Raw genomic sequence first — 100,680 nt, 5'->3', positions numbered from 1 at the left:
CCAGACGCGGCGTGGGCACGCCCGGCCCGGGGAGGCGGGTGGTTCGGGGTGCTGCCACTGCGCTTCCCTTCGACCCCGACCGGTTGTCCGCCCGCCGGATGGGGGGAAATCCGGCCGGCAGACAGTCCATAGTGGAGCGCCAAGACGGGTTGTTGTCGGCGTGGCCTCCAGTCGGGTAGTGAGCAGGACCCATGCACGCACGCCGGTACAGGTTTCGAGCACTAGCCTGGAACGACGCCGTCGACCACCGTCGACCCTCCAATCTGCGATGTCCGCTCATCGTGTGCGACAGCACGTCGCACCATCCCCCACATCGGCGGTCCGCTATCGGGAAGGAAAAACGGGGTCCCCCGACGTGGTTGGTAGCCATGCCGGACGTACAGGTCGACCGCACCGGACGAGGTGGCGACCAGGTAGGCGGGCAGGCCCGCCGTGTCGAGTCGCTCGTTGCGGTGGCGCAGCAACGCGCTGCCCAGGCCGGTGCACTGCCGGTCCGGGTGGACGCCGAGCCAGGCCAGGTAGTGGTGCGGTGTGCGGGGATGGTGGGCGGCGAAGGTGTCGTCGAGGAGCCGGAACCGGTCCGCGTACGGGCCGCAGGCGGTGGTGCGGAGCTGGTCGTAGGCGGCCAGGTCCGGTGGGGTGTAGGCGTAGTCGAACCAGACCGAGGCCGCGTCGACCGGGTCGGTGACTTCGATGTAGCCGTGTGCGAGGGTGAAGCCGACCAGCGCGCGGCACAGCCGCTGGTAGACGGTGCGGCGTTCGTCCCGGTCGGGTATCAGCCACGGGGCGTCGGGGGTGTCCAGGAACGCCTCGACCAGGATCTTGGTGATCTGGTCGGTGTCCGCGCTGGTGGCGATACGGACGTGCGGGCCGGCGGGTGTGTCGGTCACGGCAGGGGTTTCCTCACAGGTGTCGTCGGTCGAAGCGGGGGTCTTCATCAGCGGTTCACCGAAGCGGCGGTGGTGGGTGCGTCGGCGCCGCTGCCGACCCGGGCGTACACGTCGGGGCGGGTACGGTGCAGCCAAGCCGCCAACGCCAGCCCGGCCAGAGCGGCGGCCAGGTAGCCGCCGGGAATCACCCACCGGGCCGGCGAGCCGGGATCGACGTCGAGCAGGATGGGGAACTGGTCCAGGCTGGCAACCAGGACGACGGCCAGCAGCACCCCGGAGATCGTCGGGGCGACCCGCCGGTGCAAGGCGGTCTCGCCGGTGAACGGGGTCCGGTGGAAGTAGACGATCACCGCGACGCTGGTGGCGGTCATCAGGATCAGCACACCGAACCCGCCCGCCACGGTCCCCCAGAACAGCAGGTGGGTCAGCGGGTCGTCGAACCCGGCCGCGAGGTAGCCGACCAACACCACGACCGCGATGAGGCTATGCACCAGGGACGCACGGGCGGGTGCACCGGTGTGCCGTCCCGCAGTGCCCAACACGGCGGGCAGGACACCTTCGCGGCCCAACGCGTACAGGTAGCGGGCGGCGGTGGCGTGGAACGCCAAAGCGGCGGCGAACAGCGAGGTCAGAAACAGCAGCTGGCCCAGCTGGACCAGCGGCGCCACCACATGGGGCGAGACAAGCTCGAAAATCAGCTGCGGACCATGGGCCTGGGCTTGGGTTTGGATGTTGTCCGGCCCGGCCGCGACGGTCAACGCCCACGCCGAGCCGGCGTACAGGCCGCCGGTGAGCAGCACCGCCAGCCGGGTCGCCCGGGCCACCGTGCGGCGCGGGTCTTTGGCCTCCTCGGACATGACCGTCGGCAGCTCGATACCGGTGAAGCTGGCCGTCACCCCGACCAGGGCGACGAACCCACCCGCCGTCGCCACGATATGCGCCGGGGACAACGGCCCGACCGCGATGTGGCCCTGGTCGGGGTGGGTCAGCATCACCAGGTCGTAGACCAGCACCACCGCGACCTCGCCCAGCAGCAGCACCCCGAGCACCCAGCCGGACAGGTCCACCTTCCGCGTCCCCAACACCGCGATCGCCGCCAACGCGGCGAACCCACCGGCCCACCACGGCACCTCCACCCCGGCGACCACCGCGATGACGTCGGTGAAGACCGCACCGAACCCAGCCACCAGACCGACGTGCATCACCGGATACGCCAGCAACGCCACCCCGCCGGCGGCCAGACCCGCCCGCGGACCCAGGCCGCGGCCGATGTACGCGTACAGCGAGCCCGCCGTGACGATGTGCCGGGCCAGGGTGGTGTAGCCGACCGACCACAACAGCAAAATCACCGCCATCACCAAATAGGCGGCTGGGATGCCCGCAAAGCCGGTATCGGCGTAACCGGTACTCACCCCACCCGCGATCACGGTCAGCGGCGCGGCGGCGGCGACCGCGAAGAACACCAGCGAACTGGTGCCCAACCGGTTAGCCCGCAAAGCCTCGGCCACGCTGAACCGGGCTGCACTTTCTCTGATCGACACGGACAACTCCAAGACCTTGGTGAGAGCGATCGAAACGGCCGGCCGGGGGTCAAAGGCTTAGCTGTGGGTGGCGAGCCGTCAGCACCGCACGGCCGGCCGCCGCACGGGTGTGTTTCACCAGATCGGCCAATGCCGGGGGCATGTCCGGCCAGCGCAGCCACTCGGCCAGCCGCTCCCGCAACACGCCCGGCGTGTTCGCCGGATACAGCAGCGCCTTCTCCAGCCCGCACGCCGACAACAACCCCAACAACGCCAACTCGTAGCTCACCAGCGGATAACCCTTACCCAGCCGAAAACGCAGACGCAACGCCGGCGCCAACGCCCGCGACGTGTCAGTCGCCACCCACGCCGAACCAGTCAGGCCCCGCCGCTGCGGCCTAACGTGCCCGGCCTCGGCCAACCGCCGGGTCACCTGCTCGTAGGAGTCCCGGGCCAGAAACGACAACCACGAAGCCAACGTGAAATCACTGGCCTCCCGGGCCAACAGCCGCACAATCGACTCGCCCAGCCCATCAACCGGCGACGGCTGCTCGACAGCCACCTCCAGCCGACCCTGCCCGATCCGGACATGCCGCCCCAACCACAACTCACCCAACAACCCGGCAGCCAACCCCAAACCCATACTGTCCGCATCGATCCAGGGGTTACCCGTGGTGTCCTCATGCCCGATCCGCCACAAGTCGTCGGCCAACGGACCCAACAGCATCGTCATCGCCGCTCCCACCAAACCCATGCACAGCCCACCCGTAGGACCGCGACCGCCAACGGCCTGGCCGCCGACATCCACAAAGGACGACCACGGGATCGGTGTGCCGTTGACCGGTGTCGTCCTAGCGGGCTGTGCCGCCCCTTGCTGCGAGGCGGCACAGCCCAACCCCAGCCCGGGTCGGGTGCGATACCGACCGGGACGGTCCCGCAATCCGAACTACCCAAGGGCTGAGGGGTGGATGCCACCGGCGGCCGTAAACCGCGAGCGGCACCTTCGATAGCCGTCGAACCCTTCTGAAGGCGCGGACCAACCCATTGCTGGCGAACCACTGCGACCGGCAGGTGCACGGCGCTTCGTCGTCCTTCCCCGCTTGATCCCCAACGACCGTGAGAACCCTGGTTCACGTCTGCTCGGCCAACTAGCACCCCACCGAAACGGCCGCCGGCGACCGCGCCGGGCGTGACCATCTGGCCACACCCATCCTCTATCGCGCTACGCCATCGGCTGTCACAAACAGTTGTGACAGCCATACGGAGGCCTGCGGACGCGCTACACATCGTGCGGCCTCCCCAAGGACCCAGGGTCGTCAGGACCGAGCGGTGGCCTCGGCGGCGGGTCGTCGGGCTCGGCAACAGTCAGCACCGTCAAGTCAGTGCCGGTCAGCACGGCCAGCCGTAACACGACCGCGCGCAAGTCCGACAGCCGTACCCCGGACAACACTTCCCGGGCGGCCCGACGTTCGGCCTCGACCAACGGCCACAATCGAGACAGCGTCCCCCCACTCTGCAGTGAACTGTCGCAGCGCACCGCGAGGTCCCGCGGCGGCCACCGCTCGGCCAACTCCACGGCCGCGATCAAAGCTCGGCTGTGCACCACCGCGGTGGCCAACTGTTCCTGCGAACGCTGCCGCGACAGTCGTAGCCGGCGCAGTTCGGCGCCGAACAGCTCCCGTGCCGATGACGGCCGCCTCTGCAGCTCGATGTCGTCGCTCACGGCTGCTCCCAGGCGCCGGCACACCGGTTCAGGCTCGGCCAGCGCGCCGACGCATTCGGCACGTCAGCAGTGGCGCGCAGAGAGGGCAAGCGATCTGGGTGGATGGTTGGGCAGCGATTGACCAGCCGCGCAACCATGTACGAGCCGCCGGTGGTTCTATTGACGTCACGAGGTGACCACTCGTCCTTCGTCAGGTCATCATCGGCGCCGTGAGGATCGAGCGCTTGATGGGAGCTCAGCGGGTCCGCGATGACCGCCAGGTTGCGGACGACACGTATACGGGCCCGCACCGGTGCCAGCCCGACGTGCTGCCAAATGCTCACGATCCCTGACGCCCCCCAAAGCCCTCTACCCGCTCGCACTGACGTCGCTGTGGTGGGCTGCCCGGCCGGGCGGAGGCTTCGTCTCGTCCGGCCGGGGCCAGTCCAATACGCCGCCGTTGCTCACACGCTCTGCCAGAGTTCACCGTGATCGCGCTGGGGGCATCGACATCTGCTGGTGTTGATCCTGCGACGCGAACAACAGCGCCGGGAATGCGATGGCGTACCGGTCTTGTGCCGGTCTTGTGCTACCCGCACTCCCCCGAACGCCATTAGGCTGACGTGGTGACCTGGCCCCGCAACCTCGCCCTGTCGGAGATGCTCCAGTGACCACGGTGGTGCGGTGGTCCGGCCGGGAAGCGCGGGCCCTTCGAGAGGCGCGGCGCATGAGCGTACGTGCGTTCGCCGCGCACCTGGGCGTGGCGGTCGCATCCGTGACGAACTGGGAACGGCGCGGCGAGGTGATCCGGCTACGCGACGAGACCCAGCAGATCCTGGACACCGACCTCAGCCGCGCGTCCGATGACGTACGAGCCCGATTCGAGACCGCCGTCGCCGGCCTGCCCGCACCGCCGGCCCTGCCACTGCCCCGCGACGGCGCACGGCGGCTGGAGTTTGTGATGGCCCACCCGCGCAGCATCGACCTGGTCACCGTCGCCTACTTGCGGGAACACGTGGCCGCACTGGACGCCGAATACGATCGGGCGCCATCGGCGTCCCTGCTCGGCACCGCCGGACAGCGACACGGCCAGATCAGCTTCCTCAGCACTCACGCCGCCAACACCCGCGTACGCCGCGACCTGCTCGCGGCCGTGGCCGAGTCCGCGACATTGATGGGCCAACTGGTATGGGACGCCTCACTGCGCCGCGACCACACCACCGCACTGTCCTATCTCGACCAAGCCGCCCAAGCCGCCGACGAATGCGGCGACCGCCTAGCCGCCGCCCGCGCGCAGCTTCGACGCAGCTACATAGCGCTATACGGCCGCAAAGACCCAATCGCCGGGCTGGACATGGCCACCCAAGCCGTCAACGCCAGCCGTACGGCCGGCAGCAACGTCGTCGCCGGGCAGGCGCTGCTCCACGTGGCATAGGCCCACGCGATGCGCCGGCGCACGCAACCCTGCGAAGCCGCCCTCAACGCCGCCGAGGACCACTTCAGCCAAATCCACAACACGGACGGCGCGGCATTCCTGTACAGCCCAACAGACCTGAGCCGGATGGCCGGCTCCTGCTACCTGTTCCTCGACAACGCACCGAAAGCGGCGGGCTACCTGACCGAAACGCTGGCCCGCACCGGCGTCCAGACCAAAGCCGCCGCGGTCGCGGCGGCCAACCTCGCGCTGGCTCACACCCGTCAGGGAAAGATCGACGAGGCGACAGCAAGCCTGCACCAAGCCATCGACATCATCGAAACCACCCGCGGCGGCGCCGGCCTGACCGTCGCGTTCGGCGCCGGCAAGGCGCTGGCCCCCTGGCACCACCACACCGCCGTCCGGCAAGTCCACGACCGGCTACTCACCCTGATGACCGGATAAGGGGCACACATGAGCGATGAGGTGTCGAGCCAGCAGGCCAAACAGGAAATCCGCGAGCAGACATGGTCCCTACTCGAGCGCCACAACGCCGTCGAGCCCGGCGTGTCCGGCCACATCCCCGCCTTCGTCGGTGCGGACGCCGCCGCCGCCCGCCTGACAACCCTGACCGCCTGGTCGACCGCCCACACGATCAAAGCCAACCCCGACCGGGCACAACTCCCCGTACGGGCGCTCGCGCTGCAAGGCGGAAAGACCGTCTACATGGCCGTACCCAACCTCGCCACCATCAGACCGTTCTACCTACTCGACCCCGCCACGCTTCCAATCCCCCCGACCGAGGCAGCCGCGCACCAAGCCGCCGCGACATTCGCCCCAACCATCGCCGTCGAAAACGTTCCAGGCATCGATCTGATCGTGTGTGGCAGCGTAGCCGTCAACGCTACCGGGGCCCGCATCGGCAAAGGCGCCGGCTACTCCGACCTCGAACTGGGCCTGCTCGCCGACGCCGGCAAGATCGGGACGAACACCACCATCGTCACCACCGTGCACCCCCTCCAGATCATCGACCGACCAATACCAGAGACCGCACACGACTTCCGCGTCGACGCCATCATCACACCAGAAACGATCATCACCTGCCCCGGCAGCCGCCGACCGGCCGGCATACTCTGGGACCACCTCCCCGAAGGCAAGATCACCGCAATCCCGGTGCTGGCCAGCCGCCTGCAAAACCGTGACGACACGGGGGCGAAGCAGCGATGGTCGTAGCGGGCCAATGGACCGGCCGCGAGGCGGCCGCGCTGCGCCAGGCACAGCGCATGAGCATCCGCGCGTACGCCGCGCAACTTGGCCTCGCCGTCGCGACAGTCTCGAACTGGGACAGCAGGGGTGAACGGGCTCGCCTCAACACCGAAACGCAGCAGCTGCTCGACATTGACCTGCGTCGCGCCTCCCATGACGTTCGGGAGCGGTTTGAGGCAATACTGGCTAGCGAGGCGGATGAGGTGAGACGGCGCGAGATCCTGATCACCGGCAGCGCGGCCATGGTCGGCACACTAGCGCAGGGCGTCCAAGGCGCACTAGCGCAGGGCGTCCAAGGCGCGGATGCTAACGCGTCGTGTCTCGCGCAGGACCCTGGCCTCCTGGCCGGTCCGCAGGGGTTATTGGGCGGCCATGTCGGCGTGGATTCGAGCAGGTCGTTGACGGCGTGTGCAGCCTTGGTGCGTTTCAGTCGCCTGTGGCGTCGGGCCGGTGATGGTCATGGGACTCCGACCCATCCCCATGGTCGGGGTCCTTGTTTTCCCTGTATACATCGGAGTCGGTAGCGAGCTTGAGCAGTAACGTCTGGCCGGTCGGCGGCGATCTGGATTGCGAAGGTGACCTTTCGTAGTTCGCGTGCGTCGCGGAGGATCTGGAATCCGTCCCAGGTGGTGACGTCGTAGCCGTAGCTCGCAGAGAACTGGGCCCATTGCTCGGCGGTCATGTCGCCGAAGGTCGTGTAGTCGACGGCGATGGATGTCAGGTCCCATTCGGGGGGGCCGAGGGCGAAACGTTCGAGGTCGAGCAGGATCGGTTCATGGTCTGCGACGACAACGTTGCCGGCCCATGCGTCGCCGTGTACAGCGCACCACGGCAGCCCGGCAGGAAGGTCGGCGAAGCGGGCCTCGAGGTCGGTGAGGTGGTCAAGAAGCCAACGGCGGTCATGGGGCTCGAGTGCAGTGGCCTCGGTGATGCGTTCGCGTTGACGGACGAACGGGGCGATGGGTGGGAGATCGAAGTCGGGTGCCGGCAGCCGGTGGAGGCGGCGTAGGACGGTGGCCAGTTCGCCGAGAGTGCTGTAGCGGTGGGCGGGCAGCTCCCGCCAGAACGTCACCGCCCGGCCATCGACGGCTACTGGCTGTTTGAGGTCGGGGAGTGCCTCCACGACCGGCACGCCGAGGGAAGCAAGCCAGCGGGAGACGCGGACCTCCTTCTCCGCCGCGGGGAGCTGCCCGTGGCGGGTGACGCGGGCCACGATGCCGCCTTGCAACCGGTAGAGCGTGTTCTCGGAGGATCGGATAATCTCGGCGCCACGATGGTCGAGCCCGACTGCCTGGCAGGCGGCACGGAGAATGTCGTCGGTGGCGTTCACTGGTCGTCCAGGACTTCGGTGATCCGGTCGCGCAGGTTCTCCACTTCCGTCATGGTGCGGTGGCGGCCGGCGAGTCGGCGCAGTTCGCGGACGTCATCGATGGCACGACGTGAACGCAGGTCCGCGATGTCGTCGAGTGCCTTGTGCCCGACGGCGGCTGCCTTGCGCGGGTCGCCGGTGATCATGGTGAGGCTGGCCAGCTTGATTCGGGACATGGTCCGGGAGCGGCCGTACTCCGGAGTGTGGTGCGCGACGGAGTACGCCAGGCGCGGCGCGGCCTCGGTACGCCGTCCTCGGACGGACAGGTCCCACAGCGCGTGTCCGGTGTCGCCGTGATGCTGGGCGTGGTCGTAGAAGGCCATCCACGGCGGATCGTCGGCGGGCTTGGCATGCGCGAACGCCTCGTCCGCGACGCCCACAGCGGTGAGGGTTTCGTGGTGGCGGCGCATCTTTGCCAGCGCACGGGCGCGAAGCGTATGCAGTGAAGCCCGCTCGGTCGCCGTGAGCTGGTCACTACGGACCAAAGCCTTCTCGACATAGATAAGTCCGTCATCGGGGTTACCGCACCAAATCGCCTGCCGCGCGCGCATCGACAGGATCGAGGCCCGTACGTGCCAGTTCCGGGACTCCTCAGCGCACTGGAGGCTGAACTCGAACGCTCGTCGCGCGTCGGTATGGGCGTAAGCGTCGAAGGCCATGAACCCGGCGATCCCGCCGAGCTCGGCAACGGCGGCGAACAGATCACGGCGAACCGGCTCCGGGCTGTCGACGTGCAGCAGCTTCGCGCACCAGCTCAGCTGTGCGAAGACTGCCTCGCGGGCGAGCCCTCCACCGTGCGCGTTGTCCCAGGACGTGAACAGGTCAGCCGCCAGCCGAACCTGCGCGATCTCCTTGCGACCAACCTTTCTCGGCACCGGAGTCGGCTCTACCGGGCTGAACCCGCCCAAGTTCGCCAACGGCGTTGCCGTGCCCTGGGTCTGCAACCTTGTGGGGGTCGCGGGTGTAGCCGCGCTGAGCGCGGCTTCGAAACGCTGCCGTACGTGTTCGTCGGCCCGGCTGAGGTCGCGGTCGAGGATCTGCTGGGTCTCGTCGCGGAGCCGGATTCGGTGGCCGCGCCGTTCCCAATTGGTCACGGAGGCGACGGCGACCCCAAGGTGGGCCGCGAAGGCCCTGAGGCTCATGCGCCGCGCCTCACGAAGAGCCCGACCCTCCCGGCCGGTCCACCTCACCACCGTGATCACTGACGTCTCCCGAAACCACGCCAAAGCTTTGTGGGATCGCCCGTGAGACTAGTGGAGATCACGTGGGTGAAGCCAGTACAAGACGAGGACAAGACCAGTACACCATAGTGTTTTGGGCTCTGCTCTACGCGTCGCAGAATCGAACCTGACGGTTACTTGGCCTGGCACCTGGGCGGCCCACGGGTATTCAGGTTCCCCCTTTCGGCGAACGGCTTCAGCCTTATCAAGAGGTGATCGTGGATCTACACCGATGGCCGGCGCTCCCTGCACTCTTCGCTCGATCTTCAGGAGCGGGTTGCTGATGGGCGGACCAGCGTGGGAGTAACGCGGGAAGCGCGGAGGGAAAGGTGCCGCTGCGCTCGTTCGCTTGACCGAGTTGTCGCCGGCATCGCGGCGTACACCTCTCCTACTCATGCGGAAGAGGCTGATGGACAACCCGACGTTTCAGATCGCGTTCCTGTTCCACTCCGGACTCGACCTCCTCAAGACGACACTGCCACGATGCCTCGAAGCGCTGACCGGCGGAACGTCCCAGTCGTTCGAGGTCGTGATACGGGCCGACGGAACCCCTGCGGATGTCGCCGAGCAGCTTCCGGCGCTGCTGGACGTGTGGGGCGTGGACGAACTGCAGCTACGCCGCCGTCACCGGCATGTAGCGAGCGGGGATGCGTCGAACAACGGCCACCGCCGCTGCTTCAGCCTGCGGGCGCCGTATCTGATCGTGGTCGAGGACGACGTGGTCATGTACCGGACCGAGAGCTCGTTCGACGTGTTGACCGCGTGCCGCGAGCTGTTCGAGCGGCATCCGCAGGTTCCGGTGCTGTCCAAGGTGAACGACTACGACCAGTGGTCGTGGAAGCTGGCGGACGAAGGCCCGCCCGTCGAAGCTGGGGTGCGGTCGGTCAATCGGCTGTCGACGCACTTCATCGCGTACCACGTGGCACGGTTCGTTCCCGTCGCGGAACGCTTCGGGGCGTGGGACCTTGACGTGTTCATCGATCGTCCGGATCTGAGCTACAACTGGGAGGATCTCGTCTCCCACGTCGGTACAACGGGTGGGCGGCAGATCGCGTTTCCGGAGGCGTGGCCGCTGGACGTGTTCCATTGCGACCGCAAGGTCGCCTCCGGTTCGATGTACCACACCCAGCGCCCAGCGGTGAAAGCCGAGATCCTGGCCGAGCTGGAGCAGCGGTACCGACCGACAGGGACGCCGGCGTGACTCTGACGACGTCTCAGGTAGAGGTTGCCGCCGCGCGCCGCGCGGATCGGGTCGCAGCGTGGCGGGCGATGCTGTCCTCATCAGGCACGCTGTCGGAGCGGTTCGCCGACCGGTACGCGGTCGTCCTGGCGCAGCTCGAACCGGGCGCACCGCCTGAGGCCGTCGACTCGGCACGCGCAACGGTCGCGGACAACCCGGGTGGCGCCGCGGCGCTGCTGGCGGGAATGCCACACCCGACTGCAAACGACCACCGCAGCGGCAGCGCCCCCACGGTCGTCGGCGCCGACCCGGTCCAGGATCTCGTGGCGTCCTGTCCTGACGTCACCGGGTTTGTTACGGGACGGCCACGCCTCGAGCAGACAAACGTCCCCATCCATCCCGGGCGGCAAGCACACCTGGTTCGCGTCGCAGGCCACGACCTGGTCGCGCTGAGGTGGCCGGCCGACACGGTCGCGGCGCGGTCGCGGCATCAGAGCCGGATGGCGCCGGTGCTGTCCGCCGCGTCGCGGGCGGCGCCGCTCAGCATCAAGGCGCACGACGAGTACGCGGTCGTCGACGTGCCCGGCGGCGATCCGTGGGTCTTCGCGCCCCATCTTGGGCTCACGTTGGAGGACCGCCTGCGCTCGCGGGACCTCGACGGTGCCGAGCGTGCGGCGCTCGTGATGTCGCTCGCCGCGCTGCGCGCAGCGATGATCGACCATGGCGTCGTGTGGCAGGGCTTCGCGCCCCGAAACATGTTCCTGCGTAACGACCAGATCGTGCTGATCGACTTCGAGGAAACCGTCGACGCCCGGCACGATCCCGTGCGGGCGGCGGAGTGTCTACTGTGGCACCGGGTCTTCTTCGCCGACTGCCTCACCGCCGAGGAGAACGCGCGGCTGTTCACACTCGTCGACGGTGAGCCGGACGTGCCGGACGGCCATCCGATGCCCGCGGATGACTTCGAACGGGCGCTGCTCGGCGTCACGACGGTCACCTGGCGCCAGCGTAGGGAGCAGCTGGAGGCGAGCGTCGCGCTGGAAGGCCGGCACACCCGTCCTGCTCCAGATCGGGACGGTGGCGTCCTGTACGGGCACGAGCTCGGCCACTTCTGGGGCGACTTTGTCCCCGTCGAATTGGAGGCGCGACTCTTCCGCCATCTGACCGCGGTCACCGACTCGGCCCAGCTCGTCGCGTGTCTGGAGGCGTTCGAGGCTGCCATGGAAGCCGACATCTGCCGCAGCCTTCGCCACCGAGCCAGCAGCACACACGACATGTCGGCCATCCGGACCGCCGCGCTCGTCGAGGTTCTTGACGCCATCGGCACGGAGCGCCTCGCCGCCCACCGGATGCAGACCGCGCACTGGTACCAGCGCCTTACCACCGATCCGGTCCATCTCGTTGACGAGCTGTTGCACGCCGCTGGGACCGCGATCGGCGGGCTCGATCGCGAGCTGCTGGACACCTACCTGGTCGGAAGCGGCGCGGCGCGGAAGACGCACGCGGAGTCGCTGGCCGCGGCCACCCGCATCGGCTTGGACTTCATCCACCGCCCCGACCACGGTGAGCCGTACCTGCGGTACCGCCCACCGGCGGACCTGATGGCTCTACTCGATCGGCCGCTGCCATCCGAAGGTGCTGACCTGGACACGGTCCTGGCGGAGCTGGAAGCCGAGATCGCCCGCTACTCGGTGTCGCAGTCCCACCCGCGGTATCTGGCGTTCCCGGACTCGGGCAACGCCATCGCGGCGATGGCCGGTGGCCTGCTCGGCCGGCTGCTCAACCAGAATCTGATCGCGGTTGACCGCAGCGCACCCGCGGCGACCTTTGTCGAGATCCAGGTCATCGAGTGGCTGCGCGATCTGGTCGGGTACGAGGCCGCGCCGTTGACGAGCCTGCGTGGGGTCAAGGACGTGGCGGGCCTGTGGGCGACCGGTGGCCACCTGTCCAACCACCTCGCGATGCTGGTGGCGCTCAGCCGGCGGTTCCCGCAGGTGCGTCGGCAGGGCCTGCCAGGTGTGGGCATCCGGCCGACGGTCGTCATGGCCGGTCCGATCGCCCACTACTCCCACAGCGACGCCGCGTTCCACCTGGGTCTGGGCTGGGACAGCATCGTCAGCGTCGGCGCTCGTTCCGGGTACACCACGGATCCGGCGGCCGTCGAAGCGGCCTTGACGGATCCGCCGGCCGGGACGACCCCGTTCATGGTGGTCGGGGTCGCCGGAAACTGCCGCACCACCGGCTTGGACGACCTCGCGACGCTCGCCGCGATCTGCCGCCGCCACGGTGTCTGGTTCCACGTCGATGCCTGCCACGGCGGCAGCCTCATCTTCAGTGAACGGCTGCGCCAACGGCACCTGGCCGGCATCGAACAAGCCGACTCTGTGTCCCTCGATCCGCACAAGGGACTGTTCACGCCCTACCCGTCCTCGTACGTGCTGTTCCGGGAGCGCGGCGTCCTGACCCAGTTCAGCCGGCACGAGACCGCTGTGCTGGCCGACGACTGTTGGGACCTCGGCCTGATCACACCGTTCCTCGGCTCCCGTGGGTTCGAGAGCCTCGCAACCTGGATGCTGCTGCGCCACGTCGGTGTGCGGCGCCTCGGTGACCTAGTGGAGAGCCGCCAGGCCCATGTGCGCTACCTGGAACGACGCATCGACGAGGCCGGCCTGTTCGTGTCCCTCAACGACGTCGACTTCTACCGCCTGGCGTTCGTCCTGTGCCCGCCCGCGGTCCGGCAGGCGATACGGGAGCTTGCTCCGGAGCGCAGGCGTCATGCGGCCCACGTCGTCAGCCGGTACACGTCGCGGTTGAACACGATGCTGTACCAGTCAGGCGAGGCCTGCTTCGACGAGCACACCTTGGCGGACCTGGCTGATCGGGTCGGCGCCGGCACGGACGTCAGCTACACGATCATGGCCGCGTGTCCGGGAAACCCGCTGATCACCCAAGCCGACCTCGACGACGCGGCGGACCTGCTGGCACGGACCGCGAAGCCGCTCGTGCCGGCCATGCTTGCCGCCATCACCGGCGCCGAGCCAACCGGCGGCGATGGTCGGGGGACCGTCACCGGACCTGCGGGCTGGAGCGACGCGCCGTGAACACGCGCGTAGTCGCAGCCTTCCTCGACGAACGGCTCGGTGTCGACCTGGTCGCCGCCTTCATCTACGGCTCGGTCGCCGCCGGTCGCGCCGGCCCGGGCAGCGACCTCGACTGCTTCGTCCTGATCAAGAAGCCACTCGGCACCGCCCAGATGAAGCTGGTCAAGGCCGAGTTCGGGATCCTTCAGAGCGGTCTGGGCTACGTATCCGATCCCGACTACCCGATCGAGCTGTTCACCGTCGACGCCTGCCACGCCGTGCTCGGCAGCGACCTGCTCAACCAGGTCCTCAGCGAGGCCGCCACAACCGGCAACGTCGACCCGCAGATAGCCGAACACGACCACGTCGAGGTGCTCCGGGCGCTCCTGGACCACCGTATCGTCGTCCGGGACGCGCCCGCGCTCGACCTGCTCACCACGCTGGCGCACGACGTGCTCAACCGGCGCCCAGCGCCGGGACAATTGCGTCGCACACTCGGGCTGGATAGAGAGCCACCGATTCGGCTATGAAGCTGGGGTGGAGCGGCTGGTTGCGTCACCGGTGTTCATCCTGAGTTCGATCCGGTCCGGGTCGACACTGCTGCGCTGCGTGCTCGACACTCACTCCCACATCCACGCTCCCCACGAGCTGCACCTGGTGGACCTGACGGTGGGGATGGACAGCCAGTTCGCGCGGCTGGCCATGCAGGTCGCGCAGCTCGACGAGCGCAAGCTGGAGCACCTGCTGTGGGACCGGCTGCTGCACCGGGAGCTGACCCGCTCCGGCAAGCACCTGGTGGTCGACAAGACCCCGACGAACCTGCTGCGCTGGCGCCGCGTCGCCGAATGCTGGCCCGAGGCCCGCTACATCTTCCTGCTGCGCCACCCGGTACACGTGGTCGAGTCGGCGATCGCGGCCCGGCCCCATGCGACACCCGCTGAGTCGGCCGAACTCGTCGAGCTATTCCTGACCCACCTCGGCCACGCGCGGCAGGCGCTGTCCGGCATCACCATCCGCTATGAGGACTTCACCGCCGAGCCGGAGCGGGTGAGCCGGGAGCTGTGCGCGTACCTCGATGTGCCGTGGGAGGCCGACATGATCGAGTACGGCAAGGGCGACCACGGCCCGTTCCTGTCCGGCATCGGAGACTTCACCGAACGGATCCGCACCGGTCGGGTGCTGCCCGGCCGGGCGCTGCCGTCGGACGCCGAGATACCCGAGGGATTGCGGCCGTGGTGCCGCGCCCTCGGGTACCTGTAGCTCACATGCGGTCGGGGGTGCCGATGCCGAGCAGGCCGAGTCCGCGACCGAGCACCCGGGCGGTCAGGTCGCTGAGCGCGAGCCGGCTCTGGCGTACCTGGCCCTCGGCGCGCAGGACCGGGCACTTCTCGTAGAACGCGGTGAACGCTGTCGACACGCCGTAGAGGTAGTTGGCGAGCCGGTGGAACTCCAGCGACTCGGCAACCTCGACGACCACGCCCTCGAAGGCAAGCAGCTCGATCGCCAGTGCCCGCTCCGCCGGCTCGGCGACGGTGATCGCGGCCAGGTCCCGTACCGGCGTGACCTCGCCACGGCGGAAGATCGACAGGATCCGGGCCCGTGCATACTGCAGGTAGGGAGCGGTGTTGCCGTCGAAGGACAGCATCCGCTTCCAGTCGAACACGTAGTCGCGGGTGCGGTCGTTGGACAGGTCGGCGTACTTGATGGCACCGATTCCGACCATCCGCGCGACCTCGACGCGGGTGGACTCGTCGAGGTCGGGATTCTTCTGCTCGATCAGCGCCGCCGCCCGCGCGACCGCCTCGTCGATCAGGACGACGAGCTTGATCGTGTCGCCGGCCCGGGTCCGGAAGATCTTGCCGTCCGGGCCGAGCACCGAGCCGAACCCGATGTGTGCGGCGCGTGCCGGCGGCTTCAACCAGCCGGCCTCCTTAGCGGCCTCGTACACCATCTCAAGGTGCTGCCGCTGCGGCAGCCCCACCACGTAGAGCAGGCGCGTGGCGTCCAGTTCCTGCGTCCGGTAGCGGATGGCGGCGAGGTCGGTGGCGCCGTAGCCGAACCCGCCGTCGCGCTTTTGCACGATGATCGGCAGCGGGTCGCCTTCCCGGTTGGTGAACCCCTCGGGGAAGACCACCTTGGCGCCGTCGCTGTCCCGCAGCAGCCCGAGCCGGTCCAGTTCCTCCACGACCGGGACGAGCATGTCGTTGTAGAAGCTCTCGCCGGCGAAGTCCTTCTCGGTCAGGCAGACGTCCAGCCGGTCGTACACGGCCAGGAAGTACTTCTCCGACTCGTCGACCAGCAGCCGCCACAGCCGCCGGGTCTGCTCGTCCCCGCTCTGCAGCGCGACGACCCGGGTCCTGGCACGTTCCTTGAACGTGTCGTCGGCGTCGAACTTGGCCCTGGCCGCCTGGTAGAAGGTGTTGAGGTCACCCAACGACAGCTCATGGGCCGCCTCGGACTCGCCAATATCGAGCAGATGCTCGATCAACATGCCGAACGGGGTGCCCCAGTCCCCGAGATGGTTGGCCCTGATCACCCGGTGGCCGAGCCAATCCAGCAGCCGGACCGCAGCATCCCCGATCACCGTGGAACGCAGGTGACCGACGTGCATCTCCTTGGCCACGTTCGGCGCCGAGTAGTCGACCACCACCGTGTCCGGGACCGCGGCCGGCTGGACACCGAGCCGCTCGTCCCGGCTCATCCCGGCTAGCAGGGGGGCGAGCGCCTCGTTGGCCACGGTCAGGTTGATGAACCCCGGCCCGGAGATCTCCACCGACGCGCACAGATCATCGAGCCGCGCCGCCCGTACCACATCGGCGGCGATGTCCCGGGGCTTGCGCCCCAGCTGGCGGGCCAGGGGGAGGGCGCCGTCTGCCTGGAAGTCCGCGTGCTGGGATCGGCGCAGGGTGGGGTCGGCCGGCTGGCCGGCCACCGCCTCGAAGGCGGACGCGAGCCGATCATGAAGCAGCTTTTCCAGGGTCGCCATGGGGTATCAATCTAGTCGACCGGCCGATTGCAGCTTGAGTGATTACGGTCGCGGCGCGAGCCGGCCGGCGCCTGTGGGGCCTGGCGACCAATCGTCTCGGCACCCGATACTGTTCCGCGTGTCGCGCCCGCTCTGTGTCTTCCTGCCCGAGATCGGCGTGATCAGCGAGACCTTCATCCGCTGGGACACCCGTGAGCTGCTGCCGGGCGGGACCGCCGTCGTCGCGGACCCCCCTCCCCGAGGCGAGACGGTCCTCCACGGCGCCGCCTGGGATGCCGGCGACTGTCCCGTCCTTGCCTTCGAGCCGCTGCCCGGCGACCCGGCACCGTCGGCCGTACGTCTCGACGCGGTGGCCGAGTTCCTCTCGACGCACCAGGTCGAGGCGGTTCTCGTGGAGTACCTGGACTTCGCCGACCGCTGGTTCGACTTCCTCCTCCGGCAGCCGGTCCGCGTGTGGCTACGGGGACACGGGGTCGACGTCTCGGCCAGGCTGACCGAACGCCGGTGGCGCGACGCCTACCGCCGGTGCGAGCAGGCGGCCGGGATCATCGTCCCCAGCCAGGTCGCCGCCAACGCCCTCAGAACCCTCGGGCTACCGCCCGAGAAGATCCACGTCGTCCGCTACAGCGTCGAAATCCCGCCGCCTCGCCCAGCCGCCGCCAGCGGCCGCGGCCCGGAGGTCCGCTGCCTAGCCGTCGGCCGCCTGGTGCCGAAGAAGGCGCCGCTGTTGCTGCTGGAAGCGTTCCGCGACGCGGCCAGCCAACATCGACACCTCGTCCTGGATTTGGTTGGTGACGGCCCGCTGATGGGCGAGGTCCGCCGTTATGTGGCCGGGTACGAGCTGACCGGGCTGGTTCACCTCCACGGCCGGCTCCCGCACCCGGACACACTCGCCCTCATCCGAACTGCGGACATTCTTCTGCACCACGCCATCACGTCGCCGCAAGACGGGGACACCGAAGGGCAGCCGCTGGCGATCCTCGAAGCCATGGCCGCCGGGCTCCCGGTCATCGCCACAAACCACGCGGGCATCCCCGAGGCCATCGCCGACGGAGTCAACGGGCGACTGGTGGCCGAGCACGATGTCACCGCGATGGCCGCCAACCTACTCGATCTTGCCGACGACCCAGCCGAGCGGGATCGGCTCGGCCAAGCCGCACGCAAGACCATCGAAGAACGGCACGGCCCTGACCGAGCCCGGACGGCACTACTGACGCTGCTCGGACTCGCCGACGCCGACACGAGCGGGAGGGCCGGGACACGATGAGGAACGCGGTCTTCCTGGTCAAGAACGGCATCGGCTTCGGCCACATCCGCCGAGCCCTGCTGATCGCCGAGGCGATCCAGCACGCTGGCCAGCTCCGACCCATCGTTATCAGCCAGGCCAGCTCCCTGGCCCTGTACCGGAACACGCCAGTACGGGTGGTCAACTTCCCGCTGCTGCACCGGGTCCCATCGGCCATCGCCGAAGACCTCTACACCGACCTGCTGAACCGGCTGCTCGACCGGCTCGACCCTGCCGTGGCCATCGAGGACACCTACCCCGACGCCCGGTACCGGCAACTGCCATCTCTAGCAGACCGGCCCCGACTGCTGGTCATGCGACGCCTCGACGGGCTCTCCTTCGACCAGATCCGCCAACGCGGAGACTTCGCCCACTACGACCAAATCCTCATCGCCCAAGACCGCGACGCCTTCCACCAGGAAGGGCACACCGGCGACTCGCTGGCCGCCGTGGAGTCCAGCGGCCGGTTCACCTTCGTCGGCAACATCGCCCACACCCCAACCCGCGAAGAAGCGGCGGCGGCCCGGTCCGTCTACGCAGCCGGCGGCGCGCCACTCGTCATCGTCAACGGCGGCGCGGGCGGCGACCAGATGCCCGACGGGTACGGCGACCGCCTGTTCACCACCTGCCAGACGATCGCGGCACGCCTCGCCACGGAAGGACACCCCGCACAGTTCGTCCTCGTCACCGGCCCCTACTACGCCGGCCGCACGCTCCACGACACCGCCAACGTCACCGTCCGGCGGTACGAACCGCACCTGCCCGCCCTGCTCGCCGCCGCGGACGTCGCCGTCATCAAGCCCGGAAACAACGCGCTCTCCGAAGCACTGACCGGAACAGGCCAACTCGTCCTCGTGCCGGACACGTCGTTCATGGAAGGGCTCCACGAACACGCCCACCGCACCGCCGCCCAGATCGGCGCAGCCGTCGGAACACCCGACCGCGACAGCCTCGAACCGCTCATCCGCGAAGCTCTCAGCCGGGGCCCTCGGGTCCGAAGGCCTGCCGCGTCTGCGGCGGCCATTGACGCGGTGGTCCGGGCCATCCACGACCACGCCGAGTCGACTGGTCCCCCGGAGGTCCCGTCCAAGGTGCTGATGCTGGTCCTCATCGCACCCGGCTCTACCGAGCCGGACAAGCTGCGCGCCCAGTTGCCCGAGAGCCTCCGGAACGCGGTGGTTCTTGACAGCCGCCACGACGACGGCGTGGTCGGGCTCGCGTCGCTCAACACGAGCGGGCCCACGACAACTACACCTGGCGCGCCGGCGGCGGCGCTGGTGGACTGCGACCCAGGCGTGTCACCGCAGAGATTCGTGGATCAGGGCGTCCGCTTGCTCATCCAGACCGGCCCTTCGTCCGCAGTCGAGCGGTGGCTTCGACACCAGCCGCCCCTCCCGGCGTTGTTCCTCACTTCGGCCGAACTGGTCAACGCCCGCTCCGGCAGTCCGGACGTCGCCCAACGCCGGATCGCGAGGCTCCTGCGATCTACCGCCACCACAGTTGTGCTACTCGACCTTCGGGCGCTACCCGAGGCGGCGGTGGCGGACTACCTGACAACGCTCGGCGAATGGTTGGCATCGCAACCGCTCCATCTGGTCGGCGTGGACGCCATACGCGCCGAGCAAGCAAACCGGCTCCTGATGGGAGGACTGCGATGAACGACCGCCTCCGCGCCGACGCCGTCGAGCCGGAAACCACGACGGTCCGCACGTTCGCCGTGCGCCGCGACGACGACGATCTCAACACCTTCGTCGACACGATCATCGAACTGCTGGAACACGACGGAGTCCTCGTCGACCTGTCCCGGCACGACCACCGTGCCGACCTGATCGAACTTCGCGTATCAACATCCGAGCCGAGGAGCCAGACATGACCATCGTCGTCCCCACCCTGCTCGCCGACGAGGTCCGCCAACGCGGCTACGCCATCTGGCCAGGCTTCGCCACACCCGACCAGTGCACCGCCCTCAAGACCGCCGCCGACATCCTCGCTGGCGGCGAATACGCGAACCGATACCCGAAATCCACACGGGTATGGGACCTGTACCGGCACGACCCGATCTTCGCTGACATGCTCGTCAAGCCTGGGTTGGCCGACCTACTCGACAACCTCCTCGGCCGGCACTACCTGCTGTCCGACTACAGCCTCAACGTGGTCAACCCAGGCCAACCCATCGACGACTGGCACATCGACTACCCGTACAACGAAATGACCGACTTGGTCAACGGCGGCATACTCGGCCTCCAGTGCGTCCTGGCCCTTGACCCGTTCAACGAGCGCAACGGAGCAACCCGCCTCGTCCCCAGGTCACACAAACCACCCCGGCGACCCTCCGCGCCCTGGCCGACCACGGCCCAGACATTCCGAGCAGAGCCGGGAACCCTGCTGGTATTGGCGGCAGCGACCTGGCACCGCTCAGCCTTCAACTCCTCCGGACAGCCACGAACAGCGGTCCTGATGAGCTTCGTCGAACGATGGATCCGCCCACTCTCCGACCCACTACGACCCGACCTGTGGGTACACGACCAACGGCTCCAAGTGATGCTCGGCTACCAACGTCCCGCGGAAACGATCAACGGTGTACCCATCTGACCACCGGCGAACCGCTGGCACGGTGACGCACTAGCCCGCAAGACGTCGATCAATCCGGGATCGAACAGGCTACGGATCTGGGCGCGGCCTGCAACCAATGCCAGACCCTCGCTGTGACCATGAGCGACCAGGTCCATCCCCGGCTCGGAGCCGTGGCCGGCGGTGAAAGTGCCGAGCTCCGTAGTTCCGTCTGCTCGGAATCGGGGTATCGCAGATCACTGGCCTGCGGTACCCCGCCCGCGGCTGACCGGGTGCGAGGTGATCTGGATGCGGACCTCGCCGTCACCGGTGGCGGTGCAACGCCAGTCGTGCTCGTCATAGGAAAGGTTGACGGTGGCCGTCGGCTCCGGGCAGCGGCTGTCGTTACCCAACGGGACCACCGCCGGCGGCGACCCGGCCATGGCCGACAAGGCCAAAGGCGCCCGCAAGCGTGCTGGTGGGAATGGTCTACGAACCATGCACTCCCATTCGTCGAACGTCACCTGGGCGGTGGCAGCGCAATGACACGCCGCCCGGGTCTGCGACCCCGGCGGTCAGGCGTTCGGACCGCGCGAGAGCTACCATGGGCCAGGCAGCTCGCGCTTGCCTGTCTCCGTGCCGACCGACGCCCGCACCGTCCCGGCGTTCGCGGACAAGGGCCTCCGGCTCGCGCGCCAAACTTTGCGACCGTCTTTCATGTCGGCGCAGTGTGTGGGGCTGCCCGAAGGGTTGAAGACGATGGTCAAGAACAATGCCCGCAAGAAAGCGGCCAGGGCTCACGCACAGGCGACCGGTCTGCCGTACACGGTCGCCGCGCGGCGCACCACCCGGCATCGAGTGGGTCGGCTCAGCGCTGTCGGCGTGCATACCGAGCTGATGCAGGCGTTGCAGGTGGCGGGTTGGCCGGTGGAGTACGAAACCTTCCCCGAGAACGTGGAGTACCGCGGCTACGCCGGGCCGGCACGGCTCACCGTGGGCCGCGCCGACCAGGTCAGCAGCTTCGGCGGCGACGACCCGGACCCCGATGACGGCGACCGGCTGGACCTGTCCCGGCCGCCGCGGGTCGAGATGGCTGCGCCGCTGACCCCGTCCGGATTCGAAGCGCACGGCCAGATCGGCGGCGACCGTCCGACCGGCCAGGTGATCGCCGAGCTGGGCACGGATGCTCACCGACGCACGCGCCCGCGCGCTCGCGCGGGCCGTCAACCGAGCCGCCTGCAGCGTGTGCGGGGACGCCTACCCGTACGGCCACCTGCTGGCCGCCGCCGGCACCGAGGAGCTGCCGTTGTGTCCGGTCTACGCGTTCGACGGCGACGTGTTCGTCACCGGCTCGCACGCCAGCGCCTACCTGGCCTACCAGCTTGACCAGCTCGCCGCCACCGACCTGGCGATACCGGCCGGGTGGGCCGGGCCCGCGGCGTTGCTGGCCTGCGCAGCGCCGGCCGGGTTCGGTGACCGGCTACACGAGCGGTGGCGCGAGGCCGGCACATTCCTCATCCCCTCGCAGGATTGGTCGCAGCCGGAGCAGATCTGGGTGTGGCTGCCGCCCGCGGACCGGCCCGCCCCGCTGGACCGGTTCGGGCCCGGCGCCCGGCTGGGGGCAATCGTCAACGCACTCGACGCGCAGTTGCCCGGCCTGCGCCAGCGCGTGCGCGACATCGAGGCCGAGAACTGGCGTGAGGCGGGGCTGGACGAGAACGAACCGGTCCCGGACCGGTTCGTGGAGCAGGTGTGGCCGGCCGCCGTCGCGTACGCGATCTCCTTTGTCACCCAGGCGGGTGAACGTCCCGACCACCGGCCACCGCTGCAGCACCTGCTCGGCTCGTTCGACTCGCTGCCCGAGCACCTGAGCCTGATCGGCAGCCGGCTCGACGTCGACGACGTCGAGTCGACGCTCAGCGTCGGCATCGAGGTCATCATCGAAGCGCTGTGGCCGCACACCGGGCCGGCGATGCTCTGACCCAGGTGCTGGTCCCGGCCGGACTTCGCCCGCCGGTAGGGCTGGTCGCTGAGCGCCGCGAGGCGGCTGAGGGGGTATCTTGTCGGCGGGCGTCTGGTGGACGCCCGCCGGTGGCGCTACCCGCCCGTTGCGTGAAACCGGCGAACCGAGCCGCCGCTCGGCCACGAACGCAACCAACCCAACGACGTGGACTGTGGTAGCCGCGGGTGCGGCGTACGGGCGGGACGCTGAACCTTGCCGGCGGACAGGGATCGACACGTCATGAGCACCAACCGCACACACCGCACCCGGCTGGCCCGCGCCTTGGCCGCCGTCAGCGACATCCCCTACCAGACGGCGCTGACCCGGGTGGTCCGGGCCGCCGAGGCGGGACTGCTGCCCGACCCGCTCGACGCGGCCGGCATGCGCCACGCCCTCGACCTTCTTGCCGGCACCGGCGACCGGGCGGCCGGGACGAACTCGTCGGCGTTGGCGCTGGAATCCCGCTACTACCGGATGGCGCAGGTCTGCGGGGACCGGATGCAGCCCGGCGTCCCAGACCGGGTGGCCCGTGCCCGCGCCAAAGGCGTGCCCGCGGTACGCGTTCGGGGCAGCTACGACCCGGTCGAGATCCTCGGCGCGGTCATGGCCGACCAAGACGACCCCGATGCGGCTACCGACTGGTGGCAGCGCGTCGTCGCCGCCGGCACCCGCGACGACTGCGCCCTGACCGACCCGTACCCACCCGGAAGCGACCCGGACGGGTACCTGCCGATCGACCGCGCCCTCGACCGACGCGACGCCACCGGCGACGTCGACGCCTACGAACGAACCCTGAGGGCGATCACCCGCCGCGAGCCCCGCGACATCGACGCCCACGCCCACCTGGGCAACCTGTACCTGGACCTGGCCGACCCCACCGGCACGGTCACCGTGACCCCACCGCCCGATGCTCGGCAGCGGCAGGTATGGCTGCGTACCGCGCTGGGCCACTACCAGACCGCCGTCGGTGTCGCCGAACTCGCGTTGCCTGAACCGTTCACCGGCTTCCTACCCTGGGCCGAGTTGGACAACAGGCCGTTCTCCCGCGCCATGCACGGCTTGGCCCTCACGCTGTGGCGGCTGAGCCGCTTCGACGCCGCCGAACAAATACTGCTCAACATGCTGTGGCTCAACCCGATGGACAACCAAGGCGCCCGCATGTTGCTCGGCCCTGTCCGTGAAGGCCGAGCCTGGGCAGACTTCGACTCACGAGCCTAAAAGCCACGCGGTGTCAACACCGACTGGCTGGCACCGCGGGGCGCGGGCAAGACCGGACGTAGCAGCGCCATCGGCGCACGCCGCAGGCGGCACAACCAGCAGGGTTGGCCGAGCACGTAGCCGCGGACACCGCCAACCGTGATCATCAGCGAGATTGCCGGTCTGTTCAGCGCCGAAATGGCCTGCGTCCGTCTCGCGGCGGCATGTTGAGGAAGGTTTGGAACCACGCCTGTGGGCGGTAGTCACCCATGCCCGTTGCCCGGTTCAGTTCGGTCTCTGGGTCCTCGATGCCGTCCTTTTCCATGTCGAACAGGTCGAGGATGTCGTGGTCCTGGAAGAACACCTCGCTTGCCATGTCCCAGTCGTAGTCGTCGGGGTGCTCAGGCAACTCGGGCAACGTGTCGTCGATTCCGGTGCAGCCGTCTTGGACCGCGTCCGGCGCGTTCTGCAGCATCAGGTGCAGTGCCATCTCCTCGCCGGGGCAGGTTGGGCGCGGCCACCGGCCTGCCTCGATGTCTGCGGCGAGGTCGTCGAAGGCGCGGGCTGCCTGCCTGCGCCAGACCGCGTCCTGCTGCCACGTGATCCGGGGGTACTGGCCGAACAGGGCCCACCCGTCGTCGTCCGTGACCGGGTCGTCGCCGTACTCGGCGACGTCGTCATACCCACGGTCGGACAGAAGGTGGGCCATGGCCCACAGCACTGCCGCGGTGCGCGGGGTGAGCTGGAATCCACCGCACGCATCACAGGAGTCCTTGCCACACCGACAGACCGGGAACAGAGCCGCGAAGTCGGGGTTCGTCGACAGTTCCAAGCCAGCCTCGTCGACCTCAACGGTGCGGTCGGAACCTTGGACGATCTGAGCGCCTGGCACATCGGGAAGCAGCCCGAAGATGTCCACGAGCCACCCACAGCGGCGACGGTGTCGCCCTTGACCTCCGCTTGGCGCGCTTCACGTTCCCGGTCGCTGCCGAATTTACCGCGCTCCATGTGGGCGAGCGCCGCCGCGATCACGGCGGCCTCGTCGGCGATCTCCACGATCGCCTCGGCCGTGATCTTTGCCCGGTGGCCGGGCTGCGGGCCGCTGTTCATAGCCGCAGCGTAGTCGCCCACACCCTGAAGCACCTGGCGCTGAGCCCCATGACCGCCCGGACGGGGACATCGCAGCTCGGCGATCATGAAAGAACTGTTTCGTGTCCGTGAAAGCCAGCGGCTGGCGGTGCTCTGTCATTGACGAGGAATTCGCCCGTACCGGAGACGACCAGCCCGCCGATGCATGATGGACGCCGCGCGGGACCCTCCTATCGGAAGGGTAAGGGCTGCGCGCCCGGGTGAATACGAAGCGGCCACCTCAGGTACCCGGAGAAGCTAATCATCCGTTGGGACTCGCTGGCGTGCGGCCTGTGATCTGGGCGTGTGCGGGAGCCTTTCTTACTGGGTGGGTGGTCAGGTGTGGGCTGCCATCCGTGTTGGTCGTTTCAGGCGTCGGCGCCGACGTCGGAGCGGAGGGAGGGAGGCGGTGTCGTGGTCGCGTGTGCCGAGGTCTGGGGGTCCGTGGCAGGTTGTTCGTCGATCTTGACGATGTCGGCCAGGGGGTGCCTGCAGCTCCCACGCCGAGGGGGCTAGGGGACCTTTCGTTTCGCGACGACTCGACCTGGCCACTGACCGACTGCGGCATGGTTTATGCGTGCCGCCTTTCACGGCACTGGACCAGGCTGTCCGGCGTCCGTGGCCGTCATGGTTGGCTCGCTCGCGTCAGGAGGATATGGCTGCCATGATGGGTCACCTGTCATGACCGGCAGGCGTAGCGGTGAGAGGTTGTTGTGCGTAGCAGGGTTCAGAGTGTGACGCCAAAGAAGGCTGCCGAGTATCTGGAGCGCAACACGGCCAACCGGCCGCTGTCGAAGCGGACGGTGCGCGAGTTCGCCCAGGCGATGCGCCGCGGTGACTGGCAGGTCACGCATCAGGGCATCGCGTTCGACACCACCGGGGCGTTGGTCGACGGCCAGCATCGGCTGGCTGCCATCATCGAGGCCGACATCCCGGTCGAGATGACGGTGTTCACCGAGGTGCCGGTCGGGTCGTTCGACGTGCTGGACACTGGCAAACGTCGCAATGCCGCCGATGCGTTGGCCATCGAAGGGGAGAAGTCGGCGGTCATGCTGGCCGCCATGGTCCGCACCGTATGGCTGTACGAGCAGCGACCCGAAATGAGCTGGTCCGGCGGTGACGCAGCCGTGACCAACCACCAGATCGTGCAGACCCTGGAGCAGCATCCGAAGCTGCGCGATTTCATCTCTATCGGCGAGCAGATCTCCACCGCCACGGGCATGATCAAAAGCGCGGCGGCCGCCGCCAGCTACCTGGTAACAGAGGCCAGCAGCCGTGACCTGTCGCACTGGTTCGATGGCATTGTTGAGGGCACCGGCCTTGCCAAAGGCGACCCGCGGCTGATGTTTCGTCGGGTGATGTTCAACCACACCCGCAAACAAGCCGGACAGCCGCTACGCCGCCGGGAAACCCGCGAACACGTCACCCTCTACCTCAAAGCCTTCAACGCTTGGGCCACCGACACCCAGCTGACCCAACTCAGGTACACCCCCCGCGAGCCCGTCCCACCTGTCGTCGCCTAATGGCCAACCGCTGCGCCACCTCACCCCAGTCGTACCACCCACCCTGGTCGCGATAGCCGACCGGCCCGTCTACCGACTGGAAGGCCCGAATCTAACCGACCGGTACGCAGACCAGCCCCACGAGGTTGACTGCCGCAGGCTACGGGCGTAACGGTTTCGCGCTGGTCAACCGACGGAAGGGCACGCTTGGCTCCTTGGCCGCCGCGGCGTTTGGCCTCTGGCTGTTGTTCCGGTCTGTCGGTACCGGGCGTGCTGTTGGTCGCATGATGGAGTCGTGTACCAGGTGGCGGACATGCCGATGCTCGACGGGGCCGGCCCGTGGGCGTCGACCAGCATGGTACGGACGGCGTCGCCCGCCGTCGGCACCACGCGAGGATCGACCCTGACCGGTGATCATTCCTGTGTCACGGTGCATCTGCGGCGGCTAGTGCTCCTCGCCTGCCGTCGCCCGCGCTCATACGGGTACCCCATGCCGATATTCTCTGCCTAGCGCCAACCGGAATTTCGACAGCGCGCCGAGTGTCAGCCGGCCCCTAGCGCTGGACACCATCGACTCTGCGTCTGCTGCCCTACGCGCCCGCAGAAGCCCATCTGCACCGGTTGTTGATCTCCATGCACGCGCTGAATGGAGATCAGCTTGTCAAGCGGGATCTGCTGGTCCACGACGCCACCGAAGTCGATGTGGCCGCTCTCTCCGTCGAGTACGGCGTCGCCGTGGATGCCGCTCAACGCCTTCCACACGGCGGCAGCGGTGAGGGGCATTCGCGGTGCCGCGTCTCGTAGACGGCCGGTTGCCTTGAGGTAGAGGTTTACCGCGTCGAAGGCGAGGGCGGCGTGCCCGTCGAGCGAGGTGTTCGGGATCTGTGCGCACTCTTCTGGGAAGAGCTTCTTCATCGTGGTGTAGAGATCACTCGGACCTTTGCAGGACGCCGAGCCGAGTGTGAAGTCCAGGAACTCGTATGGGATCTTGGGGAAGCGGCTACGCCGGGATGCGTCGGCGCCGAGGCGGGCTACGTCGTCACCGGCGAGAAATACGGGCGGCTTCGTCCCGCACGTGTCGTTGGCGGCATCGAGGATCGCCTCGAAGTCCTCGGAGCGCCCGGTGAAGAAGACAATCCCTGGGTAGCCGCAGGTCTTCTCGCCCACGGTTCGCGCGCCGGGGTGGCCGGATACGTCGGCCAGCGTGCGTTCGGGCTTGAAGCTCTGCTCCTCGACCGTGAATCCTTCACCTTTGAAGGCATCGCGGGCGTCGTCTCGTAGGTTGTTGCTGTACTCGTCGGTGGGGTCGGCCGAGTAGATGACACGTACGCTCTGGACCGACAGCTTGCCTTTTCGGTTCAGGTGGCGGGCGTATGCGGCGGCGACCGCGGCCTCGCGGCGGTTCTGCGGTGAGACTTGGTAGTAGAGGGGCGAGTGGGCGCTGAGGGTGTCGGCGGACAGTGTGGTGGCGACCATCGGGAGCCCGACGCGAGTGAGTTCAGCGATGGTGGTGATCGTGTCTTTCCGGCTCTGGTCGAGGCCAGTGACCCCGACGATCGTCGGATCGTCGCGCTTCATTGTTTCGATCGTGCGCGCCACGACGTCGCCGAAGCGCATGCCGAAGCCGGCGCTGGCCGGGAAGATCCGTAGTACTGGGTCGTTGTCCCCGCGTCGGTCAAGTTGCCGGTGCTGAGCGCTGGCCGCGCCCTGGAGTTGCTCTCGTGCGTAGGACAGCGGGTTTGAGGGCTCCCCGGCGGGCGTGTTCAGCAGCGCCGAGACGTGTATGAGCGTGACGACGGGCCGTTCGGGGGCGTCGCGGTGGATCCGGTCAGCCTCCTCGTTCTGGTTGGCTATGGTCTCGAGCGTCATCTGCAGACGCTCGTCACTACTGCCGAAGGCGTACCCGTGCGGGGCGACGCCGACGCACTCGCCCGTCGACTGTCGTTGAAGCGTGGCAGCGTCGGGATCGGAACGGCTCAGGCCGCAGTGCCGCTCCTGCCAGTTGTGTACGGCGTTGATCGCGTAGGCGACTCCGCCGCCGGCCAGCGCGAGAACGACGGCGGCGGCGGCCACCGCGGCGCCGCGGCTTGCCCAGACCGGCGGTGGGCCCACCGTGAGCCGGCCGGCGGCGGTCGTGCGTTCCTTCTGCGCCTCGAGGTCAGGGTGCTCATCCGGCAGTGGTGCGTGTACCTGCACCGGCAGGTACCAAAATTCAGGACCACGACTGTGCCCCGCGCTTCGCAGACGCTCGCACCACGCCTCGTACGGGCCTAGTTCATCGTTCAGCCTTCGCACCCGTTCGTGCTTGTGTTCGGCCTCCGTGCAACTTGTCATGATCAGCAGAGGATCGAAGGCTCCGGTCTCGTTGCGTACCTCGACAAACGAACGCACCAGGGCCCGGCCGCTGTTGGCCGTGCTCACGCCCTTCAGGAACGCGACGCAGTAGGCGGTACGCCGGTGGGCGCGTCGACGCCAGAGCCGACGCAGGTAGGCAACCCGCAGATCCTCCAGAAAGGCATTGATCATCAACTTGCTGACCTGGGCTGGATCTTCGCGCCCCCAGCGGGGCTGGGTGAGCCGCAACGCGAAGCCGACGAAGGTTCCCGGATCGGCCGGCGCCATGTGCGGCTGACGCAACAGCCACCGGTACTCGCTGCCAAGCACGCGCCAAGCCCGTAACAGCACCAGCGGTATGATGTGCAGCCCGAGCAGATACGCCCACCAGGGCACCTGCCCCTGAAGGGTCACCTCGGTGCTCGGGCTGCGCAAGAATCCGAACAGTGGTCTGCGCTGGATCTCGCGGTCACGCAGCCGACGGAGCATGTCCTGGGCGTGCCGGGAGTTTGGTTCCTCGCCCGTGTGCGTCATCTCAAGCAGCCAGTTGACCAGTCCGAACCGCCGGAAACGCACCGGCAGGTCACGTCCGTGATGGGCTGAGGAGAACTCCATAGCGAGGCGCACCAGCGTTCGTCGGCACAACTCGGCTCGCTGCCACTCCGGCGTCAGGTCGGCACGTTCGGTGACTACCTGGCTCCACATCTCGTCCATGTTGATTGACTCGTACGGGACGTGCCGCGGCTGGGCCGTATTTAGCGCCTGGCCGACCTGCTCGGCAAGCACATCCTGATGGTCGCCGATGAGAATCAGAACGGGAATGCCGTCCCGGTCCCGCACCTCACCTGGCAACTCGCCTTTCCTCGGGCGACGCACAAGTCTGCCCAACAGCGCGAAAAGCCGGTCGGCATGCGCGAAGACAAGTTCCACGATCCCTCGTATTCTTTGTCGGCCAGCCGGAAACCAGACGGTCCCGCCGGGACCGCTCGATGTTCCAGCCGAGGAAACTGCGCAAAGATTGATCTCGCCATCTGGCAGGCAAACCCGCGTGGTCCTGCGATGTCGGACGAGACCGGTCGCTCGGCGATTCAAACCCCACCACGGCCTAGCGCCCAACCATTCGATCCGAGACCAGCAAGTCGAATTGCGCTGGTCAACACCGGATCCGCGCCGAGTTGGATTCAGAGGGATCTCGAATCCGCTCCGGGAGCACTACGGCGATGGCAAGCAGCGGCAGCTGACTTCAGGCTCTCGACCAGCTGATCAAACGCCCATCGCCGTGTCGCAGCACCATCGAGCAGGACCCTGACTTCCTCCTCTGCGGCCAGCAACCCACCATGTCATCAGCGTACAGTCATTTCTTGATCAAATATCAGTTGTCTTGCGGTGAGAGGTTACATGGTCGAGCCATCGAAGTCTGCCCCGTAACGGTTCGTTGGTTACACCCGGCTTACAGGATCATGACAAACCCCCAGCGTGGCAGTCCTATGGCGACAATGAAATTGCTTGTGATGAGGCGACAGAGTTCGGTTGCGGCATCTGATCTGCCGGGGATCACACTCCATTTCAGTGCTCATGAAGCCCCGCCCGGGGCCACTATGGTTCGCGCGGAGGTTAGAGACCGTCGCCTCTGTCGTGTCGGACCAGGTGTGTGTCTGAGGAAGGCAGTGATGGCATCGGCGGTCGCTCTCAGTTGGGTGCCGTTCGATATCGTTGCGTTTCGCGGGGTATCAGTCAGGGTTGTTCGCAGTGACGCCGGTGGGGTTGCGATGGAACCGAGGTTTGCCCGACGTGGATTTGCGGCTGGGGTGTCGACGGTATTGGCCATCCTGGCCGGGTTCTTAACTAACCTGGCCACGGCCGGCATAACCTGGCCGGTGGGAGCCGGGCTGGTTGTCCTTGCCGGGGGCTGGGTGGGCGTCGAGGCATGGCGGGCCCGTGATGACCGGGCGGTTGCCGTCGCGGGTCGGTCTGACAGTGCAGGCTTTGCGGTTGTCCGTCGGCCGCAGCGGTCGCTGGCTGCTCCGGTGGGGCTGTTGCCGCCACACATCCGCGGCCGCGACGGGCTCGTCGCGGCGTTGGCCGAGCTAGTCGACGCGCCGGATGGGCGAGTCCACGTCCTGTGCGGGCTGGGCGGTTGCGGTAAAACCACGATCGCGTTGACCGTCGCGCAACGGGCGACCGTCCTGGACCGGGTGTGGTGGATCAGCGCGCGGGACGAGGCGACGCTGGCGACGGCCTTGGTGGCTCTGGCGGTGGATGTCGGTGTCCCGCTCGCGAAAATCCGGCAGGCCGGCGCAGGGACTGGGAGCCTTGTCGATCTGATCTGGCGGCGTCTGGAGGTGTCGCCGCATCGGTGGCTGATGGTCGTCGACAACGCCGACGAGCCGCAGCTGCTGGCTGCTGACACAGCCGGTGTCGGCGACGGCACCGGGCTGGTGCGCGGCTCGCGGCGTGGGCTGGTGCTGGTAACCACCCGGCTCGCCGCCCCAGACGTATGGGGTGCACAAACTGTCCTGCACCGAGTCGGTCTCCTGAGTGACGACGACGGCGGGCGAGTGTTGCGTGACATCGCGCCGCAGGCCGGCACGCCGGACGACGCCCGGAAGTTGGCGGCGCGGCTTGGTGGGCTGCCATTGGCGCTGCGCGCAGCGGGCCGCTATCTGGACTCGACGCGGGCTCGGCTGGAGCGGGTACGCACCTTCGCCGACTACCTGGGCATCATCGATGTCAAGTTCAAGGAGGCAGTGGTCGGCTCGTGCGCGTCCGCCCGCAGAGATGTTGTGGTCAGCACATGGGATGTATCGCTGGATCTGCTTGCCAGGCAGGGGCTGCCGCAGGCGCGCCTGTTGATGCGCCTATTGGGTGGGTTTGCCGCCGCACCGATACCCGTGGGCGCGCTCGACGGGCCGGCCCTGTTCGGCAGCCCAGCGTTACGCCACTGGGCCGTCGACAGTCCACCAAGTCGAAGGACGGTCGCGGCGATCACGGCCCGTGCAGTAGCGAGGCTGTGCCCATCTACGCGCTACGGCAAGGAGTTGCACCAGCGCACGGTGACGGCATTGTGTGACCTCGGCCTGATCGACCTGATCGAAACCAATCCGACGGCAGCGGAGGCGGCCTGCCTTGCCACCCATCCGCTGGTTCATGACGTGAGCGCGGCCTGGCTGACCGAGGGATCCACAGCTGCCCGCGCGGTTCGCAAGACAGTGGCTGCTCTGCTGGCCGAGGCCACCAAGGACCGCGATCCCCACGACCCGAACCAGTTCGGCTGGTGGCCGACGGTGGCCCCGCACCTGACCCACGCCCTGTCCCACCACGTCGCACACCTACCGCGAGCAGACCGTGCGAGGCTCGTCAACGCCGCCGACCTTACGGTGCTGGGGCTGTGCCGCGCCGGCGACTTCCAGACCGCGCACGCCTTGGCCACCGCCGCGTTGAACGTCGCCGTCACCCACCTGCCCAGCGACCATCCCATCATCTTCAAGGCCCGACACCACCTCGGTATGGCGCTGCTCGAGCTGGGACTACACGAACAGGCCGAGGCCAACTACCGCACCGCGCTCGTCGGACGGCTACGACTACTGGGCAACCAACACCCGGAAACCCTGTCCACCCGACACAACCTGGCCGTGACGATGTACCTGCAAGGAAAATACGCACAGGCCGAGACCGAGCTGCGCACGTTGCGTCCGATCCGCGAACAGGTCGAAGGCATCGAGCATCCCCACAGCCTGCGCACCCGACACATGCTCGCCGAGGTGCTCATGCGACGTGGAGCGCTCGCAGAAGCCGAAATGGAGTTCCGCAGCGTACTAGCCGTCCTCGAACGCCTGCCCGGCATCGACCACCCAGACACCCTTCGCACACGAAGCAGCCTCGCCGAGGTCCTCGCCGAACAGGAACAGTACGAGCAGGCCGAGACTGAGTTCCACGCCGTGCTGGCCGGTCGACGACAAATCTTGGGCGAAGAGCACCCATTCACCCTCCGTACCTGGTGCCGCCTTACCCAAACACAGGCCCAGCGTGGCACGCGCGAGCCAGACGAACTCTATGCCCAGTACCGCGCAATTCACACCCTCCAGAAGCAAGTCCTCGGCCACCAACATCCCGACACCGCCGCCACCCAAGCCGCGATCGACCAGCTAGATCGCACAAACAGGTAGCCGCCAGAAGATCGGAACAGCAACCCACTCTCGGAGGCGATGCGCGGCCCACGCTCCGGCCCGGAGCTCACGCCGCGCGCATTCGGCCGCAACGTCGTCGTAGGCGCCGAGCAGCAGTGCGCGATGCCGGCGCGGAGCAACCAGCGCCGGGTTTCCTGCCCGCAGATGATGACTTCGGTGGTGGCGGCGACTCCAGACGTTTGGCGACGACGCCTTCCAAGCCTTGGCCGGCGGCGGCCATCAGAGGTCCGCCGCTGTCGCCCACCCAGTACGGCCGGGTCCGCACCGGGCCATCCTTCAGTCGCATACCTCCGGCAGCTCACGGCGTACCCGGTACGGCAACTCCAGCAGCAACAAACACGATTGCCCGCACCCTGAGCCGCGCAGGACACTTCGCCGGCAAATGCCGGCATGGTATGGCCTTCCAGCCGTAATCCCGCAACGGCATACCAGCAAGTACCCTGACGAGGTGCAAACTCCTCATCCGAGCCACTTTGTCAACGCGGTCAAGAGTGCGGCACGCGCATTTCGACTCGCACTCGAACAACGAGATTACCGCCTGAGATCCCTTGCCAAATTCCCACTCGGGGCATGCGGCGACACTTGCGAACTGCTGGGTCAATATCTAATCGACTCAAAGCTCGGTCACTGGGACCTCCGTCAGGCCGATCGACATGACCCGTACCGCACGCACGCGTGGCTGGAGCTGAGAGGACTACTCCTCGACATCACGGCGGACCAGTTCCCCGACGTGGACGAGCCAATCATACTCACCACCGATCATCCGTGGCACGATCAGTGGCGACCCACAGGGCGGAGGCGAACAGCAGATCTCAGCTGGTTTGATTCCTCAATACATGTCGACGACGCAAGGGCCGACTATGACCTGCTCAGGCGACGATCAGATGACCTTATGGTCTGACCTCACGACCCTTCGGCTTCCCAGTGCGGCTTGTCCCGCAGCGCCGGGGTATCTCATTTCGCGGCTTAAATCATGAGAACCTGCCGACTGCTTTTCATGTTCATAGTCCCCCAACTATCGGACCCTGCGCCGGCAACGTCCTACACAAGCCGTACGCCGATACGGTTCCCGCACCCGAGCCGTTCAGGCACCTGCGAACCTGCAGTGGCAAAATGGGGCCCGCGCGGCGGAGGGTGCCCGCGGGAATTTCCGACGGGTGGGCAGGCGTGGAAGCGATCTTCGACAACCGGGTCCTCGCTTCGCTGGCCGCGTACGGCGAGCTTCAGGCCGAGGAGCCGTCGGCGGAGCGCACGCGGCAACTCGCCGGCATGGTCGTACATCTGCTTGAGGAGTCGGGCGTCGACGCGGTGCTGCGGCTCCCGGACGTGCCCGCGGTTGCGTTCAGGTTCGACGGTCGTCCGTACCTGATGGGGCTGACCTGGGGCGAACGGGCGATGGACGGTGCGGGGACCGCCGACTTTATAGGATCGATCCGCTCCCGCGCGGAAGACGGCGCCGTCATGGTGCTGTCCATGTCGGGCTACGAGTCGTCGACGCCCGCCGGGATGGACGGCTCTGTCCTGTTGTGGGATCGCACGCACGTCGAAGCGGCCCTGTGCGGCCTCGTGTCGGTGTCGGATCTGCTAGCGGTCGCGGCGCGGGCCGCCTTCGTCGACGGTGTCGGGTACGCCCCGCTGGCGCGGATGCTCACCGTGGACGACGCGTCCACCTGTCCGCGGATGGCCACGCCGGATCTGCTGCCGCCGCCGTGGCCGGTCTTCAAGGACTCCTACAACGGCGTCCCGGCCACGCTGGCGTTGGTCGGCGAGGAGGACGGGTGGCCGCCGATCTCGGGTATCGCGGCACTCGACGTGGATCGCCTCGTGGTGTTGACAGAGCACGGCCTGGTCGAGCTGGACACCGCGCGCGGTTCGACGTCGTGGATCATGAGGCTCGCCGGTTGTGTCAACGAGCCGGTGGTCATGCCGGACGGGTCGGTTCTGGCGGTGTGCAACGGCGCCGTGGTGCGGGTGACGGGCGACTGGTTGGAGGCGGTCGCCGGTGGCTTCACCGGCAACGTGCACGTACTGGCCGGGCCCGACGGAGAGGCGTGGGTGGTGAGCGGGAGCGGGCCTACCTTCGGTGCGGGTCGGGGCACGCTGGCGTTGACCCGGATCAGCGACCGGGTGGGTGGCCAGCACCGCTACGACATCGAGTTCAACGCCGGCATCCACACCGCGGGTTGGCTGGCGGGGCGGAAGTTCTTCCTGGCGGCGGCCAGCAACTCCACTGTCATCGACCTCAACCGCAGCTCACGCGCCAGCCGGGACGACTGGATCCCGTCCGTCCATGACTACAGAGCCCACCTGCTCGTGGTCGACGGCCACCGAGTGATCACGGCGGCCGGCAACTCGACCGGCTTGGGTGTGACAGTTGTGCGGACGGACGTGCGTGCCCGCTCCAACGAGCTGCTCGCCGACCTCACCGTCAACTTGGTGAGCGGGTTGTGTGTGGCACCGGACGGCACCGGCTACCTGCTGGGCGACGTCTACGGCGCCCGTCACGGTCCGCGAGATCCGTGGCCGGTGCTCATCCGCCTGCCTGGCCTGCGCCCACCAACCAGTACGACAGCCGCGACGCCGCAGAGCCAGGCGACGGTGGCAGCGGGAGGATCAATGGACCCGTACGACGCTGTCCGGCTCGCCGCTCGAGGGGAGCGCCGGGACTACGCTCTCGAGCCGCGCCCGATCGACGACGGCGGCCAGGCCGAGGTCTTCCGGGCCAGGCACAAGCCGTCGGGCGTGTTCGTCGCCTTCAAGAGGCTTCGCTCGACCGCGCCGGATGCGGTCGCGCGGATGAAGCGAGAGATCGATGTGGCCCGCGCGCTCGGGGACAACCCGCACGTGATGGCGGTCCTGGATCACAGCGACAAATACGAGTGGTTCGTGATGCCGCTGGCGCAGGAGAGCGCGGCCACCGTCCAAGCGGAGCTGAGCCGTCCGGAGGCGCTGCGGCAGCTCGTGACCGCGATCTGCGAAGCACTGCGGCCCGCGCACGCGCTCGGCTGGATCCACCGGGATCTCAAGCCCGGCAACCTGCTGCGCCGCGACGGGGTCTGGACCGTGGGCGACTGGGGCTACGGGCGGCGGCCGCGGGGGCAGACGACGAACCCCGACCGCACCCGCATCGGTGCCATGCTCGGCACCGAGGGGTTCGCCGCGCCCGAGCTGTCGGTCGACGCGCACCAGGCTGGTCCGCAAGCCGATATTTACAGCATCGGGCAGATCATCGGTTGGGCCCTGCGGGGTGTGCGGCCGCAGGCGAACACACCCCTGCTGCCTGTGGACGGACCGTGGCGCCACGTGGCCAAGGAGGCCACCCTCCTCGATCCGGCCCGTCGGCCGGCCACTGTCGACGACCTGCTCGAACTGATCAGGCAGGAGTTCGACCACGACCAGCCCGGTGGCGGCGACGCCGCGGCGCAGTTGATGGTGGCCGCCAACCAGGGTGACGCAGCGGCCGCCGCCAAGCTGTTCGCGCTGGCCGCCCGGAGCCCCAACGACGCCGACCTCTACTGCGACGTGCTCGCCCGGCTCGACTTCGACGCGGTGCACGCCGCTGTGACGGCCGACCCTCCGCGGGCCATCGAAGTCGTGCACGCGATGAGGGAGCACCTCGGGGGCGATCTGTCCTGGGAGGAGGCTGCCCGGATCACTACGTGGTTGCACTGGATCGAGGTGTGGGCGGCCGACCACGGCGACCTCGACCTGCTAGAGGAGACCGTCGATGTGCTCCTCGCGTGGGACGCGCGCTGGGACCAGTGGACGCCACAACGACACATCCGGGCCTGGATGGCCACCCTGGAGGGAGAGCCGGCCGCCGTGGTGGCCCGCCTGCTCCGACGAAACCCCGACGCTGCCCGGCACTTCGCGGAACTCAACGAAACCGCCGCGTCGACGAGCGCATCCGCCGCGCTGTCCGGTAAGGACCCGTCGACCGGGCACCGTGCCGAGGCCGCCCAGCATCACCGCCTCACCGAGCAGACAGCCGGAGCGGCGGCAGACGGCCAGCACCAGACGGTAGGGCGCTCCAGTCGGAGATGCCTGAGGCAGATACCCGGGTCATCGCCAGGAGAAGCTTTAGGTCTTCGGACTGGCCGTGGCCGGAGCCGGATCTGAGGGGCCGAAAAGCGGCGGCGCAGTGGCTGGCGTGTGCGAGATGATGTCCATGACTTGGCCGCGTCTCCGCGCGGCCCGTAATCGTTGAGAATGCCTGGCCGATGGGTCGTACGCGACAGCTCGGGCGGCAGTTAGTCACAGTTGTGATTGGAGGTGGGCCTCGCCGTGCGTGTGGTCAGGGTCCGCTTGCAGCGCTTCCGCGGCTTCGCGGACATGGTGTTTTGCCCGGACGACCACGTGGTGGTGGTCGGCGAGCCGCGTGCCGGCCGGAGCGATTTGCTCACCGGGCTCCGGCGGGTGCTCGAGCCGCGCAGCACCATGGCCAGGCCGGATCCGTTGGATGTCCACCGGCCGTTCCCCGCGTCCGGTGAGGACGTAGAGGAGCTGACCGAGGTCGAGGTGACGCTTGTGGACCTCGGCGCGGTGGTCGAGCAGGAGCTTGAGGACTGGCTGGAGCTGACCGACCCGGAGACCGGCCTGCTCGCAGCCCAAGACCAGGCCGACGAGGCATTGTTGGGTCTGCGGTTGTGCTACCGGCTTCGTTACGACCCGGCGAGCGAGACCGCCGAACACTGGGTGGAGTACCCGAAGACCGGTACCCGGGTGCCGCGCGCCGACCGGGAGCTGCTGGCACCGATCGTGCTGGACCGACGCGCGCCGCTGCAGCTGCGGCCAGACGGGGTTTTCCGCCGGTTGGTGGCCGAGGCCGACGAGCCCGACCTGCTGGCCGCGTTGACCACGCTCGGCACGGACGTGGAGACCGCCACCGAGGCGTTGGCGGCTAGCAGCGCGGTCCGCAAGACCATCGAGGAGGTCCTGGATGCTGGTGCCGCGCAGCTGCTGGAGATGACCAGCAGCGCACCCGCGGACGAAGTCGGGTTCGCCGCGGACGACGGATCTGTCAGCGCGATCTTGCGCGCCTTGCGCCCCACCCTCGCTTTGGACGCCGCCGGCGCGCTCCCGCTGACCGCGCACGGCTCGACCACCACCGGTGTGCTGACCGCGGCCGAGGCGGTGGTCTCCGCGGCCGCGCCCGGGGCGATCGTGCTCGGCGACGACTTCGGCGACGACCTGGACGCCGCCTCGGCCGAGTACCTGGCCTCTCGGCTGCGTCGCAACAGCGGACAGGTGTGGCTGTCCACCCGCCGGCCGGAGGTGGTTCGTGCTTTCGTGCCGGAGCAGATGATCCGGTTGACCCGCAGCCACGGCGGGCGCCGTGCGCATCAGCTGGCCGCGACGACCGATCGCAAGGAGCGCGCCGCCCGTCGGTACCTGCACCCGCTCCTGCTCCCCGCGATGACGGCCCGCACGGTTGCGGTTCTGGAAGGCCCACACGACCTGGAGGGCTACACCGCGGTCGCCGATCGGCGGCTGCGTAGCTTGGGTATCGCGCCGCCAGCGGCGTATGGGGTGCGGATGGTCGCGCCGGCCAACGGTGACGGCGGCAAGGACGAGCTGCCGAAGTTGGCACGGCTGGCCGCCGCGCTCGGATTCCACGTCCAGGTGGTCCTCGACAACGACAAGCCCGGCGGGGACACCGCCCTCATCGCCGAGCTGACCGCCCTGGCCGAGCACGTGATCCAGCTGCCCGAGCGCTCCTCGGTCGAGCGAGCACTGGTGCACGGCGTCGACGCCGCGCGCTTGCGGACCGCGTTCGAACGGCTGGTGACCGAGCACGAGTTGGCCGGGATCGACGTCAGCTCGATCGACGACGCTGACCTTGAGAAGGCGATCAAGAAGGCGCTCAAGAGCAAGGGTGGGCTGCACCAGCCGTTCGTTGAAGCACTGCCGCCCGGCAATACGCCGCCGCTGGCGAAGAAGGTCCTTGACACCCTCGCCAACCCGCCCGCCACGACCGTGCTGGTCGAGATCGAGCTGCCATGACCTACAAGCCTGGCGATGAACAGCAGGAGATCATCGACGCCGACGACGCGGTCCTGCTGGTGTGTGGCGGTGCCGGCACGGGAAAGACCACCACGGCGGCGGCCGCGGTGCGCGCGCACCTGGAGCGTGTCGACCAACAGCGTGTCGCGGAGTTGCACGGTCGGGAGCGGCGGCCGGCCGCGCGGGCGTTGTTCTTGTCGTTCTCCCGCTCGTCGGTGGCGCAGATCCTGGACCGCACCGCCGAGGTGCTTGGTCCGTACCAGTCCCGTGTCGAGATCACTACGTTCCACGCGTTCGCGTGGCGCCTGCTGACCCGGTGGGGAGCCGTCATCGGTCTGACCGACCCGCAGATGCGCACAGAGACCGAAGCCAAGCTGTTCCGCGCGGACGACGCTGTCCGCTACCAGGACATGCTGCCCCGCGCGCTCGAACTGTGCGCGGTGCCCGCCGTCCGCGAGCACCTGCAGGCGCGGTGGTCGATCATCGTCAGCGACGAGTTCCAGGACACCGACGACCGCCAGTTCGAACTGCTGACCACCATCCGCGGCGAGGCGCGGCTGCTGCTGCTCGGCGACCCGAACCAATGCATCTACAGCACCCTGCCCGGCGTTGTCGGCGTCGGGCCCGAGCGGCTGGACGCCGCGATGGCCCTGGGCGCCCGCCGGCTCGACCTGCCGGACGTGTCACACCGAGATCCGAGCAACATCCTGCCCGCCGCGGCGGCGGCCATCCGCCGCCGCGAGTTCACGCACGATGCGGTCACCGCCGCACTGGACAGCGGCCGGCTACAGGTACGCGCCGGCCTGCCGTTGAACCAGGAGGCCGACGTCGTGGCCGAGACGGTGCAACGCCTGCGCGAGGAAGGCCACACCGTTGGCGTGTTCAGCCACCACATCGACGCGACCACCGGTCTGTCCGACCAGCTCACCCAACGCGGCATCAACCACGAGATCATCGGCCTGCCCGAATGCCTGACCGCTGCACTTGAGGCGCAGCACACGATGGTCCGCTTCGCTGCCGGGGTTGACGACTGGGACCTGGTACGGCAGCAGCTCGCGGTATTCGTCACCAGCTCGGTGCGCGGCCGGCAGGCGCCCGACCTCGCGTGGATGCTCCTCGGCCGCCCTGGCATGCCCGCGACGTTGGACCGGCGCCTTACCGAGCTCCGCGAAGCCCTGCTCGCCGACGGCACCGCGGACGCCGCCGAGCACGCCGCCGGCGCGCACGCCACCCTTGGCCTGACCCGTGGCCAGAGCCACTGGCACAGCGCTGCCCGACTGCTGCAACCGTTGGTCGCACGCCACCTACGCCGCCACCCCGACCCGGCCGACGCGCTCGAGCACCTCGCCGCCGCGATCGACACCCACCGCACCGGGCTACTCACCCACACCGTCGGCGAACCGGCGACGCCGGTCCAACTCATGGGCCTCTACCAGACCAAGGGCCGGGAAGCCGACGCCACCATCGTCGTCCTGCGCAGCAACGACTTCTACGGCTCCGAGAAGAAGGAGCCGTTCGACACCGGTTCCAAGCTGCTCTACGTCGTGCTCAGCCGCGCGCGCCACAAGACGGTCGTGCTGCTGTTCGGCGATGATCCCCAGCCGCTCGTCGCGCCGCTAGTCAAGCTGGCCTCCTGACATCCTCCCAAACATGTGACCAGCACTGGCGCGTGGTGGTCAGGCGGCCTTCTTGGTGCGGGATCTTCGCGCCGCTGGCGATGTCCCACCGAGATCGGCGCCAGGCGGGGGAAGTTGGCTGGGACGGGACACGATCACGACGTCGATCACATCTTCCAGCGCCAGGAGGGCGGAGGTGGTGACGTCGTGCTCCTGCACCGAGGACGAGGCGTCGTAGATGAACACGATGATCTTCTTGTAGGTGGTGCGGTCACGCAGGTACGCGACGGAGTCTTCGAAGACCTGCTTCTCGATATGCTTGAACTCGCCCGCGGATCGGACGTACTTGATCTCGACGAGGACGCCGAGATGGGGCAGCCCGAAGTCCGAGCGGTAGGAGCTGTGCCCGAGCTGTGGCAGCGGCTCCTCGTCGACGAGGTCGTCGAACACGGCGCGGAGCAAGATCCAGACGATGTCCTGCACCTCCCGCTCAGAGCTGACCTCCCAGCGGATCGGGTGCTTCATGTCGGCTGGGTCGTCCCACCGCCACCGCTTCATCGCGGCGGGGAAGCGACGCAGGACGACGCCGACGTGGTTGCGACTGAGCATCGTGCTGTCGATGATCCGCCCGGCCGCGGAACGGAGCAGGGCCGCTTCGCCGACCGACAACTCGCCCGCATCGGTGCGCAGCAGGCCGGTCAGGATTCGGCGTTGGACCCTAGGCAGGTCGGTGTCCGGATCGACGAAACGCGCCGTGCCAGCCGTGACCATCAAGTGAGTCAACGCGAGGTCAACCAGGTCACCTGAGCTGGCCGGGTCGGGCAGTATCGACGCCTGGTCGGTGAGCATCGCCCGCACATGCCGGCGGAGCAGCTCCAGGTGTGCGCCGTCTGCGCGGAATCGGCTGTCTGCCAGCGCCTCAAGTAGCCACTCACGCACCTGAGGAAGCTCCGCCTCAACGGCTGCGGCGGCGAGCGCGATCCCAAGCAGTTGACGGGGGTCATGCATGAAGGTGACGCCGTCGGCCGGGAGCGGGTCCCGCCGCATCAGGTTCCGCAGGCCGTTGACGAGCGTGGTCTGGGCGACGTCGTTGCCGTGTCGTGTGGAGTGCGTCCGCGCGTATCCGAGGGCGGCGAGCACCGGGGCGTCGCCGAGCCGGTCGGCATGCTGGTCGAGCCACGGCCCGTTGAGCGGGTTGACATCCCAGGTGAAAGACACGTCGATGCCCTGGAGCAGGTGATGGGCGAAGAGCCCATCGAGGTTGCCCGGCCGGTTCGCGGAGGCGAGACTCCGCTCCAAAACGACCAGCTGACTGCCGAGCTGCTGAGCAACGATCTCGGAGGCTTCAGGCGTCGGGCTGTTCACAGGAACCACCGGCTGGTGGGGAAGGCGGTGCGCAGGATGTCCGCGTTCCAGTTCCGTACATGCCGCAGGCGGCCGAGCAGGGACGCGATCAGATCGGAATACATGATCGTGATCGGTTTGCTGGAGGGGTAGAACCGGCGCCATGACATCGCGGTGAACCGGAACGCTTGGCCGGCCAGGTACTCGATGTCGGTGAACGTCGATGCGCGGTGGAGCTTGAGCAGCAGCGGACGGGGCAGCCCGTGCGTCGGGCGTTTGATGTCATATGGGCCGGAGACGGTCAGCAGGACCTCGGTGTCGCTGATCAGCACGGCGTGTCCGCGGCGTGGCACGTAGCGGCCCTTGGGCTGGCGGTTCCCGGACGGCATCCTGGCGCTGCCGACACCGTCGGCGGTGGTGTCGAACAGGCACCAGTCGTGCTCGTCGCCGACGTGGACGAAGGCGAACTCGACTGCCCGGAACTCGGCGAGCATCTCGGTCACCAAGGACTTGACGGCTTCGGCCTCGGCGTCCTTGAGCGCCTTGAAAACGTGGAAGATCAGCCGGATCGCGTCGTCGGGCTGCCAGCCGTTGCGCTGCTTCACCTCCTCGATGCACACCCGCAGCGCGCGCAGCAGCTCCTGCGGGTACTGGTCGTAGTCGGCCTCCCGCGAGGTGTTTGACAAGATGTAGTTGCCATCAGCGGAGAAGACCGTGGTGATGCCCACGACCCGCTCCGGCGGCCCGAACCGGCTCGGTTTGATGTGCGCGCTGCCAATGCCGATCACGAGCTCGTGCGCGATCGTGCGCGTCGCGGCGATCACGAACGGGATGCCGCCGAGCTTGGCGTAGCACTGCAAGGCCATGCTGTCCAGCGGGTAGGCGATGTCCCCGCGGCGGATCGTCTCGATCTGCATCTCCTGCACCGGGACGCCCTGGCCCATCAAGGTCGACTTGGCCACCAAATACGGGCTTTGGTCACCCTGCAGGTGCTCCTGAGCCTCACTGGTGATCACCACCGCGAGGTCCGGTTTGGGAGCACGTTGCGCGGCGGCCAGACACGCCTCGCGGTACGCGGCGACGTCGCACGGGCCGGTCGCCTCGAACGCCTCGATAACCACGTCGCAGTCGGAGAGCCGGTACTTACGCGCGAAGCCCTGGGTGAACACCCTGCCGTCAGGTACGCCCTGCCGGAACGCGTGCATGAAGACCTCGACACCGCCCTGGAACGCGCGCGGCGTCAGCACCACGATCCGGGGCCGGCGAGGCGTGAAGAACTGCGAGTCGAACGGGCCGTACTCCGCCAGCCCCTTCTCCGCAGACCGGTTGGTCTTGTCGCCGCCCTGGTCGAAGACGAACGTCGGCTCGTCGAACTTCGTCGACTGCGCCCGCGGGGCGCGGGAGCTGGCCGACGTGCTGCCGATCGGGAGCCCGATCTCGACCTCGACTCCATCGGCGATCCGTAGCGGGCCGCCTTCGGCGAGGCGGTTCGCCAGCGCGGTGGTCCGGGCCAGGCGGCCTTCGGCGCCGGTCAGGCCGAACGCGGCCTCCTCCAGCCGGTCCAACAGGGCCTCGTGCCGGCCGCCGGTGAGGGCCTTGACCACGTCCTTGAACGTGTCGAGGCGGCCTTCGAGCCACGCCTCGCCGGCCTCTACCTCCTGGACTTTCGGGGCGTCACGCAGGTGCAGCCGGCCGCCGCGTACCGAATCGACCGCACCAACAAGCCGCCGGTACGCGTGCTCGTCGAGGTCCGGGTTGAACGGCACCTCACCGGTCTTGGCCAGCACGTACCGGCCCTGCATCTCAAGGCCCCGCTCAAGTAGCTCGGCCACGGTCAGGTCGATCTCGTACCGGGTCTTCACCCCGACGATCACGCCCGGCTTCGAGCTCGGGCCGCTGACCCGAGTGTCCAGGTAGAACTGAGGAAAAACGTGCAGCCCACCTAGCGCGCCCCGCATGTCACCCGCGGCCTGGGCGAGAAGGTCCTGCTGGGAGTACCGGGACACGAACGTCGGGTGGGCGAACGGAGCGCAGCTGGTAACGCATCGCGATCACCTCGCGGATCAGCGCCTCCCGCAGGAGCCGCATCGCCAAGCCCTTGTGCTCGCGGAGCACGAACTCTTCCTGCTCGCCGATCTCGTTGGTGCCGTCCGTCAACGGCGCGCACACTACGCGGTGGCCCTCGCGAGCAACGACGTACGAGCCCCGCAGCTCTGCACGGAGGGCGTCGAGCTGGTCACCGGACTCAAACGGCACCACTCCGGCGTAGAAGGCATCACGGCCACGGAACCGAACCGGCAGGAAGTTCGCCACCAAGTTCGGCGGCACCCGCCGTGGAGGAGTGGGAACACCGGCCACCACTGCTCAACTCCCATCATTCGACGCCAACCTCAACCAAGTGCCCGAAGGACCCCGAGAGACGTTCAGCGTCACCGGGGGGCTCCGCAGTACGTCCAACCAAGACGCTACAAGGCATGTACGACACCTTGACCAGGCCAAGGACCTGGTCAAGGGCCAATCCTGCGGCTGACATAGGCCCGCTTCACCGCAGCGCCGGGCCGGTGCCTCGGCGCGCCGGGCGTGGAACTGTTTCGCCGAAGCGTCCGCGGGCTAAATGACGTTCTGTGCTCGGTAGCGGGCGAGGATTGCGCCGACCTCGGTGCCGTTCTGCCCCGGCGTGGTGAGGACGTCGAGCAGCTCGAACGTGCCGGTCTTGAAGACCAGCTCGACGATCTCCTCCAGCTCCTCCAGGGACACGACCGTGGTGGGGTAGTCGGCTTCGGGCAGCCGCAGGGTGGTCATCGTCTGGGACAAGGGATCGTCGAGTGTCAGCTGACGGTACTGCTTGCTGTTGATCATGTAGTGGGGCTCGGCGACAACGATGATGCCCCTGATGTTCCGCGAAAAGCGCTCGGGGAAGATCTTGTCCTCGCGGGAGATCATCCCGGCGGTCCTGTTGACCTGCTTGACGGCGTGGCCCACGTCGTCATACGCGTCCCTGAGATAGGCGGCGAAGCCGAGGCGGTTCTGAAGGTTCACCCGTGCGGACTTGACCTCGAAGACGACGGTGATGTCTGGCTGGCCCGAGGGTGAAGTCGGCCGTCATCCGCTCCCCGTCCCTAGTCGGGTAGGAGCGCTCGGGAATGAGGAGCGTGGGATTGAGGCGGGCGAGCAACTCGCCGACGTACGCCTCCAGAACCACGCCGGCGTCGCCACTGAAAGGTGTCGCGCCCTTGGTGGCCTTGTCCGGCCGGGGCCACAACTCGTTTCCGATGGCGTACAGCGACGCCGGTCCCAGTCGCTTGGCGACGAGGTGCATGCTGGGCGCGATGCAGTGGCCGTCGGGCATGCGGACGAAAGGATGCGTGACGAGCGGATTGAAGTCCAGCCGACGTAGACGCGCGTCCTCGTGGCGCTTCTCCGCCGCCCAGCGGCGGTGGTCGGCGTAGTCGGCGACGAAGAACTCGTTGAAGACGAACTTGACGTCGTCGGAGGTCACCGCGGCGTCCTCGAGCGTGCCGGCGTGCACAGCGCGGCGTAGCCAACTCGGGTCGAACCAGCCGCTGTTTCTGGCCGCGATCATGCGGATGACGGCAGCGGACCGAAGAACGACTCCGATCGGCCGGCCGAGGCCCCGCTCCCACGACGCCTGGCTGAGCACCGCGCAGGATCGGGGCAAGGCCTCATAGTCGCGGTCGTACAAGGCGATCGAGCGCGCGTGTTCGCGCTCGACAGCGTGCCTGAACGGAATCTGCTCATACACGGCGCGGACGAGCAAGCCGTCGAAGCCGTCGCCGTCCTGCCATTCTGAGACGTAAGGATCGTGCAGGTTGTGGTGGATGCGTCCGAGCTCGATCAGGTCTGCCTCGGTGGGGACAACGCCGCCGTCGGCACCGTGCGCGAGGCTCTCCCGCGCGATCGACGGGATCGACCACGGCGAGGTGGCGCCAGATATCCCCTCAACCTCCTGGCGCGCCGAGGCTCCGGCGAGGAGACCGAGCAGCGGAACCGGGTCGAACCGCGCGATCGCCGCGACGAACTCGGCGTAGGTCGTCATGCCGTGATTCACAAACAGATTGTCCGTCACCGCCGTGTACCCCGACCTCGACACCCTGAACTGGGACCCGAAGGAGACCGATGACGCCGGGACCGTGATCGGCACGGTCGAGGTCGTGGCCGAGGTCGACGGTCACATGTACAAGAGCGACGTCTACGCCGCCGAGGACGACGACGGGTTCGAGGTCCTCGAGTTCGACTGGAACGACCACATGTCCTGGGTGAGCTTCACCGTCGAAGCGCGCCTGCGGTGGGACGTCACCGCATACCCCGACGAGGCCCCGAAACTGGACTTCGACAGCGCCGCGCCGACGTACGCGATGACGTGAGCGGATCGTGCCGGGCGGCCCACCGGGTCGTCCGGCACCTTCGCCAGCAAGTTGATCCGGACCGACACTCCGCCCGGCCTGGCCGCTCAGGTCGACAGCCGGGGCGACCACGGCAACGGCTGCATCGACCGCATTCCCAGAATCATCTCGTCGCCCTAGATGCATCGTCACTCATTCGGCCCAACCCGAGACCCACAGACCCAGCACGCCACGCCGTATCCCGAACAGACGAGGCACCTACGAGCCGCCCCAGTCCACATGGGACGCGGCGTCGCGAAGCGACCATCAAAAGCCGCAGGTCAAGCACCCATTTTACTCGATGATCTTCGATGGTATAGCGGCACACCTACGAAGTAAAAGTCTGTCGGTCTGCGGCCGCAGCTCAGAACGGCTGTAGGTGATCGCGAATCTGCGCCGATGTGACCCCGGACGCCGGTCCCGCCCGCGCTGTGGTCGGCGCCCGCGACGCCCGAGCGGCCACGTTCAAAGATCAACAAGTTCATAGGCCCATTCCATCGGCCGGTGCCCGCAGGGTGCCGGCCGTCGCCGTTTCTTGCCGGCGCCGCCGGCTCTCTCGACCAACGAACCGATCTTGGAGCTCACTGATGGCTACGCCATACCACTCGAACCGATCCACCAACCCCAACTCGCAGGACCACCCCGTGCGTCGACCCGACGCAGTGCCGGCCGATGACGGTGATGTCCTGCTCTACACGCCTGCCGAGGCCGCCCGCCGCCTGCGCGTCCGCGAGTCCTGGCTGCGCAAGAAGGCGGCCGCCGGCCAGGTGCCGCGCACCCTGCTGGGCAAGCACCTGCGCTTCTCCGAAGCGGACCTGGCCGCGATCGTCGCCGCGTCCGCCCGCGCCGCTACCGGCCGGCGACGCCGCCGCAATCCGGCATCAAGGGAGGGCGGCCGCGACTTGCCACGGTCGCCACAACGAAGCGTCCATGCACATCGCGATGACCACCCCTCCGATGGGAGCAGCCCATGGCATGGATAGAACGACGTGGCGACCGGTTCCGGGTCCGGCTCCGGCTGCCCGACGGCACGGTCGGCACCGACTCGTCCCACCCGACACGTAAGGCGGCCGAGCTTCGCTGCAAGCAGGTCGAGATCGACCAAGCCCAGGACACCTACCTCGACCCCGCCCGCGGCCGCATCACGGTGGCCGAGTGGGTGCAGATCTGGCAGCCGGGACACCTGGCCGGGGAGGCGAAGTGGGCCGCATACCACAGCCACCTGCGCAACCACATCCTCCCCCGCTTCGGCGACAACCAGCTGTCCAAGATCGACCGCCAAGCGGTCAAGGCGTTCGTCAAGCACCTCAAGCGCCATTTGGCGGACAGCAGCGCGGCCAGCGTCATGTCCCTGTTCAGCCTCCTCATGCGCGAAGCCGTCGCGGACCGGCGGATCCCGATCAACCCCTGCTACGGAGTCAGGGGCGTTACCCGCCAACCCCCCGAACGACCCGACGCCACCGCGATCCAGGTCAACCAGATCGCCGCCCGGATCACCCGCCGTCAGGACCAGATCCTCGTGATCACCGCCGCCTACACCGGGATGCGGTGGGGCGAACTGGTCGGCCTATCGCGTGTCAACGCGCACCTCGATGACGGGCTGCTACGCGTCGACCCGGACACCGGCGCGCTGCACGAGGTAGGTGGACGTCTCTACCTCGGCCCGCCCAAGACCACCGGGTCGGCCCGGGACGTGCACCTACCGGCGTTCCTCATCGCCCTCATACAGGAGGTACTCGACAGCCACGACCACGACACCGTCTTCTGCGGGTCCCGGGGCGGGTTCCACCGCCGGTCCAGCATGTCCCGCCGCGTCTGGGGGCCGGCGGTGAACGGCGACCCCCGCCGACGCACCGGACCGATCGTCGCCGGCATGCACTTCCACGACCTACGGCACACCCACAAGACCTGGATGATCGAGGACGACATCCCCGAGGTCGCCCAAGCCAAGCGCCTCGGCCACCGCCTCACCGGCGTGCGCGGCATCTACAGCCACGTCACCCCAGCCATGCAGCAACGCATCACCGATGCCCTCCAACAACGCTGGCACGCCAACCAGCTACCCGGCGGTCAACGGCGCCACCTCCGGGCAGCCTGATCACGGCCCAAACGCCCACACACCCGGTTCATCCGGTTTCCAAGCGCCAGCATCCAGCCTCATCCGCACCGGCCGGCCGGGCCGAAACCGTTGAGCCCAGCGCGGCCCCGGCCTGACCGCATCCAGGCGGTACGTGGAGCGGCGGCATCCATCAGGGCGGTAGCTCGCGATCCATCAGCCAATCCCACCAGCGCGTCGAGCCGGTCGGCCAGCGACAGGAGAGCACCGGGCAGGTGGCCGGGAAACATACCTCCGGTGGTGCGGGGCAACTCGATCAGCGTGATCGACCTTGGGTCTCGGCCGTCACGGCGAGGACCGCCAATCCACCAACGCGGTGGCCAGATCGGTGTGGACCGCGCCGGTGGACGGGACGCCCGCAACGGATCGTCCGAAGCGCGGCGCGTGCCCGGCGACAACATGCCCGTCCACGAGCCGCAGTGCTCCGCGCGCGGCCAGATGCGGCTCGTGCACGGCCTCGTCGAACGTCAGCACCGGGGTCACGCAGGCGTCCGTGCCCGCGAAGATTCCGGCCCACTCGTCGCGGGTGCGCGTGCGGAAGACGCTCGCGAACCGTTCGGCCAGGACGGGCCAGCCAGCCCGGTCGTACTGCTCCTGCAGCGCCGACCGGGCAAGCCCGAGCCTGTGCAGCAGCAGCGTGTAGAACTTCGGCTCGAGCGCGGCGACGGCCACGAAACGGCCGTCGGCACACTCATAGGTCCGGTAGAACGGTGCACCACCGTCGAGCAGGTTGGCGGCCCGCTCCGGGGACCACCTGCCCTGCGCCCGCATCTCGAGGATGTGCTGGGCGAGCACGCTCACGCCGTCGACCATGGCCGCGTCGACGACCTGGCCCAGGCCCGAGTGCTCGCGCTCGACGAGCGCCGCGAGGACACCCACCACGAGGAAGAGCGAGCCGCCGCCGAAGTCACCTACGAGGTTCAGGGGCGGCACCGGCGTGTCGGGCGGGCCGATCGCGTCGAGCGCGCCGGTGACCGAGATGTAGTTCAGATCATGACCGGCGGTGGTGGCGCGTTGGCCCTGCTGTCCCCATCCGGTCATCCGCCCGTACACCAGGCGGGCATTGCGGCGCAGGCACTCCTCCGGCCCGATCCCGAGCCGCTCGGCGACGCCGGGACGGAAGCCCTCGATCAGCACGTCGGCACACTCCACGAGGTCGAGCACGCGGTCCAGGTCGCGCTTGAGGTCGGCCTCGACGATGGTCCGGTTTCGCAGGACGTGGCTCGGGAGTTGCTCGGCCGGCGCCCCGGGCCGCTCGACCCGCAGCACCGACGCGCCCATGTCGCCGAGCAGCATCGCCGCGTGCGGGGTGGGACCGATCCCCGCCAGCTCCAGCACCCGCAGTCTGTTCAGCGCCCCAGTGGTCACGACTGCTAGATTAGTGAACGCTCGCTAAGTTGGAAAGGGGAATGCGGTGCAGCCCGAAGTTCTGATCGAGGCCGGTGATGACGGCATCACCACCGTCACCCTCAACCGCCCGCAGTCGCTGAACGCATTGAACGAGCCGCTCGTCGCCGGGCTCACCGCGGCGCTCGACGACATCCGCCGCGACCGGCGCTGCCGGGTCGTCATCCTGACCGGCAGCGGCCGGGCCTTCTGCGCGGGCCTCGATCTCAGCGGCTACGGTGCGGATATCGAAGGGCAGATGCTGCGGCTGTTCGAGCGTCAGCGGGAGATCGCCGACCTCGCTCACCGTCTGCACGAGCTGCCGCAGCCGGTGATCGCCGCGGTCAACGGCGCGGCGGCTGGGGGCGGCCTCGCCCTGGTCTGCGCCAGCGACGTGCGGATCGCCGCGGACGGCGCGGTGTTCGCGGTCTCCTTCATCCGCGCCGGCTACTCCGCCTGCGACATCGGCGTCTCCTGGCTGCTGCCCCGGTTGATGGGCGCCGGCCGCGCGCACGAGCTCATGCTCACCGGGCGCCGGTTCGACGCGGCCGAGGCGCTGTCGGGCGGACTGCTGGCCCGGGTCGTTTCTCCGGATCAGCTGCTCGCGTCGGCCCGGCAGACCGCGACGGAGATCATGCGCAACCCGCCGGCCTCGGTCGAGCTGACCAAGGTGGGCATGTGGATCGCCGTGGAGACACCGGGCTTCCGCGCCGCGGTCGAGTTCGAGAACCGGCAACAGATGGTCGCCGCGATGACGGAGGATCAGACGGAAGCAGCGCGGGCCTTCCTGGAGAAGCGCGCCCCGGTGTACCACCGGCGCTAGGGTCCACCCGCGGGCTCAGCCCAGTCGGGCGAAGGCTTCGCGTGCCGCTTCCGCGAGGCGCACCACACGCTCGCCCTCGGCCGCTGGGTCCACGCCGTCGTCGCCCATGACGCCTGTGCTGTACCGGACGAAGATGCCCTCGAAGATGCAGGCGAGCCGCCACAGCGCAAACGCCTGGTACCACGGCAGATCGGAGACGTCCCGACCGGTACCGGCCTGATACGCCGCCACCAACTCCTCGCGCGACGCGAACCCCGGATGCGCCGTGGGCGACTCCAACAACTCCGCCTCGCCCGGCTGCCGCCAGGTGGCGACGAGCCAGCCGAGGTCGGCCAGGGTGTCGCCGAGGGTGGCCAACTCCCAGTCGAGGACCGCGTTGATGTGGCCGTCCGGGCTGAGCAACACGTTGCCGGGGCGGAAGTCGCCATGGACCAGACCGGTGAACCGCTGCGGCGGGATGGTCCGCTCAAGCTGGTCGTGCAACTCCTCGACGAGCGGGAGCCGGCGGCGGGTCGTCAGGTGGAACTGCCGCAGCCAGCGGCGCAGCTGGCGCGCGCCGTAGCTGTCGCGCCGGCCGAGGTCGCCCAGGCCCACGGCGTCGACGTCGACGCGCTGGATGGCGGTGAGCACCCGCACCAGGTCGGCCGAGGCCCCTCGGCGGGCGCGCAGCGGATAGCCGGCGCCGTCCTCGTCGCCGGCGAGGACCGTGCCCGGCACCAGGCTCATCACATAGAACGGCGCGCCCAGCACCGTCTCGTCGGTGCACAGGCCGTGCGCGACGGGCACCGGGACGTCCGTCGTCGCGAGGCCGGTGATGATGCGGTACTCCCGGCCGACGTCGTGGGCGCTCTGCAGCACCCCACCGGTCGGCGGCCGGCGCAGCACATAGCGGTCGCCGGTGCCGTCCGCGACGCGGTACGTGAGGTTGGACCGGCCACCGGCGATGAGCGTCAACCGCGGCGGGCCGTCCAGTGCGATGCCGTTGCCGGCGAACCACGCGGCCAGGTGAGCCGTCGCGCTCGTGTCGAACTCCATCGGCTCCATCCTCGATGCCGGGTCATCCGGGGCCGTCACCATCGAGTAGAGCAGCCATGGCCGTCGGCGGCCATGATCGCGGTGATCATGGTTGGAGGTTTCTCCAGGCCCGCCGCCGGACCGGGCCCGCGCCGGCACCGCGCGCGCCTATGGTGCGGACATGACGGTCTGGATCGACGAGGAATACGTGCCCTCCCTCGGGGTGGCACGGGCCGGCGGCGCCGTACGGATCGAGTTGCGCCGGCCCGGCTCCCTGAACGCCTTCGACACGCCGACCGCGAAGGCCTTCCGGGACCTGCTGCAGCGGCTCGGCGACGACGCCTCGGTGCGCAGCGTGCTGATCACCGGCGCCGGCCGTGCGTTCAGTGCCGGTGCTGACGTCAAGACGCAGTTCGGCGACGAGTCGGCCCGCGACGTCGTCGAGACGGAGCTGCGGGAGATCACCACGCCGACGATCCTGGCGCTGCGCCGGATGGCCAAGCCGGTGATCGCCGCCGTCAACGGGGCGGCCGCCGGCCTCGGCTGCTCACTGGCGCTGGCCTGCGATCTCGTGCTGGCCGCCGAGTCCACGTACTTCCTGCTGGCCTTCGCCAACATCGGGCTGACGCCCGACGGCGGGGCGAGCCTCCTCGTGCCGGCGCGGGTCGGCCTCGGCCGGGCCTTCGTCCTCGCGTTGCTGGCCGAGCGCCTGCCCGCGCGCGAGGCGCTCGGCTGGGGACTGGCCGACCGGGTGATCCCGGACGCCGACCTGCGCGCCACCGCGGAGGACCTGGCATTGCGGCTGGCCACCGGTCCGACCCGCGCTTTCGCGGCGACCAAGGAAGCGATCAACCGCAGCATGCTGGGCGGTCTCGCCGATGCGCTGGAGACCGAGGCGAGCCTGCAGGGCGGCCTGGTGCGCAGCGCCGACTTCCTCGAAGGTACCGCCGCCTTCACCGCGAAACGGTCACCGAAGTTCGCGGGCCGATGAGCACCGGACCAGGCCGCCGCGCCCTCGTCACGGGCGCCAGCCGCGGCATCGGCCGGGCGGTCGCGGTGGCCCTCGCCGCGGCGGGTCACACCGTCGCCGGCTCCGCCCGCACGGTCGCGGCGACCGCTGCCGGCGGCGTGATAGGCGTCCCGTGCGACATGGACGACCTGTCCGCGGTCGCGGCGCTGCCCGCGCGTGCGGCCGAGGCCCTGGGCGGGCCGGTAGAGATCCTCGTGCACTGCGCGGGGATCACGCGTCCGGCGCGGGTGACCGACATCGCGCTCGACGACTGGGACGCGGTGATGCGGGTGAACGTGACCTCGGCGCTGCTGCTCGCGCAGGGCTGCGTGCCCGCCATGGTCGGCGCCGGGTCGGGGCGCGTCGTCACGATCGGGTCGCTGTACTCCCGGATGGGCGGCCGCTTCGCCGGCGCCTACGCTGCCAGCAAGCACGCGCTGCTCGGCCTGACCCGGGTGCTCGCCCTGGAACTGGCCACCAAGGGGGTCACCGCCAACGTGGTCGTTCCCGGCTGGACCGACACGGAAATGGTCCGCGCCGAGGCGCGCAGCGTGGCCAGGGCCAACGGCTACGGCGAGGACGAGGCGCTGCGGCGCTTCCTGCGCGGGCAGCCGCTGGGCAGGATGGTGACGCCGGCGGAGGTCGCCGCCCTGGTCACGTTCCTGTGCAGCGATCAGGCGGCGTCGATCACCGGCCAGGCGATCAATATCGACGGCGGCAGCCTGCAGTCCTGAGCGGGGATGTCGGCGGTGGCGCTACCGACCCGTCCATTGCGGAGTCCGCTTCTCGGCGAAGGCCAGCGCGCCTTCCCGGCCGTCGGCGGAGTCCAGCACGGCACGCAGCAGCGGCGTCTGGTGCTCGAAGAACTCCAGCTCGGTGCGGCCCTGCATCTGGCGGATCAGGTGCTTGGACCAGCGCACGCCCAGCGGTGCGTTCGCCGCGATCCGCTCGGCCAGGGCGGTCGCCTCGGCCAGCGCGCCGCCCGGCTCCGCCAGCCGCGCCAGGAGGCCGTGCTCGTACGCGCGCTCGGCCGGAATCAGGTCCCCGGTGAGTGCCAGCTCCATCGCCATCGCGTACGGCAGCCGGCGGGGCAGCCGCAGCAGCCCGCCGCCGCCGGCGAACAGCCCGACCTTCACCTCGGGGATGCCCAGCTTCGCGCCGCGCGCGGCGACCAGCAGGTCGCAGGTGAGGGCGATCTCCAGGCCGCCGGCCACCGCGAATCCTTCGATGGCGGCGATCAGCGGCTTCTTCGTTCCCTGCTGGAAGAACTCCTCGATGCCGCGCGGGTCGCCCTCACGGGTGAACGCCTTGAGGTCCATGCCCGCGCAGAAGCCGCGGCCGGCCCCGCTCACCACGCCGACGGTCAGGTCGTCGCGGGAGTCCAGCAGCCGCCCGGCGGCGAGCAGCCCTTCGCCGAGCGTGCTGTCGATGGCGTTCATGGCGTCGGGCCGGTTGAGCGTGATGAACAGAATCCGGCCGCGGATCTCGGTGAGCACGGCGGTCGTCATGCGGCGCTCCCCGGATTCTGTTCTGGCTCGTTGAAGATCACGTCATGCTCCTTCGACTCGGACCGGTCGGAGTCGGTCGGCCCGCCGCCGGCGATTGGGGATCTCGACAACCCGGCGGGTCCGCCGAACAGGCGCAGCACCTGGACCGCCAGGTAGGCGCCGAACAGGGAGTCCACTCGCTCCGGGTCGATCGCGGACAGCTCGCGGATGCGGTTGAGCCGGTACCGGACCGTGTTCTCGTGGACGTCGAGCGCCGCGGCCGTGGAGCGGATGCGGGCCTGGCACTCGAGGTAGGCCGCGATCGTCTCGACCAGACTGCTGCCGGTCGCCGCGTCGTGCGCCACGAGCGGGGCCAGCAGGTTCTCGGCGTGCCGCTGTGCCCCGGCCAGGCCGTCGCGCTGGTTGACCAGCCGGACGAGCTCGAAGTCGCGTGCGAAGGCCAGCCGACTGGCGTCACCGGCATAGCCGAGCAGGCCGGCGAGCTCGCGCGCCCGCTCCGCCTGCGTCGGCAGGTCGGCCAGCGCTCGGCAGGGTTCGGAGGCGACCGCGTGTACGGCGCCATGCACCCGCGCGAGCTCGTCGAACGCCGTGGCGAGCCGCACGCGGAAGCCGGCCTCCCATGCCTCACCGGCGGCCGGGACCTCGATGAGCAACAGGTCCTCGCCCACGATGCCGGTGTGCGCGACGCAGCGGGTGTCGGCGGCGAGGTGGCGGCCCACGGCGTCGGCCACGGCGTCGCGTCGCTTGCTTGAGGCGGCGTCACCGGTCCCGGCGCCGGCGTATCGCAGCCGCAGCACAAGGTGCCGCTTCTGGACGTCGAAACCGAGGGCGGCCGCTTCGTCGGCGAGCCGGGCCGGGTCGCGGCGGCCGTGGAGCAGGTCCGACAGGTAGTCCGCCCGCTCGTACCGCAGTGCGTCGGCGCGGCGGGCTTCTGCCAGCAGTTTGAGCGCGACCGCCATGGCCGCCTGTTCGAGCGCCTTCGCGTCGGTCGGGCTGAACCCGCCGCCGAGCTCGCACAGCTCGAGGTACCCGGCGCACGCGCCGTCGACGACCATCCGGACGAACAGGCGCCGGCAGCCCAGCTCCGGACCGGCCCGCAGCACGCTGCTCGAACTGCCCCCGTCCAGATCGGCAAGGACACGGCGGACCTGGGGCAGGCAACGCTGGGCCGCGGTCAGGCCGGGGCAGCCGGCGAGGGCGAGCGAGGGCGGGGCGGCCCAGGAGACGACGGTCAGCGCCGGGTCGTACAGGACGACCGGCTTGCCGAGCATCTCCGCGATCAGGCCCAGCATCTCGCCGATCTCGGCACCGTCGAGGAGCACGTGGGTGAGCCGGCTGTACAGCGCCTGGGAGGCACCCAGGATCGTCCGCTGGTGCTCGATGGTCCGGGCGTGGTGGGCCAGCTGCTGGATCACCCAGGCCTGGCGGACCGCGATGGCGACGAGACCGGCGAACGCCTGGGCGAGCCTGATGTCGCGGGTGGTGTAGAGGTGTTCCCGCGCCTCGTTGTCCATGTAGATGATGCCGATGACCTCGCCGTCGACGACGAGCGGGACGCCGAGCATGTCGCGGACGCCCCAGCGGCGCATCGTCCGGTGGATGGTGCGCGGATCGGTCATCGCCCCCTGCACGACCACTGGCGACGCGGAGCCGACGACCTCGGCCGTGAACAGGTCATGCTCCCCGCCCGAGACGAGCCGGCGCACACCGGCGTCGATGTCGCGCCGGCCGGCGCAGTAGCCGACCCGCCCCTGGAACCGGCCGTCCGCGCGGCGCAGGTACACCGAGCACCGGCTCACACCGAGCAGCTCACACAGGCGTCGCCCGGCCCGGCGCAGTACGTCGTCGAGCGGCACCCGCTCGTTCGTGGCCAGCAACGCGACCTCCTCGAAGGCCACGACCGCCTCGGCGTAGACATCGCGGGCACCGTCCGGCTCCGGTTCGTCGCGCCGGCGGGTGGCCGGGTCGCCGGTTCCGGGCCGCGCCGCGACGCCGATCGGGCCGGTCAACGGGCGCCCATTCGGATCCCGCCGTCGAGCCGGATCGTCTCCGCGTTGATCATCGGATTGACGATGATGTGCTCGACCAGCGCCGCGTACTCCGACGGACGGCCGAGCCGGCTGGGATGGGGCACCTGCCGGGCGAGCGAGGCCTGCGCGGCCTCGGGCAGGCTTTCGAGCAGTGGCGTGGCGAACAGTCCCGGCGCGATCGTGCTCACCCTGATCTGGCTCCGGGCGAGTTCCCGGGCTATGGGGAGGGCCATGCCCACGATCCCCGCCTTCGAGGCGGAGTAGGCCGCCTGGCCGATCTGGCCGTCGTACGCGGCGACCGACGCGGTGTTGACGATGACGCCGCGCTCCTCCCCGTCGAGCTGCAGCCCGAGCAGGTGCTGGGCCGCCAGCCGAATGACGTTGAACGTGCCGACGAGGTTCACCTCCACGATCCGCCGGAACATGTCGAGGGGGAACGGCCCGTCGCGGCCGACCACCTTGGCCGGCGGGCCGACGCCTGCGCAGTTCACCACGACGCGCAGCGGCTTGCCGATCGAGGCACCGTGCTCGGCGCCGGTCGCGATGGCACTCCCGACGGCTTCGGGGTCGGTGACGTCACCGGCGGCGAACATGGCCAGCGGCCCGAGGCGGTCCACCACGCCCTTGCCGTCCGACTGTGGCAGGTCCAGGATGACGACCGCCCCGCCAGCGGCGATGAGTCGCTCGGTGGTGGCCAGCCCGAGACCGGAGGCGCCCCCGGTGATGAGGGCCGTAATGGAGCCGATTTCCATGTCGTACCTTTCGTTCGAGCGTCCGTGACCCCGTCCGCCGAAGGGTCGGAGCCGGTGTGCGGCACGCCCGCCCCGCAGGCACATGGGCTTCGCCTACTTACTTATCGCTCGCTAAAATCTAGGTCGTCGGGAGCGAGACGGTCAAGGCAAGTGCCGTCCGATCGCCGTGCGACCATTGAGTCCCTCAGCCAAGGAGAGCCCATGCCCCGTCGCTCCACCGTCGCCACGCGGACAGCCGACGTCCAGACGTGGCGACGGCCACCGGATCTGGCGCTGACACCGATCCTGTCGCACTCCCTGGACGCGTTCTGCGAGACGGGCTACCACGGGACGACAGTGCGGGACATCGCGCGCAGGGTCGGCATGACCGTGCCCGCGCTGTACTACCACCACGAAAACAAGGAAGCCATCTTCGTCGCGCTGCTGGACGTGTCGATCACCCGGGTCAAGCAGCTCTGCGAGGAGGCCCTGCGCGACGCCGGCGACGACCCGGTGGCCCGCTTCCTCAATCTCGTCGAGTGCCTCGTGCTCTACATGGCGAAGAGCACGAAGATCGCCTACCTCGACCACGAGTTCCGCGTGCTCAGTCCCGAGCACCGCAGGTCCTACAGCGGCAAACGGCGAGACGTGGAGCGACTGCTGCTGCGCACGATCCAGGACGGCGTCGATGCCGGGCACTTCGACGTCGCCGCGCCCGCCGACACCGCACGCGCACTCCTGGGCATGATCCAGGCGGTGGCGACGTGGTTCCAGCCCGGTGGCCGGCTCTCCGCCCAAAGCGTCGCGCTGCGCTACCTCGACATCGCCGCGCACACCGTGGGCGCCACACCGGAAGTGCTCCGCCGGGTTCGCGGCGCCGCGCGCAGGTGACGCGGGCCGGAAGCTTGGGTCTGGTCGCCCAGACCGGCATTCGCCAGCTACTTGACACTTATGTCAAGTAGCTGGAACACTCGGGATCCACCGCCGATACCTGACGGCGAACCTCTGTCTTCGGTTGGGGGCTGACGCATGCACGGTCTGGTATCCAGGGATCTGCTCCGCGACCGGACCGTGTTCGTGAGCGGCGGCGGCAGCGGCGTCAACCTGGCCATCGCCAAGGCGTGCGCGTCGGTCGGGGCCAATCTGGTCATCTGCGGGCGCACCGAGGAGAAGCTGAAGGCGGCCACCAAAGAGCTCGAAGGCTGCGGGGCACAGGCCGCCTATGCCGTCGCCGACGTGCGTGACGCCAGTGCCGTGGCCGCCGCCCTCGCCACGGCCGCCGACCGCTTCGGCCCGATCGACGCGCTGGTCTGCGGCGCCGCGGGCAACTTCCTCGCCCCGGCCGAGCGCATCAGCTCCAACGGATTCCGCGCGGTCATGGACATCGATCTGCTCGGCAGCTTCCACTGCGCGCACGCCGCGTTCGAGCAGCTGCGCCAGACCCGCGGCACCATCCTGTTCGTGTCCGGCGGACAGTCGCAGATGCCATTCCTGCACCAGGTCCACGTAGCGGCCGCCAAGGCCGGCGTCGACCAGCTGATGCGGTCACTGGCGCTGGAGTGGGGCCCTTACGGCATCCGGTCCAACTCGATCGTGCCGGGCCCGGTGAACGGCACCGAGGGCATGCGCCGCCTGGCCGAAAACATGACCAAGGAGGTCTGGACCGAGATGGTGCCACTCGGCCGGTTCGCCGAGCCCGAGGAGATCGGGACGATGGCCGCCGTGCTCATCTCGCCGCTCGCCGCCTACGTGAACGGCGCCCAGGTCGTCGTTGACGGCGGCATGGCCATGTCCGGCTCATCGGGCTTCAACCGCGCCGTCACGGCCGCCGCCACGCCAGCATCCTGACCACCGACGGGGCCCGTGCCGCCGACCGCGTAGCGGCCGGCGGCGGGCAGCGGATGGCACCGGTCGGCCAACCGCCGCACGGCGGCCGGTCTACGCGTCCGGTGGGAGGTTGGTGAGGGACGGCGGGAAGCTGGTGCCGAGCCCGAGTGCGCGGGCCTGGGGGTCGACGGTGGCCACGTAGCGCGCGACATTGCGCAGCTTGACGTGCTCGTAGCCACGGACAGCGTCGGCGGCGTCGAGCAGACGGACCAGACGGTCCACGTTGTCGGGGGTAACCGCGTCGGCCGCCGCCTCGGCCAGTGCTCGATAGTGGGTCACGAGGTCGCGCTCAACCCGGCGGACGTGTGCGTAGCCGAAGATGTCGAGCCTGGTGTGGCGGACCCGCTTCATCACGGCCAGAGCGGAGAACGCCGGGCGGAACCACGGGCCGAGACGGATCTTCGACTTCATGCCGATCGCCCGGAGCATGGGCGGATGCAGGTACCAGAACACCTTCGCACCCTCGCCGAACTCGCGCACCACCTGCTCGCGGCTGGCGTCCAGCAGGTGAAGCCGGGCCACCTCGTATTCGTCCTTGTACGCCATCAGCCGGTGCAGCTGGGTGGCGGCGGCGGTCGCGAGCGGACCGGCCACGCCGGTCGCCGACGCCTCCGCGGTAGCCACGCGCTCGACGACGTCCAGGTACGCGTGAGCGTAGGCGGCGTCCTGGTAGGAAACGAGGTCACCGGCCCGGGTCTCGATCAGCTGTTGCAGCGTGGGCGCGAGGCGGACCAGCCCGGCCACGCGCTCGGCCACCGGCGGCGGCACCGGCAACCGGCCGAGGCGCCGTTGCCGGGCCTCGACCAGCGCTGCCACCGCGGCCGGATCGGCCACGGCGACCCGGCCCCAGCGGAACGCCTCCACGTTCGCCTCGATGGCCGTGCCGTTGAGCCGGAATGCCTCCTCTATGGACGCCGGCGACAGCGGCAGCGCACCGCTCTGCACCGCGGCGCCGACTAGCACGCTGTTGGTCATCAGGTGGTTGCCGAACACCGCGTCGGCGATCGCCTCAGGGTCGACGAAGACGTTGTCGGCGGCCCGGGTCACCGCGCCGAGCTCGTCGACCTGGGCGTCGAGCGATGGGTAGGCAACGCTCGGGTCGACCGCCATGTCCGCGGTCGGGGTCGGGCTGAGCGAGCCGACAGCGACGGTACGCCCCGGCGACGCCTTGGCGAGGATCCGGGGGCTCATGGCGGCCAGCAGGTCGAAGACCAGCAGCAGATCGGCCCCGCCGTCCTCGATCTGGGCCGCGGGCTCGGCGGCCGGGTCGGTGTAGATCTGCAGCTGGGATACCACCGGACCGGCCTTCTGGCTGGAGCCGGTGAGGTCGAGGTTGCGCACGAGCTTGCCGTCGAGGACGGCCGCGGTCGCCAGCACCTGGCTCACGGTGACCACGCCGGTGCCCCCGATGCCGGTCATGTGCACGTTGAACGCGCCGGTGGGCACCTTGGCCACCGGGGCCGGGACGGATGGCGCCGGCTTCGCCTTCGTCCGCCGCTGCCGGGCCTTGCGGGTCTCCACCTTCATGAACGACGGGCAGTCGCCGTTGACGCAGGAGTAGTCGAAGTTGCACGACGACTGGTGGATCGCCGTCTTGCGGCCGAACTCGGTCTCGACCGGCTGCACACTCAGGCACTGCGACTTGGCGCTGCAGTCGCCGCAGCCCTCGCAGACGCGGTCGTTGATGAGTACCCGCTGTGTCGGCTGGACCATCTGCTTGCGCTTACGCAGCCGGCGCTTCTCGGCCGCACAGTGCTGGTCGTGCAGCAGTACGGTGACGCCCGGCGTGGCGGCCAGCGCCTCCTGGGCCTCGATGAGCCGGTCGCGCTTCCAGACCCGCACGCCGCGGGGCAGGCGGATCCGGCGATACTTGCGGGTGTCGTCGGTCGTGATGATGATCCGCGCGACCCCCTCGGCGCGCAGCATCGTCACCATCTGCGGCACGTCCAGCACACCTTCCACGTGCTGCCCGCCGGTCATACCGACCGCGCTGTTGTAGAGCAGCTTGTACGTGATGTTGACGCCGGCCGCCACCGCTTGGCGCAGGGCAAGGCTGCCGGAGTGGTGGAAGGTCCCGTCGCCGATGTTCTGGAAGATGTGCCGGGTCGACGTGAACGGGGCCATGCCGACCCATTGCGCGCCTTCGCCGCCCATCTGGGTGTAGCCGGCCATGGTGCCGTACTCCTCGCGCGGCACCACCAACTCGAGGATGTGGCAGCCGATGCCGGCCGCGACCACGGCCCCGTCAGGGGCGAGGAGCGAGCTGTTGTGCGGGCAGCCGGAGCAGAAGAACGGCTTACGCGAAGTGACCAACGGCAGCAGCGGCCGCGTCCTCGGCCGCTCCGGCAGCCTGACCACGGCGCCCAGCCGGTCGGCCAGCCGCGGACCGAGCACGCCGGCGAGCTGGTCCGCGCTGAACACGCCGTACTCGGGCAGCATCTCCCGGCCGTCGGGGTCGGTCTTGCCGAGGATCGCCGGGGCGCCCGGCTGCCCGTACAGTGCCTCCTTGAGCATCCGCTCGATCAGCGGTCGCTTCTCCTCGACCACGAAGATCTGCTCCAGGCCGGCGGCGAAGGCCCGCCACTCCGCCGTGGACACCGGCCACAGCGCCGTCACCTTCTTGACCCGGACGCCAGCACGCAGCAGGGCGGCCTCGTCGAGGCCGAGCCGGTCCAGGGCACGCCGCACGTCGTAGTAGGTCGTGCCGGGTGCGACGATGCCGACCTTCGCGTCCGGCGGCGCGACGACGAGCGGGTTGAGCCGGTTCGTCTCGATGTATTCCTCGGCGATACGCCGCCGCGCGGTCACCAGGTCCCGCTCGGCCTCGCGCATCGGCGGCCCCGGCGTGTTCACCCGCAGCACCGGCGTGAACGACGCCGGCGGCGTCACGAGCGTCAGCCGCTCGGGCGAGACGTCGGCGGAGCCCGACGCGTCGGCCAGTTCGGTGACCATCTTGAAGCCCACCCACAGCCCGCTCGCCCGCGACAGCGCGAAGCCGTGCGCACCGAGGTCCAGGATGTCCTGCACGTTGCCGGGGAAGAGCAGCGGCATCCCCCAGTCGATGAACGCGCCGTTGCTGTCGGTCGGGAAGTTGGTCGACGCCGCGTCGGGGTCGTCGCCGGCCACCACGAGCACGCCGCCGTGGCGTGCGGTGCCCCGGATGTTGGCCGTGCGCAGCGCGTCGCCGGCCCGGTCCACGCCCGGGGCCTTGCCGAACCACAGGCCGAACACGCCGTCCACGGTCGCGCCGGGCAGCTCGTTGACCGTCTGGCTGCCCCACAGCGCGGTCGCGGCCAGGTCCTCGTTGAGGCCGGGCTGGTGGCGGATGTGGTGGGCGGTCAGGAGCTTGCGCTGCCGCCCCATCTCGATGTCGACCCCGCCCAGCGGCGAGCCGGGGTAACCCGAGACCAGCCCGGCGGTATCGAGGCCGGCGGCCTCGTCCCGCCGACGCTGGTCGACCAGGACGCGGACCAGCGCCTGGATCGCGGTCAGGTATACCGCACCGGAGCGCTTCTCGAACTTGTCCCGCAGCGAGAAGTCCGATCCGCGCTCGTTCGTGATGGTCATGGGCATCCCCACTGGTATTTGGTACATGTCAAGTTTCATCGGGACGGGGACCGGTGCCGGCCGGGCCCACGGCCCAACGCGGCGCGCGCTTCTCGAAGAAGGCGGCGATCCCCTCGGCCCGGTCGGCGGACCGGTGGGCCTCCTCGTCGGCCATCGCGGTGAACGCCCAGGCACGCTCCTCGGCCTCGGCCCGGGCCTTCGACATCGCCGAGAGGGTCGCGGCGACCGCGGCCGGGCTGTTCACCGCGATCCGCCGCGCCAGGGCCAGCGCCCCGGCGACCGCTCCCCCGGGCTCGCACAGCACGTTGACCAGACCGGCCCCGTGGGCCCGCTCGGCCGTCATCGGATCGCCGGTCAGCAGCAACTCCATCGCCAGCGCGGCCGGCAGGCGGGCCGGTGCCCGAAACAGCGCGCCGCAGTTCGCGACGACACCGCGCTTCACCTCTGGCAGGGCGAACGAGGCGGTGCTCGACGCGACCACCAAGTCGCAGGCCAGCACCATCTCGAACCCGCCACCCACGGCGGGGCCCTCGACCGCGGCGACGAGCGGCTTCGAGCGGACCCTCCGGACGAAGCCGTACTCCCCGCCCGCGGCCGTCCGCGGGCCGCTCGGCAGGCTCAGGTCGGTGCCCGCCGAGAACACGGTGTCCGAGCCGGTGAGCACGCCGGCGCGCAGCCCGGGCGCGGACTCCAGCCGGTCGATCGCGGTGCTCAGGCTGTCGGCCAGCGCCTGGTTCATCGCATTGCGCCGGACCGGGCGGTCGAGCCGCAGCACGAGCACGCCGTCGACCTCTTCGACCGCGAGCCGGCCGGAATCCGCTGTCATGCCGACAAGATCTCAGTGACCGATGACCGAGGAGGCGTCGCCGATCGTCAGGTGCCGGACGGTCAGGTTGTCGATCTCGTCCTCGTCGATCTCGTAGCCGAGGCCCGGCTTGGTCGGCGCGTCGACGTAGCCTTCGGCGTTGACCCGCAGCGTGTCCTTCATGCCCTGGTCCAGCACGCCGGTCGGCACCGGAAGCTCCACCAGGTCGCAGTTGTGGATCGCCAGCATCACGTGGAAATGGGCCGCCTGGATCAGGGTCGAGCCGTAGCTGTGCGGCTCGAACTTGACGCCGAACGCCTCGCAGAGCGCGGCCGTCTTCTTCATCGCGGTGATGCCACCGGTCCAGTCGCCGACCGACCGCACCGAGTCGACCGCGTGATTGACCAGGTACGGCGGGACGAACTTCAGGCCGCCGCCGACGCTCTCGACCGCGGTGATCGGGATCGAGAAGTGCCGGGTGAGGTCGGTCAGGCCCTGGATGTCGGCGTCCTCGATCGGCGCCTCGTACCAGTAGAAGTCGAGTTCCTCGAGCACTTTGCCGACCTTGAAGGCGCCCTGGCGGTCGTAGGCGTTGACGGGATCGAGCATCAGGTCCATCGTGTCGCCGACGCCCTCGCGCACCGCGCGGCACACCTCGATGTCCTTGTCCGGCACGCCGAACGCGTGCAGCTTGTAGGCGGTGAAACCCTCGTCGCGGCACCGCAGCGCCAGGTCGACGTATTCCTGCACGGTGTCGTAGCGAACGGTGCTGGCGTAGGCGCGCACCCGGTCGCGGGCCGCGCCCAGCAGCTTGTAGATCGGCTGCTCGTGGATCTTTCCGACCAGGTCCCACAGGGCGATGTCCACACCGGACGAGACCGCGTTGGGCGCCGTGAGGTTGTCGGTGAGTTCGTACGAGAACTTCTCGATGTCGTGCGGATCGCGGCCGACCAGCGTGTCACGGACCCGCGGCAGTGCGTCCTCGAACTGGCCGGGGCCGGCGAGCCACGTGACGCACTGCCCCTCGTGGCCCTCGTCGTCGCGGATGCGGAGCAGGATCATGCCGACCCGCCGGGGCGGCAGCTGGTCCTTCCACTGGAACTCGAACTCGGTGGGCTTGAGAACCTGGGCACTGACCTCGGTGATCTTCACGGATGGACCCTTTCTTCTTCCGGTTCCAGCGAACGCAGCTCCGAAGCCGCGACGAGCCTGCGGGTGTATTCGTGCCGGGGGTTGCCGAGCACGTCGGCGACGGCGCCCTGCTCGACGATCTGCCCCTTCAGCAGCACGGCCACCCGGTGGCACAGGTGCCGCACCATGTGCATGTCGTGGGCCACGAAGATGTACCCGATGGAGAACTTCTCCTGCAGATCGAGCAGCAGGTTGGCGATCTGTGCGCTGACCGAGACATCCAGTGCGGACATCGGCTCGTCGAGCACGATGACGTCGGGGTCCTCGCACAGGCCGCGGGCGATGGCGACGCGCTGGCGCTGGCCGCCGGAGAGCTGGTGCGGGAACCGGTCGGCGTACTCGGCCGGCAGCGACACCAGCGACAGCAGCTCGATGGCCCGTGCCCTGCGCTCGGCCTTCGGCGCGCGCCGCTCGATCGACCGCCGCTCGGTGATGATGTCCCACAGGCGGCGGCGCGGATTCAGGGAACTGTACGGGTTCTGGAAGACGGCCGAGACCGAGTTGAAGTAGTCGCGACGGTGCTCGGCGGTGAACCGGTCCCTCGGGGTGCCGCGGAACCTGACCGTCCCGCTCGTCGGCTGCTCGATGCCGAGCAGGATCCGCGTCAGCGTGGTCTTGCCGCTACCGGACTCGCCGACGAGACCGACCATCTCCCCCGCCGCCACCCCGAAGTCCACGCCGGTGAGAGCCTGGGTCGTCTCGCCGCGGCGGCCGTGGAAGCTCTTGCTGACGTCGACGGCTTCCAGGATGTATTCGCTCATGACGCCACCGGGTTCCAACAGGCGAACGAGCTGCCGTCGGCCTTCCTGGTGGTGGCCGGCATCTCGCTGCGGCAGATGTCTGTCGCGTTCGGGCACCGCGGCGCGAAAGGGCAGCCGGACGGCATCGACAGCAGCGTCGGCGGGCTGCCCGAGATGGCCCGGAGTCGCTGCCGCGGCCCGACGTCGAGCGAGCTCGCGTCGAGCAGCGCCTGGGTGTAGGGGTGCGACGGCGCCTCGACGACCGCGCTCAGCGGGCCGCTCTCGACCACTACCCCGCCGTACATGACGGCCACGTCCTGGCACACCAGGCGGGCGACGCGGATGTCGTGGGTGATGAACATGGTGGTGAGGTGGCGCTCGCGCCGCAGCCTGTCGAGCAGGCGCAGGATGCCGATCTGCGTGGTCACGTCCAGCGCCGTGGTCGGCTCGTCGGCGATGAGCAGGTCGGGCTCCTTGGCCAGCGCGATGGCGATCGCGACGCGCTGCCGCATGCCGCCGGAGAACTGGTGCGGATGCTCCCGCAGCCGGTCCCGGGCGTCCGCGATACCGAGCGAGGTGAGCAGCTCGACGATGGTCTCGGTGCGCTTGTTCCGTTCGACGTGCGGCATCGCCTCGACGATCTGCGACCTGATCGTGTAGAGGGGGTCGAGCGCCGTCGTCGGATCCTGCGGTACGAAACCGATCGACGTGCGCAGGATCTCGCGCATCCGCTTGGGAGACGCCGCGGTCACGTCGGTGCCGTTGACCCGGATCGTGCCCTCGGCGATGTCGCCGATCGGCGGGCGGATCATCCGCATCACGCTCATCGCCACGGTGCTCTTGCCGCTGCCGGACTCGCCGACGATGGCCGTCGCCAAGCCCTTGTTCAACGTGAGTGAGACGCCGCGGACGGCCGTGGCGACCTGGCCGCCCTGGAAGTAGTGTGTCGTGAGGTTGGAGATCTCGAGCATGCCTATCGCCTCGTCGCGGGGTCGAGCGCCTGGCGCAGCCAGTCGCCGAACAGGTTGGCGGCGAGCACGGTCAGGCTGAGTGCCACGCCGGGGACGACGGGGAGCCACCACGCCGTGGCCAGGAAGTTGCGGCCGTCGGCGAGCATGTTGCCCCAGGACGCCGCGGGCGGCGGGACCCCGATGCCGAGGAAGCTCAGCGAGCCCTCCGCGATGATGGCCAGGCCGATCTGGAGCGTGGCCAGCACGAGCAGCGTCGGGATGGTGTTGGGCACGACGTGCCGGGTGATGGCCCAGAACCGGCCGCCGCCCATGACCCGGGACATGGTGACGAACTCCTGGGTACGGATCCGGATCACCTCGCTGCGCAGCACCCGCGCGTACTGCGGCCAGGCGGCCACCACGAGCACCGCGATCACGACCGTGACGCCCTTGCCGTAGATGGCCACGATGACGATGGCCAACAGCACCACCGGGAACGCCATGGACGCGTCGGCGACGCGGGTCAGGACCGCGTCGAGCCGACCGCCGGAGTAGCCGGCCAGCAAGGCGACGAGCAGCCCGATCGCGCCGCCGATGAGCACCGCGCCGGCGGCGACGAGGAACGACACCTGGGCGCCGGTCAGCAGCCGGCTCAGCACATCGCGCCCGAGCTGGTCGGTGCCGAGCAGGTAGGTGGGTGTGCCGCCGGCGAAGACCGGGGGTTTGAGCGCCTGGCTGAGGTTCACCTTGTCCGGATCGTGCGGCGCGACGACGCTACCGAAGAGACCGCAGAAGGCGAAGATCGCCATCACCGTGCCGCTGAACCACGGCCGGCGACCTGGCCGGCGGCGCAGCCTCAGCCAGGGCCGGGGCGGGCGGCCGGCCGCCGGCGACGACGGCGCGGATTCCAGAGCGCTGCTCATGCGGCTGCCTCCACGTTCGCCCCCACTTTCGACTTGACCGCCGACTTGACCGCGCGGACCCGCGGATCGAGCCAGCCGTACGACAGGTCGACCACGAACAGCAGCGCCACGAACACGAACGTGTTCACCACGACGATCCCCTGGATCAGCGCGAAGTCACGGGCCTGGATGCCCTGGATGGCCAGCTGCCCGACGCCGGGCCAGGCGAAGAGGTTCTCGACCACGATCGTGCCGGAGAACATGGCGCCGAGCTGGATGCCGGCCAGCGTCACGACCGGCAGTGAGGCGTTACGCAGGATGTGCGACATGAGCGTGGCCGGTCCGACGCCCTTGGAGCGCTCGAACAACGTCTGGTCGCGGGCGACGATCTCGAGCACCGACGACCGGGTCAGCCGGGCGATCGACGCCAGCGGGAAGGCCGCCAGCGCGCAGGCGGGAAGGATCAGGCTGGTGAAGCCCTCCGACCCGAAGGCCGGCAACCAGCCGAGGTTGATGGAGAACAGCAGCACCAGCAACATGCCCAGCCAGAACGGCGGCACCGACTGGCCGAGGACGCTCAGCCCGCGCACCGCCTGGTCGTAGCGGGTGCCGGCACGCACTCCGGCGATGGCGCCGAAGGTGACCCCCAGCACCAGCGCGATCACGAAGGCGGCCAGGGCCAGCCGGGCGGTGTTCACCATGGCCGGGATCACCAGATCCACCACCGGTTGGCGATAGCTCACGCTCTGGCCGAAGTCGAGCGTGACGATGCCCCGCAGATAGTCGACGTACTGCAGGTGGAGCGGCTGGTCGAAGCCGTAGCTGAGCCTGATCGCCGCGATCTGCTCGGGGGTCGCGTCGGGTGGCGCCAGCAGCGCGGCGGCGTCACCGCCGAGCCGCGCCAGGAAGAACACGATGGTGACGATGACCCACATCGCGACCAGGCCCTGCAGCAGTCGGCTGAGCGTGTATCTGGTCATTGCCTCTCCAGGGAGGGGTTGAACAACGGTGGTGGGTGGTCCGGCCCGATCTGGTCCAGACCACCCACCCGATCTACTTCGCGTCGAGGTGCCAGAACGGCCCCGGGTAGGGGTTGCCTTCCATGAGGTTCCACGCCGCGACCTTCGGGCCGATGGCGTAGACGGCGTCGAGTGACACGACCGGAAGCCCGTAGAGCGTCTCGTGGAGCTTCCGGCTGATCTCGCCGGCGATCTTGGCCTGGTCGTCGCGCTTCACGGTCGAGCTCAACCGGGCGAACATCCCGTCGAGTTCGGCGTTCTTCACGGCCGAGTAACCGCCGGTCGACGTATAGAAGATGGACAGCTTCTCGGGGTCGGAGATCAGCAGGCCGGGGGTGCCCAGGATGACGGCGCCGGTCAGCTGGTGCTTCACCGCCTTGTCGAGATACGTGGCCGGATCCATCGCGTCCATGGTCACGTTGACGCCGATCTCCTTCCAGTACCCGATCACGGCCTCGGCGAACTTCTGCACGTCGGCGATGGCCGTCGTCTGGTTGTAGAGGTGCAGCGTGAAGGAGAGGTTGCTGGCTCCGGCCGCGGCGAGCAGTTGCTTGGCCTGATTCGGGTCGTACGGCCAGGCCTGCAGCGAGGTGTCGTTGCCCAGTGTCACCGGCAACGTCGCGTTGACGGTCACCGTGCCGAAACCGCGGTAGAGCGAATCGGCGATCGCCTTGCGGTCGATGGCCAGCATGAGCGCCTTGCGGACGTTGACGTCCTTGAGCTTCGAGTCGGCCTCGAACCAGTTGTCGACGAAGAACACGTTGGCCACGCTGGCCTGCTTCGAGGTCACCAGCTTGATCGTCGGGCTGCCCTGCAGCTGGGCCGCGCTGTTGGGGGTGAGGCCCTGCGCGATGTCGAGCTGCCCGGTCTGGATGCCGGAGAGCCGGCTGCTCTCGTCCGGAATAATCTTGAGAACGAGCTTGGAGAAGTTCGCGATCCGGTCCTTGTCCCAGAAGTCGTCGAACCGGGTCAGGGTCATGGAGTCGTTGAAGACCTGGGAGTCGAACTTCCACGGGCCGGCCGCGACCGGCTTCTTGCGGAACTCGGCCTCGCCGACCCGGTTGTAGTAGTCGGTGGCCACCGGGGCCGGGGTGTCGAAGACGAGGTTCGCATACGGCACCGTCGTCTTGATCTTGATTTCGTAGTCGTTCACGATCTCGACCGACGCGATCTTCTTGACGTAGGCGGCGTACGACGTGAAGGCGGGGTCCTTCACCCGGTTGATCGAGGTCTGCACGTCCTTGGCCGTGAAGGTCGAGCCGTCGTGCATCTTCACGCCCTCGCGCAGCTTGACGTCCCAGGTGAGGTCGTCCGTGCTGACCGACCACTCGGTGGCCAGGGCGGGAACCTGGCGCATGTCGAGCTCCTGGCGGATGAGGGGCTCGCCGACCGACCACTTGATCGGGTATGTGTTGCCACCCTCGTTGGCCAGCACCGGGTCCGCGTACTGCTGCTGCAGGGTGGCGACGCCGACGGTCAACGTCTGGTTGGTGGCGGACGCGGGAACCTCCGCACTGCCGCCGGCGCTGGGAGCGGCCGGGCCGTTGCAGGCGGCGACCAGGCTCAGTGCCAGGGCGCCGGCGGTGACGCGGGCGGTGAACTTGCCATATCGGAAGCGGGAGGAGCGGCCGGTGGCCGCGATCCGCCTGGGGTTCGGCATCTGTACTCCTTTGGTCCGCCGACAAGGGCGGGTGTGCGGTAAGACCAACAAAACCGCCTGAGGTCGTCGATCGGGACGTCAGCGGTCCCCCGAAACAGCAGCGAAATCAGTTGTTGACATGCATGTCAAGAGTGACCGCCGCCACGGGAGCTGTCAAGGGTGCTCCGGACAAGAGACAGGCTCGATCCGGCTTCGTCACGGGCCACAATTGTCCATTGTGGGCATTCGATTGTGCTTGCGCGCCAAGGGATTCACATACGGCCATGGCCGATGCGAGGGGGCGGAGCTATCGGGGTGTCGTTCCGGGATCAGCGAGCAGCGCGTAGGGTCTTGCGCCAGACGAAGGCCAGCGTGTCGACAAGCCGGTCCTCGTCGAAGTTCTTGTCGAGGCAGAACCACAGGTAGCAGGTGTACTCGAGCATCGCGCCGAGAACCTCGGCAATGTATTCGACATCCATGTCAGGATCGGTGAGCACGCCGCCGGCGCGCAGCCGCTGGATGCCCCGCTTCGTGCGCCTGACGAACGTGTCCCTTATGTCGAGGCGTAGCTCCCGCATCTCCGGAGAAAAGGTGCCCACCTGCTCGATCAGGCCGATCATCTTGGCGTGCGGCCGGTACGCCTGCACGAAGCGGCGCACGAGGTCGTGGATGCGTTCGTCGAAGCCGGTCGTGGGGATCGGCGTCGACATCGCCGCCAGCATCGCGTCGACCATGTCGTGCGCGACCGCCGAAAAGATGGCTTCCTTGGTGTCGAAGTAGGTGTAGAAGGTGCCATGCGAGACCTGCGCCTCCTTGACCACGTCGGTCACGCGGGTCTCGATGAATCCCTTGCGCTCGAAGACTCGACGGGCCGCGTCCAGGAGCGCCCGCTTGCGCGTCGCACCACGGTCGGTGAGTGGACCGTTGTCGCGACGTGCCTGCTGAACCTCGGTGGGACCGGGCATCTGATCTCCTATGTGGATGGAGCGCGGGGCACCGGCGGTGCCGGCGCCCGCACCGGAGACAGCGTCTCCAGCAGGTCGGTTGCCATCTGCGAAAAGGGTGCGTCTATATTATGAGACCGCGCAACCCGCGCCACCGCACCGCTGATCGCATCGTGTTCGAGCGGTCGCCCCGCCTGCCGGTCCTGCCACATCGAGGACCGCACCGTGTCCGGATAGGCGGCGAACTCGTCCAGCATCCGCTCGGCCAGGTCGGCCGGCAGCGCGGCCGACTGCGTGGCGGCGACCTTGCGGGCCTCGTCCACCAGGGCGGTGGCGATGCGTCGCAGTTCCGGGCGCCGGCCGATCTCCCGGACCGGCAGGTCGGTGATCGTGGAGATCGAATTGCCGACCAGGTTGTAGGCGAGCTTGGTCCACTGAGCGGCGGCGAAGTCGGTGACGACTTCGACCTTGAGCGACGTGGGCGCGGCCAGCGCGGCGAACCCTTCGCCACCGGGACCCGCCGGCACCCGGAGCACGCCGTCGAGGGTGTGCACCACCTGGCCCGGCCCGGTACGGCCGGCACCGTAGGTGACCAGCGCCGGAACGATCCGGCCCGGGTCGACGAACGGTGCCAGCCGCTCGTGGTGGCCGACCCCGTTCTGGGCCACCACTACGGTCGCGCCGGCCACCGCGGGCCGGCCGAGCCATCGCCCGACGCCGCCGACGTCGTAGGTCTTGGTTGCCACGACCACCCACGACAGCCCCGGTGGCCCTGGCAGCTCGCTCGGTTCGCGCACCACCGTCACGTCCGGCTCGGCCGGCTCGCCGCCGAGCGGGGTGAAGGTGAAGCGCTCGATCGGCCGCTGGGCCGCGATCAGTATCGTGGCGCCGGGCGCCTCCGCGAGCTTGGCTGCGATGAGCCCGCCGATCGCCCCGGCGCCGACGACGAGCACCCGCCCGGCCGCGCTCTCAGCTGAGCTGTTTGACGGTGGCATTGTCGATGACGTCCCAGTCGAGTTCGTAGCCCAGGCCCGGCGCCGTGGGCGCCCGCACATGACCGTCCGCGCCGACCTCGATGACGTCCTTCATGCCGAAGTCCAGTGGTCCGCGCGGGAAGGGCAGCTCGAAGAATTCGCAGTTGCGGACGGACAGGATGTAGTGCAGATGCGCGGCCTGCACCAGCGTCGAGCCGTATGAGTGCGGCTCCATCCGCCGGTTGTGCAACTCGGCCAACGCGCCGATCTTGCGCAGCCCGGTGATGCCGCCGATGATGTCGCCGACCGCCCGCAGGCCGTCACAAGCGCCCTGGGACAGATAGTGGGCGAAGGTCCATGGGCCACGGGCCGTCGACTCCCCCATCAGCACCGGCACGTCGAGCACCTGGCACAGCTGCACGAACCCGGCCACGTCGTCGTCGCGCATCGGGTCCTCGTACCAGTGGAAGCCGAGTCGCTCGATCTCGCGCCCGACCCGCACCGCGTCGTGCCAGTCGTAGGCACTCGTCGCATCGAGCATGAGCGTGAATTCGTCGCCGACGGCGGCCCGGGCGGCTCGACACGCCTCGATGTCCTTGTCGGGCGTCGCGGCCGCGTGCAGCTTGACGCCGTGCAGGCCCTGCTCCTTGCACCTGACCGCGATCTGCGCATAGTCCTGCGCGTCCTTCTGGGTCTCGGTCGTGATGTAGACCGGAACCCGGTCGCGATACGCCCCGAGCAGCTCGTACACCGGGCGGCCGGCCGCCTTCCCGGCGATGTCCCACAGGGCGATGTCGATGTTGCTGGCCGCCTTGGGGGAGATCATGTAGCGGCTGAACGCCATCAGCTCGTGCCAGAGCTTCTCCCGCTGGAACGGATGGGCGCCGATGAGGAGCGGTTTGAAGAAGTGCATGGCCGACTCGGCGATCTCGTTCGGCGCGGCCGGCAGCCACGAGGTCGATACACCGGTGATGCCCTCGTCGGTATCGATCTCGAATACCGTCATCGTCAGCTGGACCGGCGGGATGTCCTCGCGCCACTGGAAGACGAACTCGGGCGGTGCGACGACGCGGGTCCGGAGGTCTGTGATCTTCATTGGTACCCTCCAGGTGCGCTTTCCTGTGAATGGCGTCACTGACCGGAAACGTAAGCCCGACTTGACATGCATGTCAAGGGAGTGTTTCGGGCCGGAAATCGGCGACGCGGAGGCGTCCCACCAGCGAACGATGCGACCACCGGCGCCCAGCCTTGACCCGATGCGCCCACACTTCTACGCTCCTTAGCGAGCGCTAAGTAAATCCACTCGATCTTGGGACGTGGCGACAGCGCACCCGTAACGGATGCGGACCGGCGCCCCCGGGACAGGAAGGAACGCCATGGCCGAGGCGGTCATCATCGACGTCGTCAGGACGGCGTCGGGGCGAGGAAAGCCCGGCGGGGCACTGTCGGGGACACACCCGGCGGAGCTGCTGGCCACGGTCATCCGGACCCTGGTCGAGCGCAACGGCCTCGCCGGGACCGAAATCGACGATGTCATCGCCGGCTGCGTCGGCCAGGTCGGCGACCAGGCGCTCAACATCGCCCGCACGGCCACGCTGGTCGCCGGGCTGCCCGAGGAGGTGCCGGCCACCACCGTCGACCGACAATGCGGTTCCAGCCAGCAAGCGGTGCACTTCGCTGCGCAGGGCGTGCTGGCCGGCGCCTACGACGTGGCCATCGCCTGCGGCGTGGAGAGCATGAGCCGCGTGCCGATGGGCTCGGCCAACGCCGGCGGCGACCCGCTCGGCCCTCTCGCCGCCCGCTTTCCCGAAGGCCTGGTGAACCAGGGCGTCTCCGCCGAGATCATCGCCGCCCGCTGGAAGTTCTCCCGGGCACAGCTCGACGAATACTCGGCCCGCTCGCACCAGCGCGCCGCTACGAGCGACTTCCGGCGCGAGGTGGTGCCCGTCGGCGGCCACACGGTCGATGAGACCATCCGGCCGGGGACGACGATCGAGGCGCTGGCCGGGCTGCGGCCGTCGTTCCGGACCGACGAGCTGGCCGGCCGATTCCCCGAGATCGGTTGGCACATCACCCCGGGGAACTCGTCGCCGCTGACCGACGGGGCGTCGGCCGCCCTCATCATGAGCACCGGCAAGGCCCATGCGCTCGGGCTGACCCCGAGGGCCCGATTCGCCGGCTTCGCAATCACCGGCAGCGATCCCCTTCTCATGCTGACCGGTGTCATTCCGGCCACCACCCGCGTGCTCGCCCGGTCCGGGCTTTCCATCGACGACATCGACGCGTTCGAGGTCAACGAGGCGTTCGCGCCCGTGCCGCTGGCCTGGGCGCAGGAGTTCAACGTCGACCAGGCACGGCTCAACCCCCGCGGCGGGGCGATCGCCCTCGGCCACCCACTCGGTGGCTCCGGCACGCGGCTGCTGACCACGCTGCTGCACCACCTCGAGGACACCGGCGGGCGCTACGGCCTGCAGACCATGTGCGAGGGCGGCGGGATGGCCAACGCCACCGTCATCGAGCGGGTCAGCTGATGGACGGTCACGTTCGCTACGAGGTGTCCGACCACGTCGCGATTGTCACGCTCGACCGGCCGGCGTCGCTCAACGCGTTCACCGACCGGATGGAGGCGGAGCTGATCGAGTGCTTCCACCGGTCGGACGCCGACGACGCCGTCCGGGCGGTGATCCTCACCGGCGCCGGGCGGGCCTTCTGCGCCGGCATGGACCTCACCCCCGGAGAGTCCGGCGGCGGCACGTTCGAGACCTGGCGGACCAGTCCCGACGCCCCAGCCGATACCCAGTTCGAGCTGCCGGGGCACGCACTGCCGGTACGGCGCGACGGCGGCGGCCGGGTGGTGCTGCGCATCTTCGAGTCGCTCAAGCCGGTGATCGCCGCCGTCAACGGGCACGCGATCGGTGTCGGCATCACCATGACGCTGCCGTGCGACATCCGGATCCTGGCCGAAGACGCCAAGGTCGGATTCCCGTTCACCCGCCGCGGGCTGGTGCCGGAGTCGTGCTCGTCGTGGTTCCTGCCCCGCGTGGTGCCGATGTGGCAGGCGATGGAGTGGATGCTGACCGGTCGGGTGTTCGACGCCGGCGAGGCTCTGGCCGGCGGGCTGGTGCGCAGCCTGCACCCGGCCGGCGAGGTGCTGACCGCCGCCCTGGGCCTGGCCGACGAGATCGCACGGCACGCCGCGCCGGTGTCAGCGGCGCTGACCCGGCGACTGCTGTGGCAGATGCTGACCGTCGACCACCCGATGACCGCGCACGAGATGGAGACCCACGCGCTGAACCTGCGCGGGATAAGCGACGATGCCGGCGAGGGCATCGCCGCGTTCCTGCACAAGCGCGAACCGGCCTTCACGGACCGCGTCTCCCGCCACCTGCCGCCGGTCCTGCCGGACGGCCGGACCTTCACCCCGCCGGGGGCCCGGCGTGACTGACCTCCGGCTTTCGCCGCGCGGCGCCGAGCTGTGTGCGTCCATGGTGGACTTCATGCGCGACTGTGTCTTCCCCGCCGAGCGGGCCTACCACGACCACCGGGCCGAGCACGGCGAACACGACCACAGCGTGCCGCCGGTGGTCGAGGAACTCAAGCGGGAGGCCAAACGGCGCGGCCTATGGAACCTGTTCCTGCCCGCAACCTCTGGCATCGATCAGCTTGACTACGCGGCCATCGCCGAGCTGTCGGGCTGGAGCCCGGAACTGGCACCGGAGGCGATCAACGGCCAGGCGCCGGACACCGGCAACATGGAGCTGCTGCACCTCTTCGCCACCCCCGAGCAGCGCGAGCGCTGGCTCGAACCATTGCTCGACGGGCGGATCCGGTCGGCTTTCGCGATGACCGAGCCCGACGTGGCCAGCAGTGACGCCACCAACATCACCACCGCCATCCGCCGCGACGGCGACGACTATGTGATCGACGGCCGCAAGTGGTGGATCAGCGGCCTGGCCGACCCCCGCTGCGAACTCCTCGTCGTGATGGGCAAGACCGACCCGGGGGCGCCCGCCCACCGGCAGCAGTCGATGGTCCTGGTCCCCGCCGGTACCCCGGGCATCGTCGTCCACCGCGACCTGCCCGTCTTCGGACGGCATGACCAGCACGGCCGCTGCGAGGCGAGCTTCGAGCGGGTCCGCGTGCCGGCGACGCACCTGCTCGGCCGGGAGGGCGACGGCTTCGCTATGGCCCAGGCGCGCCTCGGGCCCGGCCGGATCCACCACTGCATGCGAGCACTCGGCGCGGCCGAGCGTGCCCTGGCTATGCTGATCCGGCGAGCCAGGCAGCGGGTCGCATTCGGCGGTCCGCTCATCGAGCGCGAGTCGATCCAGCGCGACATCGCCGAGTCGCGGGTCGCCATCGATCAGGGCCGGCTGCTGTGCCAGGCCGCGGCCAGGACGATCGACCTGGCCGGCAACAAGGCGGCCGCCGCCCAGATCTCCATGGTCAAGCTGATCGTGCCGCGGGTGGTCACCCAGGTCATCGACCGGGCCATCCAGGTGCACGGCGCCGCCGGGGTCAGTGACGACGTGCCACTCGCCGCCATGTGGGGTTGGCACCGGGCGATGCGGATCTTCGACGGCCCGGACGAGATACACGCCCGCACGGTGGCCCGCTCGGAGCTCAAGACGACGCCCCTGTTCGACCTCGACGTCACCCTCACCGGAAGGATGCCTCATGAAACGCAACCTCTACACCGCCGACCATGAGCAGTTCCGCGAGGTCGTGCGCGAGTTCGTGACCCGGGCCGTGGTCGGCAATCTGCAGCGCTGGGACCGCGACCGCCTCATCGACCGCGACGTGTGGCTGGCCGCCGGCAAGCAGGGGGTCATCGGCCTCAGCACGCCCGAGGAGTACGGCGGCGCCGGGCAGCACGGGGACTACCGGTACCGCAACATCGTGCTGGAGGAGCTCGCCAAGGTTCACGCCACCGCGCTGGCGTCGAGCTTCTCACTCCAGGACGACATCGCGATCCCCTACATCAGGGCCCTGGGCACCGCCGCACAGAAGCAGCGCTGGCTGCCGTCGATGGCGTCCGGCGAGCGCATCGGCGCCATCGCGATGACCGAGCCCGGCACCGGCAGCGACCTGCGCGCCCTACGCACCTCCGGCCGGGAGGTCGACGGCGGCTGGATCGTCAACGGCGCCAAGACATTCATCACCAGCGGCATCAACGCCGACCTGGTAATCACGGTCGTGCGCACCGCGCCCGAAGGCGGCAGCCGCGGCTTCAGCCTTTTGATCGTGGAGCGCGACATGCCGGGCTTCGCCCGGGGGCGCAGGCTCGACAAGATCGGCCTGCACGCCCAGGACACGGCGGAACTCTTCTATGACGACGTGTTCGTGCCGGACGAAAACGTCCTGGGCGAGCTCGGCGGCGGCCTCAAGCAGCTGGCCAGCCTACTCCCGCTCGAACGGCTGTCCATCGCCGCCCACGCGGTCGCGGCCGCCACTGCCGTACTCGCCGACACCGTCGCCTACACCAACGAGCGCCACGCCTTCGGCCAGCCAATCGCCGACTTCCAGAACACCCGCTTCGAGCTGGCCTCGATGGTGACCGAGATCGACGTGACCCGTGCCTATGTCGACCAGGCAATCCTCGCCCACGGCGAAGGCGAGCTGTCCATCGTGGACGCCGCCAAGGCCAAGCTGTTCGCGTCGGAGATGCAGAACCGCGTCATCGACCGCTGCCTACAACTGCACGGCGGTTACGGCTACATGCTGGAGTTCCCGGTTGGCCGGGCCTACCAGGACGCCCGCGTCCAGCGCATCTTCGGCGGCGCCAACGAGATCATGAAGGAAATCATCGGGCGCGACCTCGTCGGCCGTCGATAGTCGACGCAAACCGGTCAGTGTTCTGTGACCTGCCCCGCGGCAACCACGAGGCGCGTGTGGTGAGTAACGTGTCCAGCATCCGCCGGTCATGGGTGACCAGCAGGACCGTGCCGGGGTAAGCGGCCAGCGCTGACTCCAACTGCTCGAAGCGGGTAGGTCCAGGTGGTCGGTGGGCTCGTCCAGCCCAGTCGATCCGAAGAGGTGGTAAGCGACCACGCGGAGTGACCCTGTGCACAGCTTTGCAGCATGACCTGGGTAGACGTTTCCGCAGACCGTTGTCGTCGAAGCTTGAGCCACATTGGTGGACGAGGAGACGACACAACCCAACCTCGACGAGGCGGCCGCTCATGGTGCGCCTCGGGATCGCCTGATCGCGCAGGGCCTGCCGCTGGCATCCCGGCTCGCGCACGGTACCGGGGCCGGGGCGAGCCGCTCGACGACCTGGAGCAGGTTGCGCGGCTCAGCCTGGCCAAGGCGATCGACTGGTACGACCCGGAACGAGGTTCGTCCACAGCGTTCGCGGCCATCAGGATCCTCGCGAAATCCGCGAGCTCTTCCGCGACCGACGCCGTGAAGATCCGTTGACGCAGACGCCGTACGCTGTCCTCGACCGCCCGTCAGTCCACGGCCTGCCAGTCGACAACCTCGCCCTCCGGTCCGTTCACCACACCAGCATCGCCCACCGCGGCGTCCGCGGTCGGCGTCTGCTCCAGCGTGGCGTCCAACATGCCCTTCGGTTAAGGCTCCATGGCCATCGTTGCTTCACCGGCTCACCTGGCCCACGTCAGCTCCCTTTCGGGCCGGGCACGCGCTCGTATCCGGCCACTTGGCCCCCGGCAGCTGGTGAAGGTCAGCCGTGCACCGGGTGTTCCTGCTGCCTTTCGGCCGCCGGCGTTCGGTCGGGTAGGACCGGCGGGTTGCCCCGCCGATCCCCCTTAGAACCGTGCGTGCCACTCATCGCGGCACACGGCTCAAGCAGATCCTTAAGGCGTCACGCTGACTGGTTCTGGCCGTTCTGCCGATTGCTTGGGAACCGTGTCCGGCAGAACGAGTGAGTCAGGCGGATTTCCGGCGGCGAGCCAACTTTCGCTGTGGTGATCCAACCTCTGCCGATCCCCATCATCGTTGTCCGCAGCCACCGTTCCCACTCGCGGAGCGAGTCCGGTGGCTCGTTGGCATACAAGAGCATTCCTCCGCACGCGGGGCATCGGCCCCGTTGAGCCCACAGACGCCGATAGGCTTGCGCGCTCAGCAGCGTGCGTTGGTGCTTCCTGCGACGGTCGGCCCAGTAATGGGTCATGGTCGGGTCGTCCGGAGACGCCGTTCCCGCGACCATCTTGTGCCGCCGGATCTTGGTCCAGGAGAAATACGGCAGGAAGCGACCGCTGTCGCGAACGTAGGCAGCGGGTGAGTGCGGCAAGATCTGGTCGACCACGCAGACCCGGTAGAAACCGACCACGACCGACAGCCGCCGCGAACGGTCGAGGGCTGGTAGCAGCGGACGTCCTGCGACCAGCGCCACGTACCGCTCAATGTCGGCGCGGACCGCAGTGAGCGGGCCGAGTTCCATGGCGGTGCACCAGCGCAGGAAGACCCGAAGATCGGACTCGGTATGGATCCGGGTCTGGCCGCGGTAGCGACCCAGCAGCGGCACATGCGGTCAGCATCAGACGTCCAGCCGGCGTGGGACGGCATCACGCCTGCCAGAGGTCAGCACCCTGAGCAGGCCCCGACCAAGCAGATCCAGTTGGTGGGCTGGCAGGTCCAAGACGAAACGCTGCTCGACCGGCAGGCCCAACCCGTCTGCCGCGTCTTCGGCGAGCACGAGCCGCAACTCGCGGCCCCTGATCTCGCACTCGCGCACTCCGCCATAGTGGGTAGCCTGGCCCGGGCCGACCACCAGGCAGTACGTGTCCATTCCAAGCTCGATCTCTTGCTCGTCGTCGGCGTCGTAGCACTCCATGAACAACAACGACCAGGACTCGGCATCCGTGGTCTCGCGGACGCCCACCACGTAGACGTCACTGTCATCCTCGCCAGCATCACGCAGCACACGCGGCGGCGAACCGTTGTCGCCCACAGGTCTCCTTCCAAGAGCCGCCGACCGTAGACGAGTAGTGCGCCCAGGCGCAGCCACGTGATCGTAGACCGTCCCAAATTCGGACGACCGCGCGTCGACCTCTTCCGCACGTCAGACACACGCCGCGACGCCCAGTCAGCGGCAGAGAACCGTGTCGCAGAGCCGCGGTCGCGAATCAAGCCACGCAGCGGACATCGAAACCACTATCCGCACATCGGCTATGACAGTAAGTCGATGGTCGTCCACCGCCAGCGCGCGGTGACCTCTCGTTAGACGGGAGGGGTACCTGGGTTCGGTGGCATTCGGTGCGCGGCCGCACGGGTGGCCAGGGCGTCGGACCTGCGCAGGACGAACAGCGTCGTCAACGCGATCACGCTCGGCCCCGACAGCGCCGCGGCGAGCCATGGCTGACCGTGCACGCCGACGATGACGGCGCCGGTCAGCATGGTCATGCTGACCAAGAAGCCGGCACCCAAACCAACCAGGTACAGCACGTGCGCGCGCCTGGCCTGCGACTCCTCGTGTTTGAGCTGTGCCGAACGCAGGCGCCACTCGTGTTCGCGGCACAGTTCCGGCTCCAGTGCTCGCAGCGCGGCCTGCAGCTCGTCGGCCGGCAGCGCCGTGGCCAATCGCCTGGCTAGCTCGAGCCCAGCCGGCGAGATCGGAGTGCTCAGCTCGGCGCTCACCGGTCACTTCCGGCAGCCGGCACCGATGGTCCCAGCCGGACAAACAAGGCGTCGAGCGCGATGACGACCCGGACGGCCGCGCCGTCAAAGGCGGCCAGAGCGGCACGGGCGTCGACTCGCTTCCGCAACTGCGAGCGGTCGTCCGTCGACTCCTCGGCAGATCCCGAAGCTTCCACGGGCACTCGGTCGCCCCGGGCTCCCGCCGCTCCCCGCTGCGGCAACCAGGGCTTCGGTCTGGAGCAACAGCCAGGCCGCACACCCCCGGAGTACTCCCTCGGTGATCCGAGGGGCGATAGGGCCAGAGCGAGGCCACTCACGAGCATGGCAACCATGAGACCGAGCAGTGCGCCGCTGAACCGGCCAGTGGGCGCCCCGTTCCAGGTCACCCATATCCGGTAGATCAAGTCCGGGGTGCCGCTCGATGGAGCTGGGCGCTCCACCGAGTCGTCAGCGCAGGAGCGTCGTCGACTCACCCTCGACGGCCGTCGATGGTCATGAACGTCCATCAGCCCTGATCCAGTTCCGCGGCGGCCATATGCGCGATCTCCTGGCCCCTGCGGAATCCGCGAAAGTAGCCGGTAAGGTGTACGGCGATCGACTGCGCGTCGCGGACTATACGGAGTGGTCGCCGCGACCGCCTGGGGATCGGAACCTGGTCGAGATAAGCCCCTGGTATGCGTCTCGGCAATCCGTCCGACTTGCCGATCAGCTCGCGCAATTCACGAGCGGCGACGCTGTACGGCTCACCGGTCACGGCCATCCTTGCCCGGATGGCGCGCTTCTGGCTGCGGTTGCTTGTCACGACCCGTCCCTCAGCAGACCCACACTCCGCCAGGGCGTAGAACCAGCCATACCATGATGCGCGAGTCAGAGACCCTTGTCCCAAAGTTCCGGGAGTGTGGGTCACCGGAGCCTGGACCAGGCGGGCGCATGCAGCCAAGCGGCAGCATAGCGGATCCCTCATGATCGAGATAGTTTGCCGCTCAGGTCGGTCATGTCGGAGACGACATCGGTTGGCGATCGCGCGTCGTCTGCTCCGGCCGGGCAGAACTCAGCCAGCAGCCTCTGATAGGGCTTGGCGGCTCGGTGCCGGTCTCGTCATTTGGAACGGCGGTCTGCGTCAGAATGGGTTGCGGGCTACTGCCCGGCGGCTATGTCAACGAAGGATGCGAGCTATGTCAGCAGCCGAGGTGGGCAGCTTTGAGCTGGTGCCGTTCGAGCCTCGCGAACGGGAGATCCACCGGTTGCTGGGGTTGATGGGTGGCGCGCCGGCCGACCAGTACGGTGACGCGATCTGCATCCTGCGCGGGACGCCGCCACTGCGGACTCGCTCGCACCTGCTCGCCCATATGGCTCGAGAGATCGAGTCGGCGCTGCGTGGGCTCCTCTGGTCACTCGTTCCGGTCGAGTTGCGGCAGAAGCTGGAGGCTGAGAAGCCTGAAGGTCAACGAGACCCCGAGCGTGCGTTGGTCATCAACGCGATCTGCTCTGCGCTCGGATTCGACGACGGCGACCCGATCCGTTCGCTCTGGAAAAAGTCCGGGACGTGGCACGATGCCGCCCACCGCGCCGCCCTACTCGCCCCGCGCCCGACCGACGCGGATCTCATCGAACGATGGGAGCAGCTGGGGGCAGTGCTCAAGGTGGTACTGCGCGCCTACGAGGGGGCGTTCATCCGAGCCCTGCCCATGATTGACGAGCTCGCGGCTGCCGATCAGGTCACGAAGAAGGATGTCTCGCGGCTGCTGAGTCAGGTGCCCAACAGCGTGCCGGCGTTGAACCGTTTCTTCGACCAGGCCACGCCATCCTGGTTCCCTAAGCTTCGGGAAAAGGGCTACTTCCAGTCGCCTGCGCCGTTGCGGCCGACCGAGGACGGCGTGGTGGTCTACACGCCTTGGCCGCCGGGACGCTACCTCGTCCGGATGATGCAAGAACCGGATCTCGTGCAGCATGTCGTGGAGGTCGTCTCCCGGTTGGACACCGACAACCCTGAAGCGTCCGAAACGATCGCTGACGTTGCGCTCGCTGCACCTGCTGCGCTTGCGCGTCCCTTAGCCGCGAAGATCGCCCTGCTGCTCCGATCACCCGCGCAGTGGGCCTTACCGTCGAAGGCGATCGAGTTGCTCCCGAAACTGGTTGCCGATGGCCAGCTCGATGAAGCGGCCGCGATCTTGACTGAGATGCTGCCCGCACCCGTACGGCGAGGCGCAAGCGGTGGATACATTCCAGGCGATCTCGTCCGCCGGCTGTTTCCTCAGATGGGGACCCCTGGAGTGGCCGCGGTCGCGGCTCGCCTCGCGCAGCAGGGCGACAGCCGGTTCGAGCAGAGTCACTCCCGTATCTGGTGGCCGGATATCACGTCAGACCGGACCTTCGGGCCACGCGACAGGCTGGTGACCGTGCTGCGTGACGCCGCGACCTTGGTTGCCGCCGACGCCGGACCAGCGCAGGTCATCCGCGTACTGGAAGCGCATTCAGGCGGCATCTTTCGCCGGTTGGCACTACACGTCCTCCTACTTGCCCCGGAGCCAGAACTAGTCAGCCAGCGGCTGACAGATCCGACTCTGCTTCAGGATCGTGACTGCTTCGTTGAGTTCGGGCAGCTCCTACGCGCACATTTCACGGGCCTGCAGCCCGAGGACCGCGCACGCATCACGACACTGATCGACGAAGGCCCCACCCATACCGACGATCCAGCCGCGATCAAACGGTGGAAGGCGCGGCAGCTCGCGCGCTTCGGTGAGGTCCTTCCCGAGGCGTACACGGCTAAGCGGGACGCGCTGGTCCAGGAACTCGGCGAACCCGACGTCAATGAGGTGTTCGAGTTCACGGCCCGCAAAGGCGCAGATCTGGCGGGCATACCGTTGCCGGCCCTAGACGACATGGCCGACGACGCGCTCATCTCGGTGCTGACGAGTTGGACGCCGACTGGCAGGGGGTCCGAACCGGGCAGAGATGACCTCCGGCAACGGATTGAAGCCGCCACCATTGGAAACCCGCGCCGCTTCGCCGCACTAGCGCCACGCTTCACCGAGTTGGACCCTACCTATGCCCGCGGCCTGCTCGCGGGCCTGCGCCAGGCCACTCGATCTGCCCCCGATCGAGAAGGGTCCACCGACTCGGTCTTCGACTGGGAACCCGTACTCGCCTTCGCCGCAGCGTCCCTGACCCAGCCTCGGCTGCTGCCGGGACGACCGGAAATCGGCGACAGCGACCAGGACCCGGGCTGGAGTTGGGCCTGGCAAGAGCTGGCGGAACTGATAACCGACGGCCTGTACAGCCACATCCCGACGAGGCTGCTCGATCAGACGTTCACCGTGATCGAGCGACTCCTCGACGACCCGGATCCGGCTGACAGCAAAAGCGCGGAATACGCCGGCGGCTCACCCCTGGAGACGGCGGTCAACAGCGTCCGCGGCAACGCATGGCTCGCACTTGTGCAGTACGCCATTCGTCGGCACGATCCCGCCGCACCCACCCTCGCGCCTGCCGTCCGACAGCTCCTCAGCAGACACCTCGATCCGGCGACCGAGCCGAGTCCAGCTATCCAAAGTCTCTACGGCTACAAGATCAACCTTTTGAGGGAGCTGGACGAGTCATGGACCAGCCAATCGATCAGGCAGGTCTTCCCCCGCACGACCGACGCGGGCATCGGTTCGGTTGCCTGGCACACCTACGTGCAGTACGGCCGAAAGTCCCCCCAGACAGCGGCCCTGCTGCTGCCACTGTACGAAGAACACACCGCCGCCCTCGCCAAGGCCCCGGAAGCCGTCCCGTCCACGGGCGGTTCGCGAGAAGACCAGCCGGAGGATCACCTTATGCAGCATCTCGCGCTGCTCTACCGACACGGCGTGATCCCACCCGAAGCAGACTGGCTCGACCAGTTCTTCGAACACGCACCGCTACACCTGCGAGCACAGCTCATCGAGAGCATCGGCCTGCAACTCCATGAATCCGATCCCCTCGAGCAGGACGAGACCGACCGGCTCAAGGACCTCTGGGACAAGCGGCTCCATGCCGCCACCCAGGGCGGCGAGCCGGCAGAGCTCAGCGGATTCGGCTACTGGTTCAGCTCCGGGAATCTTCCCGATGACTGGGCACTCGCCCAGCTCAACCAAGCCCTCGCCACCGGGGCGACCCTCTCAGCCAGCGACGACATCGCCGAACGGCTCGCAACGCTCGCCCCAGACACGCTGAAGGACACCGTGACCGCTATCGCAGGGCTGATAGATGCACCTGACCGTCCCTGGTTCATCACCGGCGCCCGGACGGCCATCGCCACCGTACTCCGCAAAGGCCTGGAATCGGACAACCCCGAAACGCAGCAACTCGCCCAGCAGACCACAAGCCGGCTCCTCGCCCGCGGTCACACCGGCTTCACGAACCTCGTCGAACGTCAGCGGACGACGCAACCTCAGCCGCAGTCGCAGCTAAATCCCAACCACATTGACCCAACCTGACCAGTCCAATCAGCGGCATGGTTTCGAGTGGGATGCGCTACTCAGACCCCGCTAAGTATCTGCTTCATCCCAGCCTCCGACCCTGCTGACCAGTACATCTACAGAGCAGAGTGGCACGGGACACAGGCAACCCTAACGCGATCTACGGCCGGCCAGCGCGCGGGGCATGCCGTCCGCGAGGTGACGGCCGCCTACGAGCGGCGTGGCATTGTCACCCTCGGTAACGATCGGATCGCGGCAGATCCGGACGTCGGGTAGTGGCCCGACTGCGTTCCTGGATCAGTATTGCAACGGCAGTAAGCAGACACTACGTATCGATGATCGGCTCATTGGGTCGGGTCGTAGTCGATGTTGATGTGACTGACTGGTCGGCGGAGCTGGACCGCCTTCATGCCCGGGCCCCTGATCTCCGCGGCTGACGATTTAACCGGGCCCGGCGCCGGACTTCGGGACGATCGGTGGTCTACACACGACGGAGACTTGACGGCGACAGCCTGCCGTCCACGGACAGGCCACAGATCTCTTGCTGGAGTACCACCCGGCCGGCGTCGCATCGCGGTCCGCCCGAAGTCGCCTACCACGCGCGGCGGTAGGCGACAGCCAGGCGCTGCTCAGGCGTTGACGATTGCTGGAATGTCGGCGCCGTAGTGCTTGGCGTAGCCGTTCTCGACGCCCACCAGGATTTCGACGATCTCGAAGTAGTGGTCCCAGAACGGCGTCTCGCGTAACGCCTCGATGACCAATTGGAAAGCCTCGTGGTCGCGTGCCTCCCAGACCCAGATGTCGGTCACGCGGGCCGTGTAGAACTCGGTGTCATAGTAGCGCCAACGTACGTCCTTGGCCTTGTCCTTGATGGCGGGCAGAACGCTTTCCTGGAAGGCGGCGACGCGCTCCGGTACGGACAGGTCCAACCAGGCGCGATTGGTCTTGAGGAGGATGAACGCTGTTACGGCGGGCTCAAAGTCGGACATGGGAGATCTCCTCGCAGGGTGCTGGTTGGTGGTCGCGATGCGGTGCCGTAGGCCCCGCTCAGGATGTCCTCGACCGGGCTGAGGCCGGTCGGATTCCAGTCGGGAGGCTCGCGCGTGCGGGGTCCCGAGGCCGCTGCGACTATGACGAACGCCGAGGCTACGCACGCTGGCTGCCGTCGCAGCATTAGTCGAGGCCCTTGCGGCCGGGTGTCCAGAACGGTTTGGTGAGCACCGAGCGGCGGGGCCAGCGGCGCTCGGCGATCAGGTGGGTGCGGATGGCGGCGATGGTCTTGGCCTCCCCGGCGAGGTACGCCACGCCGGGCGCGGACGGGAGGGGCAGCGCGCGGACCGCTTCGAGCAGGCCGGCCGACTCCGCCGCCGGGGCGTCACCGCGGTAGGTCCAGGTGAGCTCGTCGGCGCGGGGAAAGTCGAGGCGCTCGTCCGGGGTGGACACCTCGACGACTCCGTGCACGCCCGCGCTAGGCTCTGTCGCGCCGAGGATCGCGGCGAAAGCGACCTGTGCGGTCTCCTCGCCGACGACGAGGTGGTAAGGCGCGTCCGGCTGGACCACGAAGCGGCCGGAAGGACCCATGAACGTCACGGGATCGCCCGGGGCGACGGTTCGGCTCCAGTCCAGGCCGGGGGTGCTGTCGTCGCTCGGTTGGTAGATCCACAGGTCGAGCCACTGCTTGCGGATGTTGATGCCGGCGACCGTGTAGGTGCGTAGCACCATGCGGTCCTCGCGGACCTTCACCCGGATGTGCTGGCCCGGCCTGACCTCCGTGATCTCCGAGCCGCCGAGCCGTACTCGCAGGATCCTCGGCCGAAGCCGCTCGACCTCGGTCGCGGTGACATGGCGCAGCATCAGAATCCGGTCGGCGATCCCTCTCTTCGGGGACTCAGTGATCATGGGTTCGACGCTAGAGTGGCCCGTATGCGCATAGGAGACATCCAGTACCCCGCACCGGCCAGATCGCCGATCCTCGCGATCGAGCGCGGATCGTCGTACGAGAACGGGCGACCGGACATCCGCGAGACCCACACCCACGCCGGGCCGGAGTTCCTGTGGACGACCACCGCGACGGTGACGGTGACAACGGAGTCCCGCGACTGGCTGCTGCCGCCCGGATACGGGATCTGGATCCCCGCCCACGTCCCGCACGCGGGCGCCGTCCGGCATCCCGGGCAGGGCGGTCTCATGGCCATGGACCCCGGGCAGTGCCCCATCGCCTGGACGTCGGTCACGGGGGTGCGGGTCAGCCCGCTGCTGCGCGAGTTGCTGGCGTACGTGCTCGACGCGGACCCGGCCGATCCGGCCCGGCCGGCGGCCGAGTCGCTGATGGTCCGCCTGATCGCCCCGTGTCCGGCCCACGACATCGCGATCGCGATGCCGGCCGACCAGCGGCTGCGGATGATCGCCGAGCAGCTCCTGACCGACCCGTCCGACCAGCGGGAACTGGCGGACTGGGCCGACTTCGCACACGCCAGCGTGCGGACGCTGACGCGGCTGTTCCGTGCGGAGACGGGGCTGAGCTTCGCCGAGTGGCGCACCCGGGTGCGGATCCGCGCGGCGATCCAGAAGCTCTCGACGGGCACGCCGGTCGGGGTGACGGCCCGGCAAGTCGGCTATCGAAAGACGAGCGCGTTCATCGCGGTCTTCCAGCGGGCGACCGGCCAGACGCCGGGTACCTACCTCACCACCGAGCCCGAACTCGGGTGAAGCGAGACGCTGCAGAACTCTTCTCCGCATGAGCGGTGCGTCGGGGCCTGCGCCAACCTGTCACACCGCGTGCTGGATCTCCGGCGGTCGCCGCGCACGGTCGGCGGCATGTGCGGAAACGTGATCAAGGGGTTGACTTGGTGCTGCGCCGGTCCTCGCGGCGCCGTCGTGGTCGGCGGTCACGCCGATTGTGCAGGACGACGGTGAGCAGAGTGATGGTCGCGGCAGTGAGACTCAGCAGATCGCCCGCGACCGAAGCCCAGTCGTTCATGGTTGCCCTTTCCAATGCTGGTGGCATGACGCCAGCATCGGCTCGAGTCCGGTCAGACGACGTGCGCCGCAGTGCCCCGGTACGCCGCTCGCCTGTGACCTGGTTCTGCCAGTCGCGACAGCGCACACTGGCAGCACAGTCAGCGCACAGGTTGCGGAGATCGGCGGAGCCGGATGGGCAGGGGACGGGGCGAGGCAATCGACCGCTCACGTTGGCCGCCGTCCGGTCCCCATCGAGCCTGGCTGGAGTTCTGTGACCGACTGCACCAGGACAACGGCCGAGCGAGTCGACGCGCGCTGGCCGGGGCGATGGGGCTGACGTCCGCGACGAGGGTCAACGAGATATTGCGCGGTCGTGGTTGGCCCGCTGACGACGATCAGGCCCGGGCTCTGCTCGATGCGCTCGGTGCGGTGGGCTCGGAGGTCGACCAAGGCATGCGGCTGTTCGGGGCCGCGCAGCGTAACCGACCGGCACAGGTACGGTCCAGCACGGACTCGGTGTGGTGGCGACATTCCGGATACATCGACCAGCTGCGCGACATGGCGCCGCACGACCTGCTCGACCGCCGCGCTGAGTGCGACGAACTCGCCGAATGGTGCCGTGGTGACGAGAGGTACGTGTGGTGGCAGGCACCGCCCAGCGCTGGCAAGTCGGCGCTCATGGCTTGGTTCGTCCTACATCCACCGCCTGGAATGTGGGTGGTGTCGTTCTTCGTCACCTCCCGCTTGTCCGGCCAGGACGACAGCTCGGCTTACACCACTGAGCTCATCGAGCAACTGGCCGCGATAACGGGCGAGGAGATCCCTGCCGCGCCCCTCGATCGAGCCCGTGATCGTGCGGCCCTGCTTCGCAGGGCGACCGAGATGGCCGTCGCGGCCGGTCGCCGGCTGGTGCTGGTCCTCGATGGGCTGGACGAGGACTGCGGGACTAGGCTCGGATCGCGGATGCCCAGCATCGCGTCCTGCCTGCCCAAGCGGCCGCCGGACGGATTGCGCGTCATCGTGGCGGGTCGCTCCGATCCGCCAATCCCGGCTGATGTCGATGACGAACATCCGCTGCGCCGATGCAGAGTGCGTCACCTGGAGCCGTCGCCGTATGCGCGACGAGTGGCGGAACTGGCGCAGTGCGAACTCGACGATGTGCTCGGAGGCGAGCCAGAGCGGCACGGCGGGCTCGGCCGAGACGTGATCGGACTGGTCGCAGCCAGCGGCGGTGGTCTGGACCGCCAGGATCTGGAGGAACTCACCGGGCGGGCCACCTACGAGGTGGACGGCCTGCTACGCAGCGTGTTTGGGCGGACGGTAGCCGGACGGGCAGACCCGAGCAGCAACCGATCGATCCTCCTGTTCACCCACGAGACGCTCCGGGCCGAAGCGCTGAGCCGACTCGGCCCGGTGGCTCTGGACCGCTACCAGCAGAAGATCCACGCCTGGGCGGACAGCTACCGTTTGAGGGGCTGGCCGGCCGAGACGCCACACTATCTGCTACGCAGGTATTTCCGGATGCTGCGAGCGGCCGGCGATCTGCCGCGGATGACGGCGTTGGCCACCGACTTCGTACGCCATGACCGGATGCTTGACATCACCTACGGCGATCACGAAGCGCTGACCGAGATCAAGATGGTGCAGGACGTGATAGTGGGCCAACCCCGTCCGGATCTTGCAGTGCTGGGCAGGGTCGCCGTCCACCATGCTTCGCTCGCGGGCCGCAACGCGCACGTGCCGACAGGGTTGCCGTCGGTATGGGTGAAGTTGGGCTCCTTGCAGCGTGCCGCCTCACTGGCCCGATCGATTACAGATCCCGACCGGCAGGCTTGGGCACTGTCGCAGATCGCGGAAACGTTGGTCGAGGCAGGCGATACCGCGGACGCCGAGAGCACAGCCGCAGAAATAGCGCTGCCGCAGGTCCGCGCGTGGACGCTGTGCCGTATCGCGACGATGACACCAAACCGCGCCGCCGAGTTGGTACAGCAAGCGCGATCAACGATCAAAACCGACATGTCCGCACCGGCTCCGGCATGGCTGCAGTCCGGGATGGTGAAAGCGCTCATCTCGGCGCGGGATCTGCCAAGCGCCCGCTTCACCGCTGACTCAATCAACGACGAAGGTGTCAGGCGAGCGGCGATCACCCGCATCGCCGTGGCCGCGTTCTCGGCGAGCGATGTGCACGGTTGCGAGGCCCACCTTGACGCGATCGAGAGTGGTTGGAAGCGGACCTGGGCGCGAGCGACCGTGGCGGCGTCGGCGGCTGCTACCGGCGACGCTGACCTCGCCGACGCCCTCATCGCAGGCATCGAGGACGAGCGGTCACGAGAATGGGCGACTGCCAGAGTCGCGATCGCCTTGGTCGGTGCCAACCAAGAGCAGGGTGCCGTATCGCTGGCCCAGACGATCACTGATCCGATCACGGCGGCCTGGGCGTACGCAGGTATCGCCCGCGCCATCGGCGGCCAGCGGGCCGCTGACCTCGCCGATCGCGCATGTTCACTCGTGCTCGACGCTCACATCCATCCGGGACGGGTAGGCGTAGTGATCGAGATCGCGGACCAGCTCGCCGCGGTCGATGTGGACAGGGCTTCCGCCGTGGCGACATCTGTTGAGAAGACCGGATACCTCCACATGCATTCCGACTTCGAGTCGGAGAACATCGTGCGGCTCGCCGAGGTGTACGCGGCAACCGGCCAACTGCCTCGTGCCGAACGGATGATCAGAACCGACGCCGACCCTGTAAGAACGCCGAGGTGGCGATCTTCGAACCACCGATCCGAGTTCGAACACCGCCTCGAGCTGCAGATCGAGGCATTCGCACGTATCGCCCGGCGGGCCGCCTCCGCAGGCAACCACGACGGCGCCGTTTCGGTGGCCTCGGCAGCCCCACGTGCCAACGTGCGAGTACTCGCCGCCGTCGCCGACGAGCTAGCGCCCGACAGCCCAGTCCTGGCCACCGAGATCGCCCTCCGCGCGGAGAGAACGGCGCGAACCATCGAGAATATCCAGCACCGCGACGGTGCGCGCGAACGCCTCGCACTGACCTTGGCGCGGGTGGACCCCGGCATAGCCCAGACTGTCGCCGAGGCGATTCCCGATCCGGCCCAGCGGCAACAGGCTCTGGCGAATCTGGCGAGGAATCTGGCGTTCACCGGCAGTGCCGACATTGCCGAGCGTGTTGCTCGAGCTTTCCCCGAGGGGCCCCGCCGTGTGGTGGATCTGGCCAGCATCGCGTCGCTGCTCGCCGATCGGGCCGATCCCGCCAGCGTGTCGAACTTTATCCGCTTCGTCGAAGGTCTGGCATCCTCGGTGACTGACTTGCGGGAACGCTCCGAGGTTCTGGCAGACCTCGCACGGGCGCTCGCTCGCGATCAGCCGGATCGTGCGCTCGAGATGGCAAGAGCCGCCGGTCGGTTTGCCGGAGCCGGCCGCGACGCAGTGCTGGACGTCGCCACTGTCATAGCCCGGGTCGATGCGTCTCGCGCCATGGAAATCGTCCGGGAGCTTCCAGGTAAGCGTGTGGGATTTGAGGCCAGGTGGATTTCCGTAGCTATGGTCAGAGGCGGGTTTCTGAACGAGGCCGAATTGTTTGCCAAGGGTCTCGCAGATGACGTGGTACGCAATTCGACCATCACCGAACTGGCCGTTCTCCTGATCGAGCTGGGTCATCTCGATCGGGCCGAAGGGCTAGCAGCGTCCCTCGACGAGACACCTGAACAAGTGATAGTTGCCCTCGTCAAGAAATGCGCGGCGCAGGGGGACCTCGTCACAGCCCAAGCGCATGCCGAACGAATTCACGGCCCGTCGTACATCACGACCGCTCTCAAGGCATTGATTGAAGCGGCCGCCAGCACCGGAGACGAGAAGCTATGCCGACATCTGATCCGGCAGACGGAAACGGTGCTGCACGACCACGCACCGGCATCGGATCGAGTCAGCGAGTTGGCCGCCCTCGCCCACATCGCCGCCTTCGATCAGGCGCTCGCCGTCGGCTTGGTCAAAACTGCCGAGACCACCGCCAACCACATTTCGATGCCCGCGGCTCAAGCGTTCGCCATACGGTCGATTGCGCGGATCCACCTCAAGCTGGGCGACCCAGCCAGCGCCGAGAAGGCTATTGACATGATCGCCGCACCCGATCTCCAGGCTCAAGCGTTGGCCGGAATAGCAGCCGAGGCTCCTACGAACCTGTGTCGCGGCATGCTCGCACGTGCCCTTGCCCTCGGGCACTGGGAGATGTCGATCAACGAGCTAGAGCGAGAGGATTCGGCCGCGCTTCTCGCCGTCGCCGAAGAAGCCATACGGATGGTAGCCGCTGGCCAAGCCTTGCATGGCAGTAAGGACATAGACCGCTGGTTCAGCATCCCAGAGCGAGACTCTTGGCGGCCGGGCCCCGTTTCCTACGTTCGCCTCAGGCCGTAAGAGCTGCCGCGCAACGCCGGAGTCGCCCAAGGGAGACGTACCGGACGAGCACCCGCCAAACTCTACACCTTCCCGGTGCTCGCGTCCCCTGTCAAATTCAGACAGACAGCCCTTACCAGCCCAGATCACATGCACGCACATGGGGCAAATCCGTGCGTTGGGGCGACGTGGCCGTGTTTGCGGTGGCCGGTCACGTCGCTGACTGCTCAACCTACCGCTGTCCGAAGGACCGGGCGGACGCCGGCCGCATGCTGGGCGTGTCCCGCCGCCCGCCGGCCGGCGCGGTCAAGACTCGGGTTGCCTGGGCCGGCCATCGCGGGTTTGTGGTCAGCCGGTGGGTGACCCGAAGCGCCTGTGCTCTTCACTGCTGCCGACAGGCCGCCGCTGGTTGGTCGGTGGCTGGTGATGTTGACCGAGGCTGGCAAGTCACCTTTCGTAGAGGAGTCCTTGGGACATCGTCCTGCTTGACTGGTGTGCTTGAATGGCGGCCATGGAAACGCCGACTCGTCAAAACCGGCGGACGACGCTACCTGGGATTTTGACTGGGCTTGCTGGTGTCATTACGACCGTGGTGGCCTTGATCGGCACACTTCAGTTGATGGGAGTTACCGACTGATGACGACCTGTTATCAGCCGGCGCTGGCCAGAACAGCAGCCGGCCCCGACGCCGATGAGGATCAATTGAGCGACAGGTACCAATAGCGTCACGGTCTTGCTTCTTTGCCACTGATGAAGGATGACAATGGCTCGGCTCTCAGGCAGCCCAGGCTCCACGCTCGCGCAGCACGCGTACTGGATGGTGCCCCTGGCAGTCCCAACGATTGCCTTGACCATCGTGCTGCTGGCGCTCGGGGAATGGGGCGCGAATCTGGCACAGGTGATCGCGCTGCCGTTCGCCATTTACGGGACGGCCAGCGCAATCTTCGCACGAAGGGAACCGGCGGCACACCATGCGCCGGTAGGCCAGCGAAAGAAGGTCGTCGTTGGCGCTGTCACGCTGCTGGTTGGTGCGGTGCTGCCCGGGCTGGGCTGGTTGTGGTACGACCGGTACACCGACGTAAACGTACATGTGGGTGAGGCGTTTCAGCTCAGCGAGCAGGCGCCGGCCACCGTTGAACCTAGGCTGTCGAGATCGGGATGGCGTGGCGAGTTGACCTTCACGCCCACGCTGACCGCGGTCGGCTCCCTAGGCGACTGCGTCCTTCCCGCGCGGCTGATGATCACACCCGTTGTCGATGGCCAGCACCTCGCGGTCAAGGAGGCACGGCACGGTACCGAGGCCGCAATCGCGATACCCGAGGGCGCGGACACGGTGAAACTGCAAATCACCCTCGTTGTGCCACCCAACCAGGGGTGCATCCTCACTGTGACCCTCGCTCGGATCGTCCTACACCGTATGCCGTGGTAACCCTGGAGAAACGCATGACCACAGTAGGTTTCAGGCGGTGGGTCAGCGTGCTTCTTGGCACGTCTGCCTTGCTCATAGCGGGTTGCGGCCGAAGTTCCGATGAGGCGGACCCGGCTGAGTATCTGTCCGGCATCGTAAGCATCGGCGTCAACACCGACCTGCCCGGTTGGAGCGCGTATACGAACGGTATCTGGGACGGCTTTGACATCGCTTTGGGCAACTGGCTCGGGCGCGAGATCGGCTTCACGCCGCAATACGTGTCCCTAAAGACCGACGAGCGCATGACCCGCCTGACCGAACGGAGCGATATCAAGCTGGTAATCGCCAACTTCTCGATCACAGACGAGCGGCGAAAATCCATTGACTTCGTCGGCCCTTACTTGACCGACTCGCAGGGCGTCATGACGCTCGTAGGCAGTCCGATCAACGCGCGCAAGGACATCGAGAACAAGACGATCTGTGTCACACACGGGTCCACCAATCAGCAGCGCTTGTTCGATATGAAAATTGAGCCGTCGCCGGAGAACACCCTCCAACGCTGTGTCGACCGCCTCCGCAACCACGAAGGGGTAGACGCGATCTCATCGGACAGGGTTATTCTTGACGGCTTTGTCGCCCACGACCAAAAGCATGATCTTCGAGTAGTTCCTAATATCCGGGTTGGGAGCGAGCGGTACGGAATCGGCATACGAAACAACAGCCCGAAACTGTGCGAGTTTCTTCGCGAGAAGCTCGCTAAGTTCATCGACGAAGAATGGGACCATATATTCCGGGACAAGCTGCCCAATGCGTCACCGGAAGACCGCAAGCCCAACTCCTTGGACCTCAACCCATGCGAGAATCCCGCGTGATGGGTCGCTAAAGATCATTTGCTCCGAGCTTCGTAATTCTGTTGACGTTGTCTTCGGGGTGTTGATCCTCATGTAGCGGACGGTGCATCTCACCGCGCTCGATGCGTAACCAGGTGGTGTGCGAGACCCCGGCTCGGCTGGCCGCGTGGCGAACGAGTCGTCTGGACGCTATGGGGCGCCCCGATGGTGAGGACGCCCCATAGCGTGATGTGCGGCCCAAGCCGTTCAGGCCGCACGCTTGCCCGGTCGCCGCGTTGGCCACTTCACATTGCGGTGCAGCAACGCACTCAACGTTTCGCGTTGCTTGTCTGTCAACGGTGGCCATTGCTCGACGTTGGCGGTCACATGGGCCATCAGCTTCGTCGCGCAGGATCGCCCGCAGCGCCGCCACGGGCGGGCTGTCGCCGTCCCGCGGGGTGGCCATCGCGGCGAGCCGGGCACGCATGGGCGCCCGGTCCGCCGCCGACACCCCGCCGAGGTGACTGTTCAGGTCGCCTGAGTCGTGGTGTCGACCTCTGATCCGGGGCCGTGGTGTCCACTATGGGATGATCTTGGTGTGGTGCCTGGCCGGGGCGGTGAGGGTCCGTCGTATGACGAGCTTGCCGTTCTGGTTGTCGGGTTGACGGCACGGCTGGACGAGTTGACCGCACGGGTCGCTGGCCTTGAATCGGACAACGCTCGGCTGGTCGCGGAGAATATCGAGCTGCGGCGGGAGAACGCGGTCCTGCAAGCGGAGAACGCCGAGTTGCGGCGCCGGTCGGGGCTGAACTCGACGAACTCCAGCAAACCGCCGTCGTCGGACGGGCTGGACAAGCCGCCGCCGGCCTCGATGCGTGGCCGTAGGGGCCGCGAGCCGGGTAAGCAGCCGGGCGGTACGGGTACGGCGTTGTCGCAGGTACGGGTCCCGGATGAGCAGGTCGATCATTACCCGGCCGCGTGCGGCGACTGCGGTGACGGCCTCGATCCCGTAGCCGGACCGGCCGGTGATCCGGTCGTGCGGCAGGTGTTCGACATCCCCGAGGTGCGGGTGCGGGTCACCGCGCATCTGCTGCATGTACTGGCCTGTGCCGGTTGCGGTAGCCGGACCCGTGCGGCGGCCCCGCACGGGGTGACCGGGCCGGCGGTGTACGGGCCGATGGTCACGATGCTGGCCGCGTACCTGGCTGCGCAGCACCACATCCCGGTCGCCCGGATCACCGAGATCCTCGCCGACCTGGCCGGCATCGAGGTCTCGGTCGGGTGGGTGACGACCGCGTGTGCCCGGATGGCCGCGGCTGTCGGACCCGCGAACGAGGCGATCAAGGACGCGATCGCCGCCGCGCCGGTGGCGCATTTCGACGAGACGGTGACCCGGGTCGCCGGGCGAAACCACTGGCCGCACGCCGCCGCGACCGGCCGGCTGACCGCCTATCACATCGACAAACACGGCCGCGCTGCCGCGTCGATGACCGCATTCGGGATCCTGCCCCGCTTCACCGGCATAGCGGTGCACGACGCGTACAGCGGCTACGACGGCTTCACCGGCTGCACCCACGCGCTGTGCAACGCGCACATCCTGCGCGAGGCGACCGGGATCAGCGAGTCCCCGCAGCGCCGCAAAGGCGGCGATGTTGCCGCTGCCGATCACGTCCTTCCTGACGGCCGCCCAGTACAAGAGTCGGAACCCGGGACGTTCCGTTCGGTAGCGGATGGCAGCCTCGGCCGCTGTGAGGTGATAAGCGCGGAGGACGCGCGCATCGAGGATCGGAAACAGGTGCGGTCGCTTAAGGTGCAGAACCTTCGATACCTTTTGCGAAACGGATGCCAGGGGCCAAAAGCCGGCCGAAGACGGCGAGTGCCTGATCGTAGAGACCACCATGCACGGCTGGATCGGCGTCGCGAAGGTGTGCGGTCGCCGGGATCGCCGCGAGAAGGTCGGCCGCCTCATGACAGGCGAGGATGAGACGTTCGCTCTCCGCCCAGCTGATTCGGGATCCGATCACACGAGTGCGGACGACGTCCTCGACCGTGATGCGGTCCGGATCGTCAGATGAACCAAGGTCGTACCTCAGTAGCGTTTTCCGCGTATTTCTGCGCATAGCAGGCGAGTCGCTGGAATGGGTCCTTGACGAGGCGGCCAGCGACCGTGACGGCCGGTCTCTCGATGTCAAGCGTGGACAACAGGAACCCCCGGTGAGCAACGCAGGTAGGGCAACGGCTAAGCAAAGGTAGTGGATACAGCGGACTGCCTCCGCGCTCAGTCGTCGAGCCGACACTTACGGTCAGTAGCGGCCGACCACGCGGCAGATCCGGACGTTCATTTTCCCACGCCCGCGCACACCGCGGGTTTGCCGCCGGCATGGCCCAGTTGAAGAATTCCCTCCGTGGCGAACACGGAGGCACGACGACGCTGGCGAGAGCAGCAGCTTGCGGAGCAACGCAGACGGCTCCATCCGGACGTTGCCCAGGGCGACCTTGAGGGATTCGCATTGGTACGTCCGGACGGATCCCTGACGGCTGAGGTCGTCCACGTGCAATTGGATGGACAACCACCCAGCAGGTCCCGACACCCACGTGACGGTCTCGTTCGCGGACGGGTCGAACGTGGAGGTCACATTCGATATCCCAGTCGTGAAGGTCCGGGCGACCGACCTGCAGATGGTGAGCTCAGACGACGCACGTCAGGCAGCGCCGTCCGAGTGGGGAGCCGATGCCGGGCGCTGGGACGAAGCCTGAGCCGCAGCCTCAAGCCTCCGACCGGCAAGCGAGGCTACGAAGACCAAATCGCCCCGGGCATCTCGACGCACGGCCATGCGCGATCGGCGGCAGAAGAATGCACGTTGTATTTTGAAGCCGTTGTTCGTAGGAATATTTCATAGGCGTGAGAAGTCAGCCGTGCGGTCTGGTTGAATCGCGTACCGGAAGCTTAACGACGGTCGTCCGGATGGAGCGCTGTCACGGGTGTGAACCTCGTCGACGCAGACGACAGCCCAGTATCCATTAGAGTTGCGCAATACAACTGCATCACCTTGGCGAATATGCCTTGACCGGGATGAGCTGTCGTGGACGCTGGCGTCGCTTATCTGCGACGGCTCGGTGATGCCGGCGGCAAGCGCAACCAGTTGGATGTCGACTGGGTCGTTGTAAACGTACACACTTCCTTTTCCAGCATTGCTGGTTTTGAGGGTGAACGTCATGTCGCCGGATCCGAGCACGTACCGCCCGTCGTTGTTGGAGTGGTCGAAGGTAACCGATCCCCGCGCGTTTGGGCTGACGTAGCGAGCAGGATCGTTACGCAACGCAAGTTCGACCTCCGATGGTGGGTTGCTTAGGAACGGGTTCGGCCCGAGCAGGGGGACGGGGAGAATCTCTCGCCCATGCAGGTTGTGTATCAGTTCGGCGTACCGGGTCTCATAGTCCGCGTCGTCGCGAAAGTCGAGATATACCGGCTGGCCGAGAAAGATCGGGATCTTGCGATCTGGGTTGTCGCGCAAGATCGTGAGGATCCGGTCGTTAGTGAGATCATCCATCAGGTCGGCGGTCAACAATCGGCGTTCGTATGAGACGCCACCGCGACCTTCGTATGCCTTGTGGGCATACATCTCGGTAACGATGACGAGGATCCTGTCGGACGCGTCCACACCCTCCTCCGTAAATAGCGGCAGGTTGGCTCCGAGGCGAGCATTCCATCGGTCGAGGACGACGTCGATGCCGTTGCGACGAAGCCGAACGGCCAACTGCAGGACCCACGCCTTGTGCGGCTCGGAGTCCCAAGAGTAAGAGACGAAGACGCGCGGCGCAGGCGCGCTGGCAGCGGGATCACTCACGGTCTGACATTGTGCCGCATGTACCAGCGGAGGTCTACCAGACTCACAAGACTCGCCTGAAGTATGTAAGTAATATAGCCTGCGCGAGCCGCAGCTTGGCCGGTCGCCGCACAAAACCGCCCGCGTACTTCTAATGAAAGTGCTGGCTCGCCAAATGCTTGTCGATGGATTCCAATACCTGTGAATTTGTGCCAATCCTTGATCGAACGCACTGTTCTCGGCAGAGTCGCGCTGTGGCTCGGCTTGCTGATTGGCCGGCAGGGTGTGGCGCGGTGGTGGCGTCGGCGTGGATGATCGGCGGACACGCTCGTTGCGTCATGTGCGCGTCTGGGGGATGCGGACTCGCTGCTGGTCAGAGGGCGGCGAGGGTGAGTAGCCGGTCCATGTCGGCTACGGGCAGCGTCGCTGCCGCGGCCGCGGCGTGTGCCACCCGCTCGCTCGAGTCCGCGAGCAGGGTGCGACGTGCGTGCACTGGCAGGTTCGGATGCCCGGCGACCGCGCGGCGGACGGCGCTGTCGGGGTCGGCTGCCAGGCGTTCGGCCAGTTCGGCGGGCAGGTCCGGGTCCCGGGGCGACAGACAGCGCATCCACGGATCGGGGTCGGTGGCGAGCCGCCGCAAGGTCTGCGGCGGGAAAGCGAACACGTCGGCAGGACGCCAGCTCGTCTTCTTGTCCGGGCGGAACTCGCGGTCGATACGCTCGGCCGTGACAAGGTCGACCAGGTGCGGGGCACACGTGGCCATGGTCGTACGCACGCCGCTGTCCTCATCGTTAAGCAGTCGGATGACCGCCTCGTCCGGCAGCGACCGGCTGTGCGCAGCGCAGCGCCGGAAGCAGATGTACGGCGAGGACACGTACGGCAACGGATCGGCGGTGACCCAGTCCAGCCGCAGGTGGCGCAGTTCGGCGATGGCCAACTGGTCTTCGAGCTGCTGCTCCAGTGCGTCGTCGTCGAGTTCGTCGTCGAACAGGTCGGTCAGCGGCCGGTCGCCCTGCTGGATGTCGGTGTAGAGCCGGCGGCGTACCGGTTCGGGTGTGTCGCGGCGGCCGAAGACGCCCACGCGCACGCTCGCGCTGGGATCGTCGACGAGCAGGTTCCGCACCGCCGGGGGCAGCTGCGGGTGCTCAGCGACCTGGCGGCGGACCCGGTAGTCGCGGTCTGCGGCCAACTGTGAGGCCAGTTGCGGCGTCAGGACCGCATGGCGTACGACCCCCGCGCGGGTGACCGGGTCGTCGAGCAGACCTGGTACGAGATCGGGTGGCGGCACCGGGTGCGGCAGCCGCGCGTAGTAGGTCGAGCAGGCGGCAGCACGGACCTGATCGACCGGATCGGTGAGCAGGACCCGCCGGACCGCTTCTGGGGCCTGTGTCCACCACCGCGCCAGCGTGGCCCGAACTGTCGGTTCAGGGTCCCGGGCGAGCAGTGCGAGCAGGTCGGTCGGTACGTCGTCGCGTTCGGCAAGGTACTCCCGCACCCGCTGGTCCACATCGTCGACGAGCTGCTCGTACAGCTCGCGCGGTGCGTCACAGGCTCCCACGACCAAGGCGGCCCGGATGCCCGGATCGGCATGAACCGCCAGCCGCATCCGCACCGCGTGCGGCAACTGGCGGTTGAGCGCGAGCGAGTGCAACAACCAATGGTGGCCCGAGGCGAGGATCTCCTCGATCACCTCAGCGGTCAGGTCCGCTCGCTTGGCGACATGACCGAAGCCACGACGGTACCGCACCAGCCGGCGGACCAACCCGACCGGCAACGCCGGGTTCTCCGCAAGGCCATCCAACACCTTCGCCAGGTGGATCGGCGCCGGCACACCACCAACCATCCACCGACCCCTTCACCACAACCGTCTCGCCGCTGCGAGTCTCGCACGCCAGCACCCTTCCGCTGGCATCGCAAGCCGCGAAGATCACCACACAAGTGCCGATGCGGCAGGCCGGGGACCTCCCCTACCCCTGACCAAAACACCGGAATCGCGATGCGCTTCATCGCGGCAAATGAGGACGGCCTCGCCTCGCGTCTGGCCCAAGATGTCGATCGCCGGTTGGGGTGGGCCGCTGCGTCTGCCCCATACTGCGTTGCGTGCAGCTCATCGGCTCGGTATGGCGTGTCGGGTTGCCCCTTGTGGTTGTCGCGAGCACCGCCCTCGCGCTGGTGTCAGCTATTCGTGCCCGAGCAGAGCCGTCACCGATCTCGCGTCCCCACGGCTGGCTCGTCGCCCTCATCTGCCTCACGCTGGCCGGCGATGCCGCACTCGGGGATCAGCGCCCAGCATTCGAACGGCAATGGAAGGGCGCCGCCGCAGTACTTCTCGGCCTGGCCGCCACTACCGTCCTGTGGAAGCACTACCGCTCGCGACGATGTGACCCTGCTACAACCCGGCAGAAGCAGCCCACCCCCGCGGTCACACTGGCCAACACCGCACGGCACGGCGACCTCGCCGTGTTTGTCACGATGCCGGCATTCGGCGAGCACGTCGTCGAGGCCACCGTGACACGCTGGCTCAAACATGTCGGCGACACCGTCGAGGCAGGCGAACCGCTGGTCGAGGTCTCCACCGACAAGGTCGACACCGAGATACCCGCGCAAGCTTCCGGCACCCTGCTGGAGATCAAGGTCGCGGCAGGAAAGACCGCACCGGTCGGGGCGGCAATCGCAGCGATCGAGCCTTCTGCCGGCACGTCCGACGGCAGCCAGCGGAGTAACTGACCAGCCGAACAACAGCACAGCCCGAACCGGCCGGCCAGTTCCCGGTTAACAGCTCGTAGCGCGC

Annotated in this window: 76 protein-coding genes and 2 pseudogenes; 38 read left to right on the top strand and 40 right to left on the bottom strand. The window is 68.3% G+C overall.

The genetic code is table 11. From position 1 onward, the window contains the following. Nucleotides 1-221 precede the first annotated feature (221 nt). The 5 genes from RB614_RS31775 to RB614_RS31755 all read right to left on the bottom strand — a co-directional run bounded on the left by RB614_RS31775 (nt 222) and on the right by RB614_RS31755 (nt 4,456). Entirely contained in the window at nt 222-890 is a 669-nt protein-coding gene (locus RB614_RS31775; RefSeq protein WP_308716373.1) for a GNAT family N-acetyltransferase, read from the bottom strand. Between the two features lie 47 nt (nt 891-937). Then, complete coding sequence (locus RB614_RS31770) at nt 938-2,371, bottom strand: APC family permease (protein ID WP_308716372.1); 1,434 nt, start codon at nt 2,369-2,371, stop codon at nt 938-940. A 109-nt stretch (nt 2,372-2,480) separates the two neighbouring features. Then, nucleotides 2,481-3,143, bottom strand: a complete 663-nt coding sequence (locus tag RB614_RS31765) for a GOLPH3/VPS74 family protein (RefSeq protein WP_308716371.1) — start codon at nt 3,141-3,143, stop codon at nt 2,481-2,483. A 546-nt stretch (nt 3,144-3,689) separates the two neighbouring features. Continuing rightward, complete coding sequence (locus RB614_RS31760) at nt 3,690-4,133, bottom strand: hypothetical protein (protein ID WP_308716370.1); 444 nt, start codon at nt 4,131-4,133, stop codon at nt 3,690-3,692. Then, nucleotides 4,130-4,456: a hypothetical protein gene (locus RB614_RS31755; RefSeq protein ID WP_308716369.1), complete on the bottom strand. Its 327-nt coding sequence runs from the start codon at nt 4,454-4,456 to the stop codon at nt 4,130-4,132. Before RB614_RS31755 ends, RB614_RS31760 begins: the two co-directional genes overlap by 4 nt. A gap of 383 nt (nt 4,457-4,839) precedes the next feature. On the opposite strand from RB614_RS31755, the gene RB614_RS31750 reads away from it, so the two are divergent. The 3 genes from RB614_RS31750 to RB614_RS31740 are packed head-to-tail and all read left to right on the top strand — an operon-like array spanning nt 4,840 to nt 6,759. Then, a complete protein-coding gene (locus tag RB614_RS31750) occupies nt 4,840-5,547 on the top strand; it encodes a hypothetical protein (RefSeq protein WP_308716368.1) in 708 nt (235 codons plus the stop codon). 9 nt (nt 5,548-5,556) lie between these two features. Beyond that, on the top strand, nt 5,557-5,991 hold the full coding sequence (locus RB614_RS31745; protein ID WP_308716367.1) for a hypothetical protein: 435 nt from the start codon (nt 5,557-5,559) through the stop codon (nt 5,989-5,991). Nucleotides 5,992-6,000: 9 nt separating this feature from the next. Next, nucleotides 6,001-6,759, top strand: a complete 759-nt coding sequence (locus tag RB614_RS31740) for a 5-formyltetrahydrofolate cyclo-ligase (RefSeq protein WP_428983149.1) — start codon at nt 6,001-6,003, stop codon at nt 6,757-6,759. A gap of 490 nt (nt 6,760-7,249) precedes the next feature. Here RB614_RS31740 and RB614_RS31735 read toward each other — a convergent pair whose 3' ends face one another. Beyond that, nucleotides 7,250-8,122, bottom strand: coding sequence for a phosphotransferase enzyme family protein (locus RB614_RS31735; protein WP_308716366.1), 873 nt, complete (start codon nt 8,120-8,122; stop codon nt 7,250-7,252). After that, nucleotides 8,119-9,351 (bottom strand): helix-turn-helix domain-containing protein, encoded by a 1,233-nt coding sequence (locus tag RB614_RS31730; RefSeq protein ID WP_487379838.1) that lies wholly within the window; start codon nt 9,349-9,351, stop codon nt 8,119-8,121. Before RB614_RS31730 ends, RB614_RS31735 begins: the two co-directional genes overlap by 4 nt. A gap of 439 nt (nt 9,352-9,790) precedes the next feature. On the opposite strand from RB614_RS31730, the gene RB614_RS31725 reads away from it, so the two are divergent. The 4 genes from RB614_RS31725 (at nt 9,791) to RB614_RS31710 (ending at nt 14,901) form a co-directional block, all read left to right on the top strand. Then, the gene (locus RB614_RS31725; RefSeq protein ID WP_308716364.1) at nt 9,791-10,582 is read left to right on the top strand and encodes a glycosyltransferase family protein; all 792 of its coding nucleotides are present in this window, start codon (nt 9,791-9,793) and stop codon (nt 10,580-10,582) included. 68 nt (nt 10,583-10,650) lie between these two features. Further along, nucleotides 10,651-13,662 (top strand): pyridoxal phosphate-dependent decarboxylase family protein, encoded by a 3,012-nt coding sequence (locus tag RB614_RS31720; RefSeq protein ID WP_308716363.1) that lies wholly within the window; start codon nt 10,651-10,653, stop codon nt 13,660-13,662. Continuing rightward, nucleotides 13,659-14,171: a nucleotidyltransferase domain-containing protein gene (locus RB614_RS31715; RefSeq protein ID WP_308716362.1), complete on the top strand. Its 513-nt coding sequence runs from the start codon at nt 13,659-13,661 to the stop codon at nt 14,169-14,171. Before RB614_RS31720 ends, RB614_RS31715 begins: the two co-directional genes overlap by 4 nt. A 7-nt stretch (nt 14,172-14,178) precedes the next feature. After that, the gene (locus RB614_RS31710; RefSeq protein ID WP_308716361.1) at nt 14,179-14,901 is read left to right on the top strand and encodes a sulfotransferase family protein; all 723 of its coding nucleotides are present in this window, start codon (nt 14,179-14,181) and stop codon (nt 14,899-14,901) included. A 1-nt stretch (nt 14,902) separates the two neighbouring features. Here RB614_RS31710 and argS read toward each other — a convergent pair whose 3' ends face one another. Continuing rightward, entirely contained in the window at nt 14,903-16,627 is a 1,725-nt protein-coding gene (gene argS, locus RB614_RS31705) for an arginine--tRNA ligase (RefSeq protein WP_308716360.1), read from the bottom strand. Nucleotides 16,628-16,745: 118 nt separating this feature from the next. On the opposite strand from argS, the gene RB614_RS31700 reads away from it, so the two are divergent. Genes RB614_RS31700 through RB614_RS31685 form a run of 4 tightly spaced genes read left to right on the top strand, consistent with a single transcriptional unit; the run spans nt 16,746 to nt 20,504 of the window. Further along, a complete protein-coding gene (locus RB614_RS31700) occupies nt 16,746-17,894 on the top strand; it encodes a glycosyltransferase family 4 protein (protein WP_308716359.1) in 1,149 nt (382 codons plus the stop codon). Beyond that, complete coding sequence (locus RB614_RS31695) at nt 17,891-19,570, top strand: hypothetical protein (RefSeq protein WP_308716358.1); 1,680 nt, start codon at nt 17,891-17,893, stop codon at nt 19,568-19,570. The genes RB614_RS31700 and RB614_RS31695 overlap by 4 nt, the downstream gene beginning before the upstream one ends. Then, on the top strand, nt 19,567-19,785 hold the full coding sequence (locus RB614_RS31690) for a hypothetical protein (protein ID WP_308716357.1): 219 nt from the start codon (nt 19,567-19,569) through the stop codon (nt 19,783-19,785). Before RB614_RS31695 ends, RB614_RS31690 begins: the two co-directional genes overlap by 4 nt. Beyond that, nucleotides 19,782-20,504, top strand: a complete 723-nt coding sequence (locus RB614_RS31685) for a phytanoyl-CoA dioxygenase family protein (protein WP_308716356.1) — start codon at nt 19,782-19,784, stop codon at nt 20,502-20,504. The genes RB614_RS31690 and RB614_RS31685 overlap by 4 nt, the downstream gene beginning before the upstream one ends. 215 nt (nt 20,505-20,719) lie before the next feature. Here the strand turns inward: RB614_RS31685 and RB614_RS31680 are convergent, their stop codons facing one another. After that, entirely contained in the window at nt 20,720-20,905 is a 186-nt protein-coding gene (locus RB614_RS31680; protein WP_308716355.1) for a hypothetical protein, read from the bottom strand. A gap of 740 nt (nt 20,906-21,645) precedes the next feature. Here RB614_RS31680 and RB614_RS31675 point away from each other — a divergent pair. Next, on the top strand, nt 21,646-22,443 hold the full coding sequence (locus RB614_RS31675; protein ID WP_308716354.1) for a hypothetical protein: 798 nt from the start codon (nt 21,646-21,648) through the stop codon (nt 22,441-22,443). A 261-nt stretch (nt 22,444-22,704) separates the two neighbouring features. Continuing rightward, nucleotides 22,705-23,682, top strand: coding sequence for a hypothetical protein (locus tag RB614_RS31670; protein ID WP_308716353.1), 978 nt, complete (start codon nt 22,705-22,707; stop codon nt 23,680-23,682). A 166-nt stretch (nt 23,683-23,848) separates the two neighbouring features. On the opposite strand, the gene RB614_RS31665 is transcribed toward RB614_RS31670, so the two are convergent. Further along, on the bottom strand, nt 23,849-24,580 hold the full coding sequence (locus RB614_RS31665) for a hypothetical protein (RefSeq protein WP_308716352.1): 732 nt from the start codon (nt 24,578-24,580) through the stop codon (nt 23,849-23,851). 943 nt (nt 24,581-25,523) lie between these two features. Between RB614_RS31665 and RB614_RS31660 the strand changes: the two genes are divergently transcribed. Beyond that, nucleotides 25,524-26,312 carry a hypothetical protein gene (locus RB614_RS31660; RefSeq protein WP_308716351.1) on the top strand — a complete coding sequence of 263 codons (789 nt, stop codon included), beginning with the start codon at nt 25,524-25,526 and terminating at the stop codon, nt 26,310-26,312. A 522-nt stretch (nt 26,313-26,834) separates the two neighbouring features. Here RB614_RS31660 and RB614_RS31655 read toward each other — a convergent pair. Continuing rightward, on the bottom strand, nt 26,835-29,555 hold the full coding sequence (locus tag RB614_RS31655) for a type 1 periplasmic-binding domain-containing protein (protein WP_308716350.1): 2,721 nt from the start codon (nt 29,553-29,555) through the stop codon (nt 26,835-26,837). Between the two features lie 740 nt (nt 29,556-30,295). Between RB614_RS31655 and RB614_RS31650 the strand changes: the two genes are divergently transcribed. From RB614_RS31650 to RB614_RS31635, 4 genes are all read left to right on the top strand, one after another. Beyond that, nucleotides 30,296-32,791, top strand: a complete 2,496-nt coding sequence (locus tag RB614_RS31650) for a tetratricopeptide repeat protein (protein ID WP_308716349.1) — start codon at nt 30,296-30,298, stop codon at nt 32,789-32,791. A gap of 1,188 nt (nt 32,792-33,979) precedes the next feature. Next, entirely contained in the window at nt 33,980-36,931 is a 2,952-nt protein-coding gene (locus RB614_RS31645; protein ID WP_308716348.1) for a protein kinase domain-containing protein, read from the top strand. A gap of 165 nt (nt 36,932-37,096) precedes the next feature. Continuing rightward, on the top strand, nt 37,097-38,815 hold the full coding sequence (locus RB614_RS31640) for a hypothetical protein (RefSeq protein WP_308716347.1): 1,719 nt from the start codon (nt 37,097-37,099) through the stop codon (nt 38,813-38,815). Continuing rightward, a complete protein-coding gene (locus RB614_RS31635) occupies nt 38,812-40,452 on the top strand; it encodes a UvrD-helicase domain-containing protein (protein ID WP_308716346.1) in 1,641 nt (546 codons plus the stop codon). Before RB614_RS31640 ends, RB614_RS31635 begins: the two co-directional genes overlap by 4 nt. 39 nt (nt 40,453-40,491) lie before the next feature. On the opposite strand, the gene RB614_RS31630 is transcribed toward RB614_RS31635, so the two are convergent. The 5 genes from RB614_RS31630 to RB614_RS31610 all read right to left on the bottom strand — a co-directional run bounded on the left by RB614_RS31630 (nt 40,492) and on the right by RB614_RS31610 (nt 45,862). Continuing rightward, the gene (locus RB614_RS31630) at nt 40,492-41,796 is read right to left on the bottom strand and encodes a PD-(D/E)XK nuclease domain-containing protein (RefSeq protein ID WP_308716345.1); all 1,305 of its coding nucleotides are present in this window, start codon (nt 41,794-41,796) and stop codon (nt 40,492-40,494) included. Next, nucleotides 41,793-43,649: an argonaute/piwi family protein gene (locus RB614_RS31625; RefSeq protein WP_308716344.1), complete on the bottom strand. Its 1,857-nt coding sequence runs from the start codon at nt 43,647-43,649 to the stop codon at nt 41,793-41,795. Before RB614_RS31625 ends, RB614_RS31630 begins: the two co-directional genes overlap by 4 nt. An 85-nt stretch (nt 43,650-43,734) precedes the next feature. Further along, complete coding sequence (locus tag RB614_RS31620) at nt 43,735-44,088, bottom strand: hypothetical protein (RefSeq protein ID WP_308716343.1); 354 nt, start codon at nt 44,086-44,088, stop codon at nt 43,735-43,737. 297 nt (nt 44,089-44,385) lie between these two features. Next, nucleotides 44,386-44,814 (bottom strand): hypothetical protein, encoded by a 429-nt coding sequence (locus RB614_RS31615; protein ID WP_308716342.1) that lies wholly within the window; start codon nt 44,812-44,814, stop codon nt 44,386-44,388. Further along, nucleotides 44,762-45,862 carry a hypothetical protein gene (locus RB614_RS31610; protein WP_308716341.1) on the bottom strand — a complete coding sequence of 367 codons (1,101 nt, stop codon included), beginning with the start codon at nt 45,860-45,862 and terminating at the stop codon, nt 44,762-44,764. Before RB614_RS31610 ends, RB614_RS31615 begins: the two co-directional genes overlap by 53 nt. Here RB614_RS31610 and RB614_RS31605 point away from each other — a divergent pair. From RB614_RS31605 to RB614_RS31595, 3 genes are all read left to right on the top strand, one after another. After that, nucleotides 45,852-46,160, top strand: a complete 309-nt coding sequence (locus tag RB614_RS31605) for a hypothetical protein (RefSeq protein ID WP_308716340.1) — start codon at nt 45,852-45,854, stop codon at nt 46,158-46,160. The two genes, RB614_RS31610 and RB614_RS31605, sit on opposite strands and share 11 nt — an antisense overlap. A gap of 662 nt (nt 46,161-46,822) precedes the next feature. Next, entirely contained in the window at nt 46,823-47,161 is a 339-nt protein-coding gene (locus RB614_RS31600; protein ID WP_308716339.1) for a helix-turn-helix domain-containing protein, read from the top strand. Next, nucleotides 47,149-48,276: a tyrosine-type recombinase/integrase gene (locus tag RB614_RS31595; protein WP_308716338.1), complete on the top strand. Its 1,128-nt coding sequence runs from the start codon at nt 47,149-47,151 to the stop codon at nt 48,274-48,276. Before RB614_RS31600 ends, RB614_RS31595 begins: the two co-directional genes overlap by 13 nt. A 303-nt stretch (nt 48,277-48,579) precedes the next feature. Here the strand turns inward: RB614_RS31595 and RB614_RS31590 are convergent, their stop codons facing one another. Beyond that, on the bottom strand, nt 48,580-49,662 hold the full coding sequence (locus RB614_RS31590) for a CaiB/BaiF CoA transferase family protein (protein ID WP_308716337.1): 1,083 nt from the start codon (nt 49,660-49,662) through the stop codon (nt 48,580-48,582). A gap of 46 nt (nt 49,663-49,708) precedes the next feature. Here RB614_RS31590 and RB614_RS31585 point away from each other — a divergent pair, with 46 nt between their 5' ends. Beyond that, complete coding sequence (locus tag RB614_RS31585) at nt 49,709-50,503, top strand: enoyl-CoA hydratase/isomerase family protein (protein ID WP_308716336.1); 795 nt, start codon at nt 49,709-49,711, stop codon at nt 50,501-50,503. A gap of 15 nt (nt 50,504-50,518) precedes the next feature. Here RB614_RS31585 and RB614_RS31580 read toward each other — a convergent pair whose 3' ends face one another. Beyond that, nucleotides 50,519-51,538 (bottom strand): phosphotransferase family protein, encoded by a 1,020-nt coding sequence (locus RB614_RS31580; RefSeq protein ID WP_308716335.1) that lies wholly within the window; start codon nt 51,536-51,538, stop codon nt 50,519-50,521. 160 nt (nt 51,539-51,698) lie between these two features. Between RB614_RS31580 and RB614_RS31575 the strand changes: the two genes are divergently transcribed. Beyond that, complete coding sequence (locus RB614_RS31575; RefSeq protein ID WP_308716334.1) at nt 51,699-52,508, top strand: enoyl-CoA hydratase/isomerase family protein; 810 nt, start codon at nt 51,699-51,701, stop codon at nt 52,506-52,508. Next, complete coding sequence (locus RB614_RS31570) at nt 52,505-53,260, top strand: SDR family NAD(P)-dependent oxidoreductase (RefSeq protein ID WP_308716333.1); 756 nt, start codon at nt 52,505-52,507, stop codon at nt 53,258-53,260. The genes RB614_RS31575 and RB614_RS31570 overlap by 4 nt, the downstream gene beginning before the upstream one ends. A gap of 21 nt (nt 53,261-53,281) precedes the next feature. Here RB614_RS31570 and RB614_RS31565 read toward each other — a convergent pair whose 3' ends face one another. The 3 genes from RB614_RS31565 to RB614_RS31555 are packed head-to-tail and all read right to left on the bottom strand — an operon-like array spanning nt 53,282 to nt 56,816. Further along, nucleotides 53,282-54,034: a crotonase/enoyl-CoA hydratase family protein gene (locus RB614_RS31565; RefSeq protein ID WP_308716332.1), complete on the bottom strand. Its 753-nt coding sequence runs from the start codon at nt 54,032-54,034 to the stop codon at nt 53,282-53,284. Continuing rightward, a complete protein-coding gene (locus RB614_RS31560; protein ID WP_308716331.1) occupies nt 54,031-56,043 on the bottom strand; it encodes a GAF domain-containing protein in 2,013 nt (670 codons plus the stop codon). Before RB614_RS31560 ends, RB614_RS31565 begins: the two co-directional genes overlap by 4 nt. Next, nucleotides 56,040-56,816, bottom strand: a complete 777-nt coding sequence (locus tag RB614_RS31555) for an SDR family NAD(P)-dependent oxidoreductase (RefSeq protein WP_308716330.1) — start codon at nt 56,814-56,816, stop codon at nt 56,040-56,042. Before RB614_RS31555 ends, RB614_RS31560 begins: the two co-directional genes overlap by 4 nt. A gap of 201 nt (nt 56,817-57,017) precedes the next feature. On the opposite strand from RB614_RS31555, the gene RB614_RS31550 reads away from it, so the two are divergent. Continuing rightward, the gene (locus RB614_RS31550) at nt 57,018-57,686 is read left to right on the top strand and encodes a TetR/AcrR family transcriptional regulator (RefSeq protein WP_308716329.1); all 669 of its coding nucleotides are present in this window, start codon (nt 57,018-57,020) and stop codon (nt 57,684-57,686) included. Between the two features lie 138 nt (nt 57,687-57,824). After that, nucleotides 57,825-58,643 (top strand): SDR family oxidoreductase, encoded by an 819-nt coding sequence (locus tag RB614_RS31545; RefSeq protein ID WP_308716328.1) that lies wholly within the window; start codon nt 57,825-57,827, stop codon nt 58,641-58,643. A 90-nt stretch (nt 58,644-58,733) separates the two neighbouring features. On the opposite strand, the gene RB614_RS31540 is transcribed toward RB614_RS31545, so the two are convergent. The 11 genes from RB614_RS31540 to RB614_RS31490 all read right to left on the bottom strand — a co-directional run bounded on the left by RB614_RS31540 (nt 58,734) and on the right by RB614_RS31490 (nt 72,581). After that, a complete protein-coding gene (locus tag RB614_RS31540; protein WP_308716327.1) occupies nt 58,734-62,249 on the bottom strand; it encodes an indolepyruvate ferredoxin oxidoreductase family protein in 3,516 nt (1,171 codons plus the stop codon). Between the two features lie 28 nt (nt 62,250-62,277). Continuing rightward, nucleotides 62,278-63,075 carry an enoyl-CoA hydratase-related protein gene (locus tag RB614_RS31535; protein ID WP_308716326.1) on the bottom strand — a complete coding sequence of 266 codons (798 nt, stop codon included), beginning with the start codon at nt 63,073-63,075 and terminating at the stop codon, nt 62,278-62,280. A gap of 12 nt (nt 63,076-63,087) precedes the next feature. Next, entirely contained in the window at nt 63,088-64,206 is a 1,119-nt protein-coding gene (locus tag RB614_RS31530) for a mandelate racemase/muconate lactonizing enzyme family protein (protein ID WP_308716325.1), read from the bottom strand. Continuing rightward, nucleotides 64,203-65,006, bottom strand: a complete 804-nt coding sequence (locus RB614_RS31525) for an ABC transporter ATP-binding protein (RefSeq protein WP_308716324.1) — start codon at nt 65,004-65,006, stop codon at nt 64,203-64,205. The genes RB614_RS31530 and RB614_RS31525 overlap by 4 nt, the downstream gene beginning before the upstream one ends. Beyond that, nucleotides 65,003-65,956 (bottom strand): ABC transporter ATP-binding protein, encoded by a 954-nt coding sequence (locus RB614_RS31520; RefSeq protein ID WP_308716323.1) that lies wholly within the window; start codon nt 65,954-65,956, stop codon nt 65,003-65,005. The genes RB614_RS31525 and RB614_RS31520 overlap by 4 nt, the downstream gene beginning before the upstream one ends. 2 nt (nt 65,957-65,958) lie before the next feature. Next, nucleotides 65,959-66,858, bottom strand: coding sequence for an ABC transporter permease (locus RB614_RS31515; protein WP_308716322.1), 900 nt, complete (start codon nt 66,856-66,858; stop codon nt 65,959-65,961). Continuing rightward, nucleotides 66,855-67,817, bottom strand: coding sequence for an ABC transporter permease (locus RB614_RS31510; protein ID WP_308716321.1), 963 nt, complete (start codon nt 67,815-67,817; stop codon nt 66,855-66,857). Before RB614_RS31510 ends, RB614_RS31515 begins: the two co-directional genes overlap by 4 nt. Nucleotides 67,818-67,890: 73 nt before the next feature. Next, a complete protein-coding gene (locus RB614_RS31505; RefSeq protein ID WP_308716320.1) occupies nt 67,891-69,516 on the bottom strand; it encodes an ABC transporter substrate-binding protein in 1,626 nt (541 codons plus the stop codon). 308 nt (nt 69,517-69,824) lie between these two features. Next, nucleotides 69,825-70,460 carry a TetR/AcrR family transcriptional regulator gene (locus tag RB614_RS31500; RefSeq protein WP_308716319.1) on the bottom strand — a complete coding sequence of 212 codons (636 nt, stop codon included), beginning with the start codon at nt 70,458-70,460 and terminating at the stop codon, nt 69,825-69,827. 8 nt (nt 70,461-70,468) lie between these two features. Next, nucleotides 70,469-71,434, bottom strand: coding sequence for a ketopantoate reductase family protein (locus tag RB614_RS31495; protein ID WP_308716318.1), 966 nt, complete (start codon nt 71,432-71,434; stop codon nt 70,469-70,471). Next, nucleotides 71,409-72,581 carry an enolase C-terminal domain-like protein gene (locus RB614_RS31490; protein ID WP_308716317.1) on the bottom strand — a complete coding sequence of 391 codons (1,173 nt, stop codon included), beginning with the start codon at nt 72,579-72,581 and terminating at the stop codon, nt 71,409-71,411. The genes RB614_RS31495 and RB614_RS31490 overlap by 26 nt, the downstream gene beginning before the upstream one ends. 208 nt (nt 72,582-72,789) lie before the next feature. Between RB614_RS31490 and RB614_RS31485 the strand changes: the two genes are divergently transcribed. The 5 genes and pseudogenes from RB614_RS31485 to RB614_RS31460 form a co-directional block, all read left to right on the top strand. Beyond that, complete coding sequence (locus RB614_RS31485; protein WP_308716316.1) at nt 72,790-73,944, top strand: thiolase family protein; 1,155 nt, start codon at nt 72,790-72,792, stop codon at nt 73,942-73,944. After that, a complete protein-coding gene (locus tag RB614_RS31480) occupies nt 73,944-74,858 on the top strand; it encodes an enoyl-CoA hydratase-related protein (protein WP_308716315.1) in 915 nt (304 codons plus the stop codon). Before RB614_RS31485 ends, RB614_RS31480 begins: the two co-directional genes overlap by 1 nt. 40 nt (nt 74,859-74,898) lie before the next feature. Further along, on the top strand, nt 74,899-76,122 hold the full coding sequence (locus RB614_RS31475) for an acyl-CoA dehydrogenase family protein (protein ID WP_308716374.1): 1,224 nt from the start codon (nt 74,899-74,901) through the stop codon (nt 76,120-76,122). A 16-nt stretch (nt 76,123-76,138) separates the two neighbouring features. Continuing rightward, entirely contained in the window at nt 76,139-77,248 is a 1,110-nt protein-coding gene (locus RB614_RS31470) for an acyl-CoA dehydrogenase family protein (protein WP_308716314.1), read from the top strand. 358 nt (nt 77,249-77,606) lie between these two features. After that, nucleotides 77,607-77,814, top strand: a pseudogene (locus tag RB614_RS31460) (sigma factor); the annotation flags it as partial. A gap of 425 nt (nt 77,815-78,239) precedes the next feature. Here RB614_RS31460 and RB614_RS31455 read toward each other — a convergent pair. The 4 genes from RB614_RS31455 to RB614_RS31440 all read right to left on the bottom strand — a co-directional run bounded on the left by RB614_RS31455 (nt 78,240) and on the right by RB614_RS31440 (nt 80,816). Then, nucleotides 78,240-78,902 (bottom strand): hypothetical protein, encoded by a 663-nt coding sequence (locus tag RB614_RS31455; RefSeq protein WP_308716313.1) that lies wholly within the window; start codon nt 78,900-78,902, stop codon nt 78,240-78,242. Nucleotides 78,903-78,914: 12 nt separating this feature from the next. Beyond that, nucleotides 78,915-79,328, bottom strand: coding sequence for an Imm10 family immunity protein (locus tag RB614_RS31450; protein ID WP_308716312.1), 414 nt, complete (start codon nt 79,326-79,328; stop codon nt 78,915-78,917). 269 nt (nt 79,329-79,597) lie between these two features. Further along, entirely contained in the window at nt 79,598-80,014 is a 417-nt protein-coding gene (locus RB614_RS31445; protein ID WP_308716311.1) for a hypothetical protein, read from the bottom strand. A 505-nt stretch (nt 80,015-80,519) separates the two neighbouring features. Beyond that, nucleotides 80,520-80,816, bottom strand: a complete 297-nt coding sequence (locus RB614_RS31440) for a hypothetical protein (RefSeq protein ID WP_308716376.1) — start codon at nt 80,814-80,816, stop codon at nt 80,520-80,522. A gap of 373 nt (nt 80,817-81,189) precedes the next feature. Between RB614_RS31440 and RB614_RS31435 the strand changes: the two genes are divergently transcribed. Next, the gene (locus RB614_RS31435; RefSeq protein WP_308716310.1) at nt 81,190-84,474 is read left to right on the top strand and encodes a hypothetical protein; all 3,285 of its coding nucleotides are present in this window, start codon (nt 81,190-81,192) and stop codon (nt 84,472-84,474) included. Nucleotides 84,475-85,085: 611 nt separating this feature from the next. Here RB614_RS31435 and RB614_RS31430 read toward each other — a convergent pair. Together RB614_RS31430 and RB614_RS31425 are read right to left on the bottom strand one after the other, a co-directional pair. After that, nucleotides 85,086-85,445: a darcynin family protein gene (locus RB614_RS31430; RefSeq protein ID WP_308716309.1), complete on the bottom strand. Its 360-nt coding sequence runs from the start codon at nt 85,443-85,445 to the stop codon at nt 85,086-85,088. Between the two features lie 184 nt (nt 85,446-85,629). Continuing rightward, a complete protein-coding gene (locus RB614_RS31425) occupies nt 85,630-86,355 on the bottom strand; it encodes a siderophore-interacting protein (RefSeq protein WP_308716308.1) in 726 nt (241 codons plus the stop codon). Between the two features lie 24 nt (nt 86,356-86,379). On the opposite strand from RB614_RS31425, the gene RB614_RS31420 reads away from it, so the two are divergent. The 5 genes from RB614_RS31420 to tnpC all read left to right on the top strand — a co-directional run bounded on the left by RB614_RS31420 (nt 86,380) and on the right by tnpC (nt 96,046). Further along, entirely contained in the window at nt 86,380-87,165 is a 786-nt protein-coding gene (locus tag RB614_RS31420) for a helix-turn-helix transcriptional regulator (protein WP_308716307.1), read from the top strand. Between the two features lie 579 nt (nt 87,166-87,744). Further along, entirely contained in the window at nt 87,745-91,845 is a 4,101-nt protein-coding gene (locus tag RB614_RS31415; protein WP_308716306.1) for a P-loop domain-containing protein, read from the top strand. Between the two features lie 826 nt (nt 91,846-92,671). Next, entirely contained in the window at nt 92,672-93,253 is a 582-nt protein-coding gene (locus RB614_RS31410; RefSeq protein WP_308716305.1) for a hypothetical protein, read from the top strand. A 14-nt stretch (nt 93,254-93,267) separates the two neighbouring features. Next, complete coding sequence (locus RB614_RS31405; RefSeq protein WP_308716304.1) at nt 93,268-94,104, top strand: transporter substrate-binding domain-containing protein; 837 nt, start codon at nt 93,268-93,270, stop codon at nt 94,102-94,104. Between the two features lie 619 nt (nt 94,105-94,723). Then, nucleotides 94,724-96,046, top strand: coding sequence for an IS66 family transposase (tnpC, locus tag RB614_RS31400; protein ID WP_308716303.1), 1,323 nt, complete (start codon nt 94,724-94,726; stop codon nt 96,044-96,046). A 910-nt stretch (nt 96,047-96,956) separates the two neighbouring features. Here the strand turns inward: tnpC and RB614_RS31395 are convergent. Both RB614_RS31395 and RB614_RS31390 read right to left on the bottom strand, forming a co-directional pair. Beyond that, nucleotides 96,957-97,910: a toll/interleukin-1 receptor domain-containing protein gene (locus RB614_RS31395; RefSeq protein WP_308716302.1), complete on the bottom strand. Its 954-nt coding sequence runs from the start codon at nt 97,908-97,910 to the stop codon at nt 96,957-96,959. Nucleotides 97,911-98,262: 352 nt separating this feature from the next. Beyond that, nucleotides 98,263-99,732 (bottom strand): hypothetical protein, encoded by a 1,470-nt coding sequence (locus RB614_RS31390; RefSeq protein ID WP_308716301.1) that lies wholly within the window; start codon nt 99,730-99,732, stop codon nt 98,263-98,265. Between the two features lie 629 nt (nt 99,733-100,361). On the opposite strand from RB614_RS31390, the pseudogene RB614_RS31385 reads away from it, so the two are divergent. Further along, nucleotides 100,362-100,571 (top strand): annotated as a pseudogene (locus RB614_RS31385) (biotin/lipoyl-containing protein); the annotation flags it as partial. Nucleotides 100,572-100,680 lie beyond the last annotated feature (109 nt).

The organism is Phytohabitans maris (assembly GCF_031085175.1).
In the GTDB taxonomy this organism is placed as follows: Bacteria; Actinomycetota; Actinomycetes; order Mycobacteriales; family Micromonosporaceae; genus Phytohabitans; species Phytohabitans maris.
Note: the sequence above shows the minus strand (reverse complement) of the source record. Positions and strands in the feature narration are given on the sequence as shown.

Bases quoted from the DNA above. Each gene is read 5' to 3' on its own strand.
- RB614_RS31765 (WP_308716371.1), bottom strand. From the start codon at position 3,143: ATGACGATGCTGTTGGGTCCGTTGGCCGACGACTTGTGGCGGATCGGG.
- RB614_RS31750 (WP_308716368.1), top strand. From the start codon at position 4,840: ATGAGCGTACGTGCGTTCGCCGCGCACCTGGGCGTGGCGGTCGCATCC.
- RB614_RS31745 (WP_308716367.1), top strand. From the start codon at position 5,557: ATGCGCCGGCGCACGCAACCCTGCGAAGCCGCCCTCAACGCCGCCGAG.
- RB614_RS31740 (WP_428983149.1), top strand. From the start codon at position 6,001: ATGAGCGATGAGGTGTCGAGCCAGCAGGCCAAACAGGAAATCCGCGAG.
- RB614_RS31725 (WP_308716364.1), top strand. From the start codon at position 9,791: ATGGACAACCCGACGTTTCAGATCGCGTTCCTGTTCCACTCCGGACTC.
- RB614_RS31720 (WP_308716363.1), top strand. From the start codon at position 10,651: ATGCTGTCCTCATCAGGCACGCTGTCGGAGCGGTTCGCCGACCGGTAC.
- argS (WP_308716360.1), bottom strand. From the start codon at position 16,627: ATGGCGACCCTGGAAAAGCTGCTTCATGATCGGCTCGCGTCCGCCTTC.
- RB614_RS31695 (WP_308716358.1), top strand. From the start codon at position 17,891: ATGAGGAACGCGGTCTTCCTGGTCAAGAACGGCATCGGCTTCGGCCAC.
- RB614_RS31690 (WP_308716357.1), top strand. From the start codon at position 19,567: ATGAACGACCGCCTCCGCGCCGACGCCGTCGAGCCGGAAACCACGACG.
- RB614_RS31685 (WP_308716356.1), top strand. From the start codon at position 19,782: ATGACCATCGTCGTCCCCACCCTGCTCGCCGACGAGGTCCGCCAACGC.
- RB614_RS31680 (WP_308716355.1), bottom strand. From the start codon at position 20,905: ATGGCCGGGTCGCCGCCGGCGGTGGTCCCGTTGGGTAACGACAGCCGC.
- RB614_RS31675 (WP_308716354.1), top strand. From the start codon at position 21,646: ATGCTCACCGACGCACGCGCCCGCGCGCTCGCGCGGGCCGTCAACCGA.
- RB614_RS31670 (WP_308716353.1), top strand. From the start codon at position 22,705: ATGAGCACCAACCGCACACACCGCACCCGGCTGGCCCGCGCCTTGGCC.
- RB614_RS31650 (WP_308716349.1), top strand. From the start codon at position 30,296: ATGGCATCGGCGGTCGCTCTCAGTTGGGTGCCGTTCGATATCGTTGCG.
- RB614_RS31635 (WP_308716346.1), top strand. From the start codon at position 38,812: ATGACCTACAAGCCTGGCGATGAACAGCAGGAGATCATCGACGCCGAC.
- RB614_RS31595 (WP_308716338.1), top strand. From the start codon at position 47,149: ATGGCATGGATAGAACGACGTGGCGACCGGTTCCGGGTCCGGCTCCGG.
- RB614_RS31580 (WP_308716335.1), bottom strand. From the start codon at position 51,538: ATGGAGTTCGACACGAGCGCGACGGCTCACCTGGCCGCGTGGTTCGCC.
- RB614_RS31575 (WP_308716334.1), top strand. From the start codon at position 51,699: ATGACGGTCTGGATCGACGAGGAATACGTGCCCTCCCTCGGGGTGGCA.
- RB614_RS31570 (WP_308716333.1), top strand. From the start codon at position 52,505: ATGAGCACCGGACCAGGCCGCCGCGCCCTCGTCACGGGCGCCAGCCGC.
- RB614_RS31565 (WP_308716332.1), bottom strand. From the start codon at position 54,034: ATGACGACCGCCGTGCTCACCGAGATCCGCGGCCGGATTCTGTTCATC.
- RB614_RS31555 (WP_308716330.1), bottom strand. From the start codon at position 56,816: ATGGAAATCGGCTCCATTACGGCCCTCATCACCGGGGGCGCCTCCGGT.
- RB614_RS31550 (WP_308716329.1), top strand. From the start codon at position 57,018: ATGCCCCGTCGCTCCACCGTCGCCACGCGGACAGCCGACGTCCAGACG.
- RB614_RS31545 (WP_308716328.1), top strand. From the start codon at position 57,825: ATGCACGGTCTGGTATCCAGGGATCTGCTCCGCGACCGGACCGTGTTC.
- RB614_RS31540 (WP_308716327.1), bottom strand. From the start codon at position 62,249: ATGACCATCACGAACGAGCGCGGATCGGACTTCTCGCTGCGGGACAAG.
- RB614_RS31535 (WP_308716326.1), bottom strand. From the start codon at position 63,075: ATGACAGCGGATTCCGGCCGGCTCGCGGTCGAAGAGGTCGACGGCGTG.
- RB614_RS31525 (WP_308716324.1), bottom strand. From the start codon at position 65,006: ATGAGCGAATACATCCTGGAAGCCGTCGACGTCAGCAAGAGCTTCCAC.
- RB614_RS31520 (WP_308716323.1), bottom strand. From the start codon at position 65,956: ATGCTCGAGATCTCCAACCTCACGACACACTACTTCCAGGGCGGCCAG.
- RB614_RS31515 (WP_308716322.1), bottom strand. From the start codon at position 66,858: ATGAGCAGCGCTCTGGAATCCGCGCCGTCGTCGCCGGCGGCCGGCCGC.
- RB614_RS31510 (WP_308716321.1), bottom strand. From the start codon at position 67,817: ATGACCAGATACACGCTCAGCCGACTGCTGCAGGGCCTGGTCGCGATG.
- RB614_RS31505 (WP_308716320.1), bottom strand. From the start codon at position 69,516: ATGCCGAACCCCAGGCGGATCGCGGCCACCGGCCGCTCCTCCCGCTTC.
- RB614_RS31500 (WP_308716319.1), bottom strand. From the start codon at position 70,460: ATGCCCGGTCCCACCGAGGTTCAGCAGGCACGTCGCGACAACGGTCCA.
- RB614_RS31495 (WP_308716318.1), bottom strand. From the start codon at position 71,434: ATGCCACCGTCAAACAGCTCAGCTGAGAGCGCGGCCGGGCGGGTGCTC.
- RB614_RS31490 (WP_308716317.1), bottom strand. From the start codon at position 72,581: ATGCATGTCAAGTCGGGCTTACGTTTCCGGTCAGTGACGCCATTCACA.
- RB614_RS31485 (WP_308716316.1), top strand. From the start codon at position 72,790: ATGGCCGAGGCGGTCATCATCGACGTCGTCAGGACGGCGTCGGGGCGA.
- RB614_RS31480 (WP_308716315.1), top strand. From the start codon at position 73,944: ATGGACGGTCACGTTCGCTACGAGGTGTCCGACCACGTCGCGATTGTC.
- RB614_RS31475 (WP_308716374.1), top strand. From the start codon at position 74,899: ATGGTGGACTTCATGCGCGACTGTGTCTTCCCCGCCGAGCGGGCCTAC.
- RB614_RS31435 (WP_308716310.1), top strand. From the start codon at position 81,190: ATGTCAGCAGCCGAGGTGGGCAGCTTTGAGCTGGTGCCGTTCGAGCCT.
- RB614_RS31430 (WP_308716309.1), bottom strand. From the start codon at position 85,445: ATGTCCGACTTTGAGCCCGCCGTAACAGCGTTCATCCTCCTCAAGACC.
- RB614_RS31425 (WP_308716308.1), bottom strand. From the start codon at position 86,355: ATGATCACTGAGTCCCCGAAGAGAGGGATCGCCGACCGGATTCTGATG.
- RB614_RS31420 (WP_308716307.1), top strand. From the start codon at position 86,380: ATGCGCATAGGAGACATCCAGTACCCCGCACCGGCCAGATCGCCGATC.
- RB614_RS31415 (WP_308716306.1), top strand. From the start codon at position 87,745: ATGGGGCTGACGTCCGCGACGAGGGTCAACGAGATATTGCGCGGTCGT.
- RB614_RS31405 (WP_308716304.1), top strand. From the start codon at position 93,268: ATGACCACAGTAGGTTTCAGGCGGTGGGTCAGCGTGCTTCTTGGCACG.
- RB614_RS31390 (WP_308716301.1), bottom strand. From the start codon at position 99,732: ATGGTTGGTGGTGTGCCGGCGCCGATCCACCTGGCGAAGGTGTTGGAT.